The organism is Paenibacillus lacisediminis, assembly GCF_046567315.2.
Map to the genome: position 1 here is coordinate 57,037 of NZ_JBKIAX020000019.1, position 84,907 is coordinate 141,943.

General features: G+C 54.2%; 72 protein-coding genes, 1 pseudogene and 1 other annotated feature (1 of these 74 cut by a window edge). Of the genes and pseudogenes, 21 read left to right on the forward strand and 52 right to left on the reverse strand.

Annotated features, from left to right (window positions below; all coding sequences use genetic code 11):
• The 5 genes from pstB (ACLD72_RS26915) to nrdR form a co-directional block, all read right to left on the reverse strand.
• Positions 1–585, reverse strand: the 5' portion of a protein-coding gene (gene pstB / locus ACLD72_RS26915) for a phosphate ABC transporter ATP-binding protein PstB (RefSeq protein WP_411003663.1). 174 nt of this gene lie to the left of the window's left edge; only the first 585 of its 759 coding nucleotides appear in the window; the start codon lies at positions 583–585; its stop codon lies beyond the left edge, outside the window.
• A 12-nt stretch (positions 586–597) separates the two neighbouring features.
• Positions 598–1,485 (reverse strand): phosphate ABC transporter permease PstA, encoded by an 888-nt coding sequence (pstA, locus tag ACLD72_RS26920; protein ID WP_251595492.1) that lies wholly within the window; start codon positions 1,483–1,485, stop codon positions 598–600.
• Positions 1,482–2,384, reverse strand: coding sequence for a phosphate ABC transporter permease subunit PstC (gene pstC / locus ACLD72_RS26925; RefSeq protein WP_411003665.1), 903 nt, complete (start codon positions 2,382–2,384; stop codon positions 1,482–1,484). The genes pstA and pstC overlap by 4 nt, the downstream gene beginning before the upstream one ends.
• 82 nt (positions 2,385–2,466) lie before the next feature.
• Positions 2,467–3,432 (reverse strand): phosphate ABC transporter substrate-binding protein, encoded by a 966-nt coding sequence (locus ACLD72_RS26930; protein ID WP_411003666.1) that lies wholly within the window; start codon positions 3,430–3,432, stop codon positions 2,467–2,469.
• A 199-nt stretch (positions 3,433–3,631) separates the two neighbouring features.
• Positions 3,632–4,102 (reverse strand): transcriptional regulator NrdR, encoded by a 471-nt coding sequence (nrdR, locus tag ACLD72_RS26935; RefSeq protein ID WP_251595498.1) that lies wholly within the window; start codon positions 4,100–4,102, stop codon positions 3,632–3,634.
• Between the two features lie 125 nt (positions 4,103–4,227).
• Here nrdR and ACLD72_RS26940 point away from each other — a divergent pair, with 125 nt between their 5' ends.
• Positions 4,228–4,467 (forward strand): alpha/beta-type small acid-soluble spore protein, encoded by a 240-nt coding sequence (locus ACLD72_RS26940; protein WP_251595500.1) that lies wholly within the window; start codon positions 4,228–4,230, stop codon positions 4,465–4,467.
• A gap of 67 nt (positions 4,468–4,534) precedes the next feature.
• Here the strand turns inward: ACLD72_RS26940 and ACLD72_RS26945 are convergent, their stop codons facing one another.
• The 11 genes from ACLD72_RS26945 to ACLD72_RS26995 all read right to left on the reverse strand — a co-directional run bounded on the left by ACLD72_RS26945 (position 4,535) and on the right by ACLD72_RS26995 (position 17,866).
• Positions 4,535–5,098: a lytic transglycosylase domain-containing protein gene (locus tag ACLD72_RS26945; protein WP_411003667.1), complete on the reverse strand. Its 564-nt coding sequence runs from the start codon at positions 5,096–5,098 to the stop codon at positions 4,535–4,537.
• On the reverse strand, positions 5,095–5,691 hold the full coding sequence (coaE, locus tag ACLD72_RS26950; protein WP_411003668.1) for a dephospho-CoA kinase: 597 nt from the start codon (positions 5,689–5,691) through the stop codon (positions 5,095–5,097). Before coaE ends, ACLD72_RS26945 begins: the two co-directional genes overlap by 4 nt.
• Positions 5,688–6,599: a DNA-formamidopyrimidine glycosylase gene (gene mutM, locus ACLD72_RS26955; RefSeq protein WP_411003669.1), complete on the reverse strand. Its 912-nt coding sequence runs from the start codon at positions 6,597–6,599 to the stop codon at positions 5,688–5,690. Before mutM ends, coaE begins: the two co-directional genes overlap by 4 nt.
• Before the next feature lie 23 nt (positions 6,600–6,622).
• Positions 6,623–9,298: a DNA polymerase I gene (gene polA / locus ACLD72_RS26960; protein WP_411003670.1), complete on the reverse strand. Its 2,676-nt coding sequence runs from the start codon at positions 9,296–9,298 to the stop codon at positions 6,623–6,625.
• 175 nt (positions 9,299–9,473) lie between these two features.
• Positions 9,474–10,133: a phosphate signaling complex protein PhoU gene (gene phoU, locus ACLD72_RS26965; RefSeq protein ID WP_411003671.1), complete on the reverse strand. Its 660-nt coding sequence runs from the start codon at positions 10,131–10,133 to the stop codon at positions 9,474–9,476.
• A gap of 18 nt (positions 10,134–10,151) precedes the next feature.
• The gene (pstB, locus tag ACLD72_RS26970) at positions 10,152–10,907 is read right to left on the reverse strand and encodes a phosphate ABC transporter ATP-binding protein PstB (RefSeq protein WP_251595512.1); all 756 of its coding nucleotides are present in this window, start codon (positions 10,905–10,907) and stop codon (positions 10,152–10,154) included.
• A 393-nt stretch (positions 10,908–11,300) separates the two neighbouring features.
• On the reverse strand, positions 11,301–12,470 hold the full coding sequence (locus tag ACLD72_RS26975) for a methyl-accepting chemotaxis protein (protein WP_411003672.1): 1,170 nt from the start codon (positions 12,468–12,470) through the stop codon (positions 11,301–11,303).
• Positions 12,471–12,581: 111 nt separating this feature from the next.
• A complete protein-coding gene (locus ACLD72_RS26980; protein WP_251595516.1) occupies positions 12,582–13,304 on the reverse strand; it encodes a response regulator transcription factor in 723 nt (240 codons plus the stop codon).
• A 105-nt stretch (positions 13,305–13,409) separates the two neighbouring features.
• A complete protein-coding gene (gene pnpS / locus ACLD72_RS26985; protein ID WP_411003673.1) occupies positions 13,410–15,212 on the reverse strand; it encodes a two-component system histidine kinase PnpS in 1,803 nt (600 codons plus the stop codon).
• Between the two features lies 1 nt (position 15,213).
• Complete coding sequence (locus tag ACLD72_RS26990; RefSeq protein WP_411003674.1) at positions 15,214–16,791, reverse strand: fumarate hydratase; 1,578 nt, start codon at positions 16,789–16,791, stop codon at positions 15,214–15,216.
• Positions 16,792–16,984: 193 nt separating this feature from the next.
• Positions 16,985–17,866, reverse strand: a complete 882-nt coding sequence (locus ACLD72_RS26995) for a glycosyltransferase family 2 protein (protein WP_458476244.1) — start codon at positions 17,864–17,866, stop codon at positions 16,985–16,987.
• A 164-nt stretch (positions 17,867–18,030) separates the two neighbouring features.
• On the opposite strand from ACLD72_RS26995, the gene ACLD72_RS27000 reads away from it, so the two are divergent.
• A complete protein-coding gene (locus tag ACLD72_RS27000) occupies positions 18,031–18,384 on the forward strand; it encodes a helix-turn-helix domain-containing protein (RefSeq protein ID WP_251595524.1) in 354 nt (117 codons plus the stop codon).
• A gap of 64 nt (positions 18,385–18,448) precedes the next feature.
• On the opposite strand, the gene ACLD72_RS27005 is transcribed toward ACLD72_RS27000, so the two are convergent.
• The 5 genes and pseudogenes from ACLD72_RS27005 to citZ form a co-directional block, all read right to left on the reverse strand.
• Positions 18,449–18,874, reverse strand: coding sequence for a hypothetical protein (locus tag ACLD72_RS27005; protein WP_411003676.1), 426 nt, complete (start codon positions 18,872–18,874; stop codon positions 18,449–18,451).
• 527 nt (positions 18,875–19,401) lie between these two features.
• Positions 19,402–19,755, reverse strand: a pseudogene (locus ACLD72_RS27010) (transposase); the annotation flags it as partial.
• 614 nt (positions 19,756–20,369) lie between these two features.
• Positions 20,370–21,311, reverse strand: a complete 942-nt coding sequence (gene mdh / locus ACLD72_RS27015; protein WP_411003679.1) for a malate dehydrogenase — start codon at positions 21,309–21,311, stop codon at positions 20,370–20,372.
• A gap of 14 nt (positions 21,312–21,325) precedes the next feature.
• Positions 21,326–22,621 (reverse strand): NADP-dependent isocitrate dehydrogenase, encoded by a 1,296-nt coding sequence (gene icd / locus ACLD72_RS27020; RefSeq protein WP_411003680.1) that lies wholly within the window; start codon positions 22,619–22,621, stop codon positions 21,326–21,328.
• Between the two features lie 86 nt (positions 22,622–22,707).
• Positions 22,708–23,820, reverse strand: coding sequence for a citrate synthase (gene citZ, locus ACLD72_RS27025; protein WP_411003681.1), 1,113 nt, complete (start codon positions 23,818–23,820; stop codon positions 22,708–22,710).
• Positions 23,821–24,173: 353 nt separating this feature from the next.
• Between citZ and ytvI the strand changes: the two genes are divergently transcribed.
• Positions 24,174–25,292, forward strand: coding sequence for a sporulation integral membrane protein YtvI (ytvI, locus tag ACLD72_RS27030; RefSeq protein ID WP_411003682.1), 1,119 nt, complete (start codon positions 24,174–24,176; stop codon positions 25,290–25,292).
• Positions 25,293–25,301: 9 nt separating this feature from the next.
• Here ytvI and argS read toward each other — a convergent pair whose 3' ends face one another.
• The 9 genes from argS to ACLD72_RS27075 form a co-directional block, all read right to left on the reverse strand.
• Positions 25,302–27,050 (reverse strand): arginine--tRNA ligase, encoded by a 1,749-nt coding sequence (gene argS / locus ACLD72_RS27035; RefSeq protein ID WP_411003688.1) that lies wholly within the window; start codon positions 27,048–27,050, stop codon positions 25,302–25,304.
• 77 nt (positions 27,051–27,127) lie between these two features.
• Positions 27,128–27,353: a binding site (T-box leader), on the reverse strand.
• 374 nt (positions 27,354–27,727) lie between these two features.
• Positions 27,728–28,120 carry an FxsA family protein gene (locus ACLD72_RS27040; RefSeq protein ID WP_411003683.1) on the reverse strand — a complete coding sequence of 131 codons (393 nt, stop codon included), beginning with the start codon at positions 28,118–28,120 and terminating at the stop codon, positions 27,728–27,730.
• A 109-nt stretch (positions 28,121–28,229) separates the two neighbouring features.
• Positions 28,230–28,649 (reverse strand): acyl-CoA thioesterase, encoded by a 420-nt coding sequence (locus ACLD72_RS27045; protein WP_411003684.1) that lies wholly within the window; start codon positions 28,647–28,649, stop codon positions 28,230–28,232.
• Between the two features lie 116 nt (positions 28,650–28,765).
• Positions 28,766–30,187, reverse strand: coding sequence for a pyruvate kinase (pyk, locus tag ACLD72_RS27050; RefSeq protein WP_411003685.1), 1,422 nt, complete (start codon positions 30,185–30,187; stop codon positions 28,766–28,768).
• A 193-nt stretch (positions 30,188–30,380) separates the two neighbouring features.
• Entirely contained in the window at positions 30,381–31,520 is a 1,140-nt protein-coding gene (locus ACLD72_RS27055) for an acetyl-CoA carboxylase carboxyltransferase subunit alpha (RefSeq protein WP_411003686.1), read from the reverse strand.
• Positions 31,521–32,414, reverse strand: coding sequence for an acetyl-CoA carboxylase, carboxyltransferase subunit beta (gene accD, locus ACLD72_RS27060; protein ID WP_251595548.1), 894 nt, complete (start codon positions 32,412–32,414; stop codon positions 31,521–31,523). It lies immediately after the preceding gene.
• A 94-nt stretch (positions 32,415–32,508) separates the two neighbouring features.
• Positions 32,509–32,697, reverse strand: coding sequence for a hypothetical protein (locus tag ACLD72_RS27065; RefSeq protein ID WP_036624401.1), 189 nt, complete (start codon positions 32,695–32,697; stop codon positions 32,509–32,511).
• A gap of 329 nt (positions 32,698–33,026) precedes the next feature.
• The gene (locus ACLD72_RS27070) at positions 33,027–33,515 is read right to left on the reverse strand and encodes a phosphatidylglycerophosphatase A family protein (protein WP_251595550.1); all 489 of its coding nucleotides are present in this window, start codon (positions 33,513–33,515) and stop codon (positions 33,027–33,029) included.
• A gap of 1,175 nt (positions 33,516–34,690) precedes the next feature.
• On the reverse strand, positions 34,691–38,719 hold the full coding sequence (locus ACLD72_RS27075) for a DNA polymerase III subunit alpha (RefSeq protein WP_458476245.1): 4,029 nt from the start codon (positions 38,717–38,719) through the stop codon (positions 34,691–34,693).
• 324 nt (positions 38,720–39,043) lie between these two features.
• Between ACLD72_RS27075 and ACLD72_RS27080 the strand changes: the two genes are divergently transcribed.
• The 3 genes from ACLD72_RS27080 to ACLD72_RS27090 all read left to right on the forward strand — a co-directional run bounded on the left by ACLD72_RS27080 (position 39,044) and on the right by ACLD72_RS27090 (position 41,104).
• Positions 39,044–39,373: a YtrH family sporulation protein gene (locus ACLD72_RS27080; protein ID WP_036624406.1), complete on the forward strand. Its 330-nt coding sequence runs from the start codon at positions 39,044–39,046 to the stop codon at positions 39,371–39,373.
• Entirely contained in the window at positions 39,370–39,867 is a 498-nt protein-coding gene (locus ACLD72_RS27085) for a hypothetical protein (protein WP_251595556.1), read from the forward strand. Before ACLD72_RS27080 ends, ACLD72_RS27085 begins: the two co-directional genes overlap by 4 nt.
• Before the next feature lie 937 nt (positions 39,868–40,804).
• Positions 40,805–41,104 (forward strand): YtpI family protein, encoded by a 300-nt coding sequence (locus tag ACLD72_RS27090; RefSeq protein WP_411003357.1) that lies wholly within the window; start codon positions 40,805–40,807, stop codon positions 41,102–41,104.
• Positions 41,105–41,140: 36 nt separating this feature from the next.
• Here the strand turns inward: ACLD72_RS27090 and ACLD72_RS27095 are convergent, their stop codons facing one another.
• Both ACLD72_RS27095 and ACLD72_RS27100 read right to left on the reverse strand, forming a co-directional pair.
• Positions 41,141–42,475: a DRTGG domain-containing protein gene (locus ACLD72_RS27095; RefSeq protein ID WP_411003356.1), complete on the reverse strand. Its 1,335-nt coding sequence runs from the start codon at positions 42,473–42,475 to the stop codon at positions 41,141–41,143.
• Between the two features lie 52 nt (positions 42,476–42,527).
• On the reverse strand, positions 42,528–43,250 hold the full coding sequence (locus ACLD72_RS27100) for a YwiC-like family protein (RefSeq protein WP_411003355.1): 723 nt from the start codon (positions 43,248–43,250) through the stop codon (positions 42,528–42,530).
• A gap of 233 nt (positions 43,251–43,483) precedes the next feature.
• Between ACLD72_RS27100 and ACLD72_RS27105 the strand changes: the two genes are divergently transcribed.
• Genes ACLD72_RS27105 through ACLD72_RS27115 form a run of 3 tightly spaced genes read left to right on the forward strand, consistent with a single transcriptional unit; the run spans position 43,484 to position 44,223 of the window.
• The gene (locus ACLD72_RS27105; protein ID WP_128632496.1) at positions 43,484–43,717 is read left to right on the forward strand and encodes a DUF2249 domain-containing protein; all 234 of its coding nucleotides are present in this window, start codon (positions 43,484–43,486) and stop codon (positions 43,715–43,717) included.
• 15 nt (positions 43,718–43,732) lie between these two features.
• A complete protein-coding gene (locus tag ACLD72_RS27110) occupies positions 43,733–43,990 on the forward strand; it encodes a hypothetical protein (RefSeq protein WP_411003354.1) in 258 nt (85 codons plus the stop codon).
• On the forward strand, positions 43,990–44,223 hold the full coding sequence (locus tag ACLD72_RS27115; RefSeq protein ID WP_411003353.1) for a DUF2249 domain-containing protein: 234 nt from the start codon (positions 43,990–43,992) through the stop codon (positions 44,221–44,223). The genes ACLD72_RS27110 and ACLD72_RS27115 overlap by 1 nt, the downstream gene beginning before the upstream one ends.
• Before the next feature lie 128 nt (positions 44,224–44,351).
• Here ACLD72_RS27115 and ACLD72_RS27120 read toward each other — a convergent pair whose 3' ends face one another.
• Positions 44,352–45,449, reverse strand: a complete 1,098-nt coding sequence (locus ACLD72_RS27120) for a TIGR04053 family radical SAM/SPASM domain-containing protein (protein WP_411003363.1) — start codon at positions 45,447–45,449, stop codon at positions 44,352–44,354.
• Positions 45,449–46,888, reverse strand: a complete 1,440-nt coding sequence (gene hemG, locus ACLD72_RS27125) for a protoporphyrinogen oxidase (protein ID WP_411003352.1) — start codon at positions 46,886–46,888, stop codon at positions 45,449–45,451. Before hemG ends, ACLD72_RS27120 begins: the two co-directional genes overlap by 1 nt.
• Before the next feature lie 180 nt (positions 46,889–47,068).
• Between hemG and ilvB the strand changes: the two genes are divergently transcribed.
• Positions 47,069–48,778: a biosynthetic-type acetolactate synthase large subunit gene (ilvB, locus tag ACLD72_RS27130; RefSeq protein WP_411003351.1), complete on the forward strand. Its 1,710-nt coding sequence runs from the start codon at positions 47,069–47,071 to the stop codon at positions 48,776–48,778.
• Between the two features lie 744 nt (positions 48,779–49,522).
• On the opposite strand, the gene ACLD72_RS27135 is transcribed toward ilvB, so the two are convergent.
• The 3 genes from ACLD72_RS27135 to ACLD72_RS27145 all read right to left on the reverse strand — a co-directional run bounded on the left by ACLD72_RS27135 (position 49,523) and on the right by ACLD72_RS27145 (position 51,487).
• Positions 49,523–49,834 (reverse strand): hypothetical protein, encoded by a 312-nt coding sequence (locus ACLD72_RS27135; protein WP_458476246.1) that lies wholly within the window; start codon positions 49,832–49,834, stop codon positions 49,523–49,525.
• Between the two features lie 92 nt (positions 49,835–49,926).
• The gene (locus ACLD72_RS27140; protein WP_411003350.1) at positions 49,927–50,271 is read right to left on the reverse strand and encodes a YlbF family regulator; all 345 of its coding nucleotides are present in this window, start codon (positions 50,269–50,271) and stop codon (positions 49,927–49,929) included.
• 52 nt (positions 50,272–50,323) lie between these two features.
• Entirely contained in the window at positions 50,324–51,487 is a 1,164-nt protein-coding gene (locus tag ACLD72_RS27145; protein WP_411003349.1) for a DUF445 family protein, read from the reverse strand.
• Positions 51,488–51,743: 256 nt separating this feature from the next.
• On the opposite strand from ACLD72_RS27145, the gene ACLD72_RS27150 reads away from it, so the two are divergent.
• The 6 genes from ACLD72_RS27150 to ACLD72_RS27175 are packed head-to-tail and all read left to right on the forward strand — an operon-like array spanning position 51,744 to position 58,389.
• On the forward strand, positions 51,744–53,114 hold the full coding sequence (locus ACLD72_RS27150; protein WP_411003348.1) for a YheC/YheD family protein: 1,371 nt from the start codon (positions 51,744–51,746) through the stop codon (positions 53,112–53,114).
• Positions 53,115–53,128: 14 nt separating this feature from the next.
• Positions 53,129–54,241 carry a YheC/YheD family protein gene (locus ACLD72_RS27155; RefSeq protein ID WP_411003347.1) on the forward strand — a complete coding sequence of 371 codons (1,113 nt, stop codon included), beginning with the start codon at positions 53,129–53,131 and terminating at the stop codon, positions 54,239–54,241.
• A 23-nt stretch (positions 54,242–54,264) separates the two neighbouring features.
• A complete protein-coding gene (locus ACLD72_RS27160; RefSeq protein ID WP_411003346.1) occupies positions 54,265–55,641 on the forward strand; it encodes a YheC/YheD family protein in 1,377 nt (458 codons plus the stop codon).
• A complete protein-coding gene (locus ACLD72_RS27165) occupies positions 55,638–56,759 on the forward strand; it encodes a YheC/YheD family protein (protein WP_411003345.1) in 1,122 nt (373 codons plus the stop codon). The genes ACLD72_RS27160 and ACLD72_RS27165 overlap by 4 nt, the downstream gene beginning before the upstream one ends.
• 17 nt (positions 56,760–56,776) lie before the next feature.
• Positions 56,777–57,304 (forward strand): GNAT family N-acetyltransferase, encoded by a 528-nt coding sequence (locus tag ACLD72_RS27170; protein ID WP_411003344.1) that lies wholly within the window; start codon positions 56,777–56,779, stop codon positions 57,302–57,304.
• Positions 57,286–58,389, forward strand: coding sequence for a YheC/YheD family protein (locus ACLD72_RS27175; protein ID WP_411003342.1), 1,104 nt, complete (start codon positions 57,286–57,288; stop codon positions 58,387–58,389). The genes ACLD72_RS27170 and ACLD72_RS27175 overlap by 19 nt, the downstream gene beginning before the upstream one ends.
• Before the next feature lie 40 nt (positions 58,390–58,429).
• Here the strand turns inward: ACLD72_RS27175 and ACLD72_RS27180 are convergent, their stop codons facing one another.
• The 5 genes from ACLD72_RS27180 to thiD all read right to left on the reverse strand — a co-directional run bounded on the left by ACLD72_RS27180 (position 58,430) and on the right by thiD (position 64,849).
• Complete coding sequence (locus tag ACLD72_RS27180) at positions 58,430–61,225, reverse strand: endo-beta-N-acetylglucosaminidase (RefSeq protein ID WP_411003341.1); 2,796 nt, start codon at positions 61,223–61,225, stop codon at positions 58,430–58,432.
• 174 nt (positions 61,226–61,399) lie between these two features.
• On the reverse strand, positions 61,400–62,098 hold the full coding sequence (locus tag ACLD72_RS27185) for an HAD family hydrolase (protein WP_411003340.1): 699 nt from the start codon (positions 62,096–62,098) through the stop codon (positions 61,400–61,402).
• Positions 62,099–62,247: 149 nt separating this feature from the next.
• The gene (locus ACLD72_RS27190; RefSeq protein WP_411003339.1) at positions 62,248–63,306 is read right to left on the reverse strand and encodes a stalk domain-containing protein; all 1,059 of its coding nucleotides are present in this window, start codon (positions 63,304–63,306) and stop codon (positions 62,248–62,250) included.
• A gap of 178 nt (positions 63,307–63,484) precedes the next feature.
• Positions 63,485–64,030 (reverse strand): phosphodiesterase, encoded by a 546-nt coding sequence (gene yfcE / locus ACLD72_RS27195; RefSeq protein ID WP_411003338.1) that lies wholly within the window; start codon positions 64,028–64,030, stop codon positions 63,485–63,487.
• A 3-nt stretch (positions 64,031–64,033) separates the two neighbouring features.
• Positions 64,034–64,849 (reverse strand): bifunctional hydroxymethylpyrimidine kinase/phosphomethylpyrimidine kinase, encoded by an 816-nt coding sequence (thiD, locus tag ACLD72_RS27200; RefSeq protein WP_411003337.1) that lies wholly within the window; start codon positions 64,847–64,849, stop codon positions 64,034–64,036.
• A gap of 592 nt (positions 64,850–65,441) precedes the next feature.
• On the opposite strand from thiD, the gene sleB reads away from it, so the two are divergent.
• Together sleB and ant(6) are read left to right on the forward strand one after the other, a co-directional pair.
• Positions 65,442–66,050 (forward strand): spore cortex-lytic enzyme, encoded by a 609-nt coding sequence (gene sleB, locus ACLD72_RS27205; protein WP_411003362.1) that lies wholly within the window; start codon positions 65,442–65,444, stop codon positions 66,048–66,050.
• A 149-nt stretch (positions 66,051–66,199) separates the two neighbouring features.
• Positions 66,200–67,063 carry an aminoglycoside 6-adenylyltransferase gene (gene ant(6), locus ACLD72_RS27210; RefSeq protein ID WP_411003336.1) on the forward strand — a complete coding sequence of 288 codons (864 nt, stop codon included), beginning with the start codon at positions 66,200–66,202 and terminating at the stop codon, positions 67,061–67,063.
• A gap of 333 nt (positions 67,064–67,396) precedes the next feature.
• On the opposite strand, the gene ACLD72_RS27215 is transcribed toward ant(6), so the two are convergent.
• The 3 genes from ACLD72_RS27215 to ACLD72_RS27225 form a co-directional block, all read right to left on the reverse strand.
• Positions 67,397–68,950, reverse strand: a complete 1,554-nt coding sequence (locus ACLD72_RS27215) for a hypothetical protein (protein ID WP_458476247.1) — start codon at positions 68,948–68,950, stop codon at positions 67,397–67,399.
• Between the two features lies 1 nt (position 68,951).
• Complete coding sequence (locus ACLD72_RS27220; RefSeq protein WP_458476251.1) at positions 68,952–69,536, reverse strand: RNA polymerase sigma factor; 585 nt, start codon at positions 69,534–69,536, stop codon at positions 68,952–68,954.
• A gap of 167 nt (positions 69,537–69,703) precedes the next feature.
• A complete protein-coding gene (locus ACLD72_RS27225; protein ID WP_411003333.1) occupies positions 69,704–70,807 on the reverse strand; it encodes a GIY-YIG nuclease family protein in 1,104 nt (367 codons plus the stop codon).
• Positions 70,808–71,056: 249 nt separating this feature from the next.
• Here ACLD72_RS27225 and fdhD point away from each other — a divergent pair, with 249 nt between their 5' ends.
• The 3 genes from fdhD to hydG all read left to right on the forward strand — a co-directional run bounded on the left by fdhD (position 71,057) and on the right by hydG (position 74,680).
• On the forward strand, positions 71,057–71,875 hold the full coding sequence (fdhD, locus tag ACLD72_RS27230) for a formate dehydrogenase accessory sulfurtransferase FdhD (RefSeq protein ID WP_411003332.1): 819 nt from the start codon (positions 71,057–71,059) through the stop codon (positions 71,873–71,875).
• 319 nt (positions 71,876–72,194) lie between these two features.
• On the forward strand, positions 72,195–73,226 hold the full coding sequence (hydE, locus tag ACLD72_RS27235) for a [FeFe] hydrogenase H-cluster radical SAM maturase HydE (protein WP_411003361.1): 1,032 nt from the start codon (positions 72,195–72,197) through the stop codon (positions 73,224–73,226).
• A 38-nt stretch (positions 73,227–73,264) separates the two neighbouring features.
• Complete coding sequence (gene hydG, locus ACLD72_RS27240) at positions 73,265–74,680, forward strand: [FeFe] hydrogenase H-cluster radical SAM maturase HydG (protein ID WP_411003331.1); 1,416 nt, start codon at positions 73,265–73,267, stop codon at positions 74,678–74,680.
• Between the two features lie 331 nt (positions 74,681–75,011).
• On the opposite strand, the gene ACLD72_RS27245 is transcribed toward hydG, so the two are convergent.
• The 7 genes from ACLD72_RS27245 to ACLD72_RS27275 all read right to left on the reverse strand — a co-directional run.
• Positions 75,012–75,593 carry a 4Fe-4S dicluster domain-containing protein gene (locus tag ACLD72_RS27245; protein ID WP_411003330.1) on the reverse strand — a complete coding sequence of 194 codons (582 nt, stop codon included), beginning with the start codon at positions 75,591–75,593 and terminating at the stop codon, positions 75,012–75,014.
• Positions 75,594–75,667: 74 nt separating this feature from the next.
• Positions 75,668–77,143, reverse strand: a complete 1,476-nt coding sequence (locus ACLD72_RS27250; RefSeq protein ID WP_411003329.1) for a [FeFe] hydrogenase, group A — start codon at positions 77,141–77,143, stop codon at positions 75,668–75,670.
• A gap of 33 nt (positions 77,144–77,176) precedes the next feature.
• A complete protein-coding gene (locus ACLD72_RS27255) occupies positions 77,177–77,878 on the reverse strand; it encodes a 4Fe-4S dicluster domain-containing protein (protein WP_411003327.1) in 702 nt (233 codons plus the stop codon).
• Positions 77,879–77,947: 69 nt separating this feature from the next.
• Positions 77,948–80,083 (reverse strand): formate dehydrogenase subunit alpha, encoded by a 2,136-nt coding sequence (fdhF, locus tag ACLD72_RS27260; protein ID WP_411003326.1) that lies wholly within the window; start codon positions 80,081–80,083, stop codon positions 77,948–77,950.
• A 131-nt stretch (positions 80,084–80,214) separates the two neighbouring features.
• The gene (locus tag ACLD72_RS27265; protein WP_411003325.1) at positions 80,215–80,568 is read right to left on the reverse strand and encodes a Na-translocating system protein MpsC family protein; all 354 of its coding nucleotides are present in this window, start codon (positions 80,566–80,568) and stop codon (positions 80,215–80,217) included.
• A 252-nt stretch (positions 80,569–80,820) separates the two neighbouring features.
• Positions 80,821–83,103, reverse strand: coding sequence for a glycosyl hydrolase family 18 protein (locus tag ACLD72_RS27270; protein WP_411003324.1), 2,283 nt, complete (start codon positions 83,101–83,103; stop codon positions 80,821–80,823).
• A gap of 882 nt (positions 83,104–83,985) precedes the next feature.
• Positions 83,986–84,907: transposase (locus tag ACLD72_RS27275; RefSeq protein ID WP_458476248.1), on the reverse strand; the 922-nt coding region annotated here is incomplete at its 5' end.

Consider the following 84,907-nt stretch of genomic DNA (forward strand, 5'->3'; position numbering starts at 1 on the left):
TTTTAATTCGGCGATCAGTTCCTCGACTTTGGCGCTCGAAATCGGGTCCAGCGCGGATGCCGGCTCATCCATCAAGATGATGCTCGGGTTTACGGCGATCGAACGGGCGATGCAGAGACGCTGCTGCTGTCCTCCGGACAATGCCAGAGCCGAGCTGTGCAGCCGATCCTTCGTCTCGTTCCAGAGCGCGGCTTTGGTGAGCGACTCCTCCACAATCTGATCCAGCTTCTTCTTGTCGCGGATGCCGTGATAACGCGGTCCAAATGCGATGTTTTCATAGATCGATTTATGAAAAGGATTCGGTTTCTGCCACACCATGCCGATTTTTTGCCGCAGCAGCACGACATCCGTTTTCGCATCGTTGATATTGTCGTCCCCGATCCAGATGTCCCCGGTGATCCGGGCGCCGGATATCAAATCGTTCATCCGGTTCAGACTGCGCAGGAACGTCGATTTCCCGCAGCCGGACGGCCCGATTAACGCCGTCACCTGCCGCGAGGCGAAGTCGAGCGAAATCTCTTTTACGGCTTGCTTTTCTCCGTAAAACACACTCAAATCTTTCGTGGATAATGCGGTATTTTGCACCTCGGAGCCCTCCTATTTCGTAGCCGTAAATTTCTTGTACATCAGGCGGCCGACCCAACGTGCCAGCAGGTTGAACAGAAGCACCGTGATGATAAGCACGGCCGAAGCGCCCGCGGCGATTTCCGGAGCGTCCGGAGCCAGCCCTTCGGAATTGATCTTCCAGATATGAACGGCAAGCGTCTCCGCCGGGCGAAACGGGTTCAGCGGCGACGTCGGGCTAAGCGGGTTCCAGTTCCCGAAGTCCAGTCTCGGACTGCTCATACCGGCCGTAAACAACAACGCCGCCGCTTCGCCAAACACGCGGCCCGCGGCCAGAATCGTCCCGGTCAAAATGACCGGCATCGCGATCGGCAGCATAATCGAACTGATCGTTTTCCATTTGGACAAACCCAGCGCCAGGCTCGCTTCCTTCTGCGCTTGCGGCACGCTGGCCATGCCCTGCTCCGTAATCCGCACCATCAGCGGCAGGTTAAACACCGTTAACGCAAGCGCCCCGGAGAACAAGGAGAAGCCGAAGCCAAAAACATTAACGATCACAAGCAAGCCAAACAAACCGACGACAATCGACGGAAAAGAAGACAATACTTCGACGATCAGCCGGATAAAATTCGTCAGCTTACCCGGTTTCGCATATTCGCTCATATAAATGCCTGCGCCGAGTCCAAGCGGAATCGTGATGATCAGCGTCAGAACAAGCAGGAACAAGGAATTGAATAATTGCGGACCAATCCCGCCGCCAGCCTTGATCGTCTCCGGCGGAGAGGTCAGAAAATCAAAGCTGATATGGCCTAACCCGCGGACTAAAATAAACCCGAGGAGTCCGACCATGATCAGCACAATAACGCCTGCCAGCGCAATAATGACGGCAGTTGCGATTTTGTCTGCTGTTTTTGCACTCATCGTTGTGCTCTCCTTTCCAGCCACCGTACGATAAAGACGAAAACGAAGGTCATCAGCATCAAAATTAAAGCAAGCGTCCAAAGCACGTTGTTTTGCGTCGTCCCCATAACCGTATTGCCCATGCTAAGCGTGATGACGCTGGTCAGCGTGGAGGTGGATTCAAACAGCGAGCGCGGGATATGCGGCGCGTTCCCGATCACCATCTGCACGGCGAGTGCTTCCCCGAAGGCCCGGGCCATCCCCAGCACAACCCCGGTGAGCAGCGAAGGCATCGTGGTCGGCAGGACGGTCCGCCACAAGGTTTGCCAGCGCGTGGCCCCCAAAGCATAAGAACCTTCTTTCAAACCGGGAGGTAGAGCGGAGATCGCATCCGTGGCGATGGACGTAATCGTAGGCAAAATCATAATCGACAATACCGTCGCCCCCGCAAAAATGCCAAGCCCTTGTCCGGGAAAAATGTCCCGGTAAAACGGGACGATCACGCTCAGGCCGACAAAACCGTAAACGACCGAAGGAATCCCGGCCAGCAGCTCGATCACCGGCAGCAAAAACTTTTTGCCGAATTTAGGCATAATTTCGACCATAAACAGGGCTGCGCAAATGCTGAGCGGCGCCGCGATGAGGGCCGCCAGGATTGAAGTGCTGAACGATCCCAATATGAAGGGGAGCGCCCCAAACATCGGGGGTACGCCCTCCGGCCTCCACTCGGTGCTTCCAAAAATTTGGCGAATCGAAATCCCGTCCTGAAAAAAGGTGCTTAAACCTTTGGTTGAGACAAAATACACCATCGAGAAAATCGTCACAACCAATAGCACGATGCAGAATGACGTAAATATTTTACCGGTCCATTCCTCTATAATGTGCGGCTGTACTTTTTTATTTCCGCCGGACTGAGCCATGAAACCTCTCCCTTTACACAGCACAGAAAGAGGCAGAAATGTCCGCCTCTTCTTCTGCCGTTATGATGTTTAGCGTAGTAAATTATTTTGTAATGTTGCCGTCAACATCACGTTTAACTTGCATTTTGCTTGCCGGGATATAGCCAAGTTCCACAACATCGCCGTTATCGCCTTGTACATCAGGGGAGACCATGTAATCCAGGAACGCCTTAACAACTTCGTTCGGCTCACCCTTCGTGTACATATGCTCGTAAGCCCATACCGGATAAGTGCCGTTTGCCACATTATCCACAGTTGCTTCCACGCCTTCGTATTTCACGGCTTTTACGGTGTCATCCAGGTAGGAAAGCGCCAGATAACCGATGGCTCCCGGCGTTTCGCCGACAAGCTTCTTAACCGTACCGGAGGAATCCTCTTGGATCGAACCTTGCAGGTCTTCCGTTTTCGTGCCAAGTGCGTATTTCTCAAACGTAGCGCGTGTACCGGAGCTCGAAGGACGGTTTACGATTTGAATCTTTTGATCCGGGCCGCCCAGGTCTTTCCAGTTTGTTGCTTTACCCGTAAAGATTTGCACCAATTGGTCTTTCGTAAGGTTGTCGATCGTCACATCCGGATTCACTACAGCGGCCATAGCGACAACCGCTACTTGGTGGTCAACCAGCTCGGAAGCTTGAGCGGCTTCCAGCTTCTCTTCGGCAAACACGTCGGAGTTACCGATGTCAGCCTGTCCGCCGGAAACTTGCGTCAGCCCCGTGCCGCTGCCTCCGCCTTGAACCTGAATGGATACGTTTGGATTTTGCTCCATGAATTTTTTCGAAACTTGATCTACCAGCGGTTGGAGCGCCGAGGAACCTACAGCCAGAACCGAGCCGGACAAATCGGAAGTTGCCGCGTTCCCGCCGTTGTTCGCCGGTGCCTCGTTCTTCGCCCCTGCGTTACCGCCTTCAGCAGCACCCGAGGTGTTAGTTTTTGCGTTGCCACCCTGACCACAAGCCGCCAAGGTCAAGCTTAATACCAAAGTCAAAACCATAAGCATACTCTTTTTCATTGTCTCAGGTTTCCCCCTTATTTGTTTTACAACCTGATTATAGGTGGCGAAGATCAATCCCATGTTTTCGTAATGTAAACTTTGTGTAAAATGACATTGGCGGGTCCCCCTTAATTTCGACAAAGGCAAACAAAAATAAACACTCCCCTAAGGTTGGATACAGGGAGTGTTCATTCGGTGTTAGTTCATGCAAATTCGGTTATTCGATTTCTCTCGTATTTTTGGACAGCAGCCCGGTCAGTTCCTTCATAAACATATTGATATCTTTAAACTGGCGGTACACCGAAGCAAAACGAACATAGGCCACTTCGTCCACGGGGTATAACTGCTCCATCACCAGCTCGCCGATCTCGCGGCTTTCCACTTCGGCATTGGCCGAATGGCGCATGGACCGCTCCACCTCGGACACGATGCTTTCCAGGCGCTCCACGGAAACCGGGCGTTTCTCACAGGCCCGGATCAAGCCGCGCAGCATTTTCTCGCGGCTGAACTCCTCGCGGCTTCCATCCTTTTTGATGACGATCAGCGGCATTTCTTCCACCATTTCAAAGGTCGTAAACCGCCGGCTGCATTTCTCGCATTCCCGCCTCCGCCGGATCGACCTGTTTTCGTTAGCCGGCCTCGAATCCAGCACCTTTGTCCCCAAATAATCGCAATACGGACATTTCAACGTCAGCCCCCTCCTTTCCACAGATTGTAATTTACATTAATTCCAATAAATAACTTCGAAAAAAAGTAATGAAGTTGATAGTCCCGGCACATAATACTGTTACCAACCACAAGGAGGTGAACATCATGGCACAAAATAATAACTCTTCGAACGACCTGGTGGTTAGACAAGCTTCCGGAGCATTGGATCAAATGAAATATGAAATCGCTCAGGAACTTGGCATCTCTTTCCCACAAGACGGATATGCTGGTAACCTGACTTCCTACGAAAACGGTTCGATCGGTGGTTTCATTACGAAACGCTTGGTTACTATCGCTGAACAACAGCTGGCAGGCCAAGCCGGTGGCCAAGCTGGCCAATTCTAATAACGCCGATCACCCCGAAGCATTGACAGGCGGATAACGCCGGTCAGTGCTTCTTTTTTCAACAAAATCAAAACTCGTCGTAAATGTCGGAATACTGTTTATAGTAATGCGTTACCCGCTGAACGTAATGGCGGGTTTCACCAAAGGGTATATTTTTGGACGTTTCCAAACGGCCGTCCCATTTCCCGCTTTTGATCCAGTTCTTGACATTAGTCGGCCCTGCATTATAGGCGGCGATCATGGCGATTTCATTGCCGTCAAACTGCTCCGACAGCGACTTTAAATACCAGGTCCCGATTTCGATGTTGGTCCCGATCTCATTCTGCACCTGATCCAGCGACGTATCGGGTAAACCCGCTTTCGTGATGACCCAATTCGCCGTGTCCGGCATGATTTGCATGATCCCCAAAGCCCCTTTTTTCGACTGGGCACCGGTCTTGTAATTGGTCTCCACTTTAATGATGGCCGCCACGATAAACGGGTCGATGCCATTGTTTTTCGCGTGAGAGCGAATTTCCTCTTTATAATAAATCGGATAAAACAACGAAAGCCAAGCGGAATTAAAAAAGATCAAAACGATAAACCCCAGGAATAACAATAGCAGCACTCTTTTTTTGCGAAGCCACCTCATAGCAGTCCCTGATCCCGCCAAAACCCGTCAATCTGACGCTCCGTCTCATCCAGTCCACGGCTGTTGTCGATCAAGATATCCGCCCTTTCTTTTTTCAGTTCGATATCCATTTGCGCATTCAGCCTGCGCTCCGCCTCTTCCCGGCTTAAAACGTCCCGCTCCATCAATCTGGACAGCTGCACGTCCCTCGGCACGTAAACCACCATGATCCGTTCATACAACCGCTCAAGCCCCGACTCGTACAGCAGCGGAATATCCGCAACGACAAGCCGGCGGGGATCTTCGGCTTCGAGCTCGGCCATGCGTTTTCTCATCTCGGCGCGAATCGCCGGATGAGTCAGGTTCTCCAGCGCTTTTCGCTCCTCAGGGCTCGCGAACACGATTTCGCCCAGCTTTTTGCGGTTGAGCGTCCCGTCCGGGTGCAGCACGGCTTGTCCGAAGCGCTCCGCCACCGCAGCCAGCACCGGATGCCCGGGCTCCATAATTTCCCTGGCGATGACATCCGCATCGATCAAAACGGCTCCCTTTCGCACCAGCATGCGGGATACCGTGCTTTTGCCTGTGGCGATGCCTCCGGTCAAGCCGATGTTCATCCTTTTAACACCTCACTGTTTTCGCGGGAGCTGGAACCGGCTCGTCCGGGCCCTACCTTGCTTCGTCCGCGGCCGGTCCGGTAAGGCTTCTGGCATGTGGGGCAAAAATGAGTTCCCCGGCCGCCGACAACCGTCTTTTCCACCGGATGCCCGCATACGAGACAAACCTCGCCGGTCCGCCCGTAGATGCGCAAGGCATGCTGGAACATGCCCATCTCCCCTTGACCGTTCACATACGATTTAATCGAGGAGCCGCCGGCGTTTACCGCTTCGTTCAGCGTGGCCACGATCGCCTCGTGCAGCCGGTCGAGATCAGCCCGGCTAAGCTTGTCCGCCGGATGCTCCGGATGGATGCCGGCCCGGAATAAAGCTTCATCCACATAAATATTCCCCAAACCGACGACATATTCCTGGTTCAGCAGCGCGGGTTTGATTTTTGTCGTCCGCCGCGTCATCAGCTTCCGGAAAACCTCCGGCGTAAATGAATCGTCCAGCGGTTCCACTCCCAGTTTGGCCAAAGGGTTGCTCGCAAATTCCTCCCCCGGGGAAAACAAATGCATCGTGCCAAATTGCCTTACATCCTTATATCTCAACTCCGTGCCGTCGGTAAATTTAAAAATGACATGCGTATGCTTTTCGACGGGCTCCTCCTCGGAATACACTCCGTATCTGCCCTCCATACGCAAATGGGAAACGAGCACAAGCCCGTCCATCACGATCCGCAAAAACTTGCCCCTGCGGCCGATTTCCACGATCCGGTGGCCCGCAAGCTCCGTCTCAAACCGCTGTATATCGTCCGGCCGCTGGATGATTCGCGGCAGGTACACCTTGACGGAGCGGATCGTTTTCCCCACGATCAATTCAGTCAGCGTTCTTCTGACCGTTTCCACTTCCGGCAATTCCGGCATGGCTAGTCACCTCTTCGTTTGTTCTACTTCGCTTCGTACCAGTTGCCGCCGTTGCTGACCTCCGCCTTCAGCGGCACGGACAGCTTAATCGCGTTCTCCATCGTTTCGGGTACGAGCTTCTTCATCAAGTCCAGCTCCTCCGGAGGGACTTCAAACACCAATTCGTCATGCACCTGCAGCAGCATCCGGCTCTTTAAGCCGTGCTCATAAAGCGCCTTGTCCATTTTCACCATCGCCAGCTTGATAATATCCGCTGCGGTTCCCTGGATCGGCGTATTCATCGCGGTGCGTTCGGCAAATGAGCGCAAATTGAAGTTCGAAGCGTTGATTTCCGGCAAATAGCGCCGCCGCTCCAGCAAGGTTTTGACGTAACCGTCACGTTTGGCTTCCTTGACGATCTCGTCCATATACCGGCGAACACCCTGGAACGCTTCAAAATACTGCTCGATAAAGCGGGCCGCTTCCTTCCGCGTAATGTTCAGGTTCTGGGATAATCCGTAATCGCTGATCCCGTACACGATGCCGAAGTTGACCGCTTTTGCCGAACGGCGCATATTCGCGTCCACCTCGTCCGGCCCGACGCCAAACACGTCCATCGCCGTCTTCGTATGAATGTCCATATCGTGCAGGAATGCCTCCTGCAGCCCCTTGTCGCCGGAAATATGGGCCAGGACGCGAAGCTCGATTTGGGAGTAGTCGGCGGCGAGAATAAACCAGCCTTCCTCCGAAGGAACGAACACTTTGCGGATTTTGCGGCCTTCCTCCAGGCGGATCGGGATATTTTGCAAGTTCGGATATTGGCTGCTCAGCCGTCCGGTAGCGGCAACCGTTTGCCGGAAATAGGTGTGCACCTTGCCCGTCTGCGGCATAATTTCCTTCAGCAAACCTTCCACATAGGTGGACTGCAGCTTAGCGAGCTGGCGGTATTCGAGGATAAACTGGACGATCTCGTGATAAGGCGCCAGCTTCTCCAAAACCTCCGCATCGGTGGAATAACCCGTTTTGGTCTTTTTAATGACCGGAAGCCCCAGTTTATCGAACAGGATTTCTCCTAATTGTTTAGGTGAATTCAGGTTGAATTCCTGCCCGGCGATTTCGTAGATTTGCGTCACCAGTTTGTTGATCTGCGCTTCGAATTCGACCCCAAGCTCTTTCAGGTCTTCCCGGTTGACGGCTACGCCTTGCTTCTCCATATCGGCCAGGATCCGCGACAGCGGCATCTCCAGATCATAGAACAGCCCGTGCATCTCGTATTTCTCCAGATCGGCGCGCTGGAGCGGAACGATGCGCAGCAACGCATCCCCTTTGCGGGCCAAATGGCGGCTGAGCGTCTCCGGATCGGGCACCTTGAATTTCGCGCCTTTACCGTACACGTCTTCATCCGCGGGCACGTGCGGAAGTCCGTATTTTGCCGCCAGTCCGCTGATCGTCTGGTCGTTTTCCGTCGGATCAAGCAAATAAGCGGCAAGCTGGACGTCATGTTCGGCGCCGGCAAAAGCGATGCCCTGCCAAAACAGAGCGAGATCGGCGCGGTGCAGGTCGTACCCGCGTTTAGGGATGTTTTCGTCCGCCAGCCAGGACAGCACGTCCGCCGCTTCCTCCCGCTTCAGCAATTCAAAGGGCAGGAAAAAATGCCGCGTCGGCGTCGACAGCAGCAGCCCCATCAGTGTGGCATGATGCGGATTATCCCCGTAAGACTCGATGATAATCCCTTCGACTTCCGCAAGCTGCCCGGATACTTCCGGCAAGGTGTCCGCGTCCACCATCGTCACGTTGATGTCCTCCGCCGCCCGAGCCGCATCCGCGTCCGCATTCGCCCCAGCGTTCCCGCCCGCTCCCGCGGTAAAGGACAAGCGCTCCAGCAGAGATTTGAATTCCAGCTTGCGCAGCATCGGAACTGCTTTTTCCTCTTCGATGCCGGAGAATTGCATATCCTCCCAGGACCGCTCCACCGGCACCTCGCGGAAAATCGTCGCCAGTTGCTTGCTGAGCTGCGCATCCTCGGCATGGTTTACGAGATTTTCCTTCATTTTGCCCTTGAGCTCGCCGGTATGGGCCAATACTTCCTCCACGGAGCCGAATTGATGCAACAGCTTCAGCGCTGTCTTCTCCCCGATTCCCGGCACACCCGGGATATTGTCGGACGTATCGCCCATCAATCCCTTCAGGTCGATGATTTGCAGTGGCTTAAGGCCGTACCGCTCTTCAATTTCCTTCGGCCCATAAGGCTCCACTTCGCTAACGCCCTTGCGGGTTAGCGCCACCTTGACCCGGTCGGTGACCACCTGCAGCATATCCTTGTCGCCGGTGACGACAAGCACTTCGCGATCCGATTCCTCGGCCTGTTTGCTGAGCGTGCCGATGATGTCGTCGGCTTCGTAGCCGGGCAGTTCAAACCAGGCGATGCCGAAGCTTTCCAGCAGCTCCCGCATCAGCGGGAACTGCTCCGACAGCTCCGGCGGTGTTTTTTCGCGGCCGCCCTTATACTCCTGGTAACCTTCGTGGCGAAAGGTCGTTTTGCCCGCATCAAACGCCACCAGAATATGAGTGGGCTGCTCCTCCTGAATCAGCCGGAGCAGCATATTGGTAAAACCGTAAACGGCATTCGTGTGCAGCCCGCCGGAGTTCGTCAGCGGCGGCATCGCAAAAAACGCCCGGTAAATTATGCTGTTGCCATCTATAAGGATCAATTTGTCCATACTACACCTCGTCCCGAGTGTTTTGTTCCTGTTACCTATGATAACACAGCAGGCCTCCGGTTAACACCGCGAGGCCCCGTAAAGAGCGCAAAACAATAAAACCGGCAGCCGCCTGCATATTGCATAAGGCAGCTGCCGGTTGATCAACCGGTACACAGCGTGTTAAAGAACAATTTTACTGGTTCAAATCCGGGCGGTGGCCGGTGACGAGATAGACCGCGCTTTCCCCAATGTTCGTGGCATGGTCGGCGATCCGCTCGATATAGCGTCCAACTAGGGTAAGCAGCATCGCCTGCTGCAGGGAATCCGGATTTTCGATCATAAACGTATACAACTCCTGGATCATCTGGCTGTATAGATGGTCGACCTCGTCGTCGTCCTTGGCCATTTTGTAGGCCAGGTCCGTATTTTCGTCCAAGTAAGACTGCAGCGATTCCCGCAGCATCAGGATAACCAGGTCGGACATTTTCGGGATATCGATCAACGGCTTGATCAGCTTCTGGCCTTCCAGGCGCATCGTCACTTTGGCAATATCGACGGCCAAATCGCCCATCCGTTCAAGATCGCTGGAAATTCTAAAGGCGACGATAATCCGCCGCAGGTCCTTGGCTACCGGCTGCTGCGTCACAATCAGCCGCGAGCCGATTTCCATCACCTGCTCTTCCATCTGGTTCAGCTCGATATCGCGCTCAACGATTTCTTTGGCTTTCTGCGAATCCATGGCCCGCAGGGCCCCGATAGCTCCCGTAAGCCCTTGTTCAACATGCTCTCCCATTTGTCCGAGCAATTGCCGTAGTTCTTCCAGATTCTGATCGAATTCTTTTCTTTGAATCATTCAGCAGCAGCCTCCTTGTTATCCGAAACGACCGGAAATATAATCTTCTGTGCGCGAATCCTGCGGGGTGGAAAATAACTTCTGCGTATCGTCCGCCTCTACGATTTCCCCATTCAGGAAAAAAACAGTCCGGCCGGAAATTCGCGCCGCCTGGTGCATGTTATGCGTGACCATCACGATCGTATACCTGTCTTTGAGCTGCTGGACCAGTTCTTCGATTTTCAAGGTGGAAATCGGGTCCAGCGCCGAAGTCGCTTCATCCATCAGCAGAATGTCAGGCTGCACCGCGATCGCCCGCGCTATGCAAAGCCGCTGCTGCTGCCCGCCCGACAGGCTGAGCGCCGAGCGCTTGAGGAAATCTTTCACTTCGTCCCAAAGGACGGCCTGGCGTAGGCTTTGCTCCACAATTTCGTCGAGGGCGGCCTTGTTCTTGATTCCATGCAAGCGGGGGCCATAGGCCACGTTATCGTAAATCGATTTCGGGAAAGGGTTCGGCTGTTGAAATACCATCCCCACCCGTTTGCGCAGTTCTTCCACTTCCACTTCATCGCCGTAGATGTCGCCCCCGGCGATTTCCACGGCGCCTTCGATCCGCGTTCCGGGAATCATGTCGTTCATCCGGTTCAACGTGCGCAGCAGCGTCGATTTGCCGCAGCCGGACGGTCCGATGAAGGCCGTGATCGTTCGCTCGGGGATATCCAAAGAAACGTCCTTTAACGCATGAAATTGTTCATAATATAAGTTCAAATGTTGAATCCGGATCGCGGTTTCCATGTCAGTTCTCCTTCGTTAAAATAGCACACACCTATAAACTCGAAGCACGGCACTCGCGTATAAACGTAAGTCCGTGCTAAAAACAGCCTTGCCTTATTACCTTATTTCAACTACCGTTTATTATTAAAACATGATTAAATCCTTATCCATTTTAGCTTGCTTATGTAAAAGAAAATGAATCAAAATGTAAACGCAATGTAAAATATGTTTAAGTGCGTGTTCAAAAAGTCGGCTTTTTAGCACCGAGAAGGTTGGATGAAGCCAGGGACTGAGGAGCGGAGCGTACGTTTTGGGTACGTGAGCACCGGAAGGCCCGGCTGAATTCAAGATTCGACGTCGAAACCACTTCCTGACCTGCTTCGTGATCAAAAGATGGCTTTTTGAACAACCTCTTTAAGCGTTCGTAAATTGTTCCAGCTCCCGCAGCACGGTTTCCGTTCTTCGCGCCGCGACATCCGCGGCATCGCGCATCTCCCGTTCCCTCGCCTCCACGGACCGGACCGACCGGACCAAGGCCTCGAACGTTTCGTCCGTTTTGCCCACCCGCGTATGGCCGGCTTCCATCTCCGCAGCCGTAAGGCCGGACGTTGCCGCTGCTTGCTGCACATGCCGGTTGACGATATCCAGCGTTTCGCCGATTTCTCCCGACAATTTTTGCGTCTGCAGAGCAAGCTTGCGGATTTCGCTGGCGACGACGGCGAAGCCGCGTCCATGTTCTCCGGCGTGCGCCGCTTCGATCGAAGCGTTCAGCGCCAGGATCCCGCTCAGATTGGCCAATGCCTGAATACTGGCGGTGATCGACGAAATTTGCTGCGTGCGCTCCAGCAGCTCCGACATTTGTGCCGCCTGGCTGCGGGACGTCTCCAGCACCCGGTCGAAGGCGGCCTTTACTACTTCGAGTTCGGCCCTGCCCGTTTCGGCCTGTCCGCTCATCGATTCCGACTCCCGCAAGCTGCGTTCGGCGGAATCGGACACTTGCCTAACCGAATGTTCGATATCCTTGATCAGCGAATAGCTTCCGCGAACGACTTCCCCCCGGATTTGATCCGCTTCCCGCTGCAGATCGCGCGACATCCGCATTAGGTCCTGGACCGTCAGGATGCCGTAAAACCGCCCATTTTCGGTCATAATCAAACCCTCGTAAAAATGGACGCCCTCCCGGTTTAACGCCGCATCCACCACATCTCTGGCCGGAGTCTGCAAATCGCATACAAGCGGATGCTCATCGGCAAAACCGGACGCCGGACGATCGTAAAACAAATCGGCCGCAAAACGCCCGGCCAAAAAGCGGTAAAACCGGTCCCGCATCAAAATCCCCAGCGGTTTGTTACTTTCATCACAAAGGACGATGCACGAAAGATCGGAATCGCGCTGAAACCGCTGCAGCACACCGCGGCAGGATTCCTCCCGCCCGATCACCGGCACGCTTCTGCAGTACGTACGCACATCCACCGCAGTTTCCTCCAGATTGGACGAAACCGCCTGCTGCGTCTCCGCTTCCCCGCCGGAGGTTTGAACCGGCTCCGGACGTTCCAATTCCGCTGCCACCTGTGCTCCCAACACGAACAACTCCCCTCAGAATGGTGCATATTCATTAACAAAGCATACCCGGAAACTGTTTGCTTAATGTTTACGGCATTTTGATCGTATGTAAAAAAACGTCCATCATCTTGCTTAAGTGATGGGCGTTTTTTTCTTGTTTACGACCAGCTTATATCCTACGCCGCGAATGGAATCGATATGCACCGACTGCGGATCGAGCTCCAGCTTTTTGCGCAGCGAGCTGACATGGACGTCCACCGTACGCTGACCGCCGATGTAATCGAAGCCCCAGACCGCGTTCATCAGATCGTCGCGGGTCATCACGACTCCCGGCTTACGCGCCAGGTACAGCAGCACTTCAAATTCCTTCGGTCTTAGCGTAATGGCTTCACCGTTTAAAGTAACCTCGTATTTCTCGGGAAAAATGGCCAAAGCCCCCAGTGAAATCTGGGAATTGTCCTGCACCATGGATTCCCGTTCCTCCTGGCCGTTCGCTCTACGGAGAACCGCCGCCACCCGCGCCAACAATTCGGCAACCCCAAAAGGCTTGGTAATGTAATCGTCAGCGCCCGATTTAAGGCCCTGCACCACTTCTTCCTCCGCATTTTTGGCGGTCAGAATAATTACCGGGGTCGTCACGCCTTCGCTCCTCAGCTTGGACATGATTTCAAACCCGTTCATGCCCGGAAGCATCAAATCCAGCAATATCAGGTCAAACTTTTGTTTGAGCGCCGTCTCATATCCGGTCTGCCCATGATCTTCCACGACAACTTCATAGCCTTCGCTGGTAAGATTGTAAGACAGCAGCCTGGATAACGTCGGTTCATCTTCGATAACCAATAGACGTTGCGTCATAGAACCCCCTCATCTCTACATGTGATGATGACAAGCCCAGCATATCATGGGAATGTTAACGCGGTGTAAAAAATATAAAAATGGGTAAAATCGGTTCAACTTGTACTAACCCTCATCCAAAGTATGCATAAACGGGAGCTCGACTATGAATGAGGAGCCTTCGCCGACCTTGCTTTCCACGCTGATCGTGCCATGGTGCAGATCGACGAGATGCTTTACGATGGACAGCCCCAGGCCGGTTCCTCCAGAGCTGCGGGACCTCGCTTTGTCCACCCGGTAAAAACGCTCGAAAATGCGCGGCAGATCTTTTTTCGGGATGCCGATTCCCGTATCGCTGACGATGATGCGAACCTTCTCGTCTTCCCCGCCCTCGCCCAAAATGGCCACATCGACGCGGACTCTGCCGCCTTCCTGCGTATAGCTGATCGCGTTGGACAGCAGGTTCATGAATATTTGCCGGAGCCGGTCTTCGTCTCCTTCCATAAACAGGTGCTCGGGAATGTCATGGCCCATTGTAATCGACTTCTTCCTGGCCGCGGGCAACAGCACCTCATAGATGCTGTCGAACAGTTCCTTCAAATTTACGGGAGCGTATTCCAGCGGCACGAGCTTGGATTCGATTTTGGACAGATCGAGAATGTCGCCGATCAGGCGGTTTAGCCGGTCCCCTTCATCGTAAATGATCTGCAGGAACGAACGGGCCGTCTCTTCGTCTTTGACGCCTCCGGCGAGCAGTGTTTCGGCAAAGCCTTTGACCGCGGCGATCGGCGTTTTCAATTCATGGGACACGTTGGCCACGAATTCGCTGCGCATTCGTTCCAGCCTGCGAATGTCGGTCACGTCCCGGAGCAGAAACAGCATCCCCCGGTATTTCCCGTTGTCCTCGAACATCGGAACGCTGTCGAACAGCAGTATTTTTTCCTCCGGATCGTAAACGTTGCGTTCCTCCTGGACATATTCCTGGCGGGAAATCCCTTCTTCGGCGAACTTCGTAAATTCGTAATTGCGTTTGATGTCGCGGTATGATCTTCCCAAGAGCTGATCTCCCTTGACATGCAGGATACGCTCCGCCTCCCGGTTGATCAGGGCGATGTTGCCTGAAGCGTCAACCATCACGATCCCGCCGGTCATGTTGGCCAGCACGCTTTGCAGCAGATCTTCATTTTCATGAATCCGCTTGAGCTGCTGCTGCAGGCTGTCCGCCATCCCGTTGATCGCCTCGCCCAGCTGGCCGATTTCGTCCCGGCGGGTCAGCTTGACCCGAGCGTTGTAGTCCAGCTTGGAGATGCGGTGCGCGACGCGTGTGATTTGCTCCAGAGGCCGGGTCATTCCCGCGGCGATCCGGTAGCTGACGAAGCCGGCAACGAGGAACAAAATCAGCAGCCCGCCGGCCATCAGCAGCCAACCTTGGGTGAGTCCCTTCTCCACGGCAGCCAGGCTCATCGACAGGCGGATGTAACCGTCGAATCCATCTGCGGAGGTGACGCGGCGGGCGACGTAAAGCATATTCTCGCGGACCGTATGGCTATAGCGGATCGCGCTGCCTGCGCCCCCGTCTTCCGCCGACTCGATTTCCTTTCGATGGGCGTGATTGTCCATCCCCTCCGGATTCATTTCCGAATCGCCGACAACCTTTCCGTCCAGGGTAATGAACGTAACCCGGGAATCGCTCATTTTCTCCAAGGCTTTGGCCTGTTCCGTGTAATATTGTTCCGCGCCGGCGTTACCCTGGACCGGGACAAACCGGAACGTATTCTCCAGCAGGCTGATTTCCCGTTCCATGTTCTGCTCCAGGGCATGGATATGGGAATTTTTAAACAGCTGGGCCATCGTCAGGCCGGCAGCCAACATCGAGATGCCGACAAGGCCCATCAAAATGAGGGAAAGCTTGGTTCTGAACGTCTTCATCTTATTTAAAAACCGGCTCTTTGAATGCGGACAACTTCGCGAGCGAGTCCTTTTCCACTCCTTCATGCAAGCTGTCTCCGTGAGAGTCCATCGTGACGATCGCGGCAAAGCCGTCAACCTCAAGATGCCACATCGCTTCCGGGACGCCGAATTCCATAAAATCGGCGCCGTTCACTTTCTTAATGCATTCCGCATAATATTGAGCGGCTCCGCCGATAGCATTCAGGTAAACCCCGCCATGCTCCTGCAAAGCGGCGAGCGTCTTGGGACCCATTCCGCCTTTGCCGATGACGGCACGGATGCCAAACTTCTTCATAACTTCGCCTTGATACGGCTCCTCACGGATGCTGGTCGTGGGGCCCGCCGCTTTGACATGCCAGCCTGCCTCATCCTTCAGCATGACCGGCCCGCAGTGGTAGATCACCGCACCGTTCAAATCCACCGGGGCATCGTGATCCATCAAATATTTGTGCAAGGCGTCGCGGCCGGTGTGCATTTCGCCTTTGAACACCACTACATCGCCGACGCGAAGCTGCCGGATCTGCTCCTCCGTGACCGGTGTCTGCAGCACGATTTCCCTGCTTTTGTCCGCGGCTGCGGACGTCTCGGCGCCGGCGGCTACCCCTGCTGCGGCAAGATCTTCGGTGCTTTGCTCCGCCGGTTCCTCAACGGAAACATCGCTGCCGCGCTCGTACAACCAATTGCTGATCGCGCCGCTGGCGGCATCGATCTCCACCCCTTGGCGGCGAAAAGCCCAGCAGTTGTAGGCTACCGACACAAAGAAGCTGGCCGGCAGCCGGTTTTCGACGCCCACTTTGCAGCCCAGCAGAGTAACTTCACCGCCAAAGCCCATCGTACCGATGCCCAATTGATTAGCGGTCTTCACAATATATTGTTCCAAACGGTCCAGGTCCGGATTCGGGTTGACGTCGTCGATGGTGCGGAACAACTGGCGTTTGGCCAGTTCATAGCCCGTCGTCCGGTCGCCGCCGATGCCGACGCCGATAAATCCCGCGCTGCATCCCTGGCCTTGAGCTTGATATACCGCGTGCAAAATGCATTTGCGGATTCCGTCCAGATCGCGGCCCGCGCGGCCCAGTCCTTCCAGCTCAGCGGGGAGGCTGTACTGAATGTTTTTATTCTCGCAGCCGCCGCCTTTCAGAATCAGACGCATATCGATATAATTTTTTTCCCACTGTTCAAAATGAAAGACCGGTGTGCCCGGCCCCAAATTGTCGCCGCTGTTCGCTCCGGTCAGCGAATCCACGGAGTTCGAGCGCAGCTTGCCTTCCTTGGTGGCCCGCTGTACCGCGCTTTTGATGGCCCGCTTCATTTCAATCTGGTTAGCTCCGACCGGAGTATGGATGATGAAAGTTGGCATTCCGGTATCCTGACAGATCGGCGACACCTGCTCCTCCGCCATTTTAATGTTGCGGGCGATGGTCGACATCGCAAGCCCGGCCCGCGTGGCCCGGTTTTCCATGGAGCGGCCAAGGTTGATCGCCCGGCGCACATCTCCCGGCAAATTGGTGGAGGTTTCCACAATTAATTGGTATACGCTTTCTTCAAACTGTTGCATAGTTCAAGAATCCCCTCTCTCTCGTCATCTTGATAAACATATAAGCCCGAAACCGCAGCTTTAACATTGCATCGCAAATGATATCTTCTTCAACAAGTTTATAATAACATAATAACCACTTTGAGATGACGAATTCTGTCCAAAATAAAGTCCGAAAAAGAGAGGTTTATCACTGCACAAAAAACACCCTACGCTAGAACACGATGCCAAAGCGGTTTAAAAACCACGTTTCGTCGTGTTGCCGGCGTAGCGCGTACTTCCGCCTTTTTTCATGCGTCAACTCCTGCAGCTCCCGCTCGTCTCCGCCTTCGGGGCCAAAAACGTCTTCCACCAACTGCCGGCAAACCGAGATTTGCGGTTCCGAGAAATGCAAATAGGCCAGCAGCAACAGATCTCGTCCCCATCGTTCTCCGCTGTCATCGTAAGGAAAATTTTGCCGAAAAACCTGGACCAGAGTCACCTCCGGAACGTAACGGCAGGTTCCTCCGAGCAGCCACATTCTCAGCGAAAATTCCGCGGTTTCCAGCTCTTTGCCGGCAAACCCGTCCTCCATCCCGCCGCTTTCCTCAAACCGGTCCCTGCGGATCGCCAAACATTCCCACGACAACCACGGCAACTCATTCCGGCCTTCCGTTAAGGCCGGGTAATAACGTATGGATTTTAGCCAGCCCGAAACGGATTCCGTCTTCGGCACCACGGAACGCTCATGCATGACAAAGGAAGGCGAACTGCAATCGGCTTCTCCTTGGATAAGCGGCTCAAGCAACGCCTCCATCCAATCGTCATCGTAATACAGGTGCGCCCCGCAAAAGATCAGGTAATCTCCAGTAGCATGCGCGGCGCCGAGATTTCGTGCCGTAACTCCCGCCGCTGCTTTCAGACGTTTGACCGGTTTCTCAAAACGGTAACCCAGCAAAAAATCACAACATCCATCCACCGAACCTTCATCGACGATAATCACTTCATAGGGAAGAGATGTGCGCGATACCTTGAGCGATTCCATCGTCGTGTAGAGATCGATTCCATTGTTTTTTACGGTAATGATGATCGATACGGTCTTTGATTCGCTAGACATCATATAAGCTCCTTAAAATGGGTATAATTTATAAATTATTGTAAATCAGTATAGACCATAATTCCATAATAAACCAATTCATACTTTCAGTAAACACAAACAAAACACTTAGTTTATTATATTTCCCTTAAGTTCTCACTATGGTAAATATAGGAGGGGGTTTTATGGACTACGAGGCATTGGGGAAAAGGCTGCGCCAAGAACGGCATAAAATGCATTTGACCCAGGAGAAGCTTGCCGAAAAAATTGAGGTTTCGGACGCATACATAGGACAAATTGAACGGGGCGAACGCAGTTTATCTTTGGATACGCTCGTGAAGCTCGCTAATCAATTGGGTGTGACCGTCGATTATTTGCTCCATGATTCGCTGGAAATCAGTGACGATCATTTTATGGATCAAATTCAGCAAATCATGGCGGGGCGCACCTCAAAAGAGAAACAACTCACGCTTGATATCATGAAACTGATGTTCACCCATCTCGATGAATTGCAAAAGGAAACGAAAGACCCTTCATAGGTCCGCTGATTTCATTAGAAAGCAAAGACCTGCCGGCAGTTCCGGCAGGTCTTTGCTTGTGAATTTAGATAATGGTGCTGAACACCATGAAAAACGAAATGACGAGCACGGACACAGACAACAGCGCGCTTAATGTACGCAGCTTGCCTTCCTCGGCCGTAATCGGTTTATTCTGGCGAATGCCTTCCTGCGCCAATCGCAGCGGCTTGCCCATAATCCCGCTGAGCGCACCGACGGCCAGGAACAATAAGACGATCACGATCATCCAAGGCACCGAATAGTCACCCTGACCGATCAGATACCCGCCGGTCAAAAGCTGGAGAATCAGGCCAAATTGCGCAAATCGGTTCAACGTTCTCACGGCCGACACGGTGCCTTCCTGCCCGGCAAGCGACAATTTGCCCAGCGTCCCCAGCACAAACGGCAAAATCAAATAAAAGCCGAGCGCCAAAGCCCCGATAATATGTAGAAATAACATGACCTGATACATAACACAACCGCCTTTCAACGTCAATTACATTTATTATAAACTATTGTAACAATAAATGGAACGGCTGTTGGGGAAGGGGGCTCTGTGTAAGTTAAACGGATAAGATTTCGGGATCGGGGCATTTGATCCCATTGAGCCGTCCTTCTTCTCATGAAATCGAGCTGCTGCTGGAACTGATCCATGAAGTCGCTGTCAAAGGAGGAGCTTTCCGCGCTCCCCCAATTACATCAAGGTTTACTTGCCAATTCATGCTTGGTCGAAGAGGTGTCTTTCATTGTTTTAGACCATCAGCCCGACCTAAATCAACGTAAACGAATTAAAGTATTCTTTTCTTGGGGTGGGCGGCAGATCAACACTCACTGTCAAGGCGCTTTGCACGATTATCCCGTTTGATCAGGGTAGCAGAGAAACAGACAAGCTCGGGAGAAGAAAATATTTGGTGGATAAGCAGATAGGTTCGAGATCATTTAGACGGGCTTAGGAGAAGGAATCAGGTTTAGGGGAGGTGAAACAAACCGGACAAGAGTTATTTTATGCAGCATCAACCAGGCGGTTTTGTAGGTGACTCGGGTCAACTGACTCAGCCGCTTCGCCGATACCGCCCTCAAGCAGAAACAACTCCAGCGCTTTGAACCACTTAAGCAGGGGCAGATGCGTTCGTTCAAAAATCGTACCGCCCAAAGCCGACGTTTGATGCGCACACCTTCCGCACTCGAACAAAGGATATGCCTGGAGGTCAAACGACTGCACCGGGTGTGAGCGCAGCGCGGGCAGACGAAGCCGTTCGGCCACTTCATCGCGATCAGCACCTCCATGCAGGACTGCTCGCTGTTATAACGGCTGGTGAATGGTTGAAGTTCCGTTCCCGCATTGACCTCCATGTTCGCTCGCCCCCGCATCAAGAATTCACGAATGTATGTTCGCTTTATTTCATTATACAAAACATACGTTCCCTTATCAAGCCCAAAAGCTCACCTGAACCGTCTCATTTTTTCCTCATCTCTTTTTTTCTCTTTTTTGGGAACCCTTGATCTAGCCCCCCCTGCTCCCTGCTCTCTGCTCTCTGAACGAAGGGGATAATCGTGCAAAGACTGCAGGCAAGGGCACCAAGCCACGAAGACACCAACACACCAAGACACGAACCCTTTAGACAGCCCCTCACCTGGCGTCAATTTGTGACACTGCTCGAGGGCGGCTACGGTGCAAAAGGTAGATGCGCTGGACCGCGGCGGATCGTGACGCCCTCTTCATCGTTGACGTTCCCATGCTTTATGCTCTTGATCAACGAAGCAGCCCAAAAAGCCGGGAAGACACTGTCCGCCTCTGATTTAGCGTCAACTCCGGCAATGGATTGCTGCTTTACCCAGCTAATTCAAGGCTTGTCTGCCGATTTTTTGCTGCAAAAGTTAAGTTATAAATTCTAAATCTTAAAAAAACCCGCCCAGTTTTAAATGGGCGGGTTTTAAGCAGAAATAAACAGAGGATTATCCAACGATTAGCCTTTCACCACCGCAATTATGCTTTTGACCGAGGCGGCGGATTGGTCGAGCGCGGCTTTTTCCTCGGCCGTCAAGTCAAGCTCGAATACCTTTTCGATGCCGCCCCCGCCGAGAATAACCGGTACACCCATGAACAAGTTGTCGTAACCGTATTCGCCTTCAAGCAAAGCGATGACCGGCAAAATCCGCTTTTTATCCTTGAGGATCGCTTCGGTCATCTGCACCAGCGACGCTGCAGGCGCGTAATAAGCGCTGCCGTTGCCAAGCAGGCTGACGATTTCGCCGCCGCCGGCGCGCGTCCGCTGCACGATCGCTTCGATGCGGTCAGCCGAAAGCAGCGTGTCGATCGGAATCCCGCCGACGCTGGAATAGCGCACGAGCGGAACCATATCGTCGCCATGGCCGCCAAGCACAAAACCGCGCACGTCCTCCACGGAAACATTTAGCTCTGCGGCGATAAACGTGCAGTACCGGGCCGTATCGAGGACGCCGGACTGGCCGATGACGCGGTTTTTTGGGAAACCAAGCGTTTGATAAGCCACGTAAGTCATCGCATCCACCGGGTTGCTAAGGATAATGACCGTGGCGTCCGGACAGTAATTCTTCACGTTATCGCATACGGAGCGGACGATGCCCGCGTTCGTGTTGACGAGGTCGTCCCGGCTCATCCCGGGTTTGCGGGCGATCCCCGCCGTAATGATGACGATATCAGAGCCGGCCGCATCCTCGTAAGAGGAAGTGCCGGCGATACGGCTGTCGAACCCTTGTACCGGTCCGGCCTCAAGCATATCAAGCGCCTTGCCTTTTGTCGGATTCACAAGCTGCGGAATGTCAACCAACACGACGTCTCCAAGTTCTTTTTGCGCAAGCATAAACGCCGTGGTTGCGCCGGTAAAACCGGCGCCGACAACGGTTATCTTTTTGCGTTGGATAGCCATGCGGGGCAAGCCTCCTACATGTTTTTGATCAGTTCATCGGCAAACTCGGAGCATTTTACCTCTTTAGCGCCATCCATCAGACGGGCGAAGTCGTAAGTTACCGTCTTATTGTTAATCGATGTTTCCAAGCCTTTGTAAATGAGGTCCGCCGCTTCCTGCCATCCAAGATGCTCAAGCATCATGACGCCGGACAAAATGACGGAGCCCGGGTTCACGACGTCCAGATCGGCGTATTTCGGCGCCGTGCCGTGCGTCGCTTCAAAGATCGCGTGCCCGGTAACGTAGTTGATGTTCGCTCCCGGCGCGATCCCGATGCCGCCCACTTGCGCAGCCAAAGCGTCGGACAGGTAGTCGCCGTTCAGGTTCAGCGTGGCGATGACGTCAAAGTCGGTCGGGCGCGTCAGCACCTGCTGCAGCGCGATGTCGGCGATGGCATCCTTCACGATGATTTTGCCGGCTTCCTGCGCGGCCTTTTGCGCTTGATTCGCCGCATCCGTACCCGACTGCTCCTTGATCCGGTCATATTCGGCCCAGGTGAACACTTTATCGCCGAATTCCGCTTCGGCCACTTCGTAACCCCAGTTTTTGAACGCGCCTTCGGTGAATTTCATGATATTGCCTTTATGCACCAGTGTAACGCTCTTGCGGCCATGTTTGATCGCATATTCCACAGCGGCGCGGACAAGGCGTTTCGAGCCCTCCTCGGAAACCGGCTTGATGCCGATGCCGGACGTTTCCGGGAAGCGGATTTTTTTCACGCCCATTTCGTTTTGCAGGAACGCAAGCACTTTCTTGACTTCCTCGGAGCCTTCCTTGTATTCGATTCCCGCATAAATATCTTCCGTGTTCTCCCGGAAAATCACCATATCCACCAGCTCCGGATGTTTCACCGGAGAAGGCACCCCTTCAAAATAACGGACAGGGCGCAGGCAGACGTACAGGTCCAGCTCCTGGCGAAGCGCCACGTTCAGAGAGCGGATGCCGCCGCCGATTGGGGTTGTTAGCGGCCCCTTAATGGCCACAATATACTCACGGATCGCGGTCAGCGTGTCAGCCGGCAACCACTCTCCGTAGGCATTAAAGGCCTTTTCCCCGGCAAAAACTTCGTACCAGGCGATTTTTTTGTCGCCGCCGTAGGCTTTCTCCACAGCAGCGTCCAATACGCGTTTGGATGCTTTCCAGATATCGCGGCCGGTGCCATCGCCCTCGATAAACGGAACGATCGGGTGGTTTGGCACCTGCAGCTTTCCATCTTGAATCGTAATTTTTTCACCTTCGGCAGGGAGATCAAACTTTTCAAGCTTCAACATGTTTTCGGTTTCCTCCTCGTTGATCGTTTCAACTATTCACGGTCTCCATTTTATCATAAATCGCCATGGAGCTCCCGTTCTGCTGCTTATCTTAGTTCAATCGGTACGTAAGTCTGGTTTGTGGCCCCTACATATTCCGCACGCGGACGGATCAGCCGGTTGTCCTCAAGCTGCTCCAATATATGCGCAGTCCAGCCGGAGAGACGGCTGATCGCAAAAATCGGCGTAAACAAATCGCCCGGAATGCCCAGCATCGTATAGACGGAAGCGGAATAGAAGTCTACGTTAGGCTTCAACCCCTTTTGCCCTGTCACGAGCTGATCCACTTTGACGGAAATGTCGTACAGCGTCGAGTCGCCTTTAAGCGCGCTCAGCTGACGGGACATTTTCTGCAGATGTTTGGCCCGCGGGTCGCCGTTTTTGTATACGCGGTGTCCGAAGCCCATGATTTTCTCCCGGTTGGCCAGCTTCCGCTGAATGTAGGGTTCCGCCTGGTCAAGTGTGTCGATTTCGCTCAGCATCTTCATCACCGCTTCGTTGGCTCCGCCGTGGAGCGGCCCTTTCAACGTCCCGATCGCGGACGTCACCCCGGAGTAAATGTCCGACAGCGTTGCGATCGTTACGCGCGCGGAGAACGTGGATGCGTTGAGCTCGTGGTCCGCATGGAGCACCAGCGCCTGGTCCAGCGCACGAACGGCGATCGGATCGGGTTCTTCGCCGGTCAGCATGTATAAGAAATTGTGGGCGATGGATACGCCTTGCAGCGGAGCCACAGGTTCCTTGCCTTGACGGATGCGGGCAAAAGCGGCAATCAACGTCGGAATTTGGGTTTGCAGCTTGATCGCTTTTTTCAAATTGCTTTCGCGCGTGTTGTCATTGGCGTTCTCATCGTACAAAGCAAGAGCCGATACGGCAGTACGAAGCACTGCCATCGTGTTGGCACCCTGCGGATACAACTTCATCTGCGCGATAACCGCCTCCGGAACCGCAGCATAGTCGCTGAACTGCTGCTGCAGCCGCTCCAGCTCGGATTGGTTGGGCAGTTTGCCGTTCCACAGCAAGTACGCCGTTTCTTCAAAACTAGCGCGTTCAGCCAGATCATCGATATTAATGCCGCGATAGCAGAGCACGCCGTCATGAATGGAGCTGATCGAGGAAGTTGCCGCAACAATGCCTTCCAGGCCTTTCGTAGCTGTCATGATACATCTCTCCTTTGTTAACATTTTGTGAGCAACAAGCTGTGAAAACATTTTCAAATTAAAATTTTAAATTTTTTATGAACTGACGCGAAAACGACCCTGAAAAAAGGAATCACGCTATAAAATCCTTACTAATCCATCATACTGGATTTCTCGGAGCATGGGAACCCGCTACGGCGCAGCCCGTCAGATCAAAAATTTCTTTCACGATCATAAAGAATTTTTGTAAACGATTTCAGTTTTGCAATAAGAAATGTCACATTAATTGAAAAAAAGTAGGCTCGTCATACTCCCTGCGGACCCATAATATCCTAGAACTAGGACATGTATTCACAAAAAAGGGGAAATGCCGTTTGGATAGCGTAGTCGTCAAACGCGTATTGCGCGGAAGCTGGATTTGTGTCGTCGTTGTTGGTTCCCTCGCTGCGGTTTACTGGCTGATCCCGCTCCTTTACCCGTTTCTGATCGCCTGGCTGATCTCCTATGCGATGAATCCGTTTGTCCTCTGGCTTCAGCAAAATATAAAGCTCCCAAAGTGGCTGGCGGTTACGTTCTCGCTGCTCGTCTATTTCGGCAGCGCTGCCATCATCCTGTCCGCGGCATTGACGCGGCTCGTCAAGGAGCTGATTCATCTAGCCGAATCCTTCGACGTTCGCATTGAGGAGTGGAGGCGCCTGTTTACCTCCTGGACGCAAAGCGAAAGCATCCAATCGATTCTTGGTGAAATCAACCGATTTATCGCCGACAATCCCGGCTATGAAAATACGATCCACAAAAACATCGACAACACTGCGGAAAAGATAGGCTCCGCCGTCTCGCACCTCGTCAACAATTTTTTAAACATCGTGGTAGGTTTGATATCTTCGCTGCCGAACCTCGGCGTCATTCTCGCCGTTATTCTGCTCGCGACTTTTTTTATCAGCAGCCATTGGGAGCGGGACATGCGCTTTCTGGCGCGCAGCATTCCCGCTCCGTTCCGGAGAACCGCCGGCGATATTTGGAAAGATCTGCAAAAGGCGCTGTCCGGCTACCTGCGTGCTCAGTTTATCATGATCTCGATAACCGCCTTCATCGTGCTGATCGGGCTGCTGATTTTGGGCGTGGAATCCGCGTTTACTTACGCCCTGCTGATTGGCTTGGTCGATCTACTGCCTTATTTGGGCGTAGGAACAATCATGATCCCCTGGCTCATCTACGCCTTTGCTACCGGCGACATGACGCTTGGCATAGGTCTGTCGGTCCTGTACGGCATCATCCTGGTGTCCAGGCAACTCATTGAACCGAAAGTGCTGGCCAGCAGCGTCGGCCTTGACCCCTTGCCCACCTTGATCGCCATGTTCGCCGGTCTAAAGCTGTTTGGCGTGCTGGGCCTGATCGTCGGGCCCGTGACCCTGGTCATCTTCGGCGCGGCCATCCGCGCCGGGGTAGTGCGGGACTTGCGCAATTATATCCTGCACGGAAGATTGAGGTGAAAAATCCCCCTACATTCGCTCGGGCGCCTGCAGGCCCAGAAGACGCAGCCCGTTGCACAGCGTGATTTGCACGCATTTAACCAAAGCGACCCGGGCTTCCCGAAGCTCGCGATCATTGACAAGCACAGGACACTCGTGATAAAAACGGTTAAACGCCTGGGCCAAATCGATCAAATAACGGCTGACGATCGACGGCTCCATTTTGTCCGCGGCCAACTTGATCCGTTGCGGAAACTGCGACAACCGCTTTACCACATCGTACTCCGCCGGATGTATCAACAGCTCGCTTTTTACGCCACCGTCACGCTCAGCGCCAAGTTTGTCCTGTTCGTCCAATTTGCGCAGAATGCTGCACGCTCTGGCATGCGTATATTGCAGATAAGGGCCTGTTTCCCCTTCAAAGCTTAGCGCTTCCTCCCAGGAGAAATGGATGTCCTTAATCCGGCTGCCGCTTAAATCGTGAAAAATAACGGCCCCGACGCCCACCTGTTTGGCCACCTCGTCCTTTTGCTCCAGATGGGGATTTTTTAGCTTGATAAGCTCCCGCGCCTTCATCACTGCCTGCTCCAGAAGTTCCTCCAGTTTGACCACATTCCCCCTGCGTGTGGACAAGCCGACTCCCCCCAAGTCCACCCGTCCGAACGGAACATGCACCAAATCTGCCGCCCAGGAGTACCCCATCAGCTCCACTACCTTAAACCACTGTTTAAAATGCAAGCTTTGCGAGTAATCCGTCACATAAATCGCCTTAAGAAAATCGTAGGCCTGTTTGCGGTAGAGCGCGGCCGCCACATCGCGTGTATGATACAGCGTGCTGCCGTCCTGCTTGAGCATCAAAGCCGGCGGCATGTCGAAGGCGTCCAGCTTCACCAGCCAAGCACCCCCGTCCTCTTCCAGCAGTTGCTTGTCCCGCAGCTCACGGGTCACCGAAGCGGTTTTGTCATTGTAAAAGCTTTCTCCCGTCACATAGTCAAAACGTACCCCAAGCAGCCGGTACACTTTATCGAACTCGGTCATGCTCATATCAACGAATCTCCGCCACAACCGCAAAGCTTCCTCGTCGCCCTGCTCCATTTTTGCGAACCAGGCGCGCGCTTCATCCTCCATTTCCGGCCTCTTTTCCGCCTCATCATGAAATTGGACGTATAAGCGGAGCAATTCGTCGATCGGCCCTGACGCCAACCGTTCCTCATCCCCCCATAAACGGTAGGCGACGATCAGCTTCCCGAATTGCGTCCCCCAGTCTCCCAGATGATTAACCCCGATCACGCGGTATCCGAGACAAGAGAAGATCCGGTAAAGCGCGCTTCCGATCACCGTCGAACGCAAATGCCCGATGTGAAAAGGCTTGGCGATGTTGGGCGAGGAATAATCGATGACGATCACGCGGCCTCGGCCGATATTTTGTTCCCCGTATCTCTCTCCGGCTGCGCTTATTTCACTGACCACTTCCTGCGCAAAAATCCCTTTGTCCCAATAAAAGTTCAAATAGCCCGATGCTGCCTCAAAACGTGTAATATGGGCGGCGAACGCATGCGGATGACTCGCGGTCCGCACATCTACAGCGGCCTGCACCTCCTCCAGTCTCTGCTTCAGTTCCTGCGCGATGGCCTGTGGCGGCTTGCGAAGCTGCCTGCTCAGCTTGAAGCAAGGCAAAGACAGGTCCCCCATCTCCTCCGCAGGCGGATATTCCAGCATTGCCTCGATCTCCTCGGCGGCGATTCCCGTAAGGCTCTGCGCCACAAGACCGGCGGCCATTTTTCTCCATTTTTCCAGCAACGAAACCCGCTCCCTTATCCAAAAATTCGGTAAAACAAAAAAAGGCCCCCGTCTCAAAAAGAGACGAGAAACCTCTGATTCCCGCGGTACCACTCTAAGTGCTAACCATAATTAGCCACTCTTTACGTTTAACGGCTTGTTGCCGGATTTGCCTACGCCTTGCTGCCGGTTCGGCAAACCATTTCCCGGGTCCGCTTCATTCATGCCTTTCGTACCGGCTTCCACCCTTCCGGCTCGCTGTGACTGTCCGACATGCACTACTATCCCGTTCATCAATGTTAACGATGTAATTTTAAGAGGTTGTTCAAAAAGTCATCTTTTGAAGATTTAAGAATGAATAGTCACCGAAGCGTGTCTTCCTTAAATCGCAAGAAAAACTTCAGCTTAGGGCGGTCTGTCTTCTTTGATTGTTCATCGATAAAGTTTTTCTTATCACGAAGCAGGTCAAGAAGCGGATCGGGCGTCGAATCTTGAATTCAGCCGGGCCAAGCGGATGCTTCCGAAGCATGTTTCCTACGGAAACATTTCAGTTGCTCACGTACCCAAAACGTACGCTCCGCTACTCAGTCCCTAGCTTCATCCAACCTTCTCGGTGCTGAAAACCCGACTTTTTGAACTCGCATTTTAAATATATATACTGGAAAAAGCACAAAAAGTCAACGCCGGAAATAGGTGATTGTGCCGTCCTTCATTTTTTTATGGATCCATTTCATCAGCGGGAAACGGTACAGCGGCCGGGTTAGCGGAAACACCATCGTAAACCCGATGATATCCGTAACAAATCCGGGGATCAGCAGCAGGATGCCGCCGGCAAAAACACAAATGCCGTCCAGCACCATCCGCCCGGGAACCTGCCCGCCGGTCATTTGGGCTCTGGCATCCGCCAGCACCTTGCGCCCTTCAAACTGCATCATCAACCCGCCGATCACCGAAGTGGCCAAGGTCAAAAAGATCGTCTTCCCGACCCCCAATTTTTCGCCGACAAACAAATATCCCCAAAATTCCACGAGCGAGACGATGATGATTAAAGCGGCTATCCATTTACGCATATTTATAGAAACTCCTTTAAGAGGTTGAACTCGCACTTTATCCTCGCAGCATAATAAAATATTGATCGTATATATGTATTTTACCGCTACAAAGGAGGAGAATCAAAAATCATGGTTTTCGCGCTTCCTCAAAGGCCGCAAACCATTCGGGAAATACCTTTTTGAACTGGACCGGCTTGAAATCCTCGCGCCGCACGACGTAGTGGGTGGACGAACCCTCCACGCAGAGCTCGCCTTCGCCGTTAAACACATGGTATCCGTAAACGGTCTTCACGCCGCCGTTTTCGATGATCCATGTCTTGAGCAGCACCTTGTCGCCGTAACGGATGCCTTTTTTGTACTCCACCTTCATTTCATGAACGGGAGAAATATATCCGACCCGCTCCATATCGATATATTTAAAGCCGAGGTCCTCGCACAGTTTCGAGCGTCCCGCCTCAAACCAGCCGAGGTAGTGGGCGTGATAAATAATCCCCATCATATCGAATTCAAAATATTTCGGCTCTATAGCCAGTTCGCTGACATACACGTGATCCCTCGCTCCTTTCTTTTGCTGCAAAAAAAGCAATGGTTCCCGGTTTACAGGGTTCCCCATTGCCTTTTTTTAAATCGTTCGCACGATCGTTGCTATATCTTAAAACAGGGCTACTTGCGGATTTGGCCAATCTTGATCAAATTGGTCGATCCGGAACGTCCAAGCGGAACCCCGGCGGTAATAACGACAAGGTCGCCTTCCTTCACCACGCCGGAATCCAGGCCGCCCTTCATCGCCTTGTCGAACATTTCGTCCGTGGACGAAGCAACCTGACCCTTCACCGGCGTAACGCCCCAGTTCAAAGCCAAGCGGCGCAGCGTTTGGTCTTCGGTCGTCACCGCGATGATCGGCGCTTTCGGACGATATTTGGACACCATCCGCGCCGTATAACCCGTTTCCGTGGAAGTGATGATCGCTTTGGCGTTCAGCTCCAGCGCGGAGTTGGCCACCGCCTGGCTGATCGCTTCCGTCACGGTCGTTTGCTGGGCATTGCTTTGCTTGATGAAAATTTCGCGGTATTCGAGGCCGGATTCGGCTTTTTCCGCAATGCGGGCCATCGTCAGCACCGATTCCACCGGATATTTCCCGGCAGCCGTTTCGCCGGACAACATGATTGCGTCCGTACCGTCGAAAATCGCGTTCGCCACGTCGCTCGCTTCGGCGCGTGTCGGTCTTGGGTTACGTTGCATCGAGTCGAGCATTTGCGTGGCGGTAATAACCGGCTTGCCGACGCGGTTGCATTTTTCGATCATCCGTTTTTGCACCAGCGGCACGTCTTCGGCAGGAATTTCCACGCCAAGGTCGCCGCGGGCCACCATCAAACCGTCGGACACTTCCAGGATTTCGTCCAGGTTGTCGACGCCTTGCTGGTTTTCGATTTTGGAGATAATTTGGATGTGGGTAGCGTTATGTTTCTCAAGCAATTGACGGATTTCAAGCACGTCGCTCGCTTTACGAACGAAGGAAGCGGCAATAAAATCGATGCCTTGCTCGATCCCAAACTTGATATCGTTAGCGTCTTTCTCGGTGATGCCTGGCAGGGAAATGTCAACGCCGGGAACATTTACACCTTTCTTGCTCTTAATGGTGCCGCCGTTGACGATCCGGCATTTGATTTCCGTGCCTTGGATGTCAACTACCGTCAGTCCGATCAAACCGTCATCGATCAAAATGGTCGAACCTGCTTCCACATCACCCGGAAGCTCTTTGTACGTAATCGAGATGCGATTCTTGTCCCCGAGAATTTCTTCCGTAGTAAGGGTGATGAATTCGTCTTGCACGAGCTCGATCGGTTCTTCCTTTAATTTGCCGGTACGGATTTCTGGACCTTTGGTGTCCAACAGTATGGCGATTGATTTCCCCAGCTCCGCGCTCGCTTGGCGGATCGTTTTGATCCGGCCGCCATGCTCTTCAAAATCTCCATGGGAGAAGTTCAGGCGAGCGACGTTCATTCCGGCCATGATCAACTTCTTGATGTTCTCTAACGATTCACTGGAAGGACCGATGGTACATACGATTTTTGTTTTGCGCATTTGGGTTTCCTCCGTTTTAATAGTTCTCTCTATATAGTCTTTTCCAACAACTAAATTTACTACAATTTTGTCGATTTGTATAGGAAGTTTATCATATTGTCACGAACATTCTATTGTTTTACCCTACGAAAACAATCTATAATAGCCGAAAAATCCGAGGCCAAAGCCCCGATTTTTCGGCTATTCGATAGTTTTACTCCTGCTTGTGCACCAATTCCGAGGACGCGGTTTCTTCAACATCGGTCTTATCGCCGGTTTCTTCGCCGTCCCCGCCGGAATCACCCGAAACAGCAGGAGACGTCTTTTCCAGGCTTAAGTTCTCCCCCGGCACGCCGGAACCTGCCGGAGATCCCGCGTATACGCGCGCTTCCGTATTCCCGGCCACCGTAAACTTGCCGATTTTCCGGAATTTCCGATACCGGTCCTCAAGCAGCTCGTCCGCATGCATAATCGACAATTCCTCCAAATGGCGGACAATCGCTTCCTTAATGGCGCCTGCGGTAGCTTCGTAATCGCGGTGCGCCCCGCCCCGCGGCTCCGGAATGACCTCTTCGATCACTTCCATTTCCAGCAAGTCCTGGGCCGTAATCTTCATCGCTTCCGCCGCCTGGTCAGCCTTGGAAGCGTCCTTCCACAGAATCGAAGCCGCGCCGTTCGGCGAGATCACGGAATATATGGCGTTCTCCAGCATCAGCACACGGTTGCCGACGCCAAGCGCCAGTGCCCCGCCGCTTCCGCCTTCGCCGAGGACCACACAAATAACGGGCACCCGAAGCATCGCCATTTCCCGCAGGTTGCGGGCGATCGCCTCGGATTGTCCCCGTTCCTCCGCCGTAATGCCCGGATAAGCCCCTTTTGTATCGATAAACGTAACGATGGGCCGCCGGAACTTGTCCGCCTGCTGCATCAGCCGAAGCGCTTTGCGGAAGCCCTCCGGATGCGCGCTCCCGAAGAAGCGGGCGATGTTGTCCTTCGTATCTTTCCCGCGCTGCTGCCCAAGCACCGTCACGGGAACGCCGTTCAGCTTGGCCAATCCGCCAACGACGGCAAGGTCGTCCCCGAACACCCGGTCCCCGTGAAGCTCAATGAAGTCTTCAAAGATCAGGCCGATCATATCCAGAGAAGTCGGACGCTGGTGATGCCGGGCCAGATGCATTTTTTGCGACGGCGAAATTTGGCTGTATATCTCCTCTTCCAATTGCCGGTACCGTTCTTCCAAACGAGCAATCTCCTCGGCAAAATCGATGCCTTTTTCTTTACCGAACTGCTCCAATTCCTGAATTTTCTCGCGCAGCTTCACAAGCGGCGTTTCGAAAGGCAATTCGCCCGCCATTTATGCTCCTCCCTTCACACCGTGCAAATCCAGCAATTTGGACAGCGTGGCTTTCATTTCCTTGCGGTGAACCACCAAATCGAGCTGCCCGTGCTGCAGATTGAATTCGGCCGTCTGAAAATCGTCCGGCAGCTTTTGCCGGATCGTCTGCTCGATGACGATTCTCCCGGCAAAACCAAACACCGCTCCCGGCTCGGCCAGAATGATATCTCCGAGCATAGCAAAGCTGGCCGATACGCCTCCCGTCGTCGGATCCGTAATGACCGATATGTAGAGACCGCCCTGTTCGCCCAAGCGGGCCAATGCGGCGCTCGTTTTCGCCATTTGCATCAGGCTGAGGATGCTCTCCTGCATGCGGGCTCCGCCTGACGTTGAGAAAATAATCATCGGCAGCCGTTTCTCCGTCGCCGCTTCAATGGCGCGGGTAATTTTTTCTCCGACCACGGAACCCATGCTGCCAGTGAAAAAATCAAAGCTCATGACCGCCACAACGGCCGGAAAACCGCCGATGGTGCCTTGTCCGGTCACGACGGCCTCCCGCAGCCCCGATTTCAACGCCTGCTGCTCCAGCTTGCCGGCATACCCCGGAAATTCGAGCGGATCGACGGAGATCAGGTCTGCGTCAAATTCCGTAAAACTTCCCTCATCCATCGTGTAGCGGATGCGCTCCAGCGCGTTAAGCCGCATATGATAACCGCAGGAAGAGCAAACTTTAAAATTTTTCTCCAATTCCTTGCTGTACTGAATACTGCCGCAACGGGCGCATTTATTCATCAGACCTTCGGGAATTTCCCGTTTAGGCCGGTCCATCGACTGCGATCCGTCTTCGCTCCCTCGACGTTCTGAAGGAATGGTCGCGTATTTTCTTTTCTTCTGAAACAAGTCTTTAAACACAACTACACCTCTTCAGCCGTTTATATTCATGGCCAGTAATACAGTCATAGATCTATCGCACCAAAGCCTTGCGCCCTTTATAGGACAATCCCGCCTAAGGATGCAAAATCGAATTCAAAACCTCTTGCACTTCCTCCAGTTCCCCGGAAGGAACCAGGATTTCGAACTGCTGCTTGGATAAATTGACAGGACGTGTTTGGACGAGGAAGCCTTCTTCGGTGAGTTTCGTTTTGATCATATCCGCAACCTTGGCGGTTGGCGCAATATACATTACAGTCCACATGCCCTTTTCAAAGCCCCCTACTTTCATCTTTGAGCCCGTATAATAGAGTTATGATAACATAATTTTCAAATCCCCCGCAACAAAGGGAAAGGTCGCGAAATGGAAGCGGAAGGCGCGAAATCCGTCGGAATTCGGGCTGTCCGCTTAAGCCGCGAAACGCCCGTTCCCGCCGGAGAGGGAAATGCGGGCCCCCTTTGCCGCAAAGCTTGTCACAAGCTGTCTATCTTAAAAAATTGCAATTCCAATACATTAAACCAGCAGTTGCCCTGATTTCAATATCAATTCCTTTTCTGCAATAGCAGTTCCTTCAATTCGGGGGCAAGGCGCTGTTATTTTTGGGAATAAGTGGCGGCATTTTTATGGTTATGGGCGATTCTGGCCGAAGCGGCCGCGGCCAATCCGGCTACGAGATCATCCAAAAACACATGGATGTTCGCGCCTTTGTTGTTCAGCTTGCCGATGATTTCGGGCTTAACCTTGTCCAAATAACCAAAGCTTGTCAGCCCGATCATGCCGAAAACGCTCGTAATGCCTAACGCCATCGTTTCGTCGACGCCGTACAGCGGCTCATCCGCTTCCATGATCGATTGCAGCGGCTCCGGAAGAAGCCCTTGTTCCGCCAGCTCATCCAATGCAATACCCGTAAACAAAGTGTACTGCACCTCTCTTTTTTGCAGCACCGCCTTTACACTATCCAAACACTGCTCCACCGTCAAATCGTCATGATAGGCAACTTGCATAGAATGGACGATCTGCGCGATTTCCTCCAACCTAACGCCTCTGCGCAGCAACTGAGCTGCAGCAATTTCATAGGACATCTGATCACCTCCTTACCTTTCGGAAAAAGCGATCTCCTTGGTTCCGCCGTCCACCGTCGGCAGTCCGCCACCCGCCGCCCGCCGACTGCAGCGCAACGCCGCCCCGCTCCGGGACGCGCCGGGAGCAGCACGTTTTTCCGAAATACCACTTGGACCCGGGGGAGTCCTTGTTTATGGCGTATCGTGTTCCTAAGTGTATGCTTGAAGCGTAAAAAATGTTCGTTAAAAACGGAGCCAAGCCTGAAAATACACGGGTATAGGGGGTTCTTAAAGGGCTGGAATAGCTAGTATAGCCGGGTGGCAGACTTCCGCAGCCTGACACATCGTTCTGATTGGAAATATCCAATAGAACTGGAAATTGAATGGCCGGTCTGCAGCGTGATAGGATATTTCCAATGAGAGCCCAAAATTCCGTTCGAACTCCGATAATCTATTGGATTTTTGCAATGTGAGGTAAAGGGACACCCAAGCTGTCGCGGAGTAATTGGACCAGACAGAGGCTGCCTGTAGAATTAGAAGACCTTGCTGGCAGCCCGCGTTACTGGTGCCCAATAATCCCCATGCGGCTGAGTCTAACGCCTTTTTGGGCCTGAACCGCACCTACTGTACATCTAGGCTTACCAAAATGAAGCCCCCCTTCAATGGTTGCTTGTCGCTTCCATTTTGCAAGGAGGGCTGCTTTTACATCCTTTTCAAGTTAGCTTGTTGAAAAACTAAAGGGGAAACATAAGGGAAAAAAATGGCGCTATTTCGGCGGTATCCCCACTTTGCTTGAAATAGCGGACATTTATGGCGTTATTTTTTCGTATCGCAGGGAAATAGCCACTTTGTGCACCATTCGTTGGGAAATAAGGCCATAAAATTCCGCTAATGGTGATAAACATGCTCACTTCCGGAAAATAAGACCTTAAAGTTCCGCTATTTTTTGGTGATCCACCAGTCAGATTTTTGCACCATGCTCGCTAAGCATTCGTGATAATATCGCCAGGAATGTATGAAGAGCGGCGATTTATGGTGCTCTCCTATAGATAAACCATGTCACTTCCGGAACGATCTACTAGTCTTCCACAAAGCGCGCACCTTTTCAGCATGTAAGCTTTGCTAGGAGCCAAGCGATAGTTCGGGCAACGGACATGAATGCGAATCCGACCAATGGACAAGGACGCCTAGTCCAATTATCTCACCTTTACGGTATCCGGACCGAGCATCTGTTCCATTTCGCGGAAAAGCGCAGGGGACGGCTTGATGCTGTAACGTTCGGACAAGGCCAGCAGCTTGCCGGTGCTCTCGTAGAACAGCACCGTCCCGACCGGTCCGGGGTGCTGTTCGAGCAGCGTCTTCAACTGCTCGAGCAGGCGCGCGTTCTCCGCCGCGGCCGTGATTTTGATGAAGACGCGCTGCTGTCCGCGCGTCTCCCGCCCGCGGAGGCCGCCCTGCGCGGGCGGTGCGGCGCTGCCCGCGGCATCGCGGGCGGCCTCATGCGCGCCGGGGCGCCCGGCAGCGGCGCCATAGCCGGGCGCCTGCCCGGCAGCGGCGCCATGGCTGGGCGCCTGCCCGGCAGCGCCTTGCGGCGCTTGCTCCGGCGCAGGCTCGCGCCGGGGCCGGCCCGCGGCCGCAGGCGCGTTCTGCGCCGCTGCTGCCCGCGCGGGCGGCTGCTCGGCGCCGCCGCTCCGGCCGGCGCTCGCGCCCTTGTCGCCGCTGCCGCCCGCGCTCAGCCCCGCGCTCGCTCCACCGCCGCCGCCCGCGCTCAGCCCCGCACCCGCACCGCCGCCGCTTCCCGCTGCGGCGCTTCTGCCGGCGCCGCCGTTCGCCCCGCGCCCGCGCGTGAGCCTGCGGCGCAGCTGCGCCAGCGCCTGCGCGCCAAGCGGGGCCACTTCGTCGGCCAGCAGCTTGAAGCCTTCGTCTTGCAGCTGGACGGTGGCGCGCAGCGCAAGCAAGGCCCCCTTGCTGACATGCGCCGAGCAGCGCCGCCACACTTCGGGGAACAGCACGACCTCGCAGCGCTCGATCTGGTCCTCCATCTCCATGAAAGCCATCGCTTTGCCCTGCTTGGTCGTGATCGCTTTGACCGACACGACCATCCCGGCCACAACCGTCCGGCTTTCATCCGCCGCTTCCGCCAAATCCATCAGCCGGTCAACGCCCCCCTGCTCAAGCAGCTCATCGTAATCGTCCAGCGGGTGGCCGGACAGGTACAAACCGAGCAGCTCCCGCTCCAATTCCAGCTGCTGCGCGGCGGTAAACGGCGGAACTTCGGGATACTCGATGTCCCAGTTTGGCGTTTCCACAAAATCGAACAGCTGGATCTGCAAATCCTCCCGCTCCTTGCGCCATTTGAGCGCAGCTTCCACCGTCTCGTCCAGCATCGCCAGCAGTTGGGCGCGGTGTCCCGGGAGGGAGTCGAACGCGCCGCCCTGAATCAACGATTCAATGACGCGTTTGTTGCACGTCCGCAGATCGACGCGGCGGCAAAAATCAAGCAGGCTGTCGAACGGCCGCTCCTTCCGCTCGCGCATAATGCTTTCGATCGCCTGGGTGCCGACGTTTTTGATCGCCGCGAGCCCAAAGCGGATCACGCCCAAGGCTGCATCAGGATCGCCCGGCATCTCGCTGTCATCCCCGCCGGAGGCACCGGCCTTAACCTGTTCCGTCAAGCCGGTTTCGGCCGCAAATGCGCCTTCCCCGGCTTTCGGGACTCCCACCATTCCTCCCGCGAAGTCCCCGTCCCCAACCGCGGCGCCAACCCGAGCCTGCGGCGTAAACAACACGCCGCTTTCGTTCACGTCCGGCGGCAGCACGGTGATGCCCATCCGCCGGCATTCGACGATATACTCCGCCACCTTGCGGTGGCTGCCCATAACGGCGGTCAGCATCGAGGCCATGAACTGGACGGGATAATGTGCCTTAAGATATGCCGTCTGGAACGCCAGCACGCCATAGGCAGCCGCATGCGCCCGCGCGAAGCCGTAATCGGCAAAGCGGACGATCATATCGTACACGGCGTTCGCCTCCTCTGCCGTATAGCCTTGGGCCAAACTGCCGCTGACGAAATGCTCACGCTGCTCATCCAGCACTTCCCGCTTTTTCTTCGAGACGGCGCGCCGCAGCAAATCGGCTTCCCCCAAGGAAAATCCCGCCATTTTGGAGGCGATTTGCATGATTTGCTCCTGATAGACGATGATCCCGTACGTGTCTTTCAGAATGGGCTCAAGATCCGGATGCGGAAACTCAAGCGTAATCTGCCCGTGCTTGCTGGCGATGTATTTCGGAATGAACTCCATCGGACCGGGACGGTAAAGCGCGTTCACCGAAACGATATCCTCGAACAACGTCGGCTTCAATTCGCGCAAAACCCGGCGCATCCCCGAGGACTCCATCTGGAACACCCCGGTCGTTTCGCCCCGTCCGAGCATGTCATAGGTAGCCGGATCATTGTCGGGAACATGCCGGAAATCGGGGACGTTTCCCGTCTGCTCTTCGATCCAGCGCAGGCACCGCTCGATGATGGACAATGTGCGCAGGCCCAAAAAATCCATTTTGAGCAGGCCGATCGATTCGAGGTTTTCCATGGAAAATTGGGTTAAAGCGGTATCCTCGCTTCCGGATTGCAGCGGTACCGCATCCGTCAGCGGATCGCGCGAGATGACGACCCCGGCGGCGTGCGTGGAGGCGTGCCGCGGCATGCCTTCCACCTTCATCGCCATGTCCAGCAAATTTTTAATTCGCGGCGCCGATTCGTACATCGCTTTTAAATCCGGACTCTCTTTCAGGGCCCGCTCAATCGTGATGCCCAGATGCGCCGGAATCAGCTTCGCCGCCTTGTCGACTTCGCCAAACGGCACGTTCAGCGCCCGGCCTACATCGCGAACGGCGGCGCGGGCCGCCATCGTTCCGAACGTGATGATCTGGGCCACGTGCTCCGCACCGTACTTGTCGGCCACATAAGCGATCACCTCGTCGCGGCGCTCGTCGCTGAAATCGATATCGATATCCGGCATCGTCACCCGCTCGGGGTTCAAAAACCGTTCAAACAGCAGGTTATACTTAATCGGGTCCACGTCGGTAATCTTCAGCACGTAAGCGACCAGACTGCCCGCAGACGATCCCCGGCCCGGGCCGGTGACGATCCCGCTGCGGTGAGCGAAGGCGATGAAATCCCAGACGATCAGAAAATAATCGGAAAATCCCATCTTGCCGATCACTTCCAGCTCATACCGCAGCCGCTGCTCAAGCCGTCCCCGCTCGTTCTTGTCCTGCCACACATCCAGATGACCGTAACGGTCATCCAGTCCTTTTTCGCACAGCTCAGCTAAATAACTCTCCGCAGTCATCCCTTCCGGAATCGGGCGGTAAGCCGGCAAAATATGGCGGCCAAATTCCAGCTCAAGCTCGCAGCTTTCGGCTATTTTCACCGTATTGGCCAGCGCCTCCGGCACATGCGGGAACAACGCGGCCATCTCATCTCCAGTTTTTAAGTAGAGCTGGTCCGTGTTCATCTTGAGCCGGTTTTCGTCGTCGACGGTTTTGCCGGTGCCGATGCAAATGAGCACATCCTGAACCTCGGCGTCCTCCCTGTTCAAGTAATGCACATCGTTGGTGGCCACCAGTTCGATCCCCGTCTCCTGCGCCAGCTGAACGAGCTGGGGGTTTACCTTTTTTTGCTCCGGAAGGCCGTGATCCTGCAGTTCCAGATAAAAATCTCTGCCAAACGCCGCCTTATAGCGCAGCGCCGCCTTTTTCGCTTCGTCATAAGACCCGCGCAGCAAATGATGCGGCACCTCTCCGCCCAGACAGGCGCTTAGGCAAATCAGCCCTTCCCGATGCCGCTCCAGCGCCTCCCAATCGATCCGGGGCTTGTAGTGGAAGCCTTCCAGATGGCCGATCGAGACCAGCTTCATCAAATTCCGGTATCCGGTCTCGTTTTTAGCCAGCAAAATCAGATGATGGATCGGCTGATCCTGACGGCTCCCCCGCTCCTTGCGCGAGCCTGCCGTAAAATAAACCTCGCAGCCGATAATCGGCTTGATCCCGTGGGCCTTGCACAATTTATAAAAAGGAACCGCGCCGTACATGACCCCGTGATCCGTCAGCGCGAGCGCCTTCATGCCGGAAGCCGCCGCCTTGGCGACGAGCTCTTCCAGCCTGGCCGCGCCGTCAAGCAAGCTGTATTCGCTATGTACGTGCAGATGAACAAAGCTGTCCATGCGATCCGATCCCTTCCTTTCGCTTAAATTGCCATGCCGCATTGGCTTTCATATCTATAATTGCGTGTTCAAAAAGTCAGGTTTTCAGCACCGAGAAGGTTGGATGAAGCCTGGGACAGAGGAGCGGAGCGTACGTTTTGGGTACGTGAGCACCGGAAGGCCCGGCTGAATTCAAGATTCGACGTCGAATCCGCTTCTTGTCCTGCTTCGTGATCAAAAGCTGACTTTTTGAACTACCTCTATAAATATTTTATCATACATGTCCCAAGCACGCCCATAGAATGGTAGAGGATAGGACAGACCTCGGAAAGGGGAGCTTTTATCGTGAGTTCGTTTTTGAGCAAAGCGGTTATGGACTTTTTTATCGCATTTGGAATCGTCGTGGGCGGGGCTATGGTTGGCGGAATCGGAGCCGTCGTTTCCCTGCAGCCGCCGACCCAAACGATGCTGGACATCGCCGACCGCATTAAAATTTGGGCGCTTGCCGCCGCAATCGGGGGCACGATCGATCCGATGCGGGTCATCGAAAGCAATTTTTTTGACGGAAACTTGTCCCCGGCCATCAAGCAGATTTTGTATTTGCTGTTTGCTTTCTTTGGCGCCCATATGGGTTCCGAGCTGGTGAGATGGATGTGCGGGGGAAGCCGGGGATGAATGAAGCAAAGCGGCCGGAAATCAAGGGATTCCGTCGGTTTTTGCAGCTTGCCGCCGTGTTTGTTTTGGGGATGGTGGCGGGTAGCATTGTATATAACGTAATCTATCAGACAAGCTACAATGTGCTGTGGATTCAAAACAAGGATCTGCAAATCCAGCTTCATCAAGCCGAGGAAGACCTCCGGACGCTGAAAAAATACAACAACCGCTCGACCGTGATCAAAGAAATCAAGGTGCGCGTGGAGGAACGGGATCCCCCGCTTGATTCGCTTGCAGTCAAAGAGGTTACCAAGCAATTGCATGATGAGCTTGAGGTGCTTCGCGGCAGGAACATTTTCGACATCGATTCCGACGCCAAAATGGCCCGTACACTGCTGAACCGGAAAATCTATGTCGTGCGCGACAAGGAATACAGCATCCAGATCAAAACGATGCTCGTGAGCGAAGGCGTGCTGCAGGTGTGGGTGGATATGCGGCCGTATATCCGGCTCTAACTTTTCATGCTACAATAAGGATCAAAAGGATGTTAAAAAACGGGTTTTGATCACGAAGTTGTATCCTTGGAGCGGATTCGGCGTCGAATCTTGAATTCAGCCGGGCTTTCCGGTGCTCACGTACCCAAAACGTACGCTCCGCTCCTCAATCCCTAGCTTCATCCAACCTTCTCGGTGCTGAAAACCCGTTTTTTAACTTTCATTGGACTGGATGTTAGATCCGGGTTTTGATCATGAAGTTGTACTCTGGGGGCGGGTTCGGCATCGAATCTTGAATTCAGCCGGGCCTAAGCGGACGCTTCCGAAGTATGTTTCCTGCGGAAACTTTCCAGTTGCTCACGTAAGCCGTGTGCTTAAAAAGGAGGAAAAATAAGGGCTCAAGACGCAGTGCTTGACAAAATAAATGATGACGGAGATGAGGGGGGTTGTCTCTCCAAACCACTTTGCACGATTATCCCTTTGGTTCAGAAAGCCAAGTCACATGATCAAACGGGATAATCGTGCAAAGCCTCCGGATAGTGATTCTCGCTCCAGGCCACGGTCTTTTTCCGGCTTGACTGTCAAGCACTGATGATTAGGTTGAACCAAAATAAGAGCAATAAATGTCGCTATTTCGGCGATATCACCCATTTTGAGAGCAATAGAGGAAATTTATGGCGCTATTTTCTCGAATCGCAAGGAAATGCTCGCGATCTGGGCGATTCATCGGAAAATAAGGACAAAAAATGCCGCTAATGGGGATGAACAGGCCTGGCTCCAGATAAATAAGTACATAAAGTACCGCTATTTTGAAGATCGGCGGTCGGCCGCTCCAGTAACCGGCGGTTCGTCGTTCCAGTAACTGGCGGTTAAGCGCTGATTTCTAAGTTGAGCCGATGATCACTCGCATTTTTCATAGCAACCAAGCCATTCGTATAAAGGAGCTGTAGATCTGGCCATGATCCAAACGATTCAATACGTCCTGTACGCCGTATTCATTATCGCTTGCCTATGTTCTATATTTTTCAGCTTTAAGTCGCGCCGTTCGCTCGATCCCAAGGTTCGCGGGCTGGCCGCCGCCAAAACCAACATCAGCATGGGGGTTATGCTCATTATTTTGGCTCTGATCCAAATGTTCATGTTCAGCGGCTCTTCGCTCCGCGTCGTGATCGGCGCATTGTTTATGGTGCTCGGCGCGTTTAACATTTTTGCCGGGATCCGCAATCACGGTGTCTTTTCCCGCCAAAAAGCAGAGTAGTTAAGCTTGTTTCCGGGAAATTTCCGCAAATCCCCGCTATGCGTGGTCGATCGATTGCAGCGCCATGACCGCCTTGGAGATGAGGGAGTCCTGGTAGGTTAACATAATTTCCAGCTTGCAGGCCCGACGGCTCATTTCCAGAACTACCGGAAGGATGACGACCGGGTTTTCGATCTGCACCGGCCGCACGAAATAAGTCGTAATGTTGTCGACGACAAAGTCCATGCCGCTGGCGTCCTTGGCGGCCCGCAGGCCGGCCTGGGTCATAAGCGAGGTGAGCACGCCGTGTGAAATCGTGCCGAGGTCGGTGGCCATCTGTGGTGTAATCATCCCGCGGAAAAACAGTTTTCCCTCCGCATCGCGTTCTTCGGCAAAACCGTTCCACATCAGGTGCTCGAACGTTTCCCCAAGCTGCGGCTGGTTGCGCACGTCGCGCATCGCCTGCAGCACCTCCCGGCGCGTAACGGAAGAAACCAGCTTCCGGTTGCGGTCCACCACCGGCAAGAAATCGATCCCTTCCCAGACCATGATTTGCGCGGCCGATGCCAGTGACGTCTGCAGCCCCACCGTAATCGGATGGCGCGTCATGCACTTTTCAATGGGCTGATCCCCGCTGAGCTCCTCCACATTTCTGCGGCTGACGATCCCGATGACCCGGTTCCATTCGTCCACGACCGGAAAATGATGATGTCCCGTTTCCAGCGACAATTCGTCAAAATCGGAGATATTGCTCGCAGCTTTCAGCATGTTCACCCGCGGCTTCCGGGCGACGATATCCTCGACCAGCATGATTTTTTTCTTGATCAACCGGTCGAAAATGGCCCTGTTGATCATGGAAGCAACGGTAAACGTATCGTGGCGCGAGGAAATGATCGGCAGCGCCAGCTTGTCCGCCAGCGCCTTGACCTCGCGGCTGGTGCCGAAGCCCCCGGTCACCAGTACCCCCGCTCCCTGCTCCAAGGCGAGCGAGTGGGCATTCTCGCGGTTCCCGATGATCAACAGGCTTCCGGCGTCGATATACCGCGCCATGGCATCGATTTTCATCGCGCCGATGACGTATTTGTGCAGCGTTTTGTCCAGCCCTTCACCGCCGCCCAGCACATGTCCTTCCACGATCCCGACCACATCGCCAAACGTCAGCTGGTCGGAGATGTTTCGCGGCTTTTTCTCGACGCGAACGGTGCCGATCCGCTCTTTAGTGATGACAATGCCGAGGTTTTCCGCCTCCTTGACCGCACGGTAAGCCGTTCCCTCGCTTACGCCCATCGCTTTGGCCAGCTTGCGCACCGAAATTTTCGTTCCGATCTTAAGTTGTTCGATATGTTGAAGCAGCTGCTCATGTTTAGTGACGCTCTCTTCCTGCCCCTCCAACTGTTATACCCCCTTGCCCGAATCTGTACTATTCTGTTTCTATTATACACGTTCAGGCATAAGTCAGCCATACGGCCGCAAGCACGATCACGGAATAGACAATTTCCATGATTCCGGTTTGCTTTGCCGTAAGCCCTGTGCGCGGACACCACACGGCTCTGGCCAGCAGCAGCAAAGCCGGCAGCAATAGCGGAAGGGGGAGCAGCCATGCGGCAAGCAGCGTCAAAATCAGGTGGTAGCCCACGGAATACCAATAATAACGCGGGTTGTTCCGCTCGCGGATGATCGTTTTTACATAAAAAGCCGTGCCGGCAAAATAGCCTGTGCTGATCAAAAACAGCTTAACAGTTACCCTGTAGTCCGTGCCGCCGCCCAGTTCGAACGAAAGGAACACCATGATGCTGAACTGCACGATGGCAACGATATCGTTGACAAGCGCGCGCTCGCGTTTTTGCCTGGCGTAGTAGACGTTGACAGCAAACAGGGGCAGGAACCACAGCGCCATGAAGATGACATCGGGGCGAAGCAAAACGAGCACCGTTCCGGCAGGGACGAGAAGCGCTCCATATAGAAGAGCCGGTTTGCGGTAGCGGTCGCCTTTGCCCGTGCGGACCCACTGCAGCAAAGGAAACATCAGCAAATAAATCAGCAGCCAGCAAACAAACAGCAGGGCATGGATCCACCCGGGGGTCGAGGCAGCCATGCCGAACAGGAACGGAATGATCAACATCGCCCAGGCTCCATGCTGGTTGGGGATATAATGCTTTAAACGCATGACGGCATTCTCTCCTTATTTTCCAAATGGATGGGGCAAATTCCCGATCATTATATCCGCCGGCGGAAAACTTCCCAGTGACGCGAATCACTGAATTCATGGCAGCTTCCCAACAGATAAGAAGCCGATTTTATGGGGCCGCTCAAACTTGTGACTGATATCACAAACGTTTCCAAAGCCGTTGATATAATGAGGGCGAATCATTCAATTTTTAAATTATGGGAGGACTACACATGAGTCAATTTAAAGCAACCGTTAACGCCACCGAATATCCGCCGCAACTTAAACATAAGACGATTTTTGCCGCATACAACGACTTGGCGCCGGGAGAAGCGATGCTGCTGATCAATGACCACGATCCGGTACCGCTGCGTTTTCAATTCGAAGCGATGCATCCGGGTGAATTCACCTGGGAATATCTTGAGCAAGGGCCGGAAAAGTTCCAGGTGAAAATCGGCAAAAACTAAGCGGGGGAATGGTCTATGGCTACGATTACGGTTATCGATGAAAAAACGATAAAAATCGCCGTCGAGCTGGAGGATGCTTTGCGCATGATTGAGGAAGCGGAAAGCGATCCGGAGCTTTACGCCAACGAGATTTTAACGATCGCCGAAAAAATGCCGGAATTTCAATATACGTATTTCTGTTTCTATGCCTATGACACCGCCGCCTTGTTTGAAAAAATGCTGGGAACCGATCCGAAGCAATATCTTTCCTTTTCGCTGGAGGTGAACCTATAGTGGAAAACCGGGTTGTTGAACTCGACGTACGCCCGCAGCTGCGCCAAGGTGAAGAGCCGTTCGGGATCATCATGGACGCCTTCGAACGGCTGGAGGCGGACGAAATTTTCGTGCTGCACGCTACGATCAAACCCGCTCCGCTGCTTAAGCTGCTGGAGACGAAAGGCTACACAAACGAATGCGAGCAGTTGGCCGCGGATCACTGGAGGGTGACTTTTAAGCCAGGCAATTAAAATTAGCGTTTTGCCATATGAACGCGTTAAAAAAAGCGCGGGCACAGGAGTTCCATACCTCCTGCTGCTCGCGCTTTTTGGTTTTGCTTTCCACGGAATTGACGGAATTGCCGCCACGCCCTCCGGCCTTAAGTATTGGCTCCATATCCCTGCGGAATATAAGCGCAATACGGGTCGCTCTCCAGATAATCGCCGGTCACGGCATACGCTCTGGCCCGGGAACCGCCGCAAAGCTGCTTGAACTCGCAGGCGCCGCATTTGCCTTTCAGCAGCGACTTGTCGCGGAGTTGCCGCATGACCGGCGAATTCCGGTAAATGTCGGGAAGCCGCGAATCCCTCACATTGCCGCAGCTCACCGGCAAAAATCCGCTTGGATACACCTCGCCGGTGTGGCTGATAAACACGAACCCGTCCCCATCGTTGACGCCCTTGGGCGAACGGCCGAGCACATCCTTGCGCTTCACGGCTCCGGCCTCTTGGCCGGCAGCGCCGCCGCGCTTTTGCTGCTGCAGAAACACGCGGCGGTAGTGCGGCGCCTCCGTCGCTTTGATGCCGTAAGGCATCGCCCGCTGCATCCTGGCCAGCCACTCCATCACCTGTTCATGCTCCTCGGGCGTAATCATGTCCTTCACCATGCCCCGCCCCGTCGGCACAAGGAAAAACACGCTCCAAAGCACGGCGCCCATTTCCTTTACCGCATCGGCAATCCGCGGCAGATCATCCAGATTATAACGTGAGACCGTCGTATTGATCTGGATCGGAATTTCGAGCTGTTGCAAAAAACCGATCCCTTTCATTGTCATTTCATAGGAACCCGGTGTTCCGCGAAAATGGTCGTGGATTTCGGCCGTCGAACCGTCAAGGCTAAACGCCCAGCGGGACAAGCCAACCTCCTTCGCCTTGCTCACGGCGGAAAACGTGACCCGCGGCGTGGCGCTTGGGGTCATCGAGACGGGCAGCCCTTTGTCCTGAATCGCATACCGGGCCAGCTCGAACAAATCGGGGCGCATCAGCGGATCGCCGCCGGTAAACACGAACAGCGGTTTATCCATTTCCGCGATGTCGTCGATCAACTTCTTTCCTTCCTCAAGGCTAAGCTGTCTCGGGTCGGGATGATACTGGGCTTCCGCCCGGCAATGCAGGCATTTTAGAGCACAAGCCCGCGTCACCTCCCAGATGACGATAAATGGATTTACGTTGTAGTCCCTGTCCTGAATCATTTGCATCACCGCCCATCCCCCAAATAAGCTGCCAAGCTTTCCGCGGCTTCCTTGCCTTGCCGGATACAGTCGGGTATGCCTACGCCGGCATATCCTGCGCCGCACAGCTGCAGCCCCGGCTTCGCGCGGGCCAACGTTTCGCGCAGCGCCGCAAGCCGTTCGACATGGCCGACCGGATACTGGGGCATCGACTCTGGCAGAGCGGCGAGCTCGCAAAACAGCGGGCTGGCGGTGATGCCCAGCAAATCGCGCAGCTCGGCGGCCACCCGGCGCTCGATGTCGGCCCTGGACATCGCGGTCCATGCCTCGTCGCCCAAGCGGCCGATATAGGTCCGCATCAGCGCTTTATCGCCGGGAGCCGAGTGCAGCCATTTCGATGAAACCCAGGTAATCGCCGTAATCATTCGGCCTTCCCCGCGCGGGATAAGCACGCCGGAGCCGTTCAAATCGTGGGGAACGTCTTCCCGCCGGTAGGCGAAGGCCAAATTAGCCACGGACACATAGCGGATCCGCTCCAGATAAGCGGCTTCGGGAATGTCGTCCAGCAGCCGGGCCGCGGCAAAAGCCGGCGCCGCCAAAATGACCCCGTCGGCGGCCAAACGCTCGCCCCCGCTTAAGCTGAGCTCATAACCTGCTCCTGCTTCTTGCTTCGACAGTCCGGTTACCGCCTGCCCCGTAATTATCTCTTCTTCCTTCAACGATTCCGCCAGCGCGTCCGTCAGTATCTCCAAACCGCCGGTTAACGTCAGAAACATGCTGGTTTGCGCGGCCTTCGGCAGCGGGCCTTGGCTTTGCCCCGGCTGCGGCGGCTGCTTTTTGCTGGCCAGCAGCCCGAGGATCAGACTGCGGTGCTTGCGCTCCATCTCCATAAACTGCGGAAATGTCGCTTTCAAGCTAAGCTGCTCGGTATCCCCGGCATAAATGCCAGCCAAGAGCGGCTCCGTCATCTGCTCCAGCACCTCTCTGCCGAGCCGGCGGCGGATGAATCCGCCCAGCGATTCGTCGCCGCCGCCGCGCCGCGCGGGGAGCAGCAGGTCCATGCCGGCCCGCAGCTTGCCGGCCGGAGAGAGCAGCCCCGTCTTGACCATCGGCCACATTTGCGTCGGTATGCCGAGCATCAGCCCCGGCGGCATCGGATGAAATTTGCTACGATGCAAGATATAACTCCGCTTCGCCTGCGGGTTCGTCCCTGCCAGTAAATGCTCCAGCCCGAGCTCCCGGATCAACTCCAGCGCGGCGGGCTTGCGCGCGATCATTGAATCCGGGCCTTGTTCTATCGTAAAGCCGTCACGGCGCAGGGAACGGATTTTACCGCCCAGCCGGCCGGACTGCTCAATAAGGGTAACCCCGGCGTCCACTCCCCGTTCGCGCAGCAATTTGCGCACGTAATAAGCCGCGCTTAACCCGGTGATTCCCCCGCCGATGACGGCGATCTTTTTGCTCACGTCTAACTTTCGACCTCCTTAATGCCGCAAGCCAAATGCCTCAAGGCTTTGAGGGCCTGCGTATTTTTTCTCTTAGGCTATCGTAACCTCTGGACCTGTGCGTTTTTATGACTTGAGTCACTCCGGGTGTAACATTTCTCGGTTAGAATTGTCAAAAATCAAGCGGAAAGGAAATTAACGATGAGTGCAAACCAGACATTGCAGCTTAAAACGGGAGCGGAGCTATTGATCGAGTGCTTGCGGGAGGAAAAGGTCGATACGATTTTCGGGTATCCCGGCGGTGCGGTGATTCCGATTTATGACGCGCTTTATGACTGCTCCGGCATCCGGCATATTTTGACCCGCCATGAACAGGCCGCCGTACACGCAGCGGACGGATATGCGCGGGTTACGGGCCGGGCCGGCGTGGCCCTGGTCACCTCGGGGCCGGGGGCCACAAACGCAGTGACGGGCATCGCCAACGCCTTTATGGACTCGGTGCCGCTGGTGGTGTTGACGGGTCAGGTATCCACCGATCTGATCGGGCGCGACAGCTTCCAGGAAGTGAATATTTTCGGCATGACGATGGATGTGACGAAGCATAATTATGCCGTTGCGGACATCAGCCAATTGCCGCGGATCGTGAAGGAAGCCTTTTATATCGCCACGACGGGAAGACCCGGACCGGTGCTGATCGATCTGCCCAAAAATGTGATGGCGGGCAAAACCGGACTCGCTCCGGCGCTGCAAGCCTCGATCCGCGGTTATCAGCCCGCCCCTCCCATTCCTGATGAATCCGTACGGATCATCCGGGACAAACTTGCCGCCACGCAGCGGCCGGTCCTGGTGGCCGGGGGCGGCGTAGTCTCATCCGGCGCCGCCGAAGAGCTCATCCGGTTCGCGGAGAACGCGCGGATACCCGTCGCTACCACACTGATGGGCATCGGCGCTTTCCCTTCCCGGCATCCGTTGTACCTCGGCATGCTTGGCATGCACGGAACCTATGCCGCCAACCGGGCCGTCCATCAGGCCGACCTGCTGCTCTGCCTCGGCACGAGGCTAAATGACCGCTTGTCCGGCAAAGCCAAATCGTTTTCCCCGCAGTCTTGGAAAATCCAGATCGATATCGACAATGCCGAGCTCAACAAAAATATCCCCATGGATCTGAACGTCCAAGGGGATGTCCGGGAACTGCTGGCCAAACTGAACGCTTCGCCTTGCGGAGGCCTTGGAGGCGAGTGGGCGGATGGCACCGCCGGCTGGCAAAGAAAAGTCCCGCATTTTACCGCCGATGCCGACAAGGACGGGCTGAATCCGCAGGAAGTCATTAAGCTGCTCGATACACTGACGGAAGGCGGGGCGGTCGTAGCCACGGACGTCGGACAGCATCAAATATGGACCGCCCACCACTACAGATTTTCCCGTCCCCGTTCGTTTCTGACGTCGGGTGGACTCGGCACGATGGGCTTCGGCTTCCCCGCCGCCATCGGCGCGGCGGTCGCCCAAGGCAGCGAAACGCGGCCGATCCTGTGCGTGACCGGGGACGGGAGCTTTCAAATGAACCTGCAGGAATTGATGACGGCCGTCGACTACAAGCTGCCGGTTAAGATCGCTATCTTGAACAACGGTTATTTGGGGATGGTCCGGCAGTGGCAGCAGCTGTTCTATGATCGGCGTTATTCCTCCGTGCAAATTTCCTCGCCGGACTTTGTGACTTTCGCCAAGGCATACGGGGTTCCCGGTTTTCGCGCGCAGACGGTGGAGGAAGCCGAATTCGCGATTCGCCAGGCTCTGGAAACCACGGGTCCCGTGCTGATGGAGTTCAACGTCAAAGAGGAGCAAAACGTTTACCCGATGGTGCCGCCCGGAGAAAGCAACGACAGGATGCTGACCGGCGAGAACGACCTGTAGCTCCCGGTCGAAGTATGGCCTCGGGAGGCAAAACCGAAGTACTCGGTGCTGCTGATCATTAAATAAGGGGGAAGGGTTCTCGTAGTAGAACAGAAGAGGGAATGGGTATGGGGTGTAAAGTTTACGGCCCGCCTTTAGAGTCAGGTTCTAACCTTAAAGCAAGTTCGATAAGAACCTGACTCTAACAGCGGGTGGAACCCCATACCCATCCCTCCCCTTGGCTGAGCGTATGGGTTTGCGCGGCAAAGGACCTCGCCGGCGGCGAGGTTTTTCCTAAGCCGGGGCTCTTGCTAAACTGCGGACGCTGCCCTAACGGACACCAGCGACCTTATTCGCCCATTTCCTGGGTATTTCCCAGCCTAACGGACCCAGTTGACCTTATTTCGCTCTAAACGAGGTCATCTGGACCAATTCGAGGTAAATAGAGTCATCTCTGTCCGTTACATTTTGCAAACCTCCGTTTTTCCGCAAATAACGTCACTGGTGTCCCTTAGCCTCCAGATTCCGCCCCTCCTCTCCTCGCTATTTGCGCATCCTTCTATCCTCCTCCCCTCGCTATCTGCGCATCATCCTCTCCTCCTCCCCTTCTACCTTCGCATCGTCCGCTACCTCGCCGGGAATTTTATAAATAATGTAAAAAAGGGGCTCCCCGAGAAGCATCATCTTCGTCGGGAAAGCCCTTTTCCTCTTAGCCCAAGCCCGGCATGGTTCAATCGAACCCGCCGCCTTGCCACGCAACCGGCATTATACACTCTGGCCGCGCCCGCCTTCCTCCTGCCATTTCAGCTCCCATTCCCGCAGCTTGGCCCGGCGGATTTTGTCGAGCTCGCGCTGCTTCTCCTCGCCTACGCCGAGCAAAAAATGCAGATGCGCCCCGATCACAAGAAAAGCAAAACCCGCCCATACCGCGCCGAACAGCGATACCCAGCCGGCCCCGGGAGCAAAGGAAATAAGCGGCAGCGCGTACACGAGCATCGCCAGAGCCAGAATTAAATAAACGACATGCTTCCACTTGTTCGGTTTCTTTACCGTCTTCATCTTTCGCAGCTCCTTCATTTCATAGATTAAGAGACTCGCATCCTGCCTGTCCTCTTGTTCTCTTCTAAATCTATGAAGGAAAACGAAAGAATATGAGAACCTTTTTTTGGTTACATTCCCGCCCCGTACAAATGCTGCAGGCTGTCCGTAATGATTTTGTTGACGTCCTGGATAATTACGCTAAGCCGGCGTTCCGCATCAAACAGACGGCGGATGTTCAAGTTCAGGCTCAGCACCTCGAACTGCTTCTCCATCTGTTCCATTTCTTCGGGAGCCGGCATTTCCCCCGCCATCATCCGCTGCTGCACCGTGTTTTGGCGGACGCGGAAATCATCCAGCATCCGCTTACTCTCCGGGTCGGCCTCGATCAGCTTCATCGCTGCCGTAATTTCCGCCACTTCCGGGCTGTCTTTCAAGGCTGCCGCCAAATCATGCGCTTTGTCGTAAATATTCATTCTTTTTCCTCCTAAAATTGACCTTATTTTAATCTTATTCAGAAATTTTTTGTTACCTTGCCACCAGCATCAACAATGACTGGAACAGTCCGATGATCCCGCCGAGCAAGACGCCCAGCCAGGTGATCGCGCGAAATTCCTTACCGGATACGCTGAGGATGATTTCCTCAAGGCGTTCCACCGGGAATTTTCGCACCTGCTCATCAACCAGCTGCGGCAGCTGCACGGCCTGAATGACGGCGGGGATTCCATTGGCCGTGAGGGTCAGCGCCCGCAGAGTCACCGTGGGAACCGCCGCGATTGCCCGTTCTTTCCAAGGGGCCAGCAAAGACCGCAACGGCGTTTCTTCCGCATGTTCGATCCATGCTTCCACCGGAAGAAGCCCGAGCTTCCCGGCAAGCCAGTCCAAAGCCTCTTCCCCGGTCAGGGCGGCAAGCAGCTCGGCGGCCGGCTTTTCTCCATACAGCTCAAGCCGTGCTTCGATCGCCCCCGCCGTTTTGCTTACCGTCTCTTCCCCCCGCAGCGCCCGGACGAGGGCCGGCGTCAGCTTTTGCACCAGCTTATCCTCATCCACAAATATCGCGGCCATCGTTCCGAGAAATCCGCCGGCGTTGTCCATCAGGCCGGAAGCCATCTTGGACAGCATCCGCTGCCCTCCGGCGGACAACAGCTCCTCCTCCACCGTTTGCAGAATCGCTTCCGCCGCGGCAGTGCTCCATTTCTTGCGGTTTTCCTCCGACCAGCCGGGAACGAGCTGTTTTAAAGGAATGGCGCCCCACTCGTAACGCCGCCACAGGTGTTCAAGTCCTGCCGCCGACGCGCGCCGCACTTCGCCGGCCAGCCGCGATTTCAGCGCTTCCCATTCCGCTTCGCCCCAGATCCTTACGGCCGCTTCGCCAAGCGTCAGCGGGCTCGCCCCCCAGCGCTCGATCAGATCACGCAAATATCCCTCCACTTTTTGGCGGAAGGCCGGCCGCAGCACGGTCTCCTGCAGTCCCTCGGCTGTAACCAGGTATTCCGCCACCACCCGGCCCAGCGACTCGGCGATATCGTCTCGGCGCTTCGGAATGAGCCCCGGCGTAAACGGAACCTTGAACTTGCCGATATGTACCGGTTTTCTGGGATGAAACAGCATTTTAATCGCAAAATGATTGGTTATTCCGCCCACGAAGGCAGCCACCACCACGTTAATGACAACATAAAGCCAATCGGCCACCCTGATTTCCTCCTTATCTTAGGCTATTACCTAATATCTTAGGCTATTACCTAACTCTTCTCTCGCAGATTCACGCTTTCCACCCGCGCCCGGACCGGAAAACGCTGCTTCAGCACCCGCCCTAAAGCCCGTGAAAACAGGCATGGGTTAATCACCAAGGATTCTATGTCCTCATATGATGCATTACATGCATTTGACGCAGACGATCTTTGCTTGCATCCAAGACTCAAGCTTAGCTTGGAAGGAGATCCGCTACATGCCCTCCAAAAAAATTACGGTACAGATCATGAGTCCGGGCCTGCTTGAAGACGATACGCTCGCGCTCGGAGACATGCTGATCAAACAGTGGAAAATACCGACCGATCTTCCACTCTTCCTGGCCTTCGGATCATTCCGGCACAGTGTAAAAGTCATCCCTTTGACGAGATCCGACGGAGTTCGAATGAGTGCTGGACTTGCAAGGAAAATGGGAATTCAGCCGCGATCGCCGCTGCGGCTCATATATCGCCCTCATTCTTCTACCATTCAATTCGGCCCCTTGCTCGGCGTGTTGCTTAGCCAGGATTACGCGGAAAATCCGGAAAGACCTTTCGGTAAAATGACTTCATTTTGCAGGGAACTCGCCAACGCATGCTCCAGGCAAGGGGTGTATGTCTACTTTTTTACGCCGGAGCATATCGCCAAAAATTCCGAACAAGTGTCCGGGTGGGTCTTCTACAAAGACGAATGGAAAAAGACCCAGCTGCCGGCCGCAGACGTATTTTACAATCGGCTGACCTCCCGCAAACTGGAGAACAAACCTAGCGTACAGCATTTTATGAAAGAAGTAAAATCCCGCTACAGGAGCCATTTTTTCAATGAGAAATATCTCGATAAGACCGAGGTGTTTGACGCGCTGGCCAAAGATGGTCAACTGCTCCGCTATTTGCCGGAATCCCATCTGTTTCGGGGCTATGCCATGCTCAAGGCGATGTGCGCCAAATACCCGATCGTTTTTTTGAAGCCGGTCAAAGGCAGTTTGGGAAAAGGGATCATTCGCATTTCAAAGCTCGAAAACGGCACCTATCAAGCGCTTACCGCTCAGGTCGGCGGTACGCGGCGCCATACCTATCCCAGCCTGACTAAACTTTTCTCCGCCTTAAGCGGCAGAATGAAGACGACAAGATACCAGATCCAGCAAGGGCTGCACCTGATCGAGATCGATCATCGGCCGGTTGATTTCCGCGCGCTTGTCCAGAAAAATTTGTCCGGCAAGTGGAGCACGACCTCGATCGTCGCCCGAATTGCCGGAAACCAGCATTTCGTGTCCAATCTGGCCCGCGGAGGGACGCTCAGCACGGTCAAGGACGCGAGCAGCCGCAGTTCATTGCTGCCGGGAATGAAGAGCAGGATCGGTGCCAGATTGAAAAAGGCAGCGCTGGACATCGCCCAAGGCGTTGACGCCAACTTGCCGGCTCATTTCGGGGAATTCGGCATCGATCTGGCGGTTGACACAAACGGCAGGGTTTGGCTGCTGGAGGTCAACTCCAAACCATCCAAAAACGATAACACCCCGATGGGCTCCGGAAAGATCCGCCCGTCGGTCAAGCGAATTATAGAATACACCCGCTATTTGTCCGGCTTCTAAGGAGGAATCATCCGATGAATCATGCTCTCAAAGGCAGCGTCGGCGTTCTTGTCGCCGAAAGCGAAGGCCCGCTTCCTTTCGCTGAAGCTTCCTTTTGCCGCAAGCTTTGCCAGATCGGCGAAAGGAAGGGCATGTGCGTTTACGTATTTTGTTTGCCCTCGATTTCGGAGGGTAATGCAAACGGGATTCCGGGTTACATGTTTGAGCGGGGAGGCTGGGTCCGCAAACGGCTCCCCAGGCCTGATATCGTTTATGACCGCTGCCTGACCTATGACCGCAAAGGGCAGCTGCGTAAACAGCGCCTGCTGTCCCGGCTGGCCGCCAAGCATCCGTATATCTATCTGACGCGAGGGCTTGCCGGAAAATGGGCGGTGCACCAGGCGCTGAGCAAATACCGGGATCTCGCTCCCTATTTGCCGGAAACCGCATTGTACGAAGGTCCGCTACAGCTTGCCGAATGGCTTGAAGCCCATGACAAGGAGGTTTTTCTGAAACCCCGAAACGGCACGCACGGCAGAAGGACGCTTTACGTCAAGCTCGCGGACTCCGGCGAACAAATCGGCATGGTCGGCCGGAGCGGCAGCAATACGTTGTTCAAACGGCGTTTCTCTTCCCGTAAAGCCGGGCTGGAATGGATCGATAAGTTTATCGGAGCCCGCCCCTATCTGATCCAGCCTTATCTGCAGTTAAACAACGCGCAAGGCGAGCCGTTCGATACTCGAGTTCTCATGCAAAAAAACGAAAAAGGGGAATGGAGCTTAACGGGAATGGCGGTGCGGGTCGGTCCAAAGCATTCGCTGACCTCCAATCTTCACGGCGGCGGCACCGCGCATAAAGCGCTGCCTTATCTGATTCGGGAGCTAGGGGAAACCGCCGGAATATCCGCCGTCCAAACCATCCGCCATCTGTCCCTGCGGATACCGGAATACCTGGAGACCTGTTTTGGCCGCCTGGCGGAGCTTGGCCTCGATTTCGGCGTGGACCGCGAAGGCAAAGTCTGGATCCTGGAGGTGAATTCCAAACCGGGACGGACTTCGCTTTTCCGGATCGGTGACCCGATAAGCGCCCGAAAATCGATTGAAAATCCGATTTCCTACGCCCGCTATTTGCTTCTGAGCAAACCCTGATAACGTTTAGGAGGATAAAATCCATGAGTTTGACTTATTGCAACGTCCATTTCACGCAGGAACCCGAGCGGGTCGTCTACTTGTCCGGGGCATTAATGAAGAACCTGAAGCTGTCAGGCAAAAAGTCGGTTCATCTGAGGCTCGGCGGGGAACGGGTGCCCGCCGCCATCAAGCGGATCAATAAAACGGGAAAACACTTGTACTTGGCTAACGGGGTACGCAGGGGTATCAAAATTCCGCAACCAGGCGGCGTTTATCTCCGCAGTCTTCAGGAGGGCGAGGTGCAAATCGGGCCGCTGATCGGCGTGCTGTCCGACGGGCCGGCATCCTCCCGCGCGAACCCGTTTGGTTCGCGTACCGGCTTCATCAGGCAGCTGCTGCGCCAAGGCAGCAAGATGTCATATATTTTTGCCTTTACCCCGCACGACATTAACTGGGAACACGATACCATCAACGGGTATTTCCTGAACGAGGCCGGACGTTTCGTAAGAAAACGCGTGCCGCTGCCCGATGTCGTGTACAACCGGCTGCCCAGCCGCCGGGCGGAAACATCGCCCATGATCAATCAGCTGCGGGACCGGTTTGTCCGCCGGAGAATTCCTTTTTTCAACTGGAGCTTCTTCAACAAATCCGACATTTACCGTCTCCTGGAAAGGGACCCCACGGTCAGCCGCTATGTGCCCGAATCGATCATGAGCCCAACCCCGGAGCAAATCAAGGATATGCTCGACCGCCATTCGCTTGTTTATTACAAGCCGAACAGCGGAAGCCTGGGCAACGGGATCTATCGTCTCTCCTATATACCGAAAAGCGGCTATTACGCCCGTTACCGGAAAAACGGCCATAACGCCCTGCTCAGGTTCAACTCCTTCGCCAGCCTGATCCGAACGCTGCAGGCCAGACACGGCCGCTCGCTGCGGGGCTACGTTGCCCAGCAGGGCATCCGCCTGATCGAGATCGACGGCTGTCCGATCGATTTCCGTTTTCATATGCACAAAAATGGCAAAAACCAGTGGGTTGTCGTCGGCATCGGGGCCAAAAAAGCCGGCAAAGGCAGCGTAACGACCCATTTGAAAAACGGCGGCAGCCTATTGACGCCGGACCAGGCGCTCAACCGGGCCTTCGGCTCACGCGCCGACGAGGTGCTGAGGCACGCGAAAAACGCCGCCATTACGCTGGCGGAGGCGATCGAGTCGCATCATCAGCATCTGATCGGCGAACTCGGCTTCGACATCGGGATCGACCGGGACGAACGAGTCTGGATGTTTGAAGCCAACGCCAAACCTGGGCGCTCGATTTTCAAGCATCCCTCGCTCCGCGCCGAAGGGAAGGCCTCGATCGATCATATCCTCGAACATTGCCTGTATTTAAGCAAATTCCGGAGGAGGGACGGCTCATGAGCAGTCCGCTTTTGAGCGAAAAAAAACCGGTAGTCGCCGTGCTGACGGTCGATGACGAATTCAAACTATTCCGGGGCAACCGCGCCAATTTCCGGGATATCGTAAAAACGGGCCTGGAGCTCGATTTCCCGGTTTATGTTGTTACCGCCAGGGACCTCAAGCTCGGCGCCAAAAAAGTGCAGGGGTACGTGTTCCATCCGGAGGATAAAACGTGGAAAAAGCACTGGGTCCCCCTGCCCGACGTCGTCTACAACCGGGTCCCGCTGCGCGAGGATGAACGGAAAGCGGAGGTGCGGCGGAAAATCGATGAGTGTCTCCGGCATGAGTCGATCCACTTGTACAATCCTTTTTTCTTCAATAAGTGGCGCCTGTTCGATTGGCTGAAAAAGGGCCGGACGACCCGGACGCTCGTGCCGGATACGAAAAAAATGGTCGGCCCCAATACGCTGGATGCGATGCTGCAAAAATACGGCAGCCTTTATTTAAAACCGGTGAGCGGCAAGGCCGGGAAGGGGATTATGCTGGTAAAGCTTTACGAAAACGAGGAGAAGCGGTATCGGCTGACGCTTCAGGGCAAAAGGAACAGGAACGTTGTGTTCAAAACGGCCGATCTGCCGACCCTTTGGAAGCGGGTCAAGTTCGAAGCGGGCAAGAAGCCGTACATTATGCAGGAAAGCATCTCCCTCGCCTCATACCGCGGCCGCCACTTCGATATGCGCGTGCTTGTGCAGAAGACGGGCAAGGGCGCCTGGACCGTCACCGGTGTCGGCGCCCGCCTCGCCGGGCCGAAGCGAATTACGACCCATGTGCCGCAAGGGGGGAGCATTGAGGATCCGGAGAAGCTGCTAACCCCGACGTTCGGCGCGGACATGACGGATTTCCTGATCAGCCGCGTAAAATCGCACGCCCTGCTCATCGCCAAGCAAATTGAAAAGGAATGCGGTCATACACTTGGGGAAATGTCCATGGACTTAGGGATAGATACGGAAGGACAAATCTGGTTTTTTGAAGCCAATGCCAAGCCGATGAAATTCGATGAGCCGCATATTCGCAAAAAATCGCTGGAACGCATATTTCAATACAGCCAATTTTTATCCCGGCAGCCGAAGCACAAGTAGCGAGGGGATGAAGAGCGATGGAAATTCGAAAATTAAACCCCGACGACGGGGCGGGTTGGAAACAGCAGCACGGGGATGTGCTGGCCTTTGTGCGCAGGTATGGGGCGGGACGTATCCCGACCGCCGCCTTCCGGGCGCTGATGAAGCTGTCGCCGGGAGAACTCGGCTTCCCGGGGAGCTCGCTGCTTGTAGTCCGGATTCAAGCTGACGACGGTTCCCGCATTGCCGGCGTCTCCTGCGTCACGGATTACGGCCGCGGACTTTGCCTCGTCGTGGTCCATCCGCTGTATCGGGGACGGGGACTCGGCTCCAGGCTGCTTGCTGAACAGCTTTCCATTTTGCGGCAATTGTCGTGCCTGGTGGCCTGCGACCAGATCTCCAGCCTGCAGATGTGTTTCCGCGCAGGCTTTTATGCCCGCCGGCTGGTCAAGATTCACGGCGGAAAACCGCAGCTGCTCCTCGAGAACAGCCTTTCTCGCACAGCAAGCGGGGGCGCCGCCCATTTCAACGAAGAAGGTGATTCTCTTTGTCTCAACCCGTTTTAGGGATCTTGACCTTATACTTAAATGATAAGAAACGGTTGGAGGAGCCGCATATTTACCAAAAAATGATCTCCGAGGGACAGCGGCTTGGGCTGGACGTTTTTGTCTTCACCCCTGCGGATGTCTATGAGAAAAAAAAGCTGATTTATGCGCTCGTTTACGATTCGAAACAAAAAAAATGGTCTCGTAAATGGCGGCGGTTTCCGAACCTGATTTTCGACCGTTGCCGGATCCAGCGCAGCAAAAGGTTCGAACAGCTCAAGCGCTTCCGGGCGCGCTACGGCAGCCTGACCTTCCTCAACCGCCCGCTGCGCAACAAATGGACCATCTACCAAACGTTGTCCCGCATCGAGAGGTTCAAGGAGCATCTCCCCGAAACCATGCTGTTTCAGCATAGCGGGGATGTGCTTGGGCTGCTGAAAAAGTATCCGGCCGTTTACGTCAAGCCGATCAACGGTACCGGAGGCCGGGGAATCCTGCGGATCGAGCGGCTTGGAGCGGATCAGTTCTTGATTCAAGGGCGGAAACAAAACCGCAGCATCGTTTCTCCGCAGAAAATCCATAAATCCCGGCTGAGCGCCTACCTGCTCGGCTGGAAGGGCGGCGCCCAATTTCTCGCCCAGCAGGGGATTCAAATCAAGCTGCCGAACGGCCGGGTTCACGATTACCGGATGCTGGTGCAGAAAAACGGGCAGGGCCGCTGGGAAGCGACCGGTTGCGCCGGGCGCGTCGGCCCGCCCCGCAGCGTAACCTCCAACCTGCACGGCGGCGGGCATGCGGTGGCGATGAACACGCTCCTTAAGCAGTGGATTCCCGGGGAGGAACGGCGCGCCGAAGTCCGCAAAACCGCTGAGCGGCTAAGCCTGGACATCGCGGAATATCTGGAAAAAACCTTCGGTTCCCTGTGCGAGTTGGCTCTCGATTTAGCCATCAACAAGCAAGGGCATATCTACGTCCTCGAGGTGAACCCCAAGCCGGCGCGAGAGGTCTTCATGAAATCCGGCGACCCCGACGCCTACCGGAAAGCGATCGTACGGCCGCTCGAATACGCCATGTGGGTGCACAAACAAAAATCCGCCCCTTCCTGACAGGAAGGAGCGGCTTCGCTTTATTTGGTCCGCAACAACTTTATGGTTGCTCGCCTTTAAGGTATACCGGAGCCGATTGGTTGCCGGCATAATCCTCCATAACGACATACACTTCTTTCGCCGCCGAGGTGAAACTGAGGCACGCCTTGGTCGTCCTGCCCCGAATGATCCGGTCCTTGTCCCCCACACTATAGGTGGTCGGGAATTTTTTTAGGACCCCGTCCTCGTATACATACATGTACCGCCAATCTCTGGTGTTTGGCATCGGCAAATTCAGTTTATCGCCGTCCCATGACCAATTCTCGGCGTACGGCTCGGAAATTTTATCGATAAACCGGCCGCTGATCGAAACCGGCGTGGCGTCTTCCGAAGAAATCGTCACCAGATAATCGTCCCCGTTTATTGGCATGCCGCTGAACAACGCGGATGTGGACCCCTGCGGAACCGTCATTTTGGCGGAGACGGGTTCCGGAGTGGTGATCCAGTGAAGGGACTGCACACTGACCGTAATGTCGCCCGCCGGCTTCTGCGGATTGGTCCAGGTTACCCGGAAGTCGCCGTTTTCCTGCGAATTCGCTTCGATATCCGAGACCGAATCGGTCAGATTGAAGTTGATTTTCGCGGCCTGTCCTTCCCTTCCATCCGCCCCTACGGCAGCGACTTTAATCGTGCCCGATTTCGCCGGCAAATTTTTAATGTAATAGATGCCGTCGTATTTGCCGCCAACGTATACATCGTTCACATATACATTGTATTGTTTAACCTTGGAGTAATCCGGGTCCATCTCCCATTTGACCGTCATCTCCCCGGTATTCGGGTAGGCTTCGGCAATCGTTAACCCCGCAGGCGCGGACGGCTTGACCGCCGAACCGTCATCCATGCGGATTTGCCCGATATTGATCTGATAGTCGTCCACCGGTTTTTTCCCCGGATCGAACACGAGGCCAAAAGCGGCAATGGATTTTCCGCTGTAGGCGCCGAGGTCAAGCTCCGCCGTAACCCAATCTTTCGTGCGTTTCCCGCTGTCCGGAACGGCAATTTTCACCACGTGCTCCGGATCGTCCGCCAGGATCAGGCCGGCATACATCGTCGAACCGTCATTGGCCGAGCTTTTGTTGTAGGTTAGCGAAAGCTTCGAGCTTTTATTTACGTCAATATCCGTCTTATACAAGCGCAAGAAATTCTCCGCATTCAAATCACCGTTCACAACCAGCGAGCTGCCGCCTTGGTAAGCGCCGATTTGCTTATAGTCGTACCGATCTGTATCCGCAAGTGTATATTCCGGGCCATAGTCGAAATCGACGGTAAGCTTGTTGCCGGCCGTATCCTGCCACCATTGCCAGGTCACCGGAACGTCCTGCAAGCTCATGTTGGACCATTCGTCCCCGCCCGACACCTTGCCGTCCACGTAATAGGACAGTCCGTGTCCTGTGTTGAAATTCGTATAAAAGTCCGGGCTGCCGATGACGGAACGCTCGGCGATCACGGACGCTATGCCCGGCCAATACCGGTTGTCCGCGTAGACGTCACCGGCTGTGTTCGTCCCGGATACCTGCGTGTTTTGCGGATCGATGTTCGGCCCCGACCACCACAATTGTTCGCGGACCTTCGTCATCCATTGGTATTCGTTTTCCTGACGATGCCGGACCGGCCACGCTTGATTCATATCCTCGTCGAGCCCGGCATGAACGAAATCGGAACCAAGCGTGGCGATGCTAAGCAGCGGCAGGCCGTTGTTCAGTTTATTTTTCAGCGCCGTTCCCTGAACGCTTTTAAACCGGTCGCGACCGGCCTCAAGCCCAGCGAAACCGACATCGTAAATATCGAAGTCCGTCCCTTGGGAATCGTTCAGCTTGTTCAAATAATTTTTGGCCGCGGTGATTTGGCTGGCGCCCATGCCGTAATCAAAGAAAAAGGACTGCGCCACCTGTTTGCTATCGCTTTTGTCGTACAGTAACGAAATATTGTTATCGTTGAACGTTCTGGCAAAGGTGTTTGCACCGGTGCGGGTATCCAGCGAATCATACCACTGAACGTACAGCCCGCCCTTTTGCAGCGTTTTCATAAAGGCGAGATAGTCGGGAATGTCCTTGGTGTCGACATTGGGGCCGATTTCCTCCTGGTTGATAAAGTAGCCGTCATACCCGAAATAATGGGCCATTTCAATCAGCTTGCCGGCTACCGGAAAATTGCCGCGCTCATCCCTGACGATCATCTGCTTATACGTCTGCTGCCCGCGGTCGTTGTTGGAGAAAAATATCCCCGCCAATGACAGCACGCCGTTTTTATGGGCCGCGTCGGTATACGTCGGATTCGGAATGTTCAGCATGCCGAATTCAAACCATTTTTGCTGCCAGTCCTTCTGCGCCAGTTCGTCGTAATATTCCGGCGGGGTGTAGGCCGTCGCCGTTCCGTGCCAATAGGAGTAATAATCGATGTATTGCCAAAAATTAAAATGATATTGGGCAAATTTGTTCGTGTACGGCGCATTTTCGATAAAAGCGTTTCCATAATCGCCCGCCACGTTCATCATTTTAACGTCCGCGCTCAGCTTGGGATTGGCTTGGGTGGCCGGGAACGGATCGATTCTTTTTTGCAGCGGCACATGGGATCTGAGCAGTTCGGCATCAGGGTCCGTCTCCGGGCTCCAATTCATAATATGGCCGCTGGTATACCCGTGTACGCTGGGCTGGTTTTGCCCGTGCGCGCCCTCGCCCTCAAAAGGCCAGGTGTCCCCCGCCTGCGCTACAAGCGGAATACCCGTGACAACCAAAGTGAACACCATGGCGATCGAAGTGATTTTGGCGATCGTTTTTTTTCCGGTCTGCACAATCATTATTTCCCCTCCGTTTTTTATAACATGATGCTTGCCCCAATCCGGATTGGTCATTTACGTTTATCACTCTATCCGATGAAAACCCTTCCAACAATGGGACAAATTAAAGATTCTATGGTCGATTTAAAGAAAAAGCAGACCTCTCCCGTGCGGGAAAGATCTGCTTTGCCTTCATTATTTGTTATTTGCCGCTTCGTCATATAATTCGAGCAGTTCCTCGAAAGCGCCGATCAACACGTCGGCCCCCGCCAATTCCCGGTCATTCCCGAAACCCGCGTAAGCGCAGCCGATGACGGTCTGCCCGTTTTTCTTGCCTGCTTCCACATCGGAGGAGCGATCGCCAACCATCCAGGCGGTGCGGATGCCGTGGTTGTCCAGCAGCAGCTTGACCAAATCCACCTTGGACGCCGTCTGATATTCACCGGCGCTGTATAATCCTTCAAACAACGGAAGGATGCCGTGCGTGTCGGCCACGCCCTTTACGTAATGCTCCAGCCCGTTGCTGGCCACAAACAGTCTGACGCCCCGCTCTTTTAGCCGCGTCAAAGTTTCGTGCACCTGCGGGTACAGCTCGGAGGGGAGTTCCTTCAGTCCGGCCAGCTCCAGTTCGAGCAGCAGCTCGTCGGCCCGCCGGCGCACTTCCTCGCTTTGGTCCGGCAGCACTTTTTTCCAAATCTCCGGGAGCAGCATGCCGAGACAGCTTAAAATCAGTTCCTCCGGGGGCGTTTCGCCTTCATACAGCCGCTCCTCCCGCAGCCGGTCAAACACTTGGTGAAATACGGGAACAAGCAGCGTTTCCGTCTTGAACAACGTTCCGTCCATGTCAAAAATCATCGCATCGGGTTTCGTCAGCTTAGGTTTTGCGTTCTCCATCCCCACAGTCCTTCCCTCTATTGTATAGCCCCATAATATGTCAAAACCGTGCCCGTTGTAAACCTTGCCTGAACTGCGTTGTTTTGTTGAAACAAAAAATACGCCGCTCTTTCCTGACGGAAGGAGCGGCCCAAACTAAGGCGCACGATTTATCTTGTTTGTCTGTCCAATCTCGAGCTCGTATTATCATCATCATAAACATAACCTTCGATGTCATAATCCGGATACTCACGCTCCAGATCGTTCAGCATGTTGTTCAGAAGCTTCGTCTGATAAGATGAAGAGAGGCCGTCCCAGTCTTTCTTATCGATGTAAACATCCACCCTAACTTCTTCGCGATCCTTATCAACGTCCAGCTGGATCGATAACGGAATACCGCGATAGGTCGAGTAATCTCTCCTCAATTGACTAAGCATTGTAGATTGGCTTGGCACGCTGCTGCTGCTGCTTCCTATAGAAAGCGTTCCGGAGCGGCTGACGGAGAATGTCGTCAGTTTGGAAGAATTTTTGTTTTTCACGGTTCCGTCGATCTTCGCATTGCTGAATTCACGTCTAATATCGTCAGAGATGTCTTCCAGGAACGTTTTCTGTCTCGAAGAAGACAGATTTTTCCATGTACTCTCATCCACCTTGATCGTTACGCTAATGTCATCTTTATCCCCCGACAAAGAAAACGAGGCATCCAAACTGTAATCATCCTCGTGATCATCGTTGAGGTCGTCTTCCAATTTGCTCAGGCTGCCGCTTTTGCTATCCTTTTTCAGCGAATTGATTTCGGATTGCAAGGAAGTGATCGTGGAGTCCCTCGACGCAATCGTCGAATTCGCCGTGGTTAATTCCGTTTTTACACTGTTTAACTGGTTGTTTAAGTCCGTAATTTGATTGCGAAGCATCTCGATGACCTGTGCATCCGAAGAAGACGTATCCGAAATGTTAACGATCTTATTCGTGCCATCCCAGACTAACGATTTGCCAAGCGCTTCCCCCGCCATCCGGATCGGTACGTAGGTGGTTCCGTTAACCATAAAAGGTTCCTGACCGGAGCTGGACGAAATCGTTTGACCATTATATACAAGTTTAATATTGCTATAAACCGCCTTTAATGTTTTCGTTGCATTCGCCGCAAAAACGTCGTTGGTCAGCAGCGTCCCGGAAATCAGTACGGATGATAGAGCTACGATGCCGATCATTTTCTTGTTTAACTTCATTGTTTCTAACATTCTCCTTTTCCCTTATATTGCCCTGCTGCTTAAAGATTGGAATTGATGACAAGCTTTCTATTAAAATTTAATAGCAGGTAAATTTAGCTTACCATATTTTTCACCCGCAGGCCAATTTCATTTTGGTAACATATTGGTATTTCAAAAGAAAAAAATGACGAACCTGCTATATCAGGCGGATTCCCTTCACCGTGCCGCCGTCAAAATCCTTCACAAGGAATTCGTCTCCGGCAAGAATCCCGTAGGAATGAGGATAATTGTCCTTCGGCAAGGCAATCGATCCCGGATTCAGCACAAACACCCCGCCTTTACGTTCGGCGACAGGGATATGGGTATGCCCCTGAATAAACACGTCGTTTTCGGCCAACGGCGGCAGCTGATCGATATTAAAGCCGTGGCCGTGCGTTGCATAGATGCGGCGGCCCTCATGCAAAATCATGGCGTAGTCCGCCATCATCGGAAACTCCAGCAGCATCTGGTCGACTTCCGCGTCGCAATTGCCGCGAACGGCGGCAATTTTGTGCTTGTGCCGGTTCAGCGTCTCTGCGACCCGTTTCGGATCGTAGCCGTCCGGGAGCGGATTACGCGGCCCATGGTAGAGGAAATCCCCCAGCATGACGAGTTGGTCGGGCTGCTCCTCCTCCATCTTCTCCAGCGCCCGGTCCAGCCAATGGCTGGACCCGTGGATATCCGAAATAAACATTAATTTCATGGCTTATTCTCCGTTCAACCGGTACCCCGCATGGAACACCGGTCCGACATATTCATTAAAGCGATATCCGGAAGCGATGGCGGCGGTAACGAATTTTTTCGCCTTAGCCACCGCTTCCTTGACCGTTAAGCCGTTCGCCAAACCGCCGGTAATGGCCGCCGCAAACGTACAGCCGGCGCCGTGATTATAGGCCGGTTCAATTTTCGGCGACTCCAACACGACATACTCTGCGCCGTCATAGAACAGGTCGATCGCCATATCCCCGTCCAGCGCTTTGCCGCCTTTAATGACGACGTTTTTGGCGCCGCGCTTGTAAATCGCTTGAGCCGCCGCCTTCATCTCATCCAGCGTGGTCAGGCGCCCAAGCCCCGACAATACCCCGGCTTCGAACAAATTCGGCGTTGTCACCGTGGCCAGCGGCAGCAGCAGATCGCGGATCGCGTCCGCGCTTTCCGGATTCAATACTTCATCCTCGCCTTTACAGACCATCACCGGGTCAATGACGACATTTGGCTGATCATATTTGCGGATGTAGGACTCCACAACTTCGATAATCGGCACGCTGCCCAGCATCCCGGTTTTCATCGCGTCGACGGAGCCGCCGGCATAGACGGTTTTGAGCTGCTCGGCGACCAAGGCGGCTTCCATCGGATAGACGTTATGGTGCCAGCCCTGGTCCGGATCCATCGTGACGATCGTCGTCAAGGCGCTGAAGCCGTAAGTACCGTACTCTTCGAATGTTTTCAAATCGGCCTGAATTCCGGCCCCCCCGCTGGAATCACTGCCGGCAATCGTTAAAGTTTTGAAGATCTTTGACATGTTGAGTTGCTCCTTTACGATGAACTTCCTAGCTTCCGAATCTTGGCGGAAACTAATTACATTTATTTTAGCACTATTTTTAAAAAGTTCAGACTACCGATTGCAAAAAAGCTTTTGTCTATTTGCACCCATTAGCTTTTGACCCGGTGAATATGGGCTGCGGACAAGCGGGCCGATAGTGAATTTTTTGTACCAGGAGCACTAACTCCGGGGGATGCCCCGCCGCCTTCGGGGATATGCCAAGTCCCGCGAAATGCAAAAGTGCAGGCGATTTTCATCGAAATTACTCGAATATGACCCATCAAATGCGAAAAAGCAGTTCGTTTCCGCTCAAAAGACCCTTTTTTTATCAAATTGTCCCAAATGAGATGTATTTTTGCATTTCAAGCGATCTAAAACGGACATTCGTAGAAAATCAAATGTACTTTTGCATTTGGTTCGGTCAAGCCACGAAAATTCAAATCGCCCCGGCAAAGTATTCCATGCCAAATGTTGAGGGTTGTCCGACCTTCTCCCCTCACCATACAATGGGTAGCATGAGAGGAGGTGATCCGCAGTGAAGATATTCCGGGGATTGATACTGGTTATCGTCATGACCTTGGGATTAGGATTCTACGGTGAAACCACTCAAGCCGCGGCCAGCACGCAGAAAGTGGGCAGTACCGGCGGCGATGTATGGGATCTCCAATACCGGTTGAAGGCGCTTGGCCTATTTAACCAACAGTTAACCGGCTATTATGGAACGCACACGAAAAACGCGGTGCAAAGCTTCCAGCGAAATTACGGACTTCCGGTTGATGGGAAGGCAGGTTTGCATACCTGGCAAGCGCTCAAAAAATACTCGCTGAATCAAAGCGAAATGGACATTATGGCAAGAGTGATCTACAGTGAAGCCAGGGGAGAACCTTACGTGGGTCAGGTAGCTGTCGGCGCTGTCGTCATGAATCGGATCCAATCCGCTGAGTTCCCCGACAATATACGTGATGTTGTGTTCCAGCCCGGTGCGTTTACGGCCGTAGATGACGGCCAGTTCTGGCTTTCGCCGGATAAAACGTCTTATCTGGCTGCCCAGGATGCCGTCCGCGGATGGGACCCGACGTACAATTCGCTGTTTTATTTTAATCCGAAAACGGCGACAAGCTCCTGGATTTGGACGCGTCCGCAAAACGTTACCATAGGCAATCATATATTCACCGATTAATTTGAAAAAAACCGGGACAGAAACTGCAGTGGTGCTGCAGCCTGTCCTTTTTTATTTAAATGTTTGACAGCAAGAGGTAAAATGCCGCAATATCGAATAAATAGAATTCGCATTAACTAAGGATTTAAGCCGGAACGGAGGGCTATGCATTGAGAAGCAAGCAGGAAATGATGGACTTGTTTTTGGATTTCGCCGCGAAAGAGGACAGAATCCGCTTAGTGACTATGGAAGGGTCGCGCACCAACGTAAACATTCCCCCCGATTCATTCCAGGATTACGACATTTCTTATTTTGTTACGGATATGGATTTTTTCAAGCAAAACGATGAATGGCTCGGCGTTTTTGGAAAACGCATCATGATGCAAAAACCCGAGGATATGGAGCTTTTCCCCCCGGAACTGGGCAACTGGTTCTCCTATATCATGCTTTTTGAGGACGGCAATAAATTGGATTTGACCCTGATTCCCATGAACGAGTTAGAGCTTTACTTCGCCGAAAGCGACGGTTTGGTGCAGGTATTGCTTGATAAAGACCGTCTCGTCAACAATGAAGTGACCGCAAGCGACCGCGGATATTGGATTAAAAAGCCGACCGCCAGGGAATTCGACGATTGCTGCAACGAGTTCTGGATGGTTTCGACTTACGTCGTTAAAGGACTGGCGCGACAAGAAATTCTGTTTGCCATCGATCATTTGAACGAAATCGCCCGGCCCAATCTGCTGCGGATGATGGCCTGGCACATCGGCTCGGTGCATGGGTATACGTTTAGCGTAGGGAAAAACTATAAATTTATCAACCGCTATCTTCCGCGCGAGGATTGGGAAACATTGCTGTCCACCTATGGCGGAACCGGCTATCCGGAGATGTGGCGGTCTTTATATACTTGTTACGAACTGTTCAGAAAATACTCCAAAGCGGTAGCGGAAAGCTTAGGATATACATACCCGGATTATGATGCAGCCATTTCAAAATATACCGGGGCGATCTATGATTCGTTGGCGGAAACGAGGTAAACTCTTGGCGTGCTGCCCCTTTGGCAAGTGAAAACCGCCGGAGAACTTGCTCCGGCGGTATTTTATGCGCGGGTTTTAGCCACAACCTCCCCTTCTGGAATGCGTGATCTACGAATATAGCGGTAAATTATGGCGTTATTTTTGAAATGTTGCTTTCGGCACGCAAAATAGCGGAACTTTTCGGTCTTATTGGGGGACCAAGCTCGGAAAAAGCGCCTCTTCTCCCCATCCCCCAAAAATAGAGGTAAAAAATTCCCTTATTTGATCTAACCTCCCTGTCTCGGCAAAAATAACACTCTTTTTTACCGCTATTTTCTCGGCCGGCCGTTTACGTCATGGCTCTAAATCAATCTCAAGCGTCTTATCCACCTGAACGGGATCCGTCTCCCGCATCATGCGAATTTCGTAGGTATCCTGTTTGGGAACCAACAAGGACAATTCGTATTCCTCTTTCCCCTTGGACGGAATGATTAGTTCCTTCCTTAAGTCCGCTTTCTCCCCGTAATATTCCTCCCAAAGCTCCGGAGACTCCTCCTTCTTAGGAATTAACGAAGGAATATTGAAACGTATGCTCATGTGATCCTCCGCTTTTTGCAGCACTTTAAGCTTTAACAAACCGTCTTCATACCGCGCATCCGTAATCGTCATTTCTTTGCCTTTAAAACGGATCGGTTTCGGCAGGTCTTCGTTCAGGTTGAGCGTAAACGTATCGCTCCCTGTCCAGTCCGATATCTCCACGGCATTAACATGAAGCGTTAAGCTTTTCACCGTCTCGTCAAAAAACGGGGAGGAGTTAAATGTCAGCTCGATTACGCCAGGCTGAAACTTATCGTTCACGGGCTGATATTTGGTCCGATAAGTGTCCGGCGGATACACCTTGCCGTTGTTATCCGTCAATCGTATGACATCCTGCCCTCCGTCTCCGGTCAAATCAAGATCGAGCCCATAGTCTTTGCTGTTATCCAGCCGCAGTTCGGCGTAGGTATTCAGAGGAGTAATCTTGATATTGTCCAGCACCAGTCCCCCGATATCCGGGTCGCCAGCAACCTCGATCTGCTGTTTTGCCTGAATGATCCGGTCTTCCACTAATTGGGACGGGGCAAACGGTACATTCATATCATACTCCCGGTCCTCGCGACCTGAAGAGTCATCGCCCACATAGAGTTTAAAACTTAAAGTGTCGGGATTTTCCTTGAGAAACGCCTGAACTTCTTCCGGGTTCAATTCCATGACGTCGGAAATAACCAAAATCGGCTCTCCTGTTTCCTGATCGGTAATTATCTCCTCGCTGCCGCTCCCTTCAATCGGCTCGAAGTCCAAACTTTGTACAGCATAATGGTCGGCCGTTCTATCAAGCGTCAAGCTGCCATCGGGATTTTTGGCAAGATGGTCTTTGATTCCATCCGTTTGAATAAAAGCCTTGTACATCAGTTTATCGCTGGTCAGATAGACGTCCGCCAGGCTTACCTTCATATCTTCGAACTGCTGAACCACCGGTTCAAAGGGTGTGTACTTATTAGCTGCGGCGTTCTTAACCCCGTCCTGGCTACGGATCGAGTCCAGCCAGTCGGCGGCGACCGAAATGCCGGGGATTTGCTTGAGCATGCTGGCAAACGCCGGAGAGATCTCGGCCGTAACGAATAGGATCGCGACGGCAGCAGCCCCCGCGGCCAACCCGGTGAACCAGGGGGCTCGCTTGTTCGGGCGGCGTTTAACCTGCTCGTTCGCATTTTGCAACGGTGAAACGCCGCTCACGATCGGCATCTCTTGTTCGCGATCAGTCTGTTTGTTCTCACTATGCAACGCGATATTCCGGGCAAAATTCCTCAGTGCCTCTGGGGCCTTTAACTGGTCCAGCGACCACTTCAATTCCCTTTTCATGCTCATTTCAATCCTTGTATCCAACATGCATCATCACCTTTCCATTCACGTTAGCTTGATAAAGCTTGAGCAGTTTGTGCCGGGCGCGATGTAGCCGGGATTTCACCGTTCCTTCCTTTACGCCGAGCACGGCCGAAATCTCCTCGATGGACATTTCCTGATAGTAAAAGAGCAGGACCACCGAACGATGTTGAATGTCCAGCGACATCACCTGGGAGAGCAGGCGGTGCCGCTCCTCTTTTTTCAACAGGGCTTCAATCGGTTGCGCTCCCTGATCCACAGGCTCCAAATGCTCCAGATCCTCGGTCATCTTGTTCAGCCGCGAACGCTTCCGCGCCAGATCGATCGCCCTCATGGCGCACAGGTGCTTGAACCAGCCGGCAAAACTGCGGATTTCCTTTCCGTTCATAATGGCCCTATAAGCCTCGATCATGGCGTTCTGCACAGCATCCTCCGCCAAATGCGTCGAGCGCAATATCGCGGCGGATGCGCTGTATACCCGGTCGAGCAGCGGTTCGACCAGCTTGTAAAACGCCTCCCGATCGCCGTTCCTGCATCGCTCCATCCACTCTTGTTCCTCTTGCATCAGCATCACTTCCTAAAGTTGATCTCGATATATAGGCGCAGCCCGTTTTGCACAGGTTCAATTTTTGTTGTTTATTCGGCAGAAAAAAAGCATAACGCCTCCTCTGGATTTATCGGCTCCAAAGAAAGCGTTTTGCAGGATACGAACACTGGGGCACGGCAATTCGTTAGCCGTCAACTGCCGGCAGACTTTTGGGGCAAAGGACGGGGAAGAATGTTGTCCAGACCAGCGGCGATCCGCAAACGGTCCCGCGCTTCGATCCATTCCTCGGGAATAATCAGATGCCCGCAGGCGCTGCTCTGCAGATAGCTGTAAATGATCTGTGCTTCGTCAACTTCGTCGCGGGCAAGCGGGCTGGCCGCCAGCGTCTTCTCCGCTCCGAAACCGCTGAGGATCGCCTCCGCGATCTCATCTCGCAGTTCCCCAGGCGGCCCGCCGGCAACATGATATTTTTCACCCAAAAGCACGCGATTCCGCTTCACCAGAAACAGCTTGAATGTCTGATCGTCCAACACTTCCACGATGGCGAGGCTACGGTTCTGCTCGGTGAAATGAATCATAGCTTCCTTATTTACCAGCAGGTTCACCGCTTGAAGCGAGTCTCTGCACTTGGCCGCAGCGGCAAAATCATAGCGTTCGGCAGCCGCCGCCATCTTTTGTTCCATAACCTCGTATAAACTGCGGTCTCTCCCCGCCAAAAGCTCGATAAAGCGGTCGATAATCCCCTCGTATTCCCGGACTGCCTCGCCCCCGAGACACATGCCGCGGCATAACCCAAGCGAATAATTCAAACAGGGGGTTTGGCTGACGGAAGATCGGGCGCAGGCGATTTGCAAGCACTCCTGAATCCCCCGCACCGCCTCCAGGACGGTATTTTTGCTGGCCGTATAGGGGCCAAAGCAGGCCGTGCCGGCTTCCCCATTGCCTGGATGATGGGTGACTTCAATGCGGCGAAAGCCGTTCCCCGGCCGGATGATGATATAAACATAAGCGAGCGGGTTTTTCATTTTTTTGTTGTATACCGGCTTCCATTCGCGGATTAACCGGCATTCCAGCATAAACGCTTCGAATTCGGTATCGGTCACCCTGATCTCCAAATCGCGTACGTTATTGACCAGCCTTTTGATTTTATTGGAATGGGGCGCGGAAGGATGAAAATAAGAGCGGACCCGCTGCTGCAAATTTTTCGACTTGCCGACGTACAAAATCCCCCCGTTCCCATCTTTCATCAAGTAGACTCCCGGCGATGACGGCAGATTTCCAAGCTTGTCCTTCATCTGCGTGCTTCCCCCTCTTTTAACCGATCTCGACTCTTTGAAATTACCATAAAAACCGGACTCATCAAAGGGGCTGTCCTGTTCTCCCGCGCTTCATAATATCGGTCCCCGGAGCTAATTTGTGCAAAATGTAACAAACTAGATTGACAATTTTGCTTTCAAAGTGGGAGCATGTAAGAAGTAAGATTTTTCAATATTTTTCTATTGCATCCATAAACAAGATGTCTATTAAAACAAGGGTGATGTGAAATGAACTGGAATCCCCAGCACACAGAAGTCATTATACGTTACCGCGACGGGACCGTAACTGCGGCGGAAGATGCCGTCGTATCCGAACAGCCGGTTACGATCAAAATCAACGGCGAGGAATTCGTGACCCTCGTCTGCACGCCGGAATACATCGAAGACATGGTGATCGGTTATCTGGCTTCGGAAGGCATCATCGAAGGCATGGACGATGTCCGGGAAATGTGGGTGGAGGAGGCGGGCGGCTTCGTTCATATGACGTTAAAAGAGTGGAACCCCCTGCACCGCAAGCTGTTCGCCAAGCGTTACGTCACCTCGTGTTGCGGAGCGAGCCGGCACGGGTTTGTGTACGTCAACGACGCGCGGACGGCCAAGGTTTTGCTGGACCGGCAAGTGCAGCTCAGTTTTGCCGACTGTTTTCGGCTCATGGAGGAACTGCAGCGAGGGGCCGAATTGTTTCGCTGCACCGGCGGCGTACACAGCGCGGCTCTTTGCGATGCCGCCGGGATCCTGCTCGCCCGCAGCGACATCGGGCGCCATAACGCGCTCGATAAAATTTACGGCCACCGCCTGAGGCACGGCATGAGTCCGGACGGGCAAATCATCGCCTTTAGCGGCCGGATCTCCTCGGAAATCCTGCTCAAGGCGGCGAAGATCGGCTGTGCTGTCGTGCTGTCCAAATCCGCCCCCACGGCGCTGGCCCTGGAACTCGCCGAACATCTCGGGATTACGACGGTCGGGTTTATCCGCGGTCATTCCTGCAACGTATACACCCATCCGGAGCGGATCAGCGGATGCGGCCCGGAAACGCTGTTGCATTGATTCCATCTTTGGAATCGGAAAAAACGGAGTACATAAGTTGAACTAAAGAATAGAGCGGGGAGTAGGCAAGAGGGTGAAATGATTCTGAAGAAACGGCAGTGGTCGCCTTTGTGACCGGATTTCTACCTTGTATGAATCTACTTAAACCCCAGAAATCTGGGAACAACAGCGATCGTAAGAACATTTCACCCGGCTACCCTGATCCGTACAATCATTTATTCAACTTATAACAAGCCGATTAAGTTATTCATTTTCAGGATAGGAGGAAAACGCGACGAGTCGAATCCATTCACCCCAAGTCGGAACGTTATTGGACCGGCTGCATGCCGAGGCCGCCTTAAACCGTCAGGAGCTTCTTGACGTTCTGCGCCACCTGAACCCGGAGACCCGGGCACAGCTGCGCGCGCTTGCACACCAAAAACGGCTTCGCATGTACGGAACCAAAGTGTATTTACGCGGACTGATTGAATTTTCGAACATCTGTAAACAAAACTGCCTGTATTGCGGACTGCGTTCCGCAAACCGGTCGCTGGAGCGCTATCGGCTGACCCCGGAAGAAATTGCGGATTGCTGCCGGGAAGGCTACGAACTGGGCTATCGTACATTTGTGCTGCAGAGTGGGGAAGACGACTGGTATACGGCGGATAAGCTGGTGCGCCTCGTCAGCGGGATTAAACGGCGGTTCCCGGATGCGGCGGTCACCCTGTCGATCGGGGAACGGGACGACGAAACGTACGCTCGCCTAAATGCCGCCGGAGCGGACCGGTTTTTGCTGCGCCACGAAACCGCCTCTTCCCGCCTGTATCGGGCGCTGCACCCGACCATGTCGTTTGAGAACCGGCGCGACCGGCTGGCGGCGTTGCAGCGGATCGGCTACCAGGTGGGAGCCGGGTTCATGGTCGGTCTGCCAGGTCAAACCGCCGAGGATTTGGCCGAGGATCTGCTGTATCTTAAACGGCTTGACCCCGATATGGTCGGAATCGGCCCGTTCCTGCCCCATCATGCGACGCCGCTGAAAGATTACCCTGCCGGGACGCTGGAAGCGACGCTCGACATGATTGCTCTGACCCGGCTTTTGCTCCCGGCCGCCCTGATTCCGGCCACGACCGCGATGGGAACGGCCCATCCTTACGGCCGGGAGATGGCGCTGCAAGCCGGAGCCAACGTAGTCATGCCGAATTTGTCGCCATTGACCGTACGCCCAAAATACGCGCTTTACGACAACAAAATTTGTATGGGCGACGAATCCGCGCAGTGCCGTTTTTGCCTGGAACGGCGGATAACCTCCGTCGGCCTGGAAGTCGACATGGGCCGCGGCGACAGCCTAAAATCACTGTCCGGAGCGATTTGAAATTTTACTATATAAATGTTCAGAAGGAGTGGATCATTGTGAGTCGAGTTAGCGAAAGCAAACCTGCCCGTTTTATTCAGGATGAGGAGATTGCCGCAGCATTGGACTATGGAAGAGAGGTGGCGAAAGACCGCGGCGCGGTCGAGGCGATTTTGGAAAAAGCGATGGACTGCAAGGGGCTGACCGCCCTCGAAGCGGCCGTTCTGTTATATGTTGACGACGATGACATTCTGCAGCGGTTGTTCGCAGCTTCCAGACAGATCAAAGAGCGGATTTACGGCAACCGGATCGTGCTGTTCGCCCCGCTCTATGTTAGCGACTACTGCGTTAATCATTGCGTTTACTGCGGATATAAACATTCCAACACCGAGTTTGAGCGCCATCGCCTGACGATGGAGGAGATCGCCAGGGAAGTGAGCGTGCTGGAGTCGCTGGGCCACAAGCGCCTCGTGATTGAGGCGGGCGAAGATTCCCGCTACTGCGACATCGACTATATCCTCGATTGCATCAACACCGCCTACGCGACCAAAACGGGCAACGGCAGCATCCGCCGGATCAACATCAACATCGCGGCCACGACGGAAGAAGAATACCGCCTGCTCGCGGGGGCCGGCATCGGCACTTATATTTTGTTTCAGGAAACCTACCATCGTCCTAGCTACCTCCATTACCATCCCCGCGGACCCAAAAGAGACTATGACTGGCACACCACCGCCATGGATAGAGCCATGCGCGCCGGAATCGATGATGTTGGCATCGGCGTGCTTTACGGTCTTTACGACTATCATTTCGAAACGGTCGCCATGCTGAAGCATGCCGAGCATTTGGAAGAAACCTTCGGCTGCGGTCCGCACACCATTTCCGTTCCGCGTCTGCGCGCGGCGGAAAATGTGCATCTCGACAACTACCCTTACCTCGTCAGCGATCGGGATTTCATGAAAGTGGTGGCTGTATTGCGTCTGGCAGTGCCTTATACCGGCATGATCCTGTCCACGCGCGAAGACCCGGAACTGCGGGATGAGATCATTAAACTTGGCATCTCCCAAATCAGCGCGGGTTCCGCCACCGGTGTCGGCGGATACGCGGTCAACAAGGGGAAGGACGACAACCCGCAATTTCAGGTTGGTGACCATCGTTCGCCGCAGGAAATCATCAAGTGCTTATGCCAGGATGGCTACGTGCCCAGCTACTGCACCGCTTGCTATCGCGAGGGCCGGACGGGCGACCGGTTTATGCAGCTCGCCAAGTCCGGGCAAATCCATAACATCTGCCAGCCCAACTCCCTGCTTACCTTTCAGGAATACTTGCTGGACTATGCGGACGATGAAATGCGCGAGCTCGGGGAACGTACAATTGCGGAAAATCTCGAACGCATCCCCCGCGAATCGACACGCAAGCTGACCATGAAGCGCCTGGAGCGCGTTCGTAACGGCGAAAGGGATTTGAGATTTTAAAACTTTTAGCAAAAACGCCTGTGGAAGTGTCGCTTCCGCAGGCGTTTTTTGGTGATCCAGGTAAATAGGAAAGAATAGGAGGGCACAAAGGTGCAGGAAAAATAGCGGTATTTTAGGTCGTTATTCCAAACTTTCTGTCATGAACTTCATAAATAGCGGTAATTTTGGGCCCTATCCCCTGGGAAACTTCCCAAGAAGCGGCCTTCATCACCTTTAGGACGAAAATAAAGCCATTAAATTCCGCTATTTCCCGATACGCCCGTAACTCCGAAGAATAGGGCCCTTTTTTACCGCTATCCCAGTACCACCACTTCAACTTTTTCATGAATGACTAACGGGCGGCCCCGCCAAACAGCAGCAAAGCCTGAGCCGTGGCCGTGCGTTTACCGGCGACGGATTCCTGAACGCGCGCTGGGACGATGAGCTGCAGCGCATTGGTCGGACAGACGTTGACGCATGCCGGCCCGCCGGAGTTACCCTCGCACAGGTCGCATTTGCTGGCCACGATTTTTTCCTTGGGAGTCCAAGTTCCGTATGCGTTAAAGCGCAATCCCGCTTGCAGCTGTTTCTCTCCATCGCGAAACAACGGCACCATCTCGATCGCTCCGTACGGGCAAGCCAACATGCAGGTCTTGCAGCCGATGCAGGTGTCCTGATTGATGCAAATCCCGTCGCCGCTGCTGGTGATCGAACCATTCGGGCACACATTGGCGCACGGCGCATCCTCGCAATGCCGGCATTGCACCGGGGCCGTTATATTTCCCGTCTTCACAACGGTAAGCCTGGGGTAGAACTCCGTTTCTTCGGGCGTCTGCCGAAAAAAATCTTGGTCCGAATGAGCCACCGCGCAGGCCGCTTCGCAAGTATGACAGCCGATGCATTTATCGGGATCGGCAAGCACAAAGCTGTTCATGATTTGACCTCCTCAAAGTTTTTGTGAGCGTTACACCTTAGCTATACTTCGAACAAAAACTCGCTGCGGAAGCATTAACTTTTAAGGCTTACTTCCTCGGACTTCCGCCGGGACTGAAAATGGGTATGCAGCAAATGGTGCGAAACGCTGCCCAGCGGCTCGCCCAAGACATCTTCGTACAGTTTTTTTATCGCCGGGTTTTCATGCGCTTTGCGTACAGGCAACCCGGCGTCATGCCGGTAAACCGCACTTTTCCGGGCGCGGTGAGCAAGCTCGCGCATTTGCTCTGTCAACAGCTTCGGCTGTCCCCCGCCGCTGATGCAGCCCGCCGGGCAAGCCATCACTTCAATGAAATGATACGGACAAGTCCCGTCCGCCACCGACTGCAGCACGGGACCGACATGCTGCAGCCCGGCAATTACCGCCACTTTGAGCTCCAGTTCGCCAACCTGCACGTCAGCGGTACGTACACCTTCCTCGCCGCGCACGAAGTCAAGCTGCAGCCGGGGAATTTCCTGCTGCGTCAGCAGCTCGTAGCCGGTGCGGATCGCGGCTTCCATGACGCCGCCGGTGACGCCAAAAATCGTGCCTGCGCCCGAATATTCCCCGAGCGGCCCGTCGAACGGTTCGTCGGGCAAACCGGCAAAATCGATCCCCTGGTCCTTAATAAGATAGGCCAGTTCACGGGTCGTAATGACCGCGTCCACGTCGCGATATCCGCTGGCCTGCATCTCCGGGCGGGCGCATTCAAATTTTTTGCAGGTGCAGGGCATGACCGCCACGCTGTAAATGTCCGCCGGGTTCACTCCGGCCAGCTCCGCTCCGTAGGTTTTAAACAAAGCTCCGGCCATCTGCATCGGCGATTTGCAGCTGGACAAATGGTCGAGCAGCTCCGGGGCCGCCGTCTCGGCGTGCTTCACCCAAGCCGGGCAGCAGGAGGTGAACATCGGCAGGCGCTCCCCGTCCAGCACTCGCCGGATCAATTCCGTCCCTTCCTCCATCACCGTTAAATCGGCGCCAAAGTTCGTATCGTAGATTCTGTCGAACCCAAGCCGCCGCAGCGCGGCCGCCATTTTACCCGGCGTCAGCGTCCCCAGCGGAAGGCCGAACTCCTCCGCCAGCGACACGCGAATGGCCGGCGCGCATTGCACGACCTTGTGCAGCCCCGGACGGCCCAGCATTTGCCGGACCTCAAGCGCGTGCCCGGTGGAATAAGCGGCAAACAGCGGCTCCCGCACACTGGCGGGCATTCCCCGGAGCGTACGTTTCGCGGCCAGCCGCTCCCGCTCGTCGAACCCGCCGGCAAGCCCGCTTCCCGCCGGCGCACCGCCCGATACGGCGGCGTAATCTTCGGTATAGTCTGCGGCAAACGCGGTGCACACCTGAACACATTGCCCGCAAATCACGCAGCGGTCGGCGTCGATCGTCTGGGGACTCCCCGCGTCGCCAAGAATCGCGCCGACCGGACAAACGGAGGCACACCGCCTGCAGCCCGTGCATAATTGTTCATCGATATGAATAATTGGATCATCATAGCTGGAACCTGGCATAACTCTACCTTCTTTGCCATTCATTTGGTTTGCTTATAAAAGCGGAACTGCCTTTAATTCCGGAAATGGCCGTACTGTCCGCTCCGGCTTCCCTGTTACCAGGGACAACGCGCCGACCGGACAGGCGGCGACACAAGCAGGAGACGCTGCGGCGTCCGCAGGCTCGGACTCCAACGACCGGCCTGCAGGCTGTGATTCCGCCGCTCCTACCTCCTTGTCGCCGCCCGGCGTTTGGCCCGCCACCTCGGCCCATGTATGCAGCGGCGCGCAGCTTTGGCACAGGTCGCATTTGCTGGCGACCAGCCTTGGTTTAGGCTCCGCGCCGCGTTCGGTATGCTCCGAAAGTCCGCTCTGCAACACTTCCTGGCCGTGCGAGAACGATTTGACCAGCGCGATCGCTCCAAACGGACAAGCCAGCGCACAAGCCTTGCAGCCGATGCAGCGCTCCTCGGCGATCAGGATTGCGCCGTTTTCCTGGCGGATCGCCCCTACCGGGCAAGCCGCCGCGCAAGGCGCGTTTTCGCAATGCCGGCATTGCACCGGCGCCGCAGAGCGCCCCGCCTTCGTTACGTATAACCGAGGGATTACTGGAATGGTAATCGTTCCAACGGCGGCGCTCACTCCGTTCTCCCGGTTATGCACCGCAAAGCAGGCCAGCTCGCAGGCTTTGCAGCCGATACATTTGCCGGCATCCGCAATGACGAACGGGTTCGTCCCCATTTTCCCGGTGCCCATATGCTTCTCTCCTTTCCCAAAATGCAAGCGCGGCCGCTTTTCATCGCATGGCGGCCCGCGCTTGCACACTTATACCGTGACGTGCATTTGCTTGCGGAGCTCCTCATATTGCTGCCGGACCTCCTGCTCGGCCCGTTCCTGATCGGCGATCCGCTCCAGCTTAATGGCGCAGAATTTATACTCCGGCGTTTTGGATACCGGGTCCAGGAAATCGGCGGTCAACTCATTGCATGCCCCGATCCAATAATGGTAGGTCATGTACGTGGCTCCGGGCTTGATCCGGTCGCTGATCTGCGCCCTGGACACGATCCGCCCGCGCCGGGACACCACCCGCACTAGTTCTCCGTCACGCACCTGAAGCGCCGCTCCGTCCTCCGGACTGATTTGGATGAGACCCGGTTCATCGGACAGCCGGCTGAGGGCGCGGCAGTTTCCGGTCATCGTGCGCACCGAATAATGTCCTACTTCGCGCACCGTGGACAAAGTGAGCGGGTAGTCCGCATCCGGCAGTTCCTGCGGGGCCCGCCATTCGCAGGCGAACAGCCGTCCTTTGCCGTTGGGTGTGCTGAAGCGGTTGCCTTCGTACAGGAACGGAGTCCCCGGATGATCGTCGGACGGACAAGGCCACTGCACGCTCCCCTGCTCTTCCATCTTCCGGTAACTGGCGCCGGCAAATTTCGGGCACAAGCCGCGCATTTCATCCCAAATTTCCTCCGTATTGCGGTAAGACATCGGATAGCCCATCGCTGTGGCCACTTCGCAAATGATTTGCCAATCCGGCTTGGCTTCCCCCTGCGGCTCCACCGCTTTGCGAATCCGCTGAAAACCGCGGTCCGCCGAAGAATACACCCCATCATGCTCGCCCCAGGAGGTGGCCGGCAGGACGACATCCGCGTGCAGCGCCGTCTTGTTCATGAAAATGTCCTGCACGATCACCAGCTCCATTTCGTCCAGCGCTTCGCGCAGCTCGGCCGCATTCGGGTCGCTCTGCACCGGATCTTCGCCGAAAATATAATAAGCTTTCAGCTTGTTTTCCTTGAGCACCCAACGGGGCACTTCCGTTAAATAGTAGCCGACTTTATCCGGCAAACTCACGCCCCACGCCTTCTCGAATTTTTGCCTGATCTTCTTGTCCGTCACTGACTGATATCCCGGATAAACATTCGGCAAAGCGCCCATATCGCACGATCCTTGAACATTGTTCTGTCCGCGCACCGGTCCGATCCCTACGCCGCGCCGCCCGAAATTTCCGGTCAGCAGGGCCAAGGAAGCCAGTCCTTTCACGACGTCCACCGCCTGCGAGAACTGACAGACTCCCATCCCGTACAAAATGAACGCCTTATCCGCCCGCGCGTACTCCCGCATCGCCCGTCGAATGTCGGCGGGATCGACGCCGGTAATCGCCGCGGCGTATTCCGGGGAATACTTTTCTATCTCCTTAGCATACTCGTCAAAGCCTTCCACGTAGCGGGAGACATAGTCCCGGTCGTATAAACCCTCGTGCACCAGCACATGCCCAAACGCGTTGACCAGGGCCATGTTGGTGCCGCCTTTGAGCGGCAGCCATAAGTCAGCGATGCGGGCCGATTCCGTTTTGCGCGGGTCCACGACGATCACGGTCGCCCCTTTTTGCTTGGCGTTAACGATTCTTCTGGCAACGATCGGGTGTGTGTCCGCCGCGTTGTAGCCAAAAACCAGCACAAGGCTCGCTTCTTCAATCTCCGGAATCGAATTGGACATCGCCCCGTCGCCCAGCGAATAGCTCAGGCCGGCTACCGATGGGCCATGGCATACTCTGGCGCAATGGTCGATGTTGTTGGTGCCGATGCAGGCGCGCATAAATTTTTGCATTACGTAATTCGCTTCATTGCCTGGTCCCCGGGCCGACCCGGTCCCCATGATCGCGTCGGGTCCATACTTCTCTTTAATAGCCGTAAGACGCTCGGCCGTAAACCGGATCGCTTCCTCCCAAGGGACCTCCCTTAACTGCCCCTCCTTGCGAATCATCGGCTTGCGCAGCCGTGCCGTCAAAAGCTGCGGATCGTTCAAAAAATCCCAGCCATAATGCCCCTTCAGGCATAACTTGCCTTCGTTGGTTCTCCCGTTCGCGGGTTCGGCGCCAACCACCTGCCCGTCCTCCACCTTTAAATACAGCTGACAACCGCTCCCGCAATACGGGCAAACCGTAAGCACTTGGTTTCTCATCGCTCTAACGCCACCTTGTTTGTGAATTTTTGCACAAATAGTCAAACAAAAAAGCCAATACAAAGGCATGCTTGTCACACCATGTATTGGCTTATTAAACAGCGAAAAGGCAGGCGCCTCCTTCTCTTTAATCAAACCGTCTTATTCAGTTCAATGAGGATGGTCCGTTCCCCTTGCCGGTCATGACTTATGGTCCATGAATAGGTAAAGGGACCGCCTACCGTAGCCGCCGCTTCCTGCATAAATTCCCGTTCCAAATAAGGCTGCAACACATTCCAGTATTGCTTGACGAGGTCGGCGGCACCTTCTTTCACTAAAATTTCCGATAAGTTGGATAAGATCCCCTTGATTTCGACGGTCACTTTGCCTGTGCCGTCCAAGTTCACCTTTACGTTCTCCGGCCCTTTTCCCCGATAGTGTTTGACGATTTTGACCGCCAACCTTCTAATCTTCTCCTGAACTTCAAATACCGTGGCAGTAGTCATACTGAGAACCTCGACAAACAAATGCCTTATTTTGGAAAATATTTTACAATTTAAATGTTACTCCCGCCAGAAATGTTTTGTCAAACCAAAAAAAGGGTTATATCCACCCATTTCCATGAAATTTCCGCAACTTCTCGGCCAAAACAATGTGATTTCAGCGAAATAATCGTTGTCATGTGGACAGGAGGGCAGTGCAGAAAAGGAAGCGGGGCTGCCCCCGCTTCCTCTCAATTTCCTATCCGTTTGTCCGGGTTATTGCAATTGCCACAAAGCTGGCACATTCGCCGGCTCCCAACCGGAAAGCGAAGTGTGCGCCTGAAGGCACAAGTAGATGCTGCCGTTGTAGGACACTTTGTCATTTACATTGTAGGCCACTCCCGCTTCCCATGGCCGTGTCTCGCCATCGCCCGGATTTTCCTCCGCCGTCGTCTTCCCTTGAACGGAAGCGGCCGCGGATACATTGCCGGCGGCGTCTCTTGCGGTTACCTTGAAGGTGTATGCCGTATCCGGCGACAGGCCGGTAATGGTTGCCGAAGTTTCGGTTACATTTATGCTGCCGGTGCCATAAGCAACGGTGTATCCGGCAACACCCACGTTATCCGTGGAAGCGTCCCAGGCAAGGCTGATGCTTTTTGGCGCCGCCCCCGTCACACGCAGCTGTCCGGGTGCGGTCGGCGGCGTAGTATCCCGTCCCGGTTCAGGCTCGGGCTGTGGATCGATTGACCCGTTCGGGCAATCCTTAATATATTTCCACGCGCCATCTGAGCCGCTTTGATCGGGGCGATCCCCCTGGGTCCACCATTTGGCTTCATATATTTTGCCGTTGTAAACTACACGCTGGCCGCCGGTATATACTGCGTTGCTATCCCAGGCTGCGTACGGACAGTCGCTTCCCTCGGCAGTCTTCACCTTGATCGAGGCGGCTGCGGACAGGTTGCCGGCCGCATCTTTCGCCTTAACAGTAAAGGTATATTCCGTATTCGGCGAAAGGCCGCCGACCGTAGCCGTGGTGCCTGTTACATTCTGGCTGGCCGCACCATAAGCGACGGTGTATCCGGTCACGCCCACATTGTCCTTGGAAGCGTCCCAGGCCAGCGTCACGCTGGTGGCCGATTGGGCCGTCGCACGGAGATTGCCGGGGACGGTAGGCGGAGTTTGATCGTCGCTCCCGCCACCGCCGCCGTCAACGGCCAAATCGCCGGCCAGCTTGTTCAGCAGCGTTTTGTTCCGGTCGCCGCTAAACTCCCAGAACATGGCGCCGCCCAAATGGTTTGCTTTTATGAAATCGCTCTTGTAACCAATCGATTCTTGATCGTCATAGCTGATAAAGGTTCCGTTACTCGGATTGAACAGATAAGGCACCTTGGCGGTGTCGTTCCAATAACGGGTATAACCGTTTTTGCCGATATAGTTTTTCTCCAAATCGCTATAGTCGAAAACACCCTTTTCCCAGGTTCCTACCGAAAGGCCGGCATTTTTTTGATATTGGCCGTTGCCGGCAGCCGCTGCCCCGGTCCAGCCCCGTCCGTAGAACGGAACTCCAAGCACGAGCTTACCCGCCGGTACGCCCGCATTCAGATGCCCGCGTACGCCCGCTTCCACATAAAAGCTTTCCGAGTCCGGAACACCGGCCGTCACCGCCGCCGGATCCAGATACAAGGGGGCGTTGTGGGCGGTGATGTTCTGCCAGCCGCCATTGAAGTCATAAGTCATGATGTTGATCCAGTCGACAATTTCGGAGATCTTGGCCAGCTCGGTGTTCTGAGGATACGCGGGGGATGCGCCCGAGGCGATCGTCAGCAGATAACGCTTGCCATCCTTGGCTCCTGCGGCGTCCAGCTTCTCCCGGGTTTTCTGCAGCAGCAGCGTGAAGTTTTGCTTGTCCTCCGCACGTTTACTGTTACCCTCAAGCCCTCCGCTTACCGGATACTCCCAGTCTAAATCGACGCCGTCAAATTGATATTTGCGGAGAAAATCGACGGCGGAATTGGCGAAATTTTCGCGTAACGCCGGATCAGCGGCCACGTCCGAAAACCGGTTGGACCACGACCAGCCGCCGACGGAAATAAGCGTTTTCAGATGTGGGTACTGCTGCTTCAGCTTGATCAGCTGATTGAAATTGCCGCGCAGCGGTTGGTCCCAGGTATCTCCGGAATAACTTTTTTGCCCGTCGATCCACGGATCGCCCATCACGATCGTGCCGTTTGGCACATTGATGACCCCGACCTCATCCTGCGTAGTCCAGGTTTGCGGGTTGGGACCGGTCGGGTCCGGATTGCCGTGGATGCCGTTCCAGGCGATATCGGCAAATGCGTAATTGATATGCGTAACTTTGGAAGCATCGATATCCGAAACTAAATAATTTCTCGCATAAGCCCCCCAGGAAGGATAATAGCCTACGATCTTGTAATCTGTCGTGCCGGCGGCTGCCGCACGATTCTCACCAAACGGGGAAAGCGAAAATAACGGAACGATAAGCGCGGCAACGAGCAGCCATATCCCCGGTCTTTTGAATCCTTTTGCATGCTTCAACATGTTTCTCCTCCTCATACCGTAAAAATAAGATGTTGAACTTCAAGCCAACCTCCAGCCGGACTGCTGAATTTACCTATCATATGCCCCCTCCCTGAATATGGTTAATCTCCTAAATCGAAATAAAAAAGAGATTACCAAGTAGATAATTTTACATATTCCGCCAAAATTCCTCCTATATTTTCAATATTTACTTTGATTTGATAGGGGGAAGCATGATTTTCTCCTAATAATTGTCGAAAATATCCGATGGTTAAAGGGTTTGTGGAAATTATGACAAAAAAGGGAACATTCAAAAAAAGATTCACAACTCAACTTTCGCAGAGCAAAAATCAGCTTGAGACCTTGAGCAGAAGGTTTTCAAAGAGTTAAGATAGCCGGCTGGCAAAATAGAAAAATACTGCTTCGTTTGGTAAAGCGGGAGTGACGAGCTTCAACGATCAGACAGAAGAGGTGTCTTTCGTTGTTATAGACATCGGCCCGACCTAAATCAACTGCCAAGGGCGTTGAGAGCTTGAGGATAGGGAAGTGGGGTGGGGTGAGCGGTAGATCAACACTCGCTGTCCGGAGTCTTTGCACGATTATCCCGTTTGATCAGGTAGCAGAAACAGACAAGCTCGGTAAGAAAATATTTGGTGGAGAAGCAGATAGGTTCGAGATCATTTAGACGGGCTTAGGAGAAGGAATCAGGTTTAGGAGAGGTGAAACAGAACGGACAAGAGATCAAGACAGGAGATCAAGGACAAGACGCGAGGGAAACGAAAAGACCGTGATTTTGCTGTAGCCTTAACCCTTCCATTTGCAGCAACGCCCGGACTGTTCATACTAACCCCTACCCATTAAGTTGATCTGCGTCAAACACCTCCCACCGTTCCAGCGTCTCGATTAGGCCGCAGCCGCAAGGGGCTGGTTCGGTTGGCGTGCGATCAGCTGGCGGTAAGGGATCGCCGGAATCGCCACACACATGCGCAGTAATTTCTGCTGCATCGTTTCTTTCGCTTCGGGTAGGTGCAGCCCGCGGCGTCCGGTGTACTCGTTGAGGTACGCCTGCAGATGCTTCAGTCCCAAGGCTATATATGTACTCTTCAGCGATTCCCATGCCTCTCTCACTACTTTCCGTAAGGGAGCATACAGCCGAAAGGCTAGAGGGAACGACTGTACCGCCGATGTACGGACATCCACATGCTCGTTGATGAACGCGGCCAGTTCGTGACGGTTTGCCCTTTGTCCGTCTCCTCTCTTATGCGGCACCAGGCGGATTTTGACCTGCTTCGGCTCGCCCGACTCCGTCACCGTGCATCCCGCTACGACCGCCGAGGCAAACGGATGCGGAAACTGACACCGGGACGGGTTACGCCCATACAGATCACTGTTCACCTTCACTTCTCCGCAGAGCAGTTCCAGGGCATCGAACTCCCCGACAGTATGGCGTATTTTGTGCAGCAACAACCAGGCGGTTTTGTAGGTGACCTCGATCACCTGGCTCAGTCGCATCGCCGAGATGCCCCCCTCAAGCAGGAACAACTCCAGCGCCTTAAACCATTTGAGCAGGGGCAGATGCGTTCCTTCAAAAATCGTGCCGACCAAAGCCGACGCTTGATGCTTGCAATTTGCGCACTCGAACAAGGGGATATGCCGAGAGGTCAAACGACTGAACCGGGTGTGAGCGCAGCGCGGGCAGACAAAGCCGTTCGGCCACTTCATCGCGATTACCGCCTCCATGCAGACCTGCTCGCTGTTATAACGGCTGCTGAATGATTGAAGTTCCGTTCCCGCATTGACCTCCATGTTCGCTCGCCCCCGAATC

Coding starts and splice junctions, on each gene's coding strand:
- ACLD72_RS27255 (WP_411003327.1), bottom strand. CDS start 77,878: ATGGGCACCGGGAAAATGGGGACGAACCCGTTCGTCATTGCGGATGCC.
- fdhF (WP_411003326.1), bottom strand. CDS start 80,083: ATGAGAAACCAAGTGCTTACGGTTTGCCCGTATTGCGGGAGCGGTTGT.
- pnpS (WP_411003673.1), bottom strand. CDS start 15,212: ATGAAGACGTTCAGAACCAAGCTTTCCCTCATTTTGATGGGCCTTGTC.
- ACLD72_RS27100 (WP_411003355.1), bottom strand. CDS start 43,250: ATGCGTTTAAAGCATTATATCCCCAACCAGCATGGAGCCTGGGCGATG.
- ACLD72_RS27105 (WP_128632496.1), top strand. CDS start 43,484: ATGAGTCAATTTAAAGCAACCGTTAACGCCACCGAATATCCGCCGCAA.
- argS (WP_411003688.1), bottom strand. CDS start 27,050: ATGGCCGCCGGTCTTGTGGCGCAGAGCCTTACGGGAATCGCCGCCGAG.
- ACLD72_RS27220 (WP_458476251.1), bottom strand. CDS start 69,536: ATGCTGATGCAAGAGGAACAAGAGTGGATGGAGCGATGCAGGAACGGC.
- ACLD72_RS27040 (WP_411003683.1), bottom strand. CDS start 28,120: ATGCGTAAATGGATAGCCGCTTTAATCATCATCGTCTCGCTCGTGGAA.
- ACLD72_RS27120 (WP_411003363.1), bottom strand. CDS start 45,449: ATGCAAATGATTCAGGACAGGGACTACAACGTAAATCCATTTATCGTC.
- ACLD72_RS27070 (WP_251595550.1), bottom strand. CDS start 33,515: ATGTCCTATGAAATTGCTGCAGCTCAGTTGCTGCGCAGAGGCGTTAGG.
- ACLD72_RS27000 (WP_251595524.1), top strand. CDS start 18,031: ATGGACTACGAGGCATTGGGGAAAAGGCTGCGCCAAGAACGGCATAAA.
- ACLD72_RS27265 (WP_411003325.1), bottom strand. CDS start 80,568: ATGACTACTGCCACGGTATTTGAAGTTCAGGAGAAGATTAGAAGGTTG.
- ACLD72_RS27135 (WP_458476246.1), bottom strand. CDS start 49,834: ATGAAGGAGCTGCGAAAGATGAAGACGGTAAAGAAACCGAACAAGTGG.
- ACLD72_RS27165 (WP_411003345.1), top strand. CDS start 55,638: ATGAGCAGTCCGCTTTTGAGCGAAAAAAAACCGGTAGTCGCCGTGCTG.
- ACLD72_RS27090 (WP_411003357.1), top strand. CDS start 40,805: ATGATCCAAACGATTCAATACGTCCTGTACGCCGTATTCATTATCGCT.
- ACLD72_RS27190 (WP_411003339.1), bottom strand. CDS start 63,306: ATGAAGTTAAACAAGAAAATGATCGGCATCGTAGCTCTATCATCCGTA.
- ACLD72_RS27245 (WP_411003330.1), bottom strand. CDS start 75,593: ATGAACAGCTTTGTGCTTGCCGATCCCGATAAATGCATCGGCTGTCAT.
- ACLD72_RS27055 (WP_411003686.1), bottom strand. CDS start 31,520: ATGGCGGGCGAATTGCCTTTCGAAACGCCGCTTGTGAAGCTGCGCGAG.
- ACLD72_RS27215 (WP_458476247.1), bottom strand. CDS start 68,950: ATGAGCATGAAAAGGGAATTGAAGTGGTCGCTGGACCAGTTAAAGGCC.
- ACLD72_RS27075 (WP_458476245.1), bottom strand. CDS start 38,719: ATGGACAGCTTTGTTCATCTGCACGTACATAGCGAATACAGCTTGCTT.
- pstC (WP_411003665.1), bottom strand. CDS start 2,384: ATGGCTCAGTCCGGCGGAAATAAAAAAGTACAGCCGCACATTATAGAG.
- citZ (WP_411003681.1), bottom strand. CDS start 23,820: ATGACAGCTACGAAAGGCCTGGAAGGCATTGTTGCGGCAACTTCCTCG.
- pstB (WP_251595512.1), bottom strand. CDS start 10,907: ATGGAAACCGCGATCCGGATTCAACATTTGAACTTATATTATGAACAA.
- pyk (WP_411003685.1), bottom strand. CDS start 30,187: ATGCGCAAAACAAAAATCGTATGTACCATCGGTCCTTCCAGTGAATCG.
- ACLD72_RS27185 (WP_411003340.1), bottom strand. CDS start 62,098: ATGGAGAACGCAAAACCTAAGCTGACGAAACCCGATGCGATGATTTTT.
- ACLD72_RS27150 (WP_411003348.1), top strand. CDS start 51,744: ATGCCCTCCAAAAAAATTACGGTACAGATCATGAGTCCGGGCCTGCTT.
- sleB (WP_411003362.1), top strand. CDS start 65,442: ATGACCTTGGGATTAGGATTCTACGGTGAAACCACTCAAGCCGCGGCC.
- ACLD72_RS26945 (WP_411003667.1), bottom strand. CDS start 5,098: ATGAGGTGGCTTCGCAAAAAAAGAGTGCTGCTATTGTTATTCCTGGGG.
- ACLD72_RS26940 (WP_251595500.1), top strand. CDS start 4,228: ATGGCACAAAATAATAACTCTTCGAACGACCTGGTGGTTAGACAAGCT.
- ACLD72_RS26995 (WP_458476244.1), bottom strand. CDS start 17,866: ATGTCTAGCGAATCAAAGACCGTATCGATCATCATTACCGTAAAAAAC.
- fdhD (WP_411003332.1), top strand. CDS start 71,057: ATGAACTGGAATCCCCAGCACACAGAAGTCATTATACGTTACCGCGAC.
- ACLD72_RS27155 (WP_411003347.1), top strand. CDS start 53,129: ATGAATCATGCTCTCAAAGGCAGCGTCGGCGTTCTTGTCGCCGAAAGC.
- ACLD72_RS26930 (WP_411003666.1), bottom strand. CDS start 3,432: ATGAAAAAGAGTATGCTTATGGTTTTGACTTTGGTATTAAGCTTGACC.
- ACLD72_RS27170 (WP_411003344.1), top strand. CDS start 56,777: ATGGAAATTCGAAAATTAAACCCCGACGACGGGGCGGGTTGGAAACAG.
- polA (WP_411003670.1), bottom strand. CDS start 9,298: ATGGACAAATTGATCCTTATAGATGGCAACAGCATAATTTACCGGGCG.
- mutM (WP_411003669.1), bottom strand. CDS start 6,599: ATGCCGGAATTGCCGGAAGTGGAAACGGTCAGAAGAACGCTGACTGAA.
- ACLD72_RS27110 (WP_411003354.1), top strand. CDS start 43,733: ATGGCTACGATTACGGTTATCGATGAAAAAACGATAAAAATCGCCGTC.
- ACLD72_RS27005 (WP_411003676.1), bottom strand. CDS start 18,874: ATGTATCAGGTCATGTTATTTCTACATATTATCGGGGCTTTGGCGCTC.
- ACLD72_RS26980 (WP_251595516.1), bottom strand. CDS start 13,304: ATGACGCAACGTCTATTGGTTATCGAAGATGAACCGACGTTATCCAGG.
- coaE (WP_411003668.1), bottom strand. CDS start 5,691: ATGAACATCGGCTTGACCGGAGGCATCGCCACAGGCAAAAGCACGGTA.
- ACLD72_RS27270 (WP_411003324.1), bottom strand. CDS start 83,103: ATGTTGAAGCATGCAAAAGGATTCAAAAGACCGGGGATATGGCTGCTC.
- yfcE (WP_411003338.1), bottom strand. CDS start 64,030: ATGAAATTAATGTTTATTTCGGATATCCACGGGTCCAGCCATTGGCTG.
- pstA (WP_251595492.1), bottom strand. CDS start 1,485: ATGAGTGCAAAAACAGCAGACAAAATCGCAACTGCCGTCATTATTGCG.
- ACLD72_RS27085 (WP_251595556.1), top strand. CDS start 39,370: ATGAATGAAGCAAAGCGGCCGGAAATCAAGGGATTCCGTCGGTTTTTG.
- ACLD72_RS27065 (WP_036624401.1), bottom strand. CDS start 32,697: ATGTGGACTGTAATGTATATTGCGCCAACCGCCAAGGTTGCGGATATG.
- ACLD72_RS27140 (WP_411003350.1), bottom strand. CDS start 50,271: ATGAATATTTACGACAAAGCGCATGATTTGGCGGCAGCCTTGAAAGAC.
- ACLD72_RS26990 (WP_411003674.1), bottom strand. CDS start 16,791: ATGCAACAGTTTGAAGAAAGCGTATACCAATTAATTGTGGAAACCTCC.
- ACLD72_RS27225 (WP_411003333.1), bottom strand. CDS start 70,807: ATGAAGGACAAGCTTGGAAATCTGCCGTCATCGCCGGGAGTCTACTTG.
- ACLD72_RS27180 (WP_411003341.1), bottom strand. CDS start 61,225: ATGATTGTGCAGACCGGAAAAAAAACGATCGCCAAAATCACTTCGATC.
- icd (WP_411003680.1), bottom strand. CDS start 22,621: ATGTTGAAGCTTGAAAAGTTTGATCTCCCTGCCGAAGGTGAAAAAATT.
- phoU (WP_411003671.1), bottom strand. CDS start 10,133: ATGATTCAAAGAAAAGAATTCGATCAGAATCTGGAAGAACTACGGCAA.
- ilvB (WP_411003351.1), top strand. CDS start 47,069: ATGAGTGCAAACCAGACATTGCAGCTTAAAACGGGAGCGGAGCTATTG.
- ACLD72_RS27160 (WP_411003346.1), top strand. CDS start 54,265: ATGAGTTTGACTTATTGCAACGTCCATTTCACGCAGGAACCCGAGCGG.
- mdh (WP_411003679.1), bottom strand. CDS start 21,311: ATGGCTATCCAACGCAAAAAGATAACCGTTGTCGGCGCCGGTTTTACC.
- ACLD72_RS27250 (WP_411003329.1), bottom strand. CDS start 77,143: ATGCCAGGTTCCAGCTATGATGATCCAATTATTCATATCGATGAACAA.
- thiD (WP_411003337.1), bottom strand. CDS start 64,849: ATGTCAAAGATCTTCAAAACTTTAACGATTGCCGGCAGTGATTCCAGC.